This is a genomic window from Anabaena sp. CCY 9613, from assembly GCF_963920895.1.
In the GTDB taxonomy this organism is placed as follows: domain Bacteria; phylum Cyanobacteriota; class Cyanobacteriia; order Cyanobacteriales; family Nostocaceae; genus Cyanocohniella.
In genome coordinates, this window is sequence record NZ_CAWUDE010000010.1 from 57,672 (window position 1) to 173,014 (window position 115,343).

General features: G+C 41.8%; 90 protein-coding genes and 3 pseudogenes (2 of these 93 cut by a window edge). 53 read left to right on the top strand and 40 right to left on the bottom strand.

What is annotated here, in order from left to right:
- From ACM0OT_RS13470 to ACM0OT_RS13495, 6 genes and pseudogenes are all read left to right on the top strand, one after another.
- Nucleotides 1-2,106 carry the 3' portion of a helicase-related protein gene (locus ACM0OT_RS13470; RefSeq protein WP_414564844.1) on the top strand. Its footprint begins 810 nt before the window's first position, so 2,106 of the gene's 2,916 nt are visible here — the last part of the coding sequence; the start codon falls outside the window, past its left edge; its stop codon occupies nt 2,104-2,106.
- 176 nt (nt 2,107-2,282) lie between these two features.
- Nucleotides 2,283-2,432 carry a hypothetical protein gene (locus ACM0OT_RS13475; protein WP_414564845.1) on the top strand — a complete coding sequence of 50 codons (150 nt, stop codon included), beginning with the start codon at nt 2,283-2,285 and terminating at the stop codon, nt 2,430-2,432.
- 6 nt (nt 2,433-2,438) lie between these two features.
- Nucleotides 2,439-2,648 (top strand): hypothetical protein, encoded by a 210-nt coding sequence (locus ACM0OT_RS13480; RefSeq protein WP_414564846.1) that lies wholly within the window; start codon nt 2,439-2,441, stop codon nt 2,646-2,648.
- A 33-nt stretch (nt 2,649-2,681) separates the two neighbouring features.
- Nucleotides 2,682-2,981, top strand: a complete 300-nt coding sequence (locus ACM0OT_RS13485) for an ImmA/IrrE family metallo-endopeptidase (RefSeq protein WP_414564960.1) — start codon at nt 2,682-2,684, stop codon at nt 2,979-2,981.
- Nucleotides 2,982-2,997: 16 nt separating this feature from the next.
- On the top strand, nt 2,998-3,234 hold the full coding sequence (locus tag ACM0OT_RS13490; protein WP_414564847.1) for a hypothetical protein: 237 nt from the start codon (nt 2,998-3,000) through the stop codon (nt 3,232-3,234).
- 148 nt (nt 3,235-3,382) lie between these two features.
- A pseudogene (locus tag ACM0OT_RS13495) lies at nt 3,383-4,237 on the top strand (transposase); the annotation flags it as partial.
- A gap of 234 nt (nt 4,238-4,471) precedes the next feature.
- On the opposite strand, the gene ACM0OT_RS13500 reads toward ACM0OT_RS13495, so the two are convergent.
- The 8 genes and pseudogenes from ACM0OT_RS13500 to ACM0OT_RS13535 form a co-directional block, all read right to left on the bottom strand.
- A complete protein-coding gene (locus ACM0OT_RS13500; RefSeq protein WP_414564848.1) occupies nt 4,472-5,266 on the bottom strand; it encodes a DUF2993 domain-containing protein in 795 nt (264 codons plus the stop codon).
- Nucleotides 5,267-5,440: 174 nt separating this feature from the next.
- Nucleotides 5,441-5,812: pseudogene (locus ACM0OT_RS13505) on the bottom strand (PIN domain-containing protein); the annotation flags it as partial.
- A 22-nt stretch (nt 5,813-5,834) separates the two neighbouring features.
- Entirely contained in the window at nt 5,835-6,110 is a 276-nt protein-coding gene (locus tag ACM0OT_RS13510; RefSeq protein WP_414564849.1) for an AbrB/MazE/SpoVT family DNA-binding domain-containing protein, read from the bottom strand.
- Between the two features lie 83 nt (nt 6,111-6,193).
- Nucleotides 6,194-8,680, bottom strand: coding sequence for an ATP-dependent DNA helicase RecG (gene recG / locus ACM0OT_RS13515; protein WP_414564851.1), 2,487 nt, complete (start codon nt 8,678-8,680; stop codon nt 6,194-6,196).
- Nucleotides 8,681-8,781: 101 nt separating this feature from the next.
- Nucleotides 8,782-9,780: a hypothetical protein gene (locus ACM0OT_RS13520; protein WP_414564852.1), complete on the bottom strand. Its 999-nt coding sequence runs from the start codon at nt 9,778-9,780 to the stop codon at nt 8,782-8,784.
- A 249-nt stretch (nt 9,781-10,029) separates the two neighbouring features.
- Complete coding sequence (gene tsf, locus ACM0OT_RS13525) at nt 10,030-10,974, bottom strand: translation elongation factor Ts (RefSeq protein WP_414546280.1); 945 nt, start codon at nt 10,972-10,974, stop codon at nt 10,030-10,032.
- Nucleotides 10,975-11,145: 171 nt separating this feature from the next.
- Entirely contained in the window at nt 11,146-11,937 is a 792-nt protein-coding gene (rpsB, locus tag ACM0OT_RS13530) for a 30S ribosomal protein S2 (RefSeq protein ID WP_414564854.1), read from the bottom strand.
- Nucleotides 11,938-12,101: 164 nt separating this feature from the next.
- On the bottom strand, nt 12,102-13,100 hold the full coding sequence (locus tag ACM0OT_RS13535) for a glycosyltransferase family 2 protein (RefSeq protein WP_414564855.1): 999 nt from the start codon (nt 13,098-13,100) through the stop codon (nt 12,102-12,104).
- 781 nt (nt 13,101-13,881) lie between these two features.
- On the opposite strand from ACM0OT_RS13535, the gene ACM0OT_RS13540 reads away from it, so the two are divergent.
- Nucleotides 13,882-16,083 carry a PhoX family protein gene (locus ACM0OT_RS13540; protein WP_414564856.1) on the top strand — a complete coding sequence of 734 codons (2,202 nt, stop codon included), beginning with the start codon at nt 13,882-13,884 and terminating at the stop codon, nt 16,081-16,083.
- A 130-nt stretch (nt 16,084-16,213) separates the two neighbouring features.
- On the opposite strand, the gene lepA is transcribed toward ACM0OT_RS13540, so the two are convergent.
- Nucleotides 16,214-18,025, bottom strand: a complete 1,812-nt coding sequence (gene lepA / locus ACM0OT_RS13545) for a translation elongation factor 4 (protein WP_414564857.1) — start codon at nt 18,023-18,025, stop codon at nt 16,214-16,216.
- Between the two features lie 486 nt (nt 18,026-18,511).
- Here lepA and ACM0OT_RS13550 point away from each other — a divergent pair, with 486 nt between their 5' ends.
- From ACM0OT_RS13550 to nrtS, 6 genes are all read left to right on the top strand, one after another.
- Nucleotides 18,512-18,748 (top strand): hypothetical protein, encoded by a 237-nt coding sequence (locus ACM0OT_RS13550; RefSeq protein ID WP_414564858.1) that lies wholly within the window; start codon nt 18,512-18,514, stop codon nt 18,746-18,748.
- Nucleotides 18,749-18,927: 179 nt separating this feature from the next.
- Nucleotides 18,928-20,670 carry a sensor histidine kinase gene (locus ACM0OT_RS13555; protein WP_414564859.1) on the top strand — a complete coding sequence of 581 codons (1,743 nt, stop codon included), beginning with the start codon at nt 18,928-18,930 and terminating at the stop codon, nt 20,668-20,670.
- 569 nt (nt 20,671-21,239) lie between these two features.
- Nucleotides 21,240-21,470 (top strand): NifU family protein, encoded by a 231-nt coding sequence (locus ACM0OT_RS13560; protein ID WP_414546120.1) that lies wholly within the window; start codon nt 21,240-21,242, stop codon nt 21,468-21,470.
- 138 nt (nt 21,471-21,608) lie between these two features.
- Nucleotides 21,609-23,843: a glycoside hydrolase gene (locus tag ACM0OT_RS13565; protein ID WP_414564860.1), complete on the top strand. Its 2,235-nt coding sequence runs from the start codon at nt 21,609-21,611 to the stop codon at nt 23,841-23,843.
- 336 nt (nt 23,844-24,179) lie between these two features.
- Nucleotides 24,180-26,207, top strand: coding sequence for a protein kinase domain-containing protein (locus ACM0OT_RS13570; RefSeq protein ID WP_414564861.1), 2,028 nt, complete (start codon nt 24,180-24,182; stop codon nt 26,205-26,207).
- Nucleotides 26,208-26,253: 46 nt separating this feature from the next.
- Nucleotides 26,254-26,484 (top strand): nitrate/nitrite transporter NrtS, encoded by a 231-nt coding sequence (gene nrtS, locus ACM0OT_RS13575; RefSeq protein ID WP_414564862.1) that lies wholly within the window; start codon nt 26,254-26,256, stop codon nt 26,482-26,484.
- A 34-nt stretch (nt 26,485-26,518) separates the two neighbouring features.
- Here nrtS and ACM0OT_RS13580 read toward each other — a convergent pair whose 3' ends face one another.
- The 3 genes from ACM0OT_RS13580 to ACM0OT_RS13590 form a co-directional block, all read right to left on the bottom strand.
- Nucleotides 26,519-27,490, bottom strand: a complete 972-nt coding sequence (locus ACM0OT_RS13580; RefSeq protein WP_414564863.1) for a hypothetical protein — start codon at nt 27,488-27,490, stop codon at nt 26,519-26,521.
- A 55-nt stretch (nt 27,491-27,545) separates the two neighbouring features.
- Nucleotides 27,546-29,051 (bottom strand): MBOAT family O-acyltransferase, encoded by a 1,506-nt coding sequence (locus tag ACM0OT_RS13585; RefSeq protein ID WP_414564864.1) that lies wholly within the window; start codon nt 29,049-29,051, stop codon nt 27,546-27,548.
- A 338-nt stretch (nt 29,052-29,389) separates the two neighbouring features.
- Nucleotides 29,390-32,089 (bottom strand): chloride channel protein, encoded by a 2,700-nt coding sequence (locus tag ACM0OT_RS13590; protein WP_414564865.1) that lies wholly within the window; start codon nt 32,087-32,089, stop codon nt 29,390-29,392.
- Between the two features lie 516 nt (nt 32,090-32,605).
- Here ACM0OT_RS13590 and ACM0OT_RS13595 point away from each other — a divergent pair.
- The 7 genes from ACM0OT_RS13595 to ACM0OT_RS13625 all read left to right on the top strand — a co-directional run bounded on the left by ACM0OT_RS13595 (nt 32,606) and on the right by ACM0OT_RS13625 (nt 45,384).
- Nucleotides 32,606-33,769 (top strand): DUF58 domain-containing protein, encoded by a 1,164-nt coding sequence (locus ACM0OT_RS13595; RefSeq protein ID WP_414564866.1) that lies wholly within the window; start codon nt 32,606-32,608, stop codon nt 33,767-33,769.
- Between the two features lie 333 nt (nt 33,770-34,102).
- A complete protein-coding gene (locus tag ACM0OT_RS13600) occupies nt 34,103-35,575 on the top strand; it encodes a DUF1800 domain-containing protein (protein ID WP_414564867.1) in 1,473 nt (490 codons plus the stop codon).
- Nucleotides 35,576-35,613: 38 nt separating this feature from the next.
- Nucleotides 35,614-36,843: a DUF1501 domain-containing protein gene (locus tag ACM0OT_RS13605; protein ID WP_414564868.1), complete on the top strand. Its 1,230-nt coding sequence runs from the start codon at nt 35,614-35,616 to the stop codon at nt 36,841-36,843.
- A 104-nt stretch (nt 36,844-36,947) separates the two neighbouring features.
- Entirely contained in the window at nt 36,948-38,270 is a 1,323-nt protein-coding gene (locus ACM0OT_RS13610) for an amino acid permease (protein WP_414564869.1), read from the top strand.
- A gap of 604 nt (nt 38,271-38,874) precedes the next feature.
- The gene (locus ACM0OT_RS13615) at nt 38,875-40,440 is read left to right on the top strand and encodes an efflux RND transporter periplasmic adaptor subunit (protein ID WP_414564870.1); all 1,566 of its coding nucleotides are present in this window, start codon (nt 38,875-38,877) and stop codon (nt 40,438-40,440) included.
- A gap of 130 nt (nt 40,441-40,570) precedes the next feature.
- Entirely contained in the window at nt 40,571-43,762 is a 3,192-nt protein-coding gene (locus tag ACM0OT_RS13620; RefSeq protein ID WP_414564871.1) for an efflux RND transporter permease subunit, read from the top strand.
- Nucleotides 43,763-44,190: 428 nt separating this feature from the next.
- Entirely contained in the window at nt 44,191-45,384 is a 1,194-nt protein-coding gene (locus ACM0OT_RS13625) for a glycoside hydrolase family 10 protein (protein ID WP_414564961.1), read from the top strand.
- Nucleotides 45,385-45,411: 27 nt separating this feature from the next.
- Here the strand turns inward: ACM0OT_RS13625 and ACM0OT_RS13630 are convergent, their stop codons facing one another.
- On the bottom strand, nt 45,412-47,148 hold the full coding sequence (locus ACM0OT_RS13630; RefSeq protein ID WP_414564872.1) for a putative bifunctional diguanylate cyclase/phosphodiesterase: 1,737 nt from the start codon (nt 47,146-47,148) through the stop codon (nt 45,412-45,414).
- Between the two features lie 894 nt (nt 47,149-48,042).
- Between ACM0OT_RS13630 and ACM0OT_RS13635 the strand changes: the two genes are divergently transcribed.
- Complete coding sequence (locus tag ACM0OT_RS13635) at nt 48,043-48,912, top strand: TauD/TfdA family dioxygenase (RefSeq protein WP_414564873.1); 870 nt, start codon at nt 48,043-48,045, stop codon at nt 48,910-48,912.
- 91 nt (nt 48,913-49,003) lie between these two features.
- Here the strand turns inward: ACM0OT_RS13635 and ilvA are convergent, their stop codons facing one another.
- The 3 genes from ilvA to glsA all read right to left on the bottom strand — a co-directional run bounded on the left by ilvA (nt 49,004) and on the right by glsA (nt 52,890).
- Nucleotides 49,004-50,515, bottom strand: a complete 1,512-nt coding sequence (gene ilvA, locus ACM0OT_RS13640; RefSeq protein ID WP_414564874.1) for a threonine ammonia-lyase, biosynthetic — start codon at nt 50,513-50,515, stop codon at nt 49,004-49,006.
- Between the two features lie 120 nt (nt 50,516-50,635).
- A complete protein-coding gene (locus ACM0OT_RS13645; protein WP_414564875.1) occupies nt 50,636-51,835 on the bottom strand; it encodes an FAD-dependent monooxygenase in 1,200 nt (399 codons plus the stop codon).
- Nucleotides 51,836-51,918: 83 nt separating this feature from the next.
- Entirely contained in the window at nt 51,919-52,890 is a 972-nt protein-coding gene (gene glsA, locus ACM0OT_RS13650) for a glutaminase A (protein ID WP_414564876.1), read from the bottom strand.
- Between the two features lie 795 nt (nt 52,891-53,685).
- Here glsA and ACM0OT_RS13655 point away from each other — a divergent pair.
- The 5 genes from ACM0OT_RS13655 (at nt 53,686) to purM (ending at nt 59,316) form a co-directional block, all read left to right on the top strand.
- Entirely contained in the window at nt 53,686-54,792 is a 1,107-nt protein-coding gene (locus ACM0OT_RS13655) for a septal ring lytic transglycosylase RlpA family protein (RefSeq protein WP_414564877.1), read from the top strand.
- 197 nt (nt 54,793-54,989) lie between these two features.
- Complete coding sequence (locus ACM0OT_RS13660) at nt 54,990-56,594, top strand: bifunctional pantoate--beta-alanine ligase/(d)CMP kinase (RefSeq protein ID WP_414564878.1); 1,605 nt, start codon at nt 54,990-54,992, stop codon at nt 56,592-56,594.
- A 617-nt stretch (nt 56,595-57,211) separates the two neighbouring features.
- A complete protein-coding gene (locus ACM0OT_RS13665; protein WP_414564879.1) occupies nt 57,212-57,814 on the top strand; it encodes a superoxide dismutase in 603 nt (200 codons plus the stop codon).
- A gap of 190 nt (nt 57,815-58,004) precedes the next feature.
- Complete coding sequence (locus ACM0OT_RS13670) at nt 58,005-58,211, top strand: hypothetical protein (RefSeq protein ID WP_414564880.1); 207 nt, start codon at nt 58,005-58,007, stop codon at nt 58,209-58,211.
- Nucleotides 58,212-58,284: 73 nt separating this feature from the next.
- The gene (gene purM, locus ACM0OT_RS13675) at nt 58,285-59,316 is read left to right on the top strand and encodes a phosphoribosylformylglycinamidine cyclo-ligase (RefSeq protein WP_414564881.1); all 1,032 of its coding nucleotides are present in this window, start codon (nt 58,285-58,287) and stop codon (nt 59,314-59,316) included.
- Here the strand turns inward: purM and recN are convergent.
- Nucleotides 59,308-61,068: a DNA repair protein RecN gene (recN, locus tag ACM0OT_RS13680; protein ID WP_414564882.1), complete on the bottom strand. Its 1,761-nt coding sequence runs from the start codon at nt 61,066-61,068 to the stop codon at nt 59,308-59,310. The genes purM and recN overlap by 9 nt on opposite strands.
- A gap of 658 nt (nt 61,069-61,726) precedes the next feature.
- On the opposite strand from recN, the gene ACM0OT_RS13685 reads away from it, so the two are divergent.
- Complete coding sequence (locus ACM0OT_RS13685; protein WP_414564883.1) at nt 61,727-63,748, top strand: ABC1 kinase family protein; 2,022 nt, start codon at nt 61,727-61,729, stop codon at nt 63,746-63,748.
- 63 nt (nt 63,749-63,811) lie between these two features.
- Here the strand turns inward: ACM0OT_RS13685 and ACM0OT_RS13690 are convergent, their stop codons facing one another.
- Both ACM0OT_RS13690 and ACM0OT_RS13695 read right to left on the bottom strand, forming a co-directional pair.
- Nucleotides 63,812-64,255: a hypothetical protein gene (locus ACM0OT_RS13690; RefSeq protein ID WP_414564884.1), complete on the bottom strand. Its 444-nt coding sequence runs from the start codon at nt 64,253-64,255 to the stop codon at nt 63,812-63,814.
- A gap of 107 nt (nt 64,256-64,362) precedes the next feature.
- Nucleotides 64,363-67,395: a valine--tRNA ligase gene (locus tag ACM0OT_RS13695; protein WP_414564885.1), complete on the bottom strand. Its 3,033-nt coding sequence runs from the start codon at nt 67,393-67,395 to the stop codon at nt 64,363-64,365.
- A 62-nt stretch (nt 67,396-67,457) separates the two neighbouring features.
- Here ACM0OT_RS13695 and ACM0OT_RS13700 point away from each other — a divergent pair, with 62 nt between their 5' ends.
- Nucleotides 67,458-67,883, top strand: a complete 426-nt coding sequence (locus ACM0OT_RS13700) for a GxxExxY protein (RefSeq protein ID WP_414564886.1) — start codon at nt 67,458-67,460, stop codon at nt 67,881-67,883.
- Nucleotides 67,884-68,331: 448 nt separating this feature from the next.
- Here the strand turns inward: ACM0OT_RS13700 and ACM0OT_RS13705 are convergent, their stop codons facing one another.
- Nucleotides 68,332-69,588, bottom strand: coding sequence for an FGGY-family carbohydrate kinase (locus ACM0OT_RS13705; RefSeq protein ID WP_414564887.1), 1,257 nt, complete (start codon nt 69,586-69,588; stop codon nt 68,332-68,334).
- Nucleotides 69,589-69,747: 159 nt separating this feature from the next.
- Here ACM0OT_RS13705 and psaM point away from each other — a divergent pair, with 159 nt between their 5' ends.
- Nucleotides 69,748-69,843 (top strand): photosystem I reaction center subunit XII, encoded by a 96-nt coding sequence (gene psaM / locus ACM0OT_RS13710; RefSeq protein ID WP_006196319.1) that lies wholly within the window; start codon nt 69,748-69,750, stop codon nt 69,841-69,843.
- Between the two features lie 742 nt (nt 69,844-70,585).
- Nucleotides 70,586-70,996, top strand: a complete 411-nt coding sequence (locus tag ACM0OT_RS13715) for a hypothetical protein (protein ID WP_414564888.1) — start codon at nt 70,586-70,588, stop codon at nt 70,994-70,996.
- Between the two features lie 373 nt (nt 70,997-71,369).
- On the opposite strand, the gene ACM0OT_RS13720 is transcribed toward ACM0OT_RS13715, so the two are convergent.
- A complete protein-coding gene (locus tag ACM0OT_RS13720; protein WP_414564889.1) occupies nt 71,370-72,089 on the bottom strand; it encodes a tetratricopeptide repeat protein in 720 nt (239 codons plus the stop codon).
- Between the two features lie 455 nt (nt 72,090-72,544).
- On the opposite strand from ACM0OT_RS13720, the gene ACM0OT_RS13725 reads away from it, so the two are divergent.
- The gene (locus ACM0OT_RS13725; protein ID WP_414564890.1) at nt 72,545-73,009 is read left to right on the top strand and encodes a hypothetical protein; all 465 of its coding nucleotides are present in this window, start codon (nt 72,545-72,547) and stop codon (nt 73,007-73,009) included.
- A gap of 23 nt (nt 73,010-73,032) precedes the next feature.
- Nucleotides 73,033-73,587 carry a glutathione S-transferase family protein gene (locus ACM0OT_RS13730; RefSeq protein WP_414564891.1) on the top strand — a complete coding sequence of 185 codons (555 nt, stop codon included), beginning with the start codon at nt 73,033-73,035 and terminating at the stop codon, nt 73,585-73,587.
- 42 nt (nt 73,588-73,629) lie between these two features.
- Here ACM0OT_RS13730 and ACM0OT_RS13735 read toward each other — a convergent pair whose 3' ends face one another.
- The 6 genes and pseudogenes from ACM0OT_RS13735 to ebsA all read right to left on the bottom strand — a co-directional run bounded on the left by ACM0OT_RS13735 (nt 73,630) and on the right by ebsA (nt 77,554).
- Nucleotides 73,630-74,121 (bottom strand): YajQ family cyclic di-GMP-binding protein, encoded by a 492-nt coding sequence (locus tag ACM0OT_RS13735; RefSeq protein ID WP_414543146.1) that lies wholly within the window; start codon nt 74,119-74,121, stop codon nt 73,630-73,632.
- Between the two features lie 176 nt (nt 74,122-74,297).
- On the bottom strand, nt 74,298-74,720 hold the full coding sequence (locus ACM0OT_RS13740; RefSeq protein ID WP_414564892.1) for an MAPEG family protein: 423 nt from the start codon (nt 74,718-74,720) through the stop codon (nt 74,298-74,300).
- A 129-nt stretch (nt 74,721-74,849) separates the two neighbouring features.
- On the bottom strand, nt 74,850-75,353 hold the full coding sequence (locus tag ACM0OT_RS13745) for a DNA recombination-mediator protein A (protein WP_414543144.1): 504 nt from the start codon (nt 75,351-75,353) through the stop codon (nt 74,850-74,852).
- 99 nt (nt 75,354-75,452) lie between these two features.
- Nucleotides 75,453-75,593, bottom strand: a pseudogene (locus ACM0OT_RS13750) (hypothetical protein); the annotation flags it as partial.
- Nucleotides 75,594-75,622: 29 nt separating this feature from the next.
- The gene (locus ACM0OT_RS13755) at nt 75,623-76,720 is read right to left on the bottom strand and encodes a phosphotransacetylase family protein (RefSeq protein WP_414564893.1); all 1,098 of its coding nucleotides are present in this window, start codon (nt 76,718-76,720) and stop codon (nt 75,623-75,625) included.
- A gap of 459 nt (nt 76,721-77,179) precedes the next feature.
- Nucleotides 77,180-77,554: a type IV pilus biogenesis protein EbsA gene (gene ebsA / locus ACM0OT_RS13760; RefSeq protein ID WP_414564894.1), complete on the bottom strand. Its 375-nt coding sequence runs from the start codon at nt 77,552-77,554 to the stop codon at nt 77,180-77,182.
- Between the two features lie 596 nt (nt 77,555-78,150).
- On the opposite strand from ebsA, the gene ACM0OT_RS13765 reads away from it, so the two are divergent.
- Nucleotides 78,151-79,560 carry a glycosyltransferase gene (locus tag ACM0OT_RS13765; RefSeq protein WP_414564895.1) on the top strand — a complete coding sequence of 470 codons (1,410 nt, stop codon included), beginning with the start codon at nt 78,151-78,153 and terminating at the stop codon, nt 79,558-79,560.
- 119 nt (nt 79,561-79,679) lie between these two features.
- Here ACM0OT_RS13765 and ACM0OT_RS13770 read toward each other — a convergent pair whose 3' ends face one another.
- On the bottom strand, nt 79,680-81,578 hold the full coding sequence (locus tag ACM0OT_RS13770; protein ID WP_414564896.1) for a DNA polymerase III subunit gamma/tau: 1,899 nt from the start codon (nt 81,576-81,578) through the stop codon (nt 79,680-79,682).
- 292 nt (nt 81,579-81,870) lie between these two features.
- On the opposite strand from ACM0OT_RS13770, the gene ACM0OT_RS13775 reads away from it, so the two are divergent.
- Nucleotides 81,871-82,569 (top strand): hypothetical protein, encoded by a 699-nt coding sequence (locus ACM0OT_RS13775; RefSeq protein ID WP_414564897.1) that lies wholly within the window; start codon nt 81,871-81,873, stop codon nt 82,567-82,569.
- Nucleotides 82,570-82,622: 53 nt separating this feature from the next.
- Here ACM0OT_RS13775 and lipB read toward each other — a convergent pair whose 3' ends face one another.
- A complete protein-coding gene (lipB, locus tag ACM0OT_RS13780; protein ID WP_414564898.1) occupies nt 82,623-83,303 on the bottom strand; it encodes a lipoyl(octanoyl) transferase LipB in 681 nt (226 codons plus the stop codon).
- A gap of 402 nt (nt 83,304-83,705) precedes the next feature.
- On the opposite strand from lipB, the gene hpf reads away from it, so the two are divergent.
- Complete coding sequence (gene hpf / locus ACM0OT_RS13785; RefSeq protein ID WP_414564899.1) at nt 83,706-84,356, top strand: ribosome hibernation-promoting factor, HPF/YfiA family; 651 nt, start codon at nt 83,706-83,708, stop codon at nt 84,354-84,356.
- A gap of 202 nt (nt 84,357-84,558) precedes the next feature.
- Here hpf and ACM0OT_RS13790 read toward each other — a convergent pair whose 3' ends face one another.
- From ACM0OT_RS13790 to ACM0OT_RS13805, 4 genes are all read right to left on the bottom strand, one after another.
- Nucleotides 84,559-85,020 carry a peroxiredoxin gene (locus ACM0OT_RS13790; protein ID WP_414564900.1) on the bottom strand — a complete coding sequence of 154 codons (462 nt, stop codon included), beginning with the start codon at nt 85,018-85,020 and terminating at the stop codon, nt 84,559-84,561.
- 20 nt (nt 85,021-85,040) lie between these two features.
- Nucleotides 85,041-86,972 (bottom strand): ATP-binding cassette domain-containing protein, encoded by a 1,932-nt coding sequence (locus tag ACM0OT_RS13795; RefSeq protein ID WP_414564901.1) that lies wholly within the window; start codon nt 86,970-86,972, stop codon nt 85,041-85,043.
- Nucleotides 86,973-87,269: 297 nt separating this feature from the next.
- Nucleotides 87,270-87,686: a DUF1824 family protein gene (locus ACM0OT_RS13800; RefSeq protein ID WP_414564902.1), complete on the bottom strand. Its 417-nt coding sequence runs from the start codon at nt 87,684-87,686 to the stop codon at nt 87,270-87,272.
- A gap of 80 nt (nt 87,687-87,766) precedes the next feature.
- The gene (locus ACM0OT_RS13805) at nt 87,767-88,615 is read right to left on the bottom strand and encodes a prohibitin family protein (protein WP_414546015.1); all 849 of its coding nucleotides are present in this window, start codon (nt 88,613-88,615) and stop codon (nt 87,767-87,769) included.
- Between the two features lie 143 nt (nt 88,616-88,758).
- Here ACM0OT_RS13805 and ACM0OT_RS13810 point away from each other — a divergent pair, with 143 nt between their 5' ends.
- The gene (locus ACM0OT_RS13810; RefSeq protein WP_414564903.1) at nt 88,759-90,567 is read left to right on the top strand and encodes an ABC transporter ATP-binding protein; all 1,809 of its coding nucleotides are present in this window, start codon (nt 88,759-88,761) and stop codon (nt 90,565-90,567) included.
- A 42-nt stretch (nt 90,568-90,609) separates the two neighbouring features.
- The gene (locus ACM0OT_RS13815) at nt 90,610-91,047 is read left to right on the top strand and encodes a hypothetical protein (protein WP_414564904.1); all 438 of its coding nucleotides are present in this window, start codon (nt 90,610-90,612) and stop codon (nt 91,045-91,047) included.
- Between the two features lie 18 nt (nt 91,048-91,065).
- On the opposite strand, the gene ACM0OT_RS13820 is transcribed toward ACM0OT_RS13815, so the two are convergent.
- From ACM0OT_RS13820 to ACM0OT_RS13830, 3 genes are all read right to left on the bottom strand, one after another.
- A complete protein-coding gene (locus ACM0OT_RS13820) occupies nt 91,066-92,574 on the bottom strand; it encodes a cryptochrome/photolyase family protein (protein WP_414564905.1) in 1,509 nt (502 codons plus the stop codon).
- Nucleotides 92,575-92,908: 334 nt separating this feature from the next.
- Nucleotides 92,909-93,163 (bottom strand): TIGR03643 family protein, encoded by a 255-nt coding sequence (locus ACM0OT_RS13825; protein ID WP_414564906.1) that lies wholly within the window; start codon nt 93,161-93,163, stop codon nt 92,909-92,911.
- A gap of 39 nt (nt 93,164-93,202) precedes the next feature.
- Entirely contained in the window at nt 93,203-94,066 is an 864-nt protein-coding gene (locus ACM0OT_RS13830) for a Tab2/Atab2 family RNA-binding protein (protein WP_414564907.1), read from the bottom strand.
- Nucleotides 94,067-94,259: 193 nt separating this feature from the next.
- On the opposite strand from ACM0OT_RS13830, the gene ACM0OT_RS13835 reads away from it, so the two are divergent.
- Together ACM0OT_RS13835 and ACM0OT_RS13840 are read left to right on the top strand one after the other, a co-directional pair.
- Nucleotides 94,260-96,233: a protein kinase domain-containing protein gene (locus tag ACM0OT_RS13835; RefSeq protein WP_414564908.1), complete on the top strand. Its 1,974-nt coding sequence runs from the start codon at nt 94,260-94,262 to the stop codon at nt 96,231-96,233.
- A 77-nt stretch (nt 96,234-96,310) separates the two neighbouring features.
- On the top strand, nt 96,311-97,054 hold the full coding sequence (locus ACM0OT_RS13840; RefSeq protein WP_414564910.1) for a DUF561 domain-containing protein: 744 nt from the start codon (nt 96,311-96,313) through the stop codon (nt 97,052-97,054).
- Between the two features lie 67 nt (nt 97,055-97,121).
- Here the strand turns inward: ACM0OT_RS13840 and ACM0OT_RS13845 are convergent, their stop codons facing one another.
- Nucleotides 97,122-98,270, bottom strand: coding sequence for a DegT/DnrJ/EryC1/StrS family aminotransferase (locus ACM0OT_RS13845; protein WP_414564912.1), 1,149 nt, complete (start codon nt 98,268-98,270; stop codon nt 97,122-97,124).
- 242 nt (nt 98,271-98,512) lie between these two features.
- Here ACM0OT_RS13845 and ACM0OT_RS13850 point away from each other — a divergent pair, with 242 nt between their 5' ends.
- Both ACM0OT_RS13850 and ACM0OT_RS13855 read left to right on the top strand, forming a co-directional pair.
- Entirely contained in the window at nt 98,513-99,289 is a 777-nt protein-coding gene (locus tag ACM0OT_RS13850) for an ABC transporter permease (RefSeq protein WP_414564913.1), read from the top strand.
- Nucleotides 99,290-99,396: 107 nt separating this feature from the next.
- The gene (locus ACM0OT_RS13855; RefSeq protein WP_414564915.1) at nt 99,397-101,238 is read left to right on the top strand and encodes a tetratricopeptide repeat protein; all 1,842 of its coding nucleotides are present in this window, start codon (nt 99,397-99,399) and stop codon (nt 101,236-101,238) included.
- 26 nt (nt 101,239-101,264) lie between these two features.
- On the opposite strand, the gene ACM0OT_RS13860 is transcribed toward ACM0OT_RS13855, so the two are convergent.
- Complete coding sequence (locus tag ACM0OT_RS13860) at nt 101,265-102,146, bottom strand: Rpn family recombination-promoting nuclease/putative transposase (RefSeq protein WP_414564916.1); 882 nt, start codon at nt 102,144-102,146, stop codon at nt 101,265-101,267.
- Between the two features lie 375 nt (nt 102,147-102,521).
- On the opposite strand from ACM0OT_RS13860, the gene ACM0OT_RS13865 reads away from it, so the two are divergent.
- The 4 genes from ACM0OT_RS13865 (at nt 102,522) to ACM0OT_RS13880 (ending at nt 105,822) form a co-directional block, all read left to right on the top strand.
- Nucleotides 102,522-103,373: an SDR family NAD(P)-dependent oxidoreductase gene (locus ACM0OT_RS13865; RefSeq protein ID WP_414564917.1), complete on the top strand. Its 852-nt coding sequence runs from the start codon at nt 102,522-102,524 to the stop codon at nt 103,371-103,373.
- 268 nt (nt 103,374-103,641) lie between these two features.
- Complete coding sequence (locus ACM0OT_RS13870; protein WP_414564918.1) at nt 103,642-104,277, top strand: hypothetical protein; 636 nt, start codon at nt 103,642-103,644, stop codon at nt 104,275-104,277.
- Nucleotides 104,278-104,366: 89 nt separating this feature from the next.
- The gene (locus ACM0OT_RS13875) at nt 104,367-105,005 is read left to right on the top strand and encodes a hypothetical protein (protein WP_414564919.1); all 639 of its coding nucleotides are present in this window, start codon (nt 104,367-104,369) and stop codon (nt 105,003-105,005) included.
- A gap of 10 nt (nt 105,006-105,015) precedes the next feature.
- Nucleotides 105,016-105,822, top strand: a complete 807-nt coding sequence (locus ACM0OT_RS13880) for a pentapeptide repeat-containing protein (protein WP_414564920.1) — start codon at nt 105,016-105,018, stop codon at nt 105,820-105,822.
- 36 nt (nt 105,823-105,858) lie between these two features.
- Here the strand turns inward: ACM0OT_RS13880 and ACM0OT_RS13885 are convergent, their stop codons facing one another.
- Entirely contained in the window at nt 105,859-106,161 is a 303-nt protein-coding gene (locus tag ACM0OT_RS13885) for an acylphosphatase (RefSeq protein WP_414564921.1), read from the bottom strand.
- A gap of 193 nt (nt 106,162-106,354) precedes the next feature.
- Between ACM0OT_RS13885 and ACM0OT_RS13890 the strand changes: the two genes are divergently transcribed.
- The 5 genes from ACM0OT_RS13890 (at nt 106,355) to ACM0OT_RS13910 (ending at nt 111,807) form a co-directional block, all read left to right on the top strand.
- Nucleotides 106,355-106,732: a DUF1823 family protein gene (locus tag ACM0OT_RS13890; protein WP_414564922.1), complete on the top strand. Its 378-nt coding sequence runs from the start codon at nt 106,355-106,357 to the stop codon at nt 106,730-106,732.
- A gap of 368 nt (nt 106,733-107,100) precedes the next feature.
- The gene (locus tag ACM0OT_RS13895) at nt 107,101-108,759 is read left to right on the top strand and encodes an alpha-amylase family glycosyl hydrolase (RefSeq protein WP_414564923.1); all 1,659 of its coding nucleotides are present in this window, start codon (nt 107,101-107,103) and stop codon (nt 108,757-108,759) included.
- A 482-nt stretch (nt 108,760-109,241) separates the two neighbouring features.
- Nucleotides 109,242-110,285, top strand: a complete 1,044-nt coding sequence (locus ACM0OT_RS13900) for a 3-deoxy-7-phosphoheptulonate synthase (RefSeq protein ID WP_414564924.1) — start codon at nt 109,242-109,244, stop codon at nt 110,283-110,285.
- 284 nt (nt 110,286-110,569) lie between these two features.
- Nucleotides 110,570-111,202, top strand: a complete 633-nt coding sequence (locus ACM0OT_RS13905; protein WP_414564925.1) for an AAA family ATPase — start codon at nt 110,570-110,572, stop codon at nt 111,200-111,202.
- Nucleotides 111,202-111,807, top strand: a complete 606-nt coding sequence (locus ACM0OT_RS13910) for a hypothetical protein (RefSeq protein WP_414564926.1) — start codon at nt 111,202-111,204, stop codon at nt 111,805-111,807. Before ACM0OT_RS13905 ends, ACM0OT_RS13910 begins: the two co-directional genes overlap by 1 nt.
- A gap of 74 nt (nt 111,808-111,881) precedes the next feature.
- Here ACM0OT_RS13910 and ACM0OT_RS13915 read toward each other — a convergent pair whose 3' ends face one another.
- Complete coding sequence (locus ACM0OT_RS13915; RefSeq protein ID WP_414564927.1) at nt 111,882-112,796, bottom strand: alpha/beta fold hydrolase; 915 nt, start codon at nt 112,794-112,796, stop codon at nt 111,882-111,884.
- Nucleotides 112,797-112,908: 112 nt separating this feature from the next.
- Here ACM0OT_RS13915 and ACM0OT_RS13920 point away from each other — a divergent pair, with 112 nt between their 5' ends.
- The 3 genes from ACM0OT_RS13920 to ACM0OT_RS13930 all read left to right on the top strand — a co-directional run.
- Nucleotides 112,909-113,220, top strand: coding sequence for a carbon dioxide-concentrating mechanism protein CcmK (locus ACM0OT_RS13920; protein WP_414564962.1), 312 nt, complete (start codon nt 112,909-112,911; stop codon nt 113,218-113,220).
- Nucleotides 113,221-113,304: 84 nt separating this feature from the next.
- Nucleotides 113,305-113,652, top strand: a complete 348-nt coding sequence (locus ACM0OT_RS13925; RefSeq protein ID WP_414544693.1) for a carbon dioxide-concentrating mechanism protein CcmK — start codon at nt 113,305-113,307, stop codon at nt 113,650-113,652.
- A 937-nt stretch (nt 113,653-114,589) separates the two neighbouring features.
- Nucleotides 114,590-115,343, top strand: the 5' portion of a protein-coding gene (locus tag ACM0OT_RS13930) for a HetZ-related protein 2 (RefSeq protein ID WP_414564928.1). 434 nt of this gene lie beyond the right edge of the window; 754 of the gene's 1,188 nt are visible here — the first part of the coding sequence; its start codon is at nt 114,590-114,592; its stop codon lies beyond the right edge, outside the window.

Consider the following 115,343-nt stretch of genomic DNA (forward strand, 5'->3'; position numbering starts at 1 on the left):
TTGCAGCCAATAGGCAGAACCAGTCAAGTTATTTTAATTGCTCCTGGTGGAGTACGCGAAAATTGGGAACAGCAGCTTGAAAATCGCAATGTTTACTTTAAGTTTTTTAACATCGATCTGCTGTTTCGCAAAGCTTCTGAGGAATCTCGCCATCTAACAACCCAGCTAGAGAAGCTGCTTCAACGAGCTAATGATAATACTGTGATTATTATTGATGAGGCTCACTTCTATCGAAATGAACTTCTACGGAAAAAGTCCAAGCGTGGTAAGAGTTTGGTTTATGAACGTATAGTACCAGCAGTCAAAGCAGGTGCAAAAATCTTTCTTCTCACGGCTACAGCATACGGCACGGATTACTTAAATCTTAATAGTTTGCTATATCTTCTACCTCATCGGTTTTATAAACCTAATCTATTGGAAGAGCAAATTCCTTGGGAAATTATTGATGCTGAAGAGTTTTCCCGCTTACCAATTGTGACCATTTTGGGGTTACCTCACGTTTTACAAATGGCTCGAAACAGAGGTGATATTGATACAAACAGACGAACTTTTATTCAGTTTGGTGATGAACGACTTTATCTACCAAAAAGCCTCAAGCTATATTCATTACGCTACCAGTTGTTCTTGCAGCCTGAACTAAAAACTGCTTTTGATCGCCGTTGTTTTGATCAAGCTTTTAAGTCTCCACATGAATGGTTTGATGATGACAAAATGGCTTTATGCGAGAGTGCGATCGATACAGTGTATAATGCTTCACTTACAAACTGGCTTAGTTCACCTGTAGCAATGGCATACAGTATTGAAAAAAACCTGGCGACATTAAGCTCTTGTGAGCAAACAGAAGACTCCTCTCAACTCACTCTAAACCTATGGGAACAGTCTGGTACTAATATTCATAATCAAGAACATCGTTCTTTTAACGTGCTTGATACACAAAATCGGCCTCATAAAACACCAATGTATCTAAGCTTGGAAGAGCGTAGGAATACTCTTATACCACTATTGGCACGGCTTAGGCAGAGAAACTACACAGATGACAAGTTTCTGAAATTACAAAACATTATTCAGGAGCATTGCCTAGATACAAGGGGTAAAGTCATCATATTTGTCAAGAGATATCTTACTGCCCAGTATTTACTAAGTATGTTGGAGAGAACATTTAGTGAAGCACTTAGGATTGGTTGTACAGTTGAAACGGATGAAAGTAATCCGCGATTAAAAGCTGGATTACAGCGTTTTAAAGTACTAAAACAGTTTTCGCCACGTTCTCATAATTACAATGCTAGCCCAGAGTATGACGTACTAATTTGTACTGATGCAGATGGTGTAGGTATTAATTTACAAGATGCCGATACTGTGGTGAATTACGATCCACCTGAAGGAGCGGATGAGCTATTTCAAAGGGCTGGTAGAGTGTTGAGGATAACCGCAAATTCTGAACGAGTGGTTCAGTTCTATACACTTGTACCGTTAATCATAGATCAAACAGACAGCCTCTCCCGCGTACAAAACGATATCTGTAAGAGATTTACTCGCATTACTCATCGTCATAATAAATCGAAACGCATTTTGGGATCTGGTGTCATATCAGAAGAAGAACACTCGGAAATAACGCTTGATAGCGATTTAGATGTGGAGCAACTTACACGAGATAGTCAATTTTTAACAGATATTGGTGGACTTGGTGCTGAATCCATGCTGACTCATGTAGCAGTGCTTGAACAATACCGGAGTCGTGCAGAAGAACTGCCAGAATATTTACTGAGTGCAAGGAGCTATTCCAAGCCTCAACCTCGTATCTTTGTCCTGCTTAATTATGAAAGCAAGTATTGTCCCATACTTTTCAACTTGTCAAGCAAAAAGCTTGAAAAGCAAGATGAACTTGCTATTCTTGACTTAATTGCTTGTATAGAATCAGAACCTTGTGCCGCAATTCAAGCTGCTGAGATTGAGAAGATAGCTAACCAAGCTGCCCGTGCTTGGTGTGATTTTGAGAATATTTCCGTAGATCGGGTAAGCAAAATTTGTGGTCTTTATCTCGTACCTCTTGACAAGACAGCAGAAATAAATCGGTTGCTAGATGACATTTCTAACGATGAAGAATAAAACATGAAAATACAAGGTTAATATATACTTTATTTAGTTCAAGCCTAGTTAGTCATAAGTTAATAAGGCTAACACTGAGGTGAGTTTGGCGCCGAATTAAAAAGTAGTTGGTGCTAATAAATATTAGCTAAGTTTGTCAATCAAATTCTGAAAACAAAACAGAAGAATCGGAAGCTTTGTCCGACTCAAATACATTAGAGACAATAGAAATTCAATTACGAGCATCTAAAAAACTTGATCCAGCAGTTGCTAATGCACTGGCAGAATTAGTCAAAGCAGCGTATCGGGATAATTCTCAACAAAGCAACAACCAACAGCCAGACTAAAAAATAATGACACTAACAGAGAGATTGTCCACTGAGTTTAGGCAAAAGTGTGAAGGAATTGCCACTGAGCAACGTAGTTTATTGAAATTACGGGTATTTGAGACATTACCCGCAGATTTGCTTGCAACTCAATTAGGTGCAACAATTTTGACACCCGAACAGATTCCCAACTTAGACCCTTGTGTAGTAGCGGTATTGCTCGATAGCGACCAATGATCAGCAGGAATTATTAATCAAAACCCACTCTGGATTGTCAACAATCCACGCCATACTCGCGCGCGACGTGAGTCGAACCTGATGCACGAGTTTGGACACTTGCTATTAAGACATAAAATCGTCCGCTTTGATCCAAGTACTGGGTTGCCTCAGCGCCGACAGAGCGATGAAGATGAAGCAACTTATTTAGGTGGATGTTTCCAGATTCCTCGCCGGGGTTTACTCTGGGCTGTTCAGCGTCAAATGACACAAACGGAAATAGCCGTGCATTTTAATGCAAGCGAGGAAATGGTGCGATTCCGTAGCAATGTCACTGGAGTAAATATCGGATAGCTGCTTGAGTTTTTCAATGGCAGGTTTGAGCAATTCTTGGTTAATTGATTCTAAAATATCGTTGGTGCGTGTTTTTTCGTTGAAAATGCGAAATATATCTGCCCCTCTCCGCGTCGGCTACGGTGTACACACAAGTCGTGAAATTCCACCTGACACTTGGTTTCGTCCTCTAGCTTTAGGTTGTGCGATGGCGTACCCGCCCGCCGGAGGCGATCGCTCTGAAAGCCTGGCATTGCGAGGAGGAACAACGTAAAGCCTTCTCCTAACGGAGACGCTATGCGAACGGCATAGCTCCGCTTACCGCGTAGCGTGTCGCTTTGCGACTCAGCAATCGCTTTAACTACGGGATTATGTGATTACTTCGCTCGTAATGACAATTTAAGGGGTCTATAACGCCTGAAATCCTTTCAGATAGTACTTGTGTGTACACCGTAGCCAGCTTGACGGGAAGAAAATCAACTCCTGTAGAGGTGATATTCAGGATGTTAACTTTAAAACACTTACGTGGCTTAAGTTACGAAAAAACAATTAAAAATGTTAAAGAAAGTTTAATTTTAAGGCAGTTTTGTCGAATATATTTTCATCCTCTGCCAAATAAAAGCACACTGATTCGTTGGGCGAATACTTTAAGTGAGAAAACGTTGGCACAGATTAATCAAAGATTGACTGAAATTGCCACCCAGTTAAAAATAACTCAAGGGAGAAAGATGAGGACAGATGGTACAGTAGTGGCAACTAATATTCATTCAGATATTATATGTAGGGGCAAACCTAACCTAGATGTAGAGTTTGGGCGGAAGGTGTGGTTGGATGAAGTTGATGGAGGAATTATCAGTAATTATCGAGTATTAAAGGGAAATCCTCATGATACACAACAGTTAGTTTCCAGTCTAGACCAACATATAGGCAATTTTGGACATCCCCCTAAACTAGTTTCTAGTGATAGAGGTGTTTATTCTCAAAGTAATGAAAACTATGCCCAATCATTAGGAATAAAACAAGTCATATTGCCGAAAGGAGGTTATAGAAATAAGCAACGAATTCAACATGAAAGGAAAAGAAATTTTAGAAAAGGCCGCCATTGGCATAACGGCGTAGAAGGACGTATTAGTTTTCTGAAAAGATGTTTTGGATTTCAACGTTGTTTGTATAGAGGAGATATAGGATTTCAACGGTGGGTGGGCTGGGGAATAATCGCTCATAATTTAACTATTATCAGTCGATGTTTAGTTTCTCAGTCTAGAAATATTAACTAAATAAAACTAATATTTGATGACGGAAAAACCTAATTCATTAACATGATTTTCGCTTGAGAAATAATTGAATTCTCTTACAGTTTATTCTGTTGTTTTTATCACTCTCCATTTTATCTTTCTTATTCGAGCTTTCAGAATATTTTTTCTTGATTGTCTCGTTAGTTTCGCACCGGGAACTAGTCTAAACTCCAGTGAGGGCTAAAGCCCTCAATAAACTGCAAAAATCACGTTATTTTAAGGATTATGGGGAATACGTTCAATTTCGGCATATCCACTGAAAATCAAATTTTTTCCTTCCGTTTCTAAACGATTCAGCCGCATTTTTACCCCATCAAGGTCAAAGCGATCTAAATCCACCATATTATCTAAAATTTCCGCCAGTGCCATACTCAAATTTTGGGATATTTCCCGTTGTGCTTCTGGGACTGATTCCAGTTCAACTTTAGGATTTTTGAAAGAAATCCGCCGTCGTCGTTCTACAGCTACAGTCATAAGCATATTTAGCGGGATTAGTTCACCATTGTTTAAATCTGCTTTGGCTAACATCCGCAGGCGATTTTCTGACAAGAGTTCTACCTGAATATCGGTAAAGGAAACTGGTTGACCGCCAGATAATGCGGTTAAAGAAGGTACAGAAAGATTAACTAAATGTTGCGTTACCAGTTTTGCTTGGAAGGCTTGATTAATACCTGCTTCTGATAAAATTACTTGAGCGATCGCTTGGGTGGGTTGCTTGAGGTTCAGCTTGCCACTCAGTACTGCACCGAAGTCGATGGCAACGGCATCAGTTTCAAAGGACATCTCCTCTACCCAAAAATCTTTGCGAATTACCAAGCCACGTCCGCTCATTTTGAAGCTATCAATGCTGCCTTGCAACAGTTTGCTGGAGGGATAGCAGCGCACAAAGACTTCTACTGACTCGCTTTGTGTAAACAAGTGGCGAATCGTTTGGCTAGCGACTGTGTTGAGCATTCGCTCTCCCCAATCTGTGCCTTTAGGATCTTTTAAACCAGTAAGTCCGCCGAACATGTAGTTTTGGGTCTCTAGAAGTTCTTTATACTTTTGTAACAAATTGTCAAGAATACAGCAAGCGATCCCATCATTCTTTCTGCTGATAGTGAGGTGAGGGTTGGTTGATGATTGATAGCTTAGTGTGTCGGATATTACAGAAGTTTAATCAAAGGCTCAAATTCTTATTGTTCATTAACGAATCAAATTAATCGTAATTCCCAGTGATAAACTACTCCACACTTTATCTGCTGTTAATACAGGTAAATTTAAGCGTTTACCTAAAGCAAGACAAGCCCGATCCCCTAATGATAATCCTGCACTTTTGGTTAAAGGTCTAAATGTAGCTATATTTATAGCATCTTCCTCAGTACAAGCAATAATTTCTAGACTATTTTCTAATAATCCTTCATATTTCAATTGTTTAATAATGTTATCAGGAGATTCTCCTAAATCAACAATTTTTGATAAAACTTCTACCCAATTAATAATACTGATACAGCATCCAGAAATCAAGGCATTTTCTACAATTTCGGCTCCTGACTCATCTCTAAGATAAGCTAAAAAGGCAGAAGCATCTCACACACATTTATTCACTTAAATATTCCTGTGTGCGGCGTTCCTGAATGAGTTCATCTACCAAGTTTCTCTCCGGGGATTTATCTTTTAATAAACCTCTGATTTTTTTAACTTGTTGTTTAAGGCTGACTAATTGGAGCTTGCCACTATCTTGAAGTGTTAAAATTAAGCGATCGCCCGATTCTAAATTTAGTATTTGTTGGATTTCTTTAGGTAAAGTTAAACGTCCTTCCGGTTCAACATCAAGTGTAAACTGTTGAGGAATTGATGAATGAGCAAATGTCATAGCTGAATCCCCTTTTGTGTTATGTATATTTATATTTTATCAACACTCTCAGCAATTCTTGCTTGATTGAGGTGATATTTTAATTAAGTCAAAATAGCCCCACCCATTAATCGTTCATAGCGATATTTCAACTCGGCTTTCATTAATTGCCAACGTTCCAAAGTTGCATCCATTTCTATCACTTTTTCTGCTGCTTGCCGTGCTAATAATAAAACTTCTTCGTCGTCAACTAAACTGGCTAAGGTAAAATCTGGCACGCCCGATTGGCGAGTTCCTAAGACTTCCCCAGGTCCACGAAAACGCATATCCATTTCTGATATGAAAAAACCATCTTGGGATTGTTCCAATACCTTTAGCCGTTGTTGAGCGTCAGCACTCTTAGAACTACTCATTAATAAACAGTAAGATTGAGCCGCCCCACGACCAACACGTCCTCGCAATTGGTGTAGTTGGGATAAGCCAAATCTTTCAGCGTTTTCAATGAGCATGACGGTAGCATTGGGTACATCTACACCCACTTCGACAACTGTGGTAGAAACTAATATTTGCGTTTGATTATCACGAAATTTGGTAATGGCTTCGTCTTTATCAGCTGAACTCATACGACCATGCAGCAATCCCACTTGAAAGTCGGGAAAAACACTTTCTTGTAACTTTTGATGCTCCTCCACAGCCGATCGCAAGTCTAATTTTTCTGATTCTTCTACCAGTGGTAATACCACATAAACTTGTCTTCCTTGAGCAATTTCCCGGCGGATCAAGTCGTAAGCTTGGCTACGTTGCTGACCTGATAACATAGTAGTCTGAATTTTTTGCCGTCCTGGTGGTAACTCATCAATTTGGCTGACATTCATATCGCCATGTATTGTTAATGCCAATGTCCGGGGAATGGGGGTGGCTGTCATAGTTAATACATGGGGTTGTTCGCCTTTTTGCTGTAACAGCGCTCGTTGTTTCACCCCAAAGCGATGTTGTTCATCAATTACCACCAAACCCAATTGCTGGAAGTTTACAGGGTCTTGAATTAAAGCATGAGTTCCTACTAATAAAGGTAATTCACCAGTACTTAGTTGAGAATGTATTTCTCGCCGTTTAGCTGTTTTGGTGGAACCTGTAAGTAATTCCACGGGTAAATGCAACAGGTTAAACCAACTAACTAACTTACGGTAATGCTGTTCTGCCAATACTTCCGTAGGTGCCATCAGTGCTGCTTGGTAGCCTGATTGAATGGCAGCAAGGATAGCAATTATCGCCACTACAGTTTTACCTGAACCCACATCGCCCTGTACCAAACGATTCATGGGCGTGGATTTTTGTAAGTCATTGAGGATATCGTTGAGGACTCGTTGCTGTGCGCCTGTGAGTTGAAATGGTAGAATTTCGTTGGAGAATTTTTCGATTAGCTGACCTTTGGGAGCGAGAATAGCGCTGGTTTGGATAGCCCTGGCTTGCTGTTGACGTTGCAATAAACCAAGTTGCAGGTAAAAAAATTCATCAAAGACTAGACGACGACGGGCAACTTGTAAGGTAGCGCTATCATCAGGAAAGTGAATGTTAGCGATCGCATCCTTTAATTCCAGCAAATTATACTTTTCCCGCAAACCTCTGGGCAAGGGATCTTTCAGGTGAATTGCCGCTGGCAAAACCGCAGTTACTGCTTGTCTCACCATATTAGCCATTACACCCTCAGTTAAAGTATAAATTGGCACTACACGACCAATAGTCAGCGAATCAATGGTATCGCCTGGATGTGCTAAAACTTCTATTTCTGGATTATCCAACGTCAAGCCATATTTACTGGCTTTAACCAATCCACAAGCTGCCAAAACACTACCCACTGGATAACGGCGTTTAAAACTTTCCTGCCAAGCGCGACTCGTAAAACGCGCCCCAGCAGAAAAGCGACTAATTTTAATTTGACCTGTATTATCTTTGAGGATTAATTCTAAGATCGATAATTTCTGATTCTTGGGGCTAGTAAAACAGTTACAACGCTTCACACTAGCTACTATGGTCACTGTTTCACCCGCCTGCAACTCCCGGATATTCACTTGACGCGCATAATCAATGTGGTCGCGGGGATAATAGAACAACAAGTCACGGACAGTATACAAATTTAAAGCTGCTAATTTGTCAGCCTTGCGGATGCCTATTTCTGGTAAATCACTGAGTTTTTGGTCAATATTGGGAGCCAATCTCCGACTCACTTCTGGGATAATTTTAGACTTGGGATTTTGAACTTTGGATTGATAAATTCTTCCCTGTTCCCCCACTCCTCGGCTTTCTTGCTCTTGCGGTTCTTGCTGTAGTTGGTAGAGATACCTGCGCGTCGCCGCGACTAAATGCTGTCTTTCTTCCAGTTCCAGATGGGGATAGTTAGCAAATTGCACCGCTAGTTCTTGCCAACGGCGACGCTCAACTGAGGGCAAAGCTGTAGGAAATTTTCCGAAAGTCAAAGTGAAAAATTCACTGAAGCGGTATTGTCTACCCATCAAGTCTGTAAAGCCTTTTTGGGCTTCTATTGCCAAGGCTTTGTGCAATCGTGTCCAATCTGGTTGGTCATTAGTCATTGGTCATGCAATTTTAGATTTTAGATTTTAGATTTTGGATTAAATTGCCCTCTAAAATAGCAAATCCAAAATCCAAAATTCCCTACTCCCCACTTTTTAATTTATTCAAACCAACTGGCACGCCATGCAGATTCAGCTTCAGCAACTGAGCGTTCACGTTGCTTTTTGCGATACTCTCGTCCCAGTTTATTTAGTTGAACTAAGATGTTGCGAATTTGCCTGCGGCTAGATGCGAGTTTGGTATCAGCAAATTCAATTTCCCCTAATCGCAGGTTAATAGCCATAATCCGTGTCAGTCCAGATTCTTCGGCATTTTGTTCATTTTCAATTTCCACTACCAAGTTTAAGAGATTGGGTGGCCCTGGCATCACCTCGGCAGATGCTTCTGAGACAGCCGCCGCTGCCTCTAAAATAGGTTTTGGTAATTTTTTGGGTAAGACATTAGCTTTTTGTAACAAAAGATTAGCATCGTGGGAGACATTTTTTAGCGCCTGTTGTACTAAATTTTCTAGATTCTGTTGCCATTTTGCTAGTTCCATCGGGTTAGAAGCATCAGGAGTGAAATTCCTCAGAGGTACATTGATCACAGGTAAAGCAGATGATTCAGCTAAAAAATATGCTACTATTTTATCCGCTTCACCTAGCTCATCTTCCCCCCTGGAGGAAGCCTCTATCTCGTTTTCGGTGACATCCTCCTCATCCTCATCCTCATCGTCTCCCACACTGGGGTAAATCCCTATCTCGTCTACATCTTCTTCATCCCCCTCATCCACCACCTCCTCCTCATTCTCCCCATCTTCCTCATCTTCCTCATCCGACTCACCCTGAATAAAAGTAAGCAATAATTCAGATGTTTGTCCGCCCAAATTGCGAATAGCCTGTTGCAATTGCTGCCGTTGATTCAATGACAAGCTTAAAAACTTTTCCGGATACCCTTGAGTACAAAGATGGTAACTGGCTAGAATTAACTGTTTCCGCAACGCTTGCCCCAAGATAGTTAAATAACTAGTATAAGCATTGTGGAGTTCTGAGGCGATCGCCCGGATCGCTTCTTGCAAAACTGCAATATCCCGCTCAATTAGCTCAATTGCTCTGGCCATATCTTCTCTTTTTAACTGTCCATCTGAGGCTGATTATGGTACAAATGTACGCAATTATTTTAGAACAATTTTATAGAACTTTTCAGCTATAACGCTGTTTATTTATAGTTGCTAATTTCTGCCAATCGCACTAATAGCAAAAGTCCATAACTAATAAAACACAGGCCAGCTAATTTTGACTGACCTGTGATGGTAGAAGTGATGAGTTACCAAACCGACTGTGCTATAACTCTTAACTTCTCAATGAAGTTACTTGCTGCCCATTTGTGCCGCAACTTCTTCAGCAAAGTTACTTTCTTGCTTCTCAATGCCTTCACCCAAGATATAGCGAACAAAGCGAATTACTTGGATTTCTTCGCCTACTTGTCCCTTAACTTGTTTTACCAAGTCTTCCACAGAAATACTTTGATCACGAATGAAAGGCTGATCCAGCAAAGTTAGTTCTTTCAGGCGTTTTTCAATTCGTCCCTGAACAATCTTTTCTTTGATGTTATCTGGTTTGTTAGCCAAATCATCCCGACCCATTTCAATGTCTTTTTCTTTCTGAGCAATTTCGGCAGGGATTTCGTCTACGCTGACATACTCGACATTGGGACAAGCTGCAACTTGCATTGCAGCGTTCCGAGCCAATGATTGGAACTCTTCTTTACCAGCAGCAGATTCAGTTTTGGAGTTGAGTTCTACCAAAACACCAACTCGACCACCAGTATGAATGTAGCTGTCTACTATCCCTTGTGTGCCTTCTGCCAGTGCAAAATTGATAAAGCGACGTACCTGGATATTTTCACCTAGCTGGGCAATGGTTTGCTTGATGAACTGATCTACGGTTATGCTTTGATCTTCAATATAGGGTTGAGCCAATAAAGACTCAACACTATCAGCCGTAGCTGCTTGCTGGGCTAGGTTTTTAACTAGAGCTTTAAAAGCCTCGTTACGGGCTACAAAATCGGTTTGACAGTTGACCTCTAGCAGCACACCTACCCGACCACCAGGTTGAATGTAGGTATCTACTAGTCCCTCTGCCGCAATGCGATCGCTTTTTTTACCCGCTGAAGCGATGCCTTTTTGTCGCAGCCATTCTATAGCTGTTTCTATGTTGCCATCAGTTTCTTTCAGCGCTTTTTTGCAGTCCATCATGCCTGCACCAGTTTTTTGGCGTAGCTCTTGGACGAGTTTTGCAGATATTTCCGCCATGTTGCCTCAATTCCTAACTTGACCTTGAGTTGTTATCGCTCACGGGTGTTGAGTATTTCTATCTTACTCAGGGCTGGTGAAGAAAAAGCGATGAGTTTTAAACTATGAACAATTGAGTATGAAGTGTGAGCTTTTAAGTCTCCATACTCAATTATTTAGTTACTTGATTGATTATTCTTTTTCTTCACTATCAGACGACGGTTCAGCATATTCGCTTTCATCGTAGTCTTCGTCATACTCAGCGCCGTCGTAATCTTCGTAATCTTCTTCCGCTTCTAGCTGGCCATGACGACCTTCGTAAATCGCATCTGCCAATTTGCCAACTATCAATTTAATTGATCTGATAGCGTCATCGTTGGCGGGGATGGGAATATCTACTACATCCGGGTCACAGTTTGTATCTAGCATAGACACAATTGGCAGCCCTAGTTTTTGGCATTCTTGAACGGCGTTATATTCCCGGCGTTGGTCTACAATGATGACCACATCGGGGACTTTCCGCATATTCTTAATACCACCAAGGTATTTTTGCAGCTTCGTCATTTCACGACGCAACATGGAAGCTTCTTTTTTCGGCAATAAATCTAGCGCACCGTTTTCTTCCCGGCGTTCTAAATCCTTGAGGCGGTCTGCTCTGGTTTTGATGGTTGCCCAGTTGGTGAGCATTCCACCCAACCAACGCTGGTTAATGTAATGAGAACCACAACGAGCGGCTTCTTGAGCAATGATGCCAGCTGCTTGGCGCTTAGTACCGACAAACAAGAATTTTTTACCTTGCTCAGACTGCGATCGCATATAGCTATAAGCATCTTCCATCAACTGGGCAGTCTGCACCAAGTCGATGATATGTACGCCATTGCGGGCAGTATAGATGTAAGGAGACATCTTCGGGTTCCAACGTCGGGTTTGATGCCCAAAGTGAACACCTGACTCCATCATTTGAGCCAATGAAACGACTGGCATATATTTTTTTAACTCCTATTCGGGTTAAACCTCCACCCAGTTGTATTTCCGTTACAGGAAACACCCGAATGACTGGATGTGCGAGATTAGACAACCCTACTAGCTTACCATGTTTTGGGTATTAGAAACTAGGGACAAAAACAAAAATACTCCCACATTTTCCCCTACTCCCCACTACCCATTGCCTCTGAATAAGCTGCATAAACGCCTTGGACGTTATACCAGTTGAGAAAAATTCGGGCTACTTCTAAAGCTAACTGGGGTTTACCTAAATTAATTAGCCATTGCAAAAAGGGAGCCATTGTCCGCTCGTTCAATGTACCGTTGAGTGAAAGAAGACCCCACAACAAGCGATGTAACCAAGTCATTTGAATCATCATTCGCACTTCCCAAGAGGGATGCTTTTGATAAAACAAGACTCCCATGCGTCCACGTTGTATTTCTTGGTCAATCAACCGGGGAATTTGCTCTAAGTTAAATGGTGGATGCCAGTGATAGCCAACGGCGGCTGGACATTTAATCAGTTTTAGCCCTAATTTTTTTAGTCTGACACCTAGTTCTAAGTCTTCCCAGCCATATAGTTGGAAGCTAGTATCAAAAAGTCCTGCTTTCTCTAGCCAATGTTTAGAGATGGCGACATTACCTGTGGCAAAAAAAGCTGCGGAAAAATCCGTGATTTTATAAGGTTCACTGGTGGGGTGATCAAAATTGCAAGTATTAACTACTGCACCGTAAGTGAAAAAGCGATCTGCTGAAAGCCGCACCGTTTCGCTATCGTTTCCTAGTTTTTCCCGTCCCTGTACCAGTGCGTCTGCATGAGCTTGCAGGAAATTTGGCAATACCACTAAATCACTATCAATAAAAATAATTGTGTCTCCCAGCGCCTGTTTTACCCCCAAGTTTCTAGCCGCAGCAGGCCCAGCATGGTCTTGCTCAAACCATCGCACATGGGGAAATTCTTCTTTGTGTGCTATTAGCCACTCTATTGTGCCATCAGTAGAACCATCATCAACCAAGACAATTTCATATTCATTAACTGAACTTGATGCACTTAATTCCTGTACCTCCAGAGCGCGTAGGCACTTTTCCAAAATCGGTTGGCGATTATAAGTCGGTATTACAACACTGAAAAACACAGTCTCACCCACAACAGTATTATCCATCTCCAGGATAGGACAGCCAGGCACTGAACACTGTTCCTGATCCGAGTTTGGTTACAGATATAACAGGAAAAGTAATCTAGAGGGTTTCATTTTTTGTGGTGTACCACGCTCACTTGCAAACTGCTTGTTGTATTACGGTGTTACTAAATTGTATATGAGACAACAAAATAGCTTGAAAAATATTAAATATGGTTTGAAAAATTATTGAGATCAAATACAAAAAAAATTACTACTAATAAATTTAAATTAAGCAAAACTTAATATTATCATTTTTTTAATTGTTTGTAAATAAGTAAGTGCATTTTAAGATAATTCCGAATAACCATAGCTAACCTCTCTAAATATTTACGGATTATACGAATTTATTATTCGATAAATGAAATTAGTTTTCAATAAGTTAAGTTGATTCTACTGTAAATAAAAAAGTAAAAATCTTGTCATAGGTGCATTATAGCGATTTTCATCATTGCTTTAATGATGAATACAGATTCATGATAGGATCTGTGTTTTTTTCATTTAAGTCATGATTTTCTTATAAGATACTGCTCGATAAATTCAAATTAAACAATACATAACCTGATGTTAATGATAGTTACTTAAATTGAAACAAGCTAAATCGTGTTTGGCTTACTTAAGCAGTAATAGCCAATTTCAACTGTGTAGAAAACTCAAAAAAGTCTAAATAAATTAATGCGGACTTGTCGAATTCTCTCACTGCTCCTGACATAAATAAATTAACTGAATAGTAACTTTGTAAACCTGCAAGTAGGAATATCTAATAATGAAAGGTCACCTTCATCCCAAGAACGATATAACGATTAACCCATCCGGTAACGAGTCAATCCTTGACGTGATTGGACGCGTCAGCATGAAGCGTAGACGTTTCATCATGACAACTGCGGGAGCTACTGCGGCAACTGTATTTAGTGATATTGCCATCAGTAGTTTTCTCCAAACTGTAGAAGCAGCACCAGTTCCCGCCGGACTTGGCTTTGGTGGTATTGGCTTCGAGAGCATTGAGCCAAATCTGCTTAACCCAGCAACAGGACTATTAGAGAAGGATCTTGTCACCGTTCCCAAAGGTTACACAGCCAGAGTATTAGTTGCTTGGGGTGACCCCATCATGCCTGGTGCGCCAGACTGGTTCCCAGATGCTTCTCAAGATGCGGCGGCTCAAGAAAAGCAATTTGGGACGAATACTGATGGAATGCACTTCTTCCCTCTTCCAGGACGAAGCTATCTCAGCCGGACATCGGGTTTGCCAGTACCTGTTGAAGGTCGCGCATATAACAACCGTGGAATACTCTGCGTTAACCACGAATATACCCAAGAACAATTCCTTCATCCCACTGGTAATGCAAGTAACGACGACATGACAATTGAGAAAGCCAGAAAATCTCAGGCTGCTCACGGCGTGTCTGTTTTAGAGATAGCCAAAGACCGATTTGGTAATAGCTGGAGCGTTGATCGCAATTCCCGCTATGGTCGCCGGATCACCGGCAACACAGAAATGCGAGTTTCTGGGCCTGCTGCGGGTGATGCGTTGATGAAATCCAAGAAATTCTCCATTCAACCTAATGGATCATTTGAAATTGGTATCAACGATGGCTACACCGCTTATGGTACAGTCAACAACTGCGCCCACGGTATAACTCCCTGGGGTACTTACCTCACTTGTGAAGAGAACTTTCAAGGCTATTTTGCTAACCGGACGTTTAGTAACGACCAAGAGGACGATGTCAATAGCGATGTCTTGGCAAATTTAGGTCTGGAAAAGAAAAAAGCTGATATCGTCAATGGACAAAGACGCTACGGTATCCCCACATCATCCAGTTATCGCTGGCCTGTAGTTGACCCACGCTTTGATGCTTTTGACAATCCCCTAGAACCTCATTTGTTTGGTTGGATAGTCGAGATTGATCCTTATGATCCCGACAGTAAACCAGTCAAACGTACTTCAATGGGTCGCATCAGACACGAGAGCGCTCAATATGTTGTCGATGATAACAACCGTCTGGCCTACTATACAGGTGACGACAACGTAAACGAGTATATCTATAAGTTCGTTTGCTCTCGTCCATACAACACAAAAGTTCGGGCTGCTAACCGCGATTTGCTTGACCACGGTACTCTTTACGTTGCCAAGTTTAATGACAATGGTACTGGTGAATGGCTACCTCTAGTTTATGGTCAGCGTGGTCTGACACCAGAGAATGGATTTAATAGCCAAGCTGAAGTGCTGATTAAGACCAGACAAGCTGCCGATAGAGTTGGTGCAACCATGATGGATCGTCCAGAGTGGATTGCTGAACGTCCCCGGATTGGTGGATTCAATGAAGTTGAAGTCTACTGTACGTTGACCAACAACTCTCGTCGCGGAACAGAACCAGCCTCTGCGAATAACCCAGACGGTACAACCCCTGGAGGTAGTGCGCGTCCTTCTGTTGATGCTGCTAACCCAAGAGAAAGCAACATTTACGGTCACATCATTCGTTGGCGTGAAACTGGACGCAGTGTTGCAGCTACCACATTCAATTGGGATATTTTTGTTTTGTGTGGTGACGAGCAAAACCCCGACCCCAATCTTCAAGGTAATATCAATGGTGACGACTTTGTCTCACCAGATGGTCTATGGTTTGACTACTACGGTCGTCTGTGGATTCAAACTGACCATGCAGGTGATGGTAGAAACTCTATTGCCAACATCGGTAGTAACTCAATGGTTTGTGCCAACCCTAATGACCCAAGAGAAATTAAACGGTTTTTAACTGCTCCTACAGATTGTGAAGTGACTGGTGTGATCACTACACCTGATCACAGAACCATGTTCATTAATATTCAACACCCAGGCGATAGCGGAACTGTTGCTAATCCTACAAGCCATAGCAACTGGCCCAACAGTCAAGGTTATGGCCCCCAAGGTCGTCCCCGTTCTGCAACAGTGGTCATCACCAAAAATGACGGTGGCATTATTGGTGAATAGGGCTTGATTGGTTGAGCAATCAACCGCACTTTAATCAGTCAATGATCTAAATAAAACTAAAAACTTGGATTCCCACCTGTATTTAGGTTAAGAATGCAAGTTTTTAGTATATGCAACTGAAATTTGCGTTTTAACCTTGATCTAAACGCAGAACTGCCATAAAAGCTTCCTGGGGTACATCCACTGTCCCTACAGATTTCATCCGCTTTTTACCTTTAGCTTGCTTCTGTAACAGTTTCTTCTTCCGGCTGATGTCACCACCGTAGCACTTGGCAAGTACATCTTTGCGTAAAGCTGGAATATGTTCACTGGCAATGACTTTACTCCCAATAGATGCCTGAATTGGGACTTTGAATTGATGGCGGGGAATTAGTTCTTTGAGTTTTTCGGCCATTGATCGTCCGACGTTGTAGGCTTTATCTCGGTGGACAATCATTGCCAAAGAATCAACTGGATCGCCGTTAATCATGATATCCAGTTTCACCAAAGGATTTTCGCGGTAACCAATGAGATGATATTCCATGCTGGCATAACCGCGCGATCGCGACTTCATCTGATCAAAAAAGTCGGTGACAACTTCCGCTAAGGGTAACTCGTAAGTGAGTGTAGTCCGTCCTTGGGCCAGATATTTCATATCTTTAAAGATGCCACGCCGATTTTGCGACAACTCCATCAAAGTGCCAACATAAGTTTCCGGCGTAATCATTTCTACTTTGACGTAGGGTTCTTCAATTTTTTCGCGGTCGTTGGGAGGCGGTAAATTGCTGGGATTATCAATGAATAGTTCTTCACCCTTATTAGTAATTACACGGTAAACCACAGAAGGAGCCGTAATAATTAAATCCAGGTTGTATTCTCGTTCCAAACGCTCCTGAACAATTTCCATGTGCAACAACCCCAAGAACCCACACCGGAAACCAAACCCCATGGCGCTAGAAGTTTCTGGTTCGTATTGTAGTGCAGCGTCGTTAAGTCCTAGTTTTTCTAAGGCTTCGCGCAAATCTTCAAATTGGTCGGCATCAATGGGGAACATACCACAAAACACCATCGGATTGGCTTCTGTGTAACCAGGTAAAGCTTCTGCGGCTTTAGCTTTGGTGAGAGTGATAGTGTCTCCCACCCGTGCATCGGCTACAGCTTTAATGGCTGCGGCAAAATAGCCTACTTCTCCAGCGTGTAGTTCATCAACTTGAATTTGGGTAGGTGAGAGTACACCCAACTCATCAACATCGTATTCTTTACCGGATGCCATTAAATAAATGCGATCGCCTCTTTTTAAAGTGCCATCCATCACCCGAAAATAGACAATTACACCCCGGTAGCTGTCGTAATAGCTATCAAAAATCAATGCCCGTAAGCGTTCATTTACAGTATTTTTTGGTGGTGGTACCCGCTCTACAACAGCTTCTAAAATTTCACTAATGCCAATTCCTTCTTTGGCAGAGGCCAGAATAGCACCACTACAATCTAGACCGATAATTTCTTCGATTTCACCGATTACCCGGTCTGGTTCTGCCCCTGGTAAGTCGATTTTATTTAAAACTGGGATAATTTCTAAGTCGTTTTCCAGAGCCAGATACAGGTTAGCCAAAGTTTGCGCTTCTACCCCTTGGGAGGCATCTACCACTAACAGCGCACCTTCACATGCTACTAGACTGCGAGAAACTTCATACGAAAAATCCACATGTCCAGGAGTATCAATTAAATTCAGCACATACTGCTGACCATCTTTGGACTGATAATTCATCCGGGCAGCTTGCAGCTTAATGGTAATGCCGCGCTCCCGTTCCAAATCCATGTTGTCGAGAAATTGTTCCTTCATCTTCCGCTCATCAACAGTGCCAGTGGATTGCAGTAAGCGATCGGCGAGGGTGGATTTCCCGTGATCAATGTGAGCAATAATGCAAAAATTGCGAATACGAACGGCGGGAACGTCAGTCATATACTATCTTTTGCTGAAGCAGCAACCAAGGTTAAACAAACAATTTACTTCATGTATTTTAATACTTTCTTCGCCAAGACGCTGCCATTAGTCGATGTGGAGTCAGGAAAGAACAAGGAATAACTGACTTCCCCCCCTATGTAGACTTTAAAGAATATATATAAAGTCTATTTTACATGCAGGGATTGACTAACCAGAGGCGTACAATAAATATATATAAGTAAATAATGTAGAGATCGTGGGCAGTTACACCTTGTAAATGCTTAGAACTACTGATTTACTGACAAAAGTTCTAGAGCTGTTGTCTAGTGAGTTTGATGAAAATTACCAATTAAAACCAGATGCTGTTACTTTGGTTGGATTTCGGGGAACTATATAACTGTGCAGGAACTCTGCACTGGCAAACTGTCAGTAAAAGAACCCCAATGGTACATAATCACGGCTTGACAAAGCTTTAGACGTAACAATCTCTGAGTATATAAACCTATGAATATGAAAGAGAAAGCTACCGATGCGGATCACAAAAGAGCCGATAAGGTAGAAATTGCCGTCCACCTGGACTCGGAGTTACTAGAGCAAATTCAGCATCTAACAAACGACCCCAGTAAAGTGATTGAGGTGGCGATTCGTCAATGGCTGCGCGGTGAAGTTCCCCGGGATGATGAACTGACACGTAACCCCCGGCGCATACCTATTCCACCTCGGGGGGAATGGAATGATTGACAACAGTAAATAAGCTGTGAATACAAAATAAAAATCACGTAAAGTTTGTCAATCTAGATGCCATAAACGCCAAAATACCCAATGGGTGGATGCCAAAGCTGTAATAATTTATGCCAATTTTTTTGGGGCAGCTTTAGCAAAAACGTTCTGAGTTGCCATTTGTCTATCCAACTCGATTAATGACTATTACTGCTAAATCCCAATTGCCGAATTTATTTTCCCAAAATCTGGAATATTCGACTCATAAACCTGGTGGCTCCTTACCAAATTTAGGAGCAGAGTTAGTGTACACGCAAGATGGGACAGGACGCTACCTGACATTTTATTGGCAGCAAAGTGAACTGTTGGGGTTAAACCCTAAGCAAATAGTGAACAAGCGCAACAAAGGGGAAATTTTTGTCCCTGTAGACAATGGTGCTTATTTGGAACGTTTACAGCGAATTTTGAGTAGTTTGGTACCGGAAAAATTTCAATGTTGGTTTAGCTACCGCCAGCAGTTATTCGAGTTGGAGTTGGCAATTTGCCCGATTATGCCGCAATTGGGAACCGCCGCGACTACCGTCTTAGTAATGGGACGGTTACTGCAAACTACCCTCAACAAACAAGACGTAAAGTTAACACCACCAGAGCCGACACCCATAGATTTGGCTTTACGTTCACAGCAGCATCAAAAGCTGGTAAATGAAATTACCAGAAATATTCGGCGGACATTGAATTTAGACCTGATTTGGCAACAGACAGTTGATAGTTTAGGAAAAGCTTTGCGGCTAGAGCGTTGTATTATCTGTCCTTACCAGTCCTCTAGTTCCAGAGTCCGGGTGATAGCAGAATATCATCAGCCACAACGCAGCTCGATGCTTGGCTTAGAAATAGATTTAGCTTCTGAGCCAGCCTTTGCTCAGGCGTTGGCAACTCTAGAACCAGTGGTGATGGAGGCGTCGAAATATAGTCTGTGTCCCCAGCAAAAAATCTTAGTGGTAGCCACGTGCTATCAAGACCAAGCCAATGGACTGATTGCCATAAATCTGCGAGATGAATGTCATCCATTGACCGATGCAGAACTGGAACTAGCAAAAGAAGTTGCAGATCAACTGGGAACAGCGATCGCTCATGCTACTTTATACAAAGAACTAGAAGCAGCCCGTCAAAAAGCCGAAGAAGCCTCTCGCCTCAAAAGCGAATTTCTGGCCAATGTGTCCCATGAAATTCGGACTCCCCTCAATGGCATGATCGGATTTTTGAAGTTGATTTTGGAGGGCATGGCAGATGACCCAGAAGAACAAAATCAATTCCTCTCAGAAGCCCATCACTTATCAATACATCTACTCAACATCATCAACGATATTTTAGATATCGCTAAAATCGAAGCAGGCAAAATGGAGCTAGTTTGCTCTCCAGTCAAGCTAGATGAGCTATTTAGTGATGTAGAAAATTTCATGCGTCCCCAGGCAGAGACTAGAAACCTCAGCTTCCAGATGCAAATGTTACCGACTTCTGATGAAATTATTGTCCAAGGCAATTATCAACGGCTGTTACAAGTCATGCTTAACTTGGTCAGCAATGCCATAAAATTTACGCAAGAAGGTGGCATCACCATCAGTGCTGACTTGGTGTTAAAAAAGACAAAGATTCAAGACCAGCAATTTCCTGGCATGGTGAAAGTCCGGGTTGCAGACACTGGTATCGGTGTTTCCCTAGACAAACAAGATAAATTGTTTCAATTATTTTCTCAAGTAGATGGTTCTCGGACTCGTCACTACGGTGGTACAGGTTTAGGGCTGGCAATATCCCAAAAGCTGATAGAGGCTATGGGTGGCGAAGTGCATTTTTATAGTCTCGGTGAAGGACTCGGCTCAACGGTGACATTTACTGTGCCTCTGTACCAACAACCAGTCTTAGTTTCTGCTAATAATTGTGATTAACCCTCTGTAATCACTCTCACCAGATAAAAATCTAAAACTCTTGTTTTTCAATACTTTGGTTAATTTAGGTGTTGGGTTGTTCGCGCTAGCGTTGCGGAGCAATGGAACGTAAAGCCCTGACGGACATGGCTGCGCTCACCGCGTAGCGTGCCGGAGGCATAAACCAACACCCAAAGACTTCGTTATTGTTGGGTTTCACTCTGTTCAACCCAACCTTGTATATTGAGAGAAGAGGGTTAAAGTCCTCACCCTTTGGGTAATGCCTCCGGGCCAAAGGCTGTATGTTAATCGCTCATGGGGGAAACCACGCTAGTTCCTACACGGCGTGGCGCAATGCAAGAGCAGACTGGCTCCCCAAGACTGCGCTAACTCACTACAAGCCTTAGCAAAGATATTGGCAATAAGTACTACAATACTTGTGATCAATGTGCTGATGATTATGAGTCATCAAGGGATGACTATCAGCTGACTAAACTCTGGATAAAACACAATCTTGGGGCGATTATATCTAAAATTAAGTTAACAAACGTTGCATATAAATATTTTCCTACCAAAAGAGGTCTCAAACAATGGAACTGACAACTGAAAACGTCGAGACAGTATTAGATGAAATGCGCCCTTATCTCATGTCTGATGGCGGTAATGTGGAACTTGTAGAGCTTGATGGGCCGATTGTAAAACTACGCTTGCAAGGTGCTTGCGGTTCTTGCCCCAGTTCGGCAATGACTCTGAGAATGGGAATTGAACGCCGTCTGCGGGAAATGATTCCGGAAATTGCAGAAGTTGAGCAAGTAATTTAGGGACTGGGGACTGAGGACTGGGGACTGAGAATGCAGATGTAGTGGCAGTCCAGAGTATTTCTGCTGACACCATGACCCATACCCTCATGTCCCATTTCCTATGCCCGATACTCTATGCCCAGTATTCAATGATTTACTATGTCTCATCCATTACACGTCGCTTTTATCTGGCATCAACATCAGCCGCTGTACAAGTCTCCTGGCAGCGGCGTTTCCGTTTCTTCTAGTCAGCATTACCGTCTACCTTGGGTACGCTTGCATGGAACTAAGGATTATTTAGATTTAATCTTAATCTTGGAAAAGTATCCAAAGTTACATCAAACAGTAAATTTAGTACCATCCTTAATATTACAACTCGAAGATTATATTGCTGGCACTGCTTTTGATCCGTATCTCACGGCTAGCCTGACACCAAATGAAAAAATAACTCAGCAGCAAAAAGAATTTATTATTCAACACTTTTTTGATGCCAATCACCATACGCTGATTGACCCCCATCCTCGTTATGCTGAGTTGTATTACCAAAGACAGGAAAAGGGTGAGGCTTGGTGTTTAGCTAATTGGCAATTGCCTGAATACAGTGATTTGCTGGCTTGGCACAATCTGGCTTGGATTGATCCGATTTTTTGGGATGACCCAGAAATTGCGGCATGGTTAGAACAGGGTCGGAATTTTACTTTAAGCGATCGCCAGCGTATATATTCCAAACAACGGGAAATTCTCAGCCGCATTATCCCCCAACACCGGAAAATGCAAGCTAATGGGCAGCTAGAAGTCACGACTACACCCTACACTCATCCGATTCTACCTTTACTGGCTGATACCAACTCGGGCCGGGTAGCAGTCTCACAAATGCAACTACCTCAGCAACGCTTTCAGTGGGCAGAAGACATTCCCCGGCACTTGGGGAAAGCCTGGGAGTTGTATACAGAGCGCTTTGGACAAGAACCACGTGGTTTATGGCCTTCAGAACAATCAGTCAGCCCAGAAATTTTACCGTATATTATAAAACAAGGATTCAAGTGGATTTGCTCAGATGAAGCCGTGTTGGGCTGGACGTTGAAACACTTTTTTCATCGGGATGGCGCAGGTAATGTCCAGGAACCAGAGTTAATTTATCGCCCATATCGCCTAGAAACCCCAGCAGGTGATTTATCCATTGTTTTTCGTGACCATAGATTATCCGATTTGATTGGCTTTACTTATGGGTCAATGCCACCAAAACAGGCAGCCGCTGAATTAGTGGGACACCTGCAAGCGATCGCTAAAATGCAAAGAGAGCGTCAAAGTGAACAACCTTGGTTAGTCACCATTGCTTTAGATGGAGAAAATTGTTGGGAATTTTATCCCCAAGATGGTAAACCGTTCTTAGAGGCTTTATACCAAACCCTCAGTAATGAACCCCACTTAAAATTAGTTACCGTCTCCGAACATCTAGAACAATTTCCTCCCACAGCAACCATTCCCGGAGGACAACTGCACAGCGGTTCTTGGGTGGATGGTAGCTTTACCACCTGGATTGGCGACCCGGTGAAAAATCGCGCTTGGGACTATCTCACCCACGCCAGGGAAACATTAGCGAAACATCCTGAAGCCACCGAAGAAAATAACCCAGAAGCATGGGAAGCGTTGTATGCCGCCGAGGGTTCTGATTGGTTCTGGTGGTTTGGTGAAGGACATTCCTCAAATCAGGATGCCATGTTTGATCAATTGTTTCGGGAACACTTATTGGGCATTTACAAAGCCCTGAATGAACCCGCACCATCTTACCTCAAACAACCACTAGAAATTCACGCGGCCCGTGCTGACCATAAGCCAGAAGGATTTATTCATCCTGCCATTGATGGTAGAGGCGATGAACAGGACTGGGATAAAGCAGGTCGCATCGAAATTGGCGGGGCGCGAGGGACGATGCACAATAGCAGTGTCATCCAGCGACTTTGGTATGGGGTAGATCACTTGAATTTCTATGTGCGCCTCGACTTCAAAAGTGGAGTTGTCCCCGGAAGAGATTTGCCAGAAGAGTTGAATTTATTGTGGTTTTATCCAGATAAAACAATGCACAATAGCCCCATTCCCTTGGCAGATGTACCAGATGTAGCGCCCATGAATTATCAGTATCACCATCATCTGGCAATTAATCTACTGACACAATCGATGCAGTTTCGGGAAGCGGGAGAACATTATCAATGGCATCCCCGTTTCACTCGTGCCCAAGTAGCTTTAGGCAATTGTTTTGAAGTAGCAGTACCGTGGGCAGATTTGCAAGTTCCACCCGATTATCCTTTGCGCTTAGTTTTAGTGTTGGCGGATGAGGGGGGTTTCCGTAACTATTTGCCGGAAAATGCTTTAATTCCTATTGACGTTCCTTAGGGAGCAGGGAGCAGGGGGGAAAGATTTTCGGTGAGTACCAACATCTTGGTTTTTATGTTCCTCATCTTCTTAATCTCCCGATCTCCCCATCTCCCGATCTCCCCATCTCCCCATGCCCTGCTATATAATCTAAAAAATAAGTAATATTATGGCTCTTGTAGTTTTCCGACTTAACGGAAAATGGGCTAGCATCTACCAATATTTACTATATTAAGTAATTCCCCAATCCCCTACAGCAGTGTTTTCTACCATAATTACGCGAGAGCCAATTTTAAATTAAGGGAAATTTCGGGGCAAACTTAGCATAATTTGTTGTGCAGTCGCGCCTGTCAGAGAATGATCTGCTGCTTAAATCCCGATTGCTCAAATCCCCTAAATCCTGACAAAAAGAAGTTATGCCAGGCTTGTGGTACCCCGTTGGTGCCGCTGTTGCGAAATCGCTTCCGTGTCATTCGGGTACTTTCCGATGAGGGGGGATTTGGCAGAACCTATTTATCCGAAGATACAGATAAGTTAAATGAACGTTGTGTTATCAAGCAATTAGCGCCGAAGTTTCAAGGAACTTGGTCGCAAAAGAAAGCTGTAGAATTATTTGCTGCGGAAGCAAAACGCCTACAAGAACTGGGAGAACATCCACAAATACCGACTTTGTTAGCTTACTTTGAGCAAGACCATTGTTTGTATTTGGTGCAACAGTTTGTCAATGGGCAAAATTTGTTACAAGAGTTGCAACGACACAAACTTTATCGACCTGAGGAAGTTCAAGCAATTTTGCTGCATTTATTGCCTGTCCTCAAGTTTATCCACGATCGCGGCGTGATTCACCGTGATGTCAAGCCAGAAAATATTATCCGTCGTCATGGTGATGGGCGATTAAGCCTGATCGATTTCGGTTCTTCTAAGCAGTTGACGGCAAGGGTACATAATAGAAGCGGTACATCCATTGGTTCTCATGGTTATTCCCCCCTGGAACAAATCAGAGACGGTAAGGCTTACCCAGCTAGTGATTTGTTCGGTTTAGGGGCTACCTGTTTTCATCTGCTAACTGGAGTGTCTCCTTTTCAGTTGTGGATGGAGTATGGCTATGGTTGGGTGACTAATTGGCGACAATATTTGCGAAGTCCGTTGAGTACTGATTTGGATTATGTCCTTGATAGGCTGTTGCGGAAAGATATCCAGGAACGTTATCAGTCGGCTGATGAAGTCATTAAAAAATTGACTCCCAAACAACCATTAGCACTACCACCAGCAGGTAAGTCTGGGGGAAAACTCTCAGTAACTCAGACTTCATCTTTACCAGTTAGATATACGTTACTGAAAAATTTAGTCTTAGTAAGTGCTTTGATTTTGTTATTCGGTATCGGCGATTCTTGGTATCAGCAATATCGGCGTGTTCACACCGTTTTATTTTCTCGGTTGAGTCAAAATCAGAGTATTCCAAAAGCCGTTGTCGATCAGTCGGCTAATATTAGCTTGAAGAATGTGGCTTTAGCTAAGGTGTTGAACGGTCATGAACAATGGGTTTTATCCGTAGCCATTAGTCCCGATAGCCAAATTTTAGTTAGTAGTGGCGATCGCAATATCAAAGTCTGGAATCTCGCCACAGGCAAACAAATCGCTACCTTGCAAGGGCATTTCCAAAGGGTAAATGTCGTAGCTATCAGCCCAGATGGACGCACTTTGGTTAGTGGTAGCGATGACAAAACTATTAAAGTATGGGATTTACCCACCAATCAGTTAGTCCGCACATTGAGGGGACATACTGATTCGATTCAGGCGTTAGCCATTAGCCCTGATGGTGTGACTCTAGCCAGTGGTAGTGATGATAACACTATTAAACTGTGGAACTTAGGTACAGGAGGACTGAGACGGACATTAAAAGGGCATACCTCTTGGGTGCGATCGCTCGCTATTAGCCCTGATGGTGTGACTCTAGCTAGTGGCAGTTTTGACAAAACTATTAAACTTTGGGATTTGTCTCAAGCAGTACTTGTGGGCACACTGGGGGAAGATGCAGAGACGGTAACTTCTGTTGCCATTAGTCCAGATGGTACGCTGTTGGCCAGCGCTAGCCGCGATCGCACGATTAAACTTTGGAATTTGGCGACAAAACAGAAAATTCGTACACTCACAGAAAATGATGAAACAGTGAATACCGTTACCTTTAACCCAGATGGTACACTCTTAGCTAGTGCTAGCCGCGATCGCACTGTTAAACTCTGGAATGTAGAAACTGGTGAACAAATGCGGACACTATTAAGACATGCTGATACGGTAACATCCATTGCTATCAGCCCAGATGGTAATACCCTAGTAAGTGGTAGTGAGGACAATACTATTAATATTTGGCGCGTATCTCAGTAATTTGTTATTTTTATCTAAAAAATTAGTTTCTACAAGCTATCTCAAGATGAAAACTTTCAAGGAATTTGGCTTATGTCTTTTTAATCCAGACATGAGGACGACAGCATTAAAAGTGTCTGTAGTAGTTGGTTCTATTCTATTCATCATCAATCACGGTTCAGCTTTGGTCAAAGGTCAAATGAATCGGGAACGCTGGATTTCTGCGGGCGTAACCTACGTGATTCCCTATATGGTAAATATTCATGGTCAATATGTGAGTCGTTCAAGAAAATGTTGATATACCTGAAACCGTCATTTCATCACTTTAGTTTCTACCACAGATGACCTTTACCTTGTTGTTCGACAAATGTTTTGAGCTTGCTTCTATGCAACTCTTGATATTCTTGTAAACTAACTTGATTAACACGAATACCAAACTGAGAATTTTCACCTTCCAGAATCCTGGCTATTCTTTCATGCACATATGGATAGTAGTGACTACCATCATAAGTATAGTTCGTGTTTTTAGTTACCCGCGAAGGATAGGAAAAATCGTATGTTTCATTAAAATGCCGGGAAGATTCATGAATACCTTGCAACTGGCAATCTAGCAGGCCTTGAGCATAGCTCTGGTTAAATTTTTCCCAAGGTGAAACTGGTGCTACGTAACCAATAATTTCGGCATTTGGAAACGTCTCTCGGATTTGCTTATAAGAGTTTATCCGAGAAAAATCACATTTTTCTTGAGATTTCTTCGTAACAAATTTAGGATTGTAATCGTAAGAAAGTTCTAAAACTGTACCTTTGAAATATTTATTGTATGCTCTTTCTAGAGGAAATCTCCCAATTAATGTATTTATACTAAACTTTAAACTGTCTATGGAGAATAGATAAGACTGATACATTGGTTGCGGTTCTGGCACTTCAACTTCTTCTTTAAATGCCATATTTTTATCATCTATGGTGAATTTGAAATTGAAAGCATCTATTCCCACATATACTTTTTGGGGATTAACTCCTTGCTCTTTGGCAAATTTAGCATATTCAGCAAATTCTTCAGCAGTTCCCGCGGCAAAAGCGTAATTGAAACAATTATTTTTTTTGAGGGCTTTTGTATCTAATAAAGTTAAGCGGGAGCTACCAAAAATGAGACAATCGTACTTTTGGATATCGCTATTCAATAATCGATTAGTTTTGGTCAATCTCTCGTTAAAAGGTACATTGACTCCAGTTAATCGGTTCCCCCGACGATACCAAAGGGGATCGATTACGAAATTGAGTGCGCCAACGGATGTCAGAAGCACGCTTGCCACTGCGAAGTATGTTTTGATGTAACCAAGCATAAGATTTACTGAATCCCTAAAATTGGAAATACAAAAACTCACTAACTTTGGTAAGGTGCAATAGTGCAATTACCGTTAGAAATGAAGTGATGACAGCATATGTTTGATTAGGTTGCCACTGCCATCTTGACCATATAGGGCCATTGGACGACAATTTTTTGACTTTTTCAAAGTTTAAGACTGGCTCATATTTACCCATCCATTCCTGAACATTTGGTGTAAACCAGGCGATGGCTAGTAAGATAGAAATTCCCAAAGTTGCTCTTTTCAATTCTATTTCTAGAATTTCTGCATTCAACGATAAGCCATTTAAACCGAGCATACTTCTGATAATTACGAATGCTGAATTCATGTTTTCAGCGCGGAAGAATACCCAGGCGAAGACAACGGCGATGAAGGTGATCAACCAAGCGATTGTTTGACTTAGCCAATTATTGACTGTCAAGTTGCGTCTTTTTTGCCAAGAGTTCCATTGGTGATTAATAACTAAATAAAATCCATGTAAACCACCCCAGAAAATAAACTGCCAACCGGCACCATGCCAAAGTCCTCCCAATAACATGGTGATAATTAAGTTGATATTACGTCTAATTTCACCTTGACGATTACCACCTAAAGGAATATATAAGTAATCTCGTAAAAAATTAGAGAGGGTGATATGCCATCTCCGCCAAAAATCACTGATACTAATAGCTTTATAAGGGGAATAAAAGTTAATTGGCAATTTAATCCCAAACATTCTGGCGATGCCAATTGCCATATCTGAATAGCCAGAAAAATCAAAATATAGTTGTAATGTGTAAGCGATCGCCCCAATCCAAGCATCAACAAAAGTGGGGAATATCCCTTGACTTACAGCATCAAATACCGGACTAGCATAAATCGCAATATTATCGGCAAACACAACTTTTTTGAATAAACCTAAACTAAAAATGGTGATGCCTACTGATAAATTTTCGGGATTAAACCGATGTACACTTTTATCGGCAAATTGGGGCATTACTTCTGAGTGATGAACAATTGGCCCAGCAATTAGTTGGGGAAAAAAGCTAATAAATAAACAGTAGTCTATGAAATTGTAGTGCTTTGTTTCTCCCCGGAAAGAATCTACCAAATAGGCAATCTGTTGAAATGTAAAGAAGGAAATTCCTAAAGGTAGGATAATATTTTGTAAGTTAAAGTTTCGCCCTAATATATCGCCTGCGCTGGCAATGAAGAAATCGGCGTATTTAAAATAACCAATCAGAATTAAATTTGTGGCAATTCCTAAACTTAGCAGCGTCTTTTTAAATATTTTTGAGCGAGATTTTTTGTTTAATGTGTAACCTATACCAAAGTTAAAAATCATAGAACCCACAAGTAATATTAAATATTTGGGGTTCCACCAGCCATAAAAAATCAAAGAAGCGACTACCAAAGAAGCGATCGCTAATCGATGATAACCATATTTACTTACAAAAAAGAATATTGCCAGAATAATCGGCAAAAATAGAAAAATAAATTCTAAGGAGTTGAATAACATAAACTACACTTTTTTTATTTTTCTTAATATAAACTTTAGGTATCATACTAAATCAACCTCAGCATATTTACTACTTTTACGTAAATTTCATGAAAAAATTATGAACCCTTAATGTTACAATTGTAAATAAATATACCTGTATATGCGTATTCTTTATGACATCTTCCTGAGGAGGGATTACTTTAATTCTAGAGATGTATTTATTGATTTATTGTCTGAAAGTTCCCAAATATAAGAGTTTGGCAAGAATTAAGTTTTTGATTTTCTAGCTAATATGTGATCAAAAAAATTAGGTATTTTGGGCTTGAGAATAGATGAAGATAATATAAAGAGAATGTCTAATTACTAATCGCGCCCCTAACTAAAATTACGGTACTCTCTACACCAGAGGCGATCGCTTCGGGTATATTACCTTGTATGACATGCTGTAATAATCCCTCACGAGATGCCCCTAAAACCACAACATCATAACCTTCAGTTTTCACTAGATTAATCACACCTTCAGACACTGAATCAGCTTGTACCGGGATGGCAACTACATTGCTGGATAATTTGCGGCGACGCATGAGTACACGGATGGCTTGTTCTAAAACTGACATGTCTGGTTTCAACTCAGAGGGCTTAAATACTTGTGTCAAGCGAATTTGGGGATAATTACCTAATGTGACTAAGGCGGGTAATAATTTAAGCGCGACTCTGGCATTGGGGCCTCCAGCCATTGTGACTAGCCAACGGTTAAATTGGGTAGTGGGGAGGTGGGGAGATGTAGACGCTTCTGTGGGTTCCCCCAAGGTAAGAGATGGGGGCGAAATTATTCTGGGAACTTTTTGCCCTAGCTTGACTAGCATCACATCGCAGGTGGCTTGGCGAATAATAATGTCTACCACGTTGCCAAAAATCCGACCGGGTGTGGAAGTTTCACCTTTCCATCCCATTAAAATAATGTCAATGTGTCGTTCTTTAATGGTTTCTAAAATTGCTTGGGCGGCATCATGGGCAACTCGAATCTCTGTATGCACAGGAATACGCCACTTTTTGCCTAAGACTTCTGCTTGTCGGAGTAAGCGCCGACTTTTGGCTGTTCTCACTGGTGTTTCTGATGGTGAACTGTTGCGTGAGACGATCATTACTTGCACGCACTCTATTTCATAATGGCGATCGCGGGCAATGGCTGCGGCCATTTGCAACAGAACAGCCGCGGTTTCGGGATTAGCTACGGGTACTAATATTCTGCCTCTGCCGATGTTAGGCGATCGCGTTTGATAAACTACATAGGAAGGCTCTATTTGTGCTTCTGTGCTGGTGTTGCCATAATTTAAATGTTCTGCTTGGGCGCGAATTATATCTGCACGGGTAATAATGCCAACTAATTTTCGTCCTTCTACCACTGGTAAGCGACTAATTTGATAGCGATCTAGTAAATATAAGACATTACTGAGGTTATGCTTAGGTCTGACCGTCATCGGGGAGTGGATCATAATTTCCCTTAACGGGGTATTATTTGGGGGGTTGCGATCGCCAATGATTTGTGAATCGTGAGCGCGTTTTTTCACTAAATCCGCTTGGGTGACTATGCCTACTAATTTGTTATTTTCTACTACTGGGAAGCCGCGATGATGGGAACGGGTAAATACCTGCATTGCCTCATCTAAAGTCATGTCTGCATCCAGAGTTTCCACTCGTTGCTCCATGACATCATTGGCAGTTAACTTAGATAGTATCCCTTCGTGAGAAATTTCTTTGGTGATTGTGATTCCTTTTAACTGTAATAGTTTGTCATACAGTGATCCAGGCATGACTTTATCGGAAACTAAGTAAGCTGCCACAGAAACAATCATCAAAGGTAGTACTAGATTGAAATCTGTAGTCATTTCAAACACAATCACGATGGCTGTGATGGGTACCTTGGAAACAGCGCTAAAAAAGCCCCCCATACCCGCTAACGCATAGGTAGTAGGGGCATCAATTGGCAAAAAATACGAGGCAGAAACACCAATTATGTGTCCTAAACAAGAACCCAATATCAGACTCGGCGCAAATAATCCCCCAGGCGCACCTGAGCCAAAGGCAATTAAAGTTAGGATAAACTGAGCTAAAAAGGCGATCGCGGCAAAGGATACATTGGCACTACCTGTAATTAAATACTCTCTTAAGCCAGTATTATCACGAAAAAAATCAGGCAGTGTAGATACAATCATACCGGAAACTAATCCGGCTAAAGCTACTCTTAGGGGTAAGCTAATGTGTAATCTGTGATAAGCTTTTATACTAGCAACCAGACCGTGATTAAATAATGCCCCCAGGAAACCTGCTAAAATACCCAACAGCAAAAAAAACGGAATTTCTAACAGAGTAAACTGACTAGAGGGTTGCATAAATTCCAGGTTGAGTTGCAAGCTACCGCCACCCAATAACCGTGATACTACCCCACCAATAAATGAAGCGATAATGGCAGTTCCCAGAGTTAGTCCCGATAAGTCTTGGAGTAACTCCTCAATGATAAATAAGACACCAGCAATGGGGGCATTAAAAGCAGCCGATAACCCAGCACCTGCACCCGCCGCAATCATTTGCCGTCGATGATCTGGAGAAGTGGGAAGCCAACTACTCATTCCCGCCGCCAAACCTGCCCCAACATGGACAGTAGGTCCTTGTCTCCCTAAGGTCATGCCGGCACCAAGGGTGACAATAGCACTAACTAATTTCACGGCTGCCACCCGCCATGATAGTCTAATAGGGACATTAGCCAAAGTGGCTTTGACTTGAGGTATACCGCTACCTGCGGCTTCTGGGGCAAACCTCTCTACTAACCACCCAGATGTAAATCCAAAGCCAAAACCAATTACAGGTAAGATGAACCATGCTGGTAACATTTGGGTAGTCTGGACTCGCCATGTTCCCAAAGATCCCGATCCTACTCTTAACAGTACCGCAGATAAAGCAGCCACAATCCCAATAATTGAAGCTTCTGCGATCGCTAAACCTTTTCGAGGTTGTAACCAGATCCGCAAGCGCTGAGTCAGCACAGGAAGTGCCATAATAATTAAAAATTAATCTAAAACTAAAGTAAATTCACCCATCAAAGCCTTTTTTTGCCAAAAAGAACGAGGTTTGTATATTTTTTGGAAATTTTATTGCCTACTTACTGAAACAATTAATTTGCCCAGGAAAAGCAAATTATCACAACTTACCCTGTTTATAGCTTATAGGACTTACGCACTCGCTACGAAAATCAAGGTTTTGAGATTGCTTCCCTACGGTCGCAATAACGAAAATATGTGGTTGGTTACGTAAGTCCTGGCTTAATCGTAGTGGATGCAGGAATTAAGTAATTTAATTTTTATGAGCTAACTTTTGACAGTATCTGGAAAACCTCTCTCTAAATCTCTCTCCTGCGAGGAGGAGCCACTGCGTTGCGCGGGTTCCCCGCGTTGTAGCAAGTGGCGTTAGAGACTTTGAATTTCTGGTTGGGAAATTAGATTTTCCGTAGAATGTTCCCCATGAAGTAAAAAGACATCTGTGAATTTTTATCAGTGTTGGGTTAAAAAAGAAACATGAAAATCATTAAACCCATCACTAACTGGTTAGAAATCCGTGCTAGTGCGCCTACATACACTGGGTGGGTACTGGCGGGAATTGCGATTTGTTTTTTTGGGGCGGCTGTGAATACTATGGCTGGCTGGCTATACGCTATTAGCGGTGTAAGTTTTGCCCTTTTAGTGATAGCCGCAGTTTTACCACCGCGATCGCTTGTTGGTTTAGTGGTGAAACGTCATCCCATGTCGCCTATATCAGCAGGTGACGATCTAACGGTGGAAGTAGAAATCTGCAATCCTACACGATACTATGTCAATTTGTTGCAAGTCGAGGATATATTACCCTTTGTCTTAGGAAAACCAGTACATCAGGCTATAGAAACAATTCCCAAACATGACAGTTACCGTTGGGTATATTATCAGCCCACCCAGCGCCGGGGAATTTATCGCTGGCACACCGTCGAACTGGGTAGTGGTGTGCCTTTAGGATTGTTTTGGTGTCGCCGTCAGCGTGATTGTGCTGCCACAGCAATTGTCTATCCCACAGTATTACCTTTGACTACCTGCCCCTTAATCGATGAATTTGGACAAGATGACAGCAAAAAAAGTGATCCTCGTGGCAGACCTTTGCAGACAGCTTCATCGGGACTGGTGCGATCGCTACGTCCTTACCGCATTGGTGATCCCACTCGTCTGATCCACTGGCGTACTAGTGCGCGCTACGGGGAATTACGGATACGAGAACTAGAAATAGTTACGGGCGGACAAGAAATTGTAATTGCCCTTGATAGTGCTGGAAATTGGGATACAGAAAACTTTGAACAAGCAGTAATTGCCGTAGCTTCAATGTATTTTTACGCACAAAAACAGCAAATACCAGTGCAACTGTGGACAGCAGCGACAGGTTTAATTCAAGGCGATCGCCTGGTTTTAGAAACTTTAGCTGCAACGACCTACCACGAAGAGATTAACACGAGCGATCGCCGCCAAAACAATCCTGTGATTTGGCTAACTCAAAATTCTTTAAGTCTCTCTTCCTTACCTCCAGGTAGTCGTTGGGTATTGTGGCCAAATACGACTTCATCATCAGAATCGACGTTGGTTAATTGGGATTACCCTGGTATTCATGTACAAAGCGAACAAGCACTCCAACCCCAATTACAAAAATCATGGCGGTGCTAAATCATGCCCGTAATACCATAGATGAAGACGCAACCAGCCTTCAAGAAGACGGTTTGTAGTGAGGGCTGAAGCCCTCAAATAAGGACTAAAGTCCTTACTACAAACTAATTTCAATATTTTTTACATTATTTGTACTTTGATTTATTCTCGCCGACTTACGTGTCATGTTTGTATAGCCTGCGGGCGTTAATATGCTTTGACACCAGTAGGGAAATGATTTGCGGTAGAATCTTCACTAGATAAGAAAGATTAATTGCATTGACTGTGAACCTTTTTCCTTGTCATCCAGTCTACTAACGATGTTTTGACAAGCCCAGAAATTATTACCCAGTCATGACTATAAAACCGAAATACTTGGTGTTGTCGCTATTGATGGCGCTGGGAGGGATTGAACCTAGCAATGCCGCTACTAAACCTGTTGACCCCAGAGTATTACATATTATTAATAGACTCAGTTTTGGCCCTCGCCCTGGAGATATCCAAAGAGTGCAGTCTATGGGTGTAGAAAGCTACATCAAAGAGCAACTTGCACCTAATTCCATTCCTAAACCGGAAAAACTCAAAAACCAACTTTCACGGTTAGAAACCATTCATCTGAGTACAGTCAAAGTCTCAGAATATTTCAGAACTCCCCCCAACCCCAGCCCAGAACAAAAGAAAGCATCCCAAAAAAGAGACGCACAAATACAAAATGAGGCAATCCGCGCCCGATTATTAAGGGCAACTACAAGTCCGCGACAATTACAAGAAGTGATGGTGGATTTTTGGTTTAACCACTTTAATGTAAATGCCAATAAAAACAATATTCGCTTGTGGGCTGGAAGTTACGAACAGGAGGCAATCAGACCCCATGTCTTAGGTCGTTTTCGTGATTTACTAGGGGCCACAGCGCGCCATCCTGCCATGTTGCTTTATCTGGATAACTGGCAAAATCAAGCTGGTAAAAGTTCTGGTTCTCACGGCCGATTGAACGAAAACTATGCCCGTGAATTGATGGAATTACATACTCTAGGTGCTAATGGCGGCTACACGCAACAAGATGTAATTGCTTTGGCAAGGATATTTACTGGCTGGGGATTTACGCGTCCCATGCAACAAAAAAAACATAGTACAGGATTTTATTTTAATCCAGAGCATCATGATTTTAGCGATAAAGTTTTCTTAAAACAGCAAATTCAAGGCAGTGGTGAAGCGGAGGGAGAACAAGCCTTAGATATTTTGGCTCAAAGTCCAGCAACTGCCCGAAATATAAGTTACAAACTAGCACAGTATTTTGTTAGCGATCGCCCACCTAATACCTTAGTAGATAGGTTATCAAAACGCTTTCTTGACACTGATGGCGATATTAATGCGGTCTTAGAAACTTTATTCCAAAGTCCTGAGTTTTGGGACTCAAAAAACTTTAACGCCAAGTTCAAAACACCCTATCAATATGTGGTTTCTGTCGTGCGGGCCACAGGGATGGAAGTCAACAACACAAAACCAATTTCTCAACACCTCGAAAGCATGGCTATGCCCGTTTACCGTTATCGCACTCCCGATGGTTATCCCAACACACAAGATAGATGGTTAAATCCCGAAGCTATGACTCGCCGCATCAGTTTTGCGACGGCGGTAGCTAACGGACAATTATCAATAGCGGGAGTTGTTAAAAATCAAAATCAAAGCAAACCAGTAGATCCGGCTCTATTGTTAAATACACTAGGTAACTCATTTTCCGAATCAACTCAACAAGCGATCGCTTCTCATACTTCCAACCTCCGTTCTGCACTCATCTTGGGTAGTCCAGAAATGATGCGCCGTTAGTTAATTCATTATTAGCACTAAAGTGCTAACTACAAACTATGAAAAGACGTGAGTTTCTCATTCACTCAGGCTTATTTTCAGCTTCTACAATAGCAGCGGTAGGCAGCAATGCTTGGGTAGCTAGATCTGCCACCAATAACAGTAATCCACAGCGCCTCATTGTCATCTTTTTACGTGGTGGAGTTGATGGCTTAAACGTAGTAGTTCCTTATTCAGAAACAGCTTACTATCAAGCAAGACCGAAAATTGCTATCCCCAAACCAGGCAAAAATCATGGAGTCTTAAATTTAGATGGTCGCTTTGGATTACATCCAGCTTTAGCTCCTTTAATGCCTCTTTGGCAGCAAAATAATTTAGCATTTATTCATGCTTGTGGTTCCCCCGACCCGACACGCTCCCACTTTGAAGCTCAACATTATATGGAAGTCGGGATACCCGGTAACCAACGTATTGATGATGGTTGGATGAATCGTTTACTAGGTGTCATGTCCAACAAATCATCACCTCTGCAAGCTATTAGTATAGGCGGGACAAAACCCCGTATTTTGTCTGGTCAAATGCCAGTATCTAATATTCCCTCTGGTGATCATGCTCACCAAAAACTGCCAATAGATTATACCCACGTGGGAAAAGCATTTGACCAACTTTATAGCGGTAATGATGACTTGAGCCAGACCTATCGTCACGGACGCATGGCACGTCAGGTGATTATGAATGGCCTAGATGCAGAAACAGAAATGGCAAATAATGGCGCACCTTTACCGAATAACTTTATTGGTGATGGGCAACGATTGGCAAATTTGATGGTTCAAGACCCAAGGATTGAACTAGGATTTATGGCTTTGGGTGGTTGGGATACCCATGTGAATCAAGGTAATGGTCAAGGCAATTTAGCGAGAAATTTGGGGAGATTAGGCAAAGGATTGGCAGCTTTGACCAAAAGTTTAGGTTCTGTTTACCAAAATACAGTGATTGTGGTGATGTCTGAGTTTGGGCGCACAGTCGGCGAAAATAATACTGGTGGTACAGACCACGGACACGGCAATGTTATGTGGGTTTTAGGTGGTAAGGTTGGCGGTGGGAAAGTTTACGGAGAATGGCCGGGTTTAGCCACAGATCAACTTTACCAAAAGAGAGACTTGGCTATTTCCACAGATTTTCGAGATGTAATGTCTATCATTTTGGCTAAACATCTGAGTTTAAATGACAAACAACTGAATCAAGTTTTACCTAGTTATGTCCCTAAATCTCAATTTCCCTTGATTTGATCCTCTTGTGCTTTTTGGAAAACAACAAGGGTACTATCGAGATTTTTGCTAACATTGGTTACAATAATTAACATTTTATCCCCTGTTCGGTGACTTATCTCGGTATGACTTCTACACAACCTGTTTTCCAGACACATTCAAAATCAGGCACTCGATTATTTTCTCACCTTGAACTCAAGGAAAATAAGTTAAGTCATCAACCGGGTAGCGTGTTAAGCAGCACAGCGCTAATTGCCGGGACAACAGTTGGTGCTGGGATTTTAGCACTTCCTGCGGTAACTCTACCTTCTGGTGTGTTGCCATCGACAGTTTTATTAATTGCTGTGTGGCTTTATACCCTGATTTCCGGTCTGTTGGTTGCAGAAGTGTGTGTCAACGCCATGCGGATTGAGGGACAGTTAAGTTTTGGTTTGTTGGCTATGGTTGAGCGCACGCTGGGGTTTGTCGGGTCACGAATTGCTGGTGGTGCTTATTTGTTTTTACACTATGCTTTGTTAGTGGCGTATGTCACTCAAGGTGGAGACATTCTCATGTCTGCGGTTTCTCAAATATGGGGGATGCAAAACACTTGGCCTGCTTGGCTGGGGACAATGACCTTCACTTTGCTATTTGGCGGCATTATGTACCTGGGGCGAGAAAAGTTTATTGAGAAATTAAATAGTGTTTTTGTTGCCATTGTCATCACTTCCTTTCTCGGACTGTTGTTTCTCGGAGGAGGACAAATTAAGAGTGGGCAATTCTTGTTTCAAGACTGGAAAGCCTTGGGGGGTGCGGTATCAGTGATGTTGGTGGCGTTGTTTTACCATAACGTTGTCCCAGTGGTGGTGACTCAACTCGAAGGAGATATCCCCAAGATTCGGCGGTCGATTATTATTGGTTCTTTAATTCCCTTAATTATGTTTTTGGCGTGGAATGCTGTGATTTTGGGAAGTGTCAGTGCTGATATGGGACAAAATTCGGCTCTTTTTGATCCACTGCAAATTTTGCGTGCTGGCGGTGCAGGGGAATGGTTAGGAGTACTATTGTCTATTTTCTCCGAGTTTGCGATCGCCACATCATTTATTGGTTTTGTCTACGGTTTACTGGATTTCTTCCAAGATATTTCTCCAGTTTCCCAGGGTAAGCCTTTTAGTCGCCTACCACTTTATTCTCTGGTTTTATTACCTCCCATGAGTCTGGGGGCGATTAATCCCAGCATTTTTTTTACTGCTTTAGATGTCGCTGGTACGTTCAGTATTTCTGTTTTAGGAGGAATAATTCCCGCATTGATGACTTGGAAACAACGCCAAGAACAACAAAAATTTCATGGCTGGCATCAGTCACTCGTCCCTGGTGGTCAGATAACACTTATGATGATGATGGGAATTGCATCAGTGTTAATAGTTAAACAAGTTCTGTCCATCTCCATGCCACTTTTCTCCCATTAGCCCATAGACTGCTGAGTTTTACAAAGTATCCCTTGGGGGTAATGTTTGACATTTACTCCAGCACCAAAGTAGCAAAAAATGAAAAACTACCTGACAGGGAAAATAATAATTAAAACTTATTGTTTTGTGCCTAAATATAAGTAATTACTGCTTGCAAGCAGATTTTGAGGCGATCGCTACCAAATTTCTTGAATTTTTACAAATTTTCTCGACATGTGTATATAATGCAAGCAAGTACTTGCATGAGTCGCATGAATCAATTAGCGTCAAAAACTGCACAAACTCGCCCAAAATTATTTGTGCATTTAGGAAAACTTAGTGACAATGCACACATCCAAGGTAGCAAATACTACAAAATTGTTGATGTTTTTCGTTGGTACGCATTAACCCATTAAATTTTGGGAAAAGCTCTGGGAGTTGAAAAACAAAGGATTACTGGTTTTTATTGACTACTGAAAACAAACCACAGTTTTTATACGTAATTTCTAGGTGCTATAAATTTCCCATTATACCAGGGGGAAAGCTGGAAAATCCTGAGCTATCTCGTTTTTCAGTAATTAGTAGATGACCTCATGCCAAATCTGTCTATATATAAAAAACAAATATGCCTCATTCTGAACCTCCTGAGTCTTTCGTTGCGGCTGAAACCAAACAGCCAGATATTGAACAGTCAGAGACAAAACCTCAGCCTCATCAACGGCGGCGTTGGCCTTTAATTTTAGGCATTATCCTGTTAATTTTCGGCGGTGGTGTTGGTTGGCGCTGGTGGCAAAATAGCTTTGCTGGTAATTCACCTCCAGGCGACACAGCAGCGGCGGGTCAACCAATGGTAGTTCCTGTGAAGATAGCCACTGTAGAAACTGGAACTATAGAAGACAGTTCAATAATTGGTGGCTTTTTAGACTCACCTGGCTCAGTAGCAATCCAGCCAGAGACTGACGGGCGGATCAGTCAAATTTTATTTAAAGAAGGCGATCGCGTCCAACAAGGGCAAGTGATAATTCGCCTGCAAAGTGACGATACCCAAGCTAGTTTACGACAAGCAAAAGCATCGTTAGAACGTACCCGAGCCAGACTTGCAGAACTCAAAGCCGGCACACGTCCCGAAGAAATTGCCCAAGCCAGAGCTAGATTAACTCAAGCCGAAACTCGTCTGAAAAATGCCCAGGGAGGAGCGCGTCCCGAAGAAATTGCTCAGGCCGAAGCGCAAATTGAGGTAGCTAAATCTGATGTGGAATTGGCACGCTCAAGAGGTCAGAGGTACCAACAATTAAGAGCAGAAGGTGCTGTTTCCCAAGACCAACTAGAAGGATTTCTGGGAGAACAAAGAAGCGCTGAAGCTAGGCTGCAAGAAGCCCAAAGACGCCTTGAACAACTCCGCAAAAGCCGAATCTCTGATATTGATGAACTAGCTGCGGCTGTAGAACTAGAAAGGCAAAATGTCAGACAACTTGAGAACGGCCCCCGCCCGGAAGAAATTGCTCAAGCCCGTTCTCAAGTTAGTGAAGCCGCCGCCCAAGTCCAGGTCGCAGAAGTCCAACAAAAAAACACAAATGTTATCGCTCCTTTAACTGGTATTCTTGGTGATATTCCGGTGAAGGTGGGAGATTTTGTCAGTCAAGGAGATGAACTCACCACTTTAAATAGAAATGACTCTTTGGAATTGAATTTAAATGTCCCTTTCTATGAAGCCGAAAGGTTGCGTGTGGGATTACCTGTAGAAATACTAGATGCTGAGGGCAAACCTGCGGCTACAGGTAAAGTGAGTTTTATCTCACCAAATATCAAGGCTAATACGCAAAATATTGTTGCCAAAGCTACTTTTTTCAATGCCAAAAACCAAATACTTAATCGCCTGAATGTACAAGCTAAAATCACCTGGAGCGAACGTCCCGGAATTTTAGTTCCTACGGTCGCAATCTCGCGCATGGGGGGGCAAAATTTTGTGTTTGTCGCCCAAGCACCAGCAGAAAGCAAACCGGGAATGCCGAATCTGGTAGCTCAACAAAAACCCGTGAAGTTAGGAGACATTGAAGGCAATAATTATCAAGTTCTCGAAGGGCTGGAAGCTGGAGACAAAATTGTTGTTTCTGGCATTCTTAACCTAACCAATGGTGCGCCGATCATGCCTGCATCCGCAGAAATGGGGAATGGAAAACCCCAGGAATAATTCGTAATTGAATGATTTTGGCAGCAGAATTTGAGTTTTAGACGTTAGATGGAAAATCCTCAATCTAATATCCAAAATTGGTTGACTAAATTCCTAACTACCGATTTCCATTTACAAATTTCTCAAATCTATGTTTGTTAATTTTTTTATTAAACGGCCAGTTTTTGCTACAGTTTGTGCGTTAATTGTGCTGTTATTGGGATTGATTTGTCTTCCCACTCTGCCCATTGCTCGTTTCCCAGATATTGCTCCTACTCAAATTAACGTCACCGCCAACTATAGCGGAGCTAGTGCTGAGGACGTAGAAAGCGGTGTGACGAACATCTTAGAAAGGCAAATCAACGGGATTGAAGGTATTCGCTACATTACCTCCAGTAGTAGTAACGATGGTTCAACTAATATTACAGCTACCTTCGATTCATCCCGAAATGCCGATATTGCGGCTGTGGACGTGCAGAACCGGATTTCTATTGCCCAACCGCAACTGCCAGAAGCTGTACAACGCACGGGTGTTAGAGTATCACAGCAATCTAACAATATACTTTTAGCAATTGGGATATTTGCTGAAAATGATGAATATGACAATATATTTTTAAGTAACTATGCTGACCTTTACTTAGCAGATGCCTTAAAAAGAATCAAAGGCGTTAGCAACGTGCAAATTTTTGGCGAACGCCGTTACGCCATGCGTCTGTGGTTAGATCCCAATCGCCTTGCTAGTCGGGGGCTAACGACTGCGGATGTAGCCAATGCCTTATCTGAACAAAATTTGCAAGTCGGTGCGGGGAGTATTGGTCAAGAACCTGCTCCGGAAGGGCAAAGATATCAAATTGATGTGCGTGCTGTTAGTAGACTCACCGAACCATCAGAATTTGACGAAATTGTCCTGAGAACTAACGATGATGGCACCTTAATCAAGCTTAAAGATGTCGGTAGAGCCGAACTAGGAGCAGAAAATTACAACTCATTTTTGCGATATCGTGCCAAAGATGCTGTAGGTTTGGGCATTTATCAGCTTCCTGAGAGTAATGCCTTAGATGTGGCGCGGGGAGTGAGGGCAGAAATGGCGCGATTGGCTCCCAATTTTCCGCCGGGAATACAGTATGAGGTAGCCTTTGACACTACACTCTTTGTGGAAGAGTCTATGTTAGAAGTAGTCAAGACTCTAATTGCCGCAGTCATACTAGTTGTGATTGTGATTTTTGTGTTCTTGCAGGACTGGCGAACTACTTTAATTCCCGCCCTGACGGTGCCTTTGTCTCTGATTGGAACCTTTATTTTTGCCAGGATTTTTGGCTTTTCTATTAATAGTTTGACCTTATTTGGTCTGACTTTAGCATCTGGGATGGTGGTAGACGATGCCATCGTTGTAGTTGAGCAGATTAGCCGTTTTATTCAGGATAAAGGCATGAGTCCGCGCCGAGCAGCCAGTGAATCAATGGCTGAACTATTTGGTGCAGTAATTGCCACTTCTTTGGTGCTGATGGCGGTATTTATCCCTGTGGCATTTTTTCCCGGAAGTACTGGCGCACTTTATCGGCAATTTGCCCTGACCATCGCCTTCTCCATTGTGATTTCAACTTTTCTGGCTTTGACACTGACACCTTCTTTGTGTGCCTTATTGCTACGTCCTGGACAGAAAGCTTCAGGTTGGCTGGGGCGGGTTTTTGATCGAGTTAATCAGTTGCTCGACTCGGTACAACGCAGTTATGAGCGATCGCTTCATTTTCTCATCCGCTTCAAAAACATTATCATTGGACTATTCATTGTCTCCTTGGGAATGACGGCTTGGCTTTATGTCACAGTACCTACAGCCTTTCTCCCAGACGAAGATGAAGCCTTTTTTATTACACTGATCCAAGGGCCGCAAGGGGTGTCACTGCAATATACCAGTGATGTCATTGCCCAGGTAGAAAAACAAATCTTGGAAATTCCTGAAGTCGTGGGAACCTTCGCTGTGGGTGGGTTTAGTTTCAGTGGTAATACTGCCAATAACGGTATTATATTTACTACATTAAAACCTTGGGCAGAACGCTCACGACCGGATCAATCAGTACAGGCGATTCTTGGTAAGTTACGAGGGCAATTATTTGCCATAACAGAAGCCAGAGTCTTTCCTGTGAATCCACCGCCCATTCAGGGATTAGGTAACTTTGGCGGCTTCAATTTCCAACTACAAGACCAGAGAGGTAATAGTGGCTTGGACAGTTTAGTGCAATCAATGGGTCAATTGCTTGGTCGCGCCAACCAAACACCAGGATTACAAGCTGTATTTAGCACTTTTGCTGCACAAACGCCACAATTGCTGGTAGAAGTAGACCGTAATCGAGCCAAAGCACTACAAGTTTCCATAGATGATATCTTTCGGACTCTGCAAACTGCTTTAGGTTCTCAATATGTCAATGATTTCAACCTCCAGCAGCGTAATTATCGAGTTTATATCCAAGCCGATCAACAGTTTCGCTCTAACCCCAAAGATATCGGTCAACTATATGTTCGTTCTCAAACCAATCAAATGATTCCTTTGAGAAACTTAATTACAACTACTTCTGTTGTCGGAGCGCAAACGATTAATCACTATAATCTCTTTCGCTCAATTGAAATTAATGGTTCTGCTGCACCCGGTGCTAGTTCTGGCGACGCGATTCAGGCTATGGAACAGGTGGCTCAAGAAGTTTTACCACCAGGTTTTGGTTATGAGTGGTCAGGAACTGCATTAGAAGAAATTGATTCTGGCGGTTTAGCACCTATTATCTTTGGTTTGGGAATTATCTTCGTCTTTTTAGTGCTAGCTGCTCAGTATGAGAACTACATAGACCCCTTAATTATCTTGTTATCAGTGCCTTTAGCAATTTTTGGCGCACTTATAGCTCAATCAATGCGAGGTTTTGCTAATGATGTTTACTGTCAAATCGGTCTAGTGATGTTGATTGGTTTGGCTAGTAAAAATGCGATTTTGATTGTGGAATTTGCCAACCAACTGCGGGATGAGGGGCTTTCTATTACTAAGGCGGCTGTAGAGGCTGCACAAGGGCGTTTACGCCCGATTTTGATGACGGCATTTTCGACGCTGCTGGGTATTTTTCCCTTGACTATTGCCACAGGGGCTGGTGCGGGAAGTCGTCTGTCTTTGGGAACAACGGTGTTTGGTGGCATGTTAGTTGCTACTTTTTTGAGTTTGTTTGTCGTGCCAATTTTATATATTGTGATTAAGATGACTACAGAACGTTTTGTTAAACGTAATCGTCATCAAACAATGTCATTAGAGGCTACTTCCCCTGATAATCAAACTGCCACATATTCGTCCAGAAATGACAAGTAATAATTAGACTTGTGGCAAAAAGCCAAATCAGTAAAAAATAAACCACGGATAGAAATTGATAGTTTATCTGTGGTTTTTTATGTAATTAATATTTCTTATAAGCCTAAGTAATATTTGGTAGGTATATTATCAGTAAATTTGTCAAGTCTAATCCTCAAACAACGTTATATCTAGATATAAATTGAATCATCGTCCTGGAAAAAAATAAAATGGGCACTCCTAGCTTCAGAGCTACGTCACCTATCTTACTGTGCTAAGTCTGCTTCGATTTTTCGGATGCAAACATTTGATGTGCATGGAATGAACAACTAACTACCAATTAACAAATCCTTTAGTAAACATAGATGTTCGTAGATGATATGGCTAGTAAATTTCATCACACAAGAATCCTATGGCATGGATGGGGAGCTAACACATTATTCAAGCTGATGAAATTACCATTGATTGAGCGATCGCTCAAAAGGTTTTCCCCTATTCTCGTTTTAATATCATTTGTTGCCGTACTGCTACTCAACAGTTTAAGCCCGTCCATCGCCCAACTACCGCGTCAGGAAATTCGCGGGGTTTGGATTACCAACAATGACTTTAACGTTCTCAAAGAGCGTGCCAAAGTGCAAGAGGCCATGACTCAATTACGGCAGCTCCACTTCAACACGATTTATCCTGTGGTATGGAATTCTGGCTATGTCATGTATCCTAGCGCCGTGGCACAACGCACTGGTATTCAACCCTTTGTCTTTCGCGGCTCCGATGGCCATGATATTCTCGCAGACTTAATTACCCAAGCCCACAGCCGGGGACTTTTGGCAATTCCCTGGTTTGAGTTTGGCTTCATGGCTCCCCCAACTTCCGAATTAGCGTTGGATTATCCACAGTGGTTAACGCAAAAACGAGACGGTAGCCAAACTTCAATTAGTGCGGCTGGTGAAGTTGTGTGGCTCAATCCCTTCCATCCCGAAGTCCAGCAGTTTATCACCAATCTCGTAGTGGAAACCGTCACTCAATATGATGTCGATGGCATTCAATTTGACGATCATATGAGTTTGCCCCACGAATTTGGTTACGATCCCTACACCATCGCCTTATACACCCAAGAAACTAATAATAGTCCCCCTAGTAATCCCCAAGATCAATCATGGATGCGTTGGCGGGCAGATAAAATCACAGCGTTTATGGTACAACTTCATCAAGCAGTGAAGGCCAGAAAACCCAACGCCATTTTCTCAGTTTCTCCCAATTACTACGACTATGCTTACAAATTTCAACTCCAAGACTGGCTAGCTTGGATGCGGCAAAACATTGTAGACGAGCTAATTGTACAGATATATCGTCCCGATTTCCAAAGCTTTGTCAATAATATTTCCCGCACAGAAATTCAAGAAGCCCAACAAATTATTCCCACAGGCATTGGTATTATGACAGGTTTACGCAATCGACCTGTACCCATGCAACAAATTAAATCACAGGTACGGGCTGCCCAAGCACGCGGTTTAGGAGTCACCTTCTTTTACTACGAAACCCTGTGGAACTCTGCCCCAGAACCTCCTAGTCAGAGGATAGCAGGATTTCAAAATCTCTTCCCAATTCCCGCGTTTCGCTCGGCCATGGGAAGAGGAGAGTGAGGATATGGGGAGATGGGGCAATAAAAACTATGCTCGTTTTTGTACCCTACTCCCTACTCCCATCATTTCTCTCGATTGAGAACTCATCTTGAGCATTGGGGCAATTGTCTCAGCCGGAGCAGGGCGACTAAAGTAAAAACCTTGACCTTCGTCACATCCACGTTTTTGTAAGTATTCCATCTGTTCTTGGGTTTCTACTCCTTCGGCTGTGATAGCTAACCGCAGGCTTTTTGCTAAGGCAATAATGGCATTGGTGACAGCCGCACTATCAGGATTAGAGATTATATCCTGCACAAATGAGCGATCAATTTTTAGCATATTTACAGGAAATTGCTTCAAGTAGTTCAAGGAGGAATAGCCTGTGCCAAAGTCATCTAAAGCTATTGATATCCCTAGTTCTCGTAATTTGTTTAAGGTTTCCACCGATCTGTGAATGTCAGTCATCAAGAAACTTTCAGTCACTTCTAGTTCTAAGTAAGCAGCTGCCATTCCTGTTTCTTCCAGAATCTGGCTGACGACTTGCACCAGATTCGGTTGTTCAAATTGTCGAGCTGAGAGGTTGACGGAGATGCGAATAGGAGACATTCCCGCAAGTTGCCAGGCACGGTTTTGGGCACAAGCGGTTCGCAAAACCCATTCACCAATGGGCACAATCAAATCATTAGCTTCGATAATGGGAATAAACTTGACCGGGGAAACCAAACCTCTCGTAGGGTGTTGCCAGCGAACGAGGGCTTCATTTGCTGTTACTTGTCCGCTGTGTAAATCAATTAGGGGTTGATAATAAACTCGCATTTCGCCACGCTCAAGGGCACCGTGTAATTCATTTTCTAGGGCTAATCTTTCCTGGATTTGAGAATTTATCTCTGGTGAATAAAACTGATGTTGACCACGCCCTTTCTGTTTGGCTTGGTGCAAAGCTATGTGAGCCTGTTGCAAGAGTTGGTCTACGTCATGGCAATTATCTAAACCATTAAAGATGATACCGATGCTGGCTGTAATATGAATGCGGTTGCCATCTAAAGAGAAGGGTTTTGCTAAGGTACTTTGTAACAACTGGGCAAGGTGGATGACACTTTCAAAACAGGGAAGATCTATGCGCGCGATCGCAAATTCATCTCGACTCACATGGGACAGGATATCTGTTGGTGCTAAACAAGTTATCAAACGCTGGGTAACTGCTCTTAAAAGTAAGTTTGCAGTTTCATGTTCCAAGGCATGACTCATGCCAATAAAATCATCAATAGCTAGTAAAAATACAGCTACAAGCTTTTGGCTGTGCTGAGGTTGGCATAAAGTTTGATGCAGGCGATCGCAAAATAGATCCCGATTGGGTAATCCAGTTAAATTATCGTAATTACTGATGTGGTGAATTAATTCGTCTAATTTATGAAGAGTTTGTGAGGTATCTGCCATGAGGCTTCCTGCTTCATCAGCAAATTTTGTCGGCAGCTTGGGTAATGTTTTGGTGTTGAGATAGTCTTGTAAAGCGGTAGATGTCAAAATCACCGGAGCTAGTAGGAGGCGTAATGCATAGAGAGTGACTACAGTACCCACTAATGTAGCTAACAGGGCAATCAATAAAACTGGCAGCGCCATATCCCAAGAATAGGAATTTGAGATCACAAAACTGAACAGCAAGGTCAGAAGTGGGACGTGGGTTCCTAAAAATGCCACCAACATGATTTTAGCGGTGTAACTTTTTCTGAACCACCGAACCTGAGCTAGTAATGAATATAAGTGAAGTTTGTGTTGACTCTTCATAGATGCTGAGTGAAACGTGAGAGTTGATAAATTACTGACCAATTACCCTGGTAACATCGTGTCTTTGGTTCACAATTTAGTAAAATCAATGACTCTGGTAGGAACCAAACAATAGGTCATATATTATGTTTCCCAATAAGTTGTTTATACATCATATAATCAATAGTCTATTTATGTTTAATTCCAGTCAACAGGTAGTTTTACTATAAAATTACTGTTAGTGAAATTACTAGTTAATAAACCTATTGCCTAATTATTTTTATATTATGGTAGGAGCCTTTTCTTTAATGCCAATAGGGTATAATTTTTGAAAAAATCTATGACTGGGGTGTTTTGAATTAGGATATATCACTAAAAATAAAGCAAATGAAATGCTATAATTGCCCTAATATAAAGTTATGAATAAATGAATATCAGTATATCCCACAGTTAAACCATAGGGAGCATTCCCATTTGGCAAAAATATAAGGCAATACAGTTCAGTTAGTGAAGTTTAAACATTCAAGATACCCCTAAATCCACGCCACTTGCTACAAGTCGGGAAACCCGCCCAACGCAGTGGCTCCCCTTAACAAGGGGGACTTTAAGAAAATTTTCCCCCTTTTGCTACGCCGAAGGCGCATCCCCTAAGGGGTTTAGGGGGTTTAGGGGGGTTAGGGGGGATCAAAACCTTAACTGAACCGTATTGAAATATCAGGGATTGAGACAAAAACTAATAAATTTATAGGCTCAAAGATTTTGCATCAGTTTTCCTACATGATATAAAAACTCATAAAATAAAAGGCGATCGCAGTTTCTTTAAACTTGTAAAATGTCAGATGTCGCTACATTGCCTATAGCCCAGCATTCAACTCAAAATTAACTAAATCTCTATTTAACTATATGAGTATTAAATTGCAACCACTATCAAAAAACACAGGTATCCAAATTACAAATAATGATAGTGTTAGTCTTTTAGAATTGAACCTGGAAGAAATTACTAATTTATTCAAATCATCTGGGGTATTACTTTTTAGAGGATTTGAAACTGATGTTAATATTTTTAAGCAATTCAGCAATTTATTAAGTACAGATTTTCTCGATTACACTGGCGGAGCTTTTACTAGAAGAATTATTGATGACGATAAGACTATTTTAAGCGTCAACGATGATCAGTTTGAGATTAAGTTACATGGAGAAATGTATTATCAGAAAACAAAACCACTGATGTTGTGGTTTTTTTGTGCTAATCCAGCATCAGAAGCAGGACAAACAACAATATGTGATGGCAAAGATTTTTTTGAGCAAATTAGCGTTTCAACTAAAGATTTATTTAGCAATAAGAAACTGAAGTTTTCTGTATATATATCTAAAGATAAATGGCAGATAAAATATAAAACTGATGATTTGGATCAGTTACAAGAGATGTGTATAAATAACGATATGTCTCTGAAAATTAACGCAGATAAATCTATTTATCTTGAGTACATTTGCCCTGCAATTATTCCTAGTAAATGTGGTAAATATCAAGTTTTTATAAACAGTTTGTTACCAACCAAACAGTTACACCCAGAAATTTTAAATTTTGATGATGATTCAGAAATTCCTCATGATGTGCTTACAGAATTAGATGAAATTGCTGAAAGAATAACAACAGAGATTTCTTGGAAAAAAGGAGATATTTTAATGATTGATAATACTAGAGTTATGCACGGTAGAAGGGCTTTTGCTGACGAAACAAGGGATATTTATATCAGGCTATGCTCACCAGCTTTTGAATTTTAGAATTTGGACAATCACTTTTATTGGTCGAAATCACGTTACATTAATGGCAACTCTCAGCAGTAGTTGATGTTGTACATTTTGAGTAGAGAATTTAACCTAAAAAGAGCTTGTATGCAGGGTTTTGACTTTCATCCCAATAACGATAACCGAGACTATCAAGAAACACTTGCCACTCCTGCATCTCCTGGGGGGGTACTTGCATCCCGACAACAATTCGTCCATAATCTGCCCCATTGTTACGGTAGTGGAACATACTAATATTCCAATTGGGACTCATAGAACCAACAAACTTCATTAATGCGCCGGGACGTTCGGGAAACTCAAAACGATAAAGTAATTCATTATGTGCTAGGGGAGAATGTCCACCTACCATATGTCGCAGATGTAATTTTGTCAGTTCATCATCTGTTAAGTCAATGGTTTGGAAACCACAATTTTCAAAAGTTTCTACCATTTTTCCGGCATCGGCACGGTTTTGGATTTGTACACCTACAAAAATATGGGCTTCTTTTTCATCGGCAATGCGATAGTTAAACTCGGTCAGATTGCGTTGACCTATGCATTCACAAAACTTTCGCAAACTACCCTGTTCTTCAGGGATTGCTACAGCAAAGATAGCTTCACGGCGTTCACCAAACTCTGCCCGTTCTGCCACAAAGCGGAGGCGGTCAAAATTCATGTTAGCGCCACAAGCCACAGCGATTAATGTTTGTCCCTGGATTTGTTCTCGTTCGGCGTATGCTTTAGCAGCTGCGATCGCTAATGCACCAGCTGGTTCTAAAATAGAGCGTGTATCTTCAAACACATCTTTAATGGCTGCACAGGTGTCATCTGTATCGACCAAAATAATTTCATCTACATAGTTCTGACACAGACGGAAGGTTTCTTCACCCACTTCCCGCACCGCTACCCCGTCAGCAAATAAGCCCACCTGGGACAACCTCACTCGATGTCCAGCTTTTAATGATTGAGACATGGCATCAGCATCCACAGGTTCAACACCAATAATTTTAATTTCCGGACGCAACCGTTTAACATAGGCAGCAATTCCCGAAATTAAACCTCCACCACCAATAGCCACAAAAATTGCATGGATGGGTTGCTGGTATTGCCGCAGAATTTCCATGCCAATTGTTCCTTGTCCAGCAATCACATCTGGGTCATCAAAGGGGTGAATAAATGTTAAATTCTTTTCTGCCTCTAATTGACGAGCATAAGCATAAGCATCATCGTAGGTATTCCCATTTAACACCACCTCTCCTCCCCTGGCCTTGACTGCATCTATCTTCACTTGAGGAGTAGTCACCGGCATCACAATAATCGCGCGTGTACCCAACCGGCTAGCAGCCAGAGCCACACCTTGGGCATGGTTTCCCGCAGATGCGGCAATTACACCCTGGGCCAGCATCTCAGGCGACAAGTTCACCATCTTGTTATAAGCACCCCGCAGCTTAAAGGAAAAAACTGACTGCATATCTTCCCGCTTTAGCAGTAGTTGATTATTTAGTCGTGCAGACAGATTTGGGGCAGATTCCAGTGGTGTTTCCTGGGCAACGTCATAGACACGAGCAGTCAGAATTTGTACCAGGTAATCACAATACATGGGGTAAACAGGAGGGCAATTTGGGGATGGATGTTAATTTTACCGCTAGTTGGGTACCTGTTTAACAGAATCACTAGAGTCTTTAGCAAGCTCTGCACTTAGGGAATAGATACGGGATGATCAGACAATTAAGCTTACCTGAGTTATGCCCTGACGCATTTCCCGTTGTCGCCTTAACCAAGACTGTTTGATAATATTACCGAACCAGGGAGCAAGTTGTACCAACAGCGATCGCACCAGTGAATTATTTCGCATGAGTTCACCCTGCGCTGCTTCCTGTAATTGAAGTTGCTGGGAGCGGAGAATTTCTGGCTCACGTTCTGCTTGAATTTTTGATAACGCTATATCTATATATTGATGTTCAGTTTGACTCTGCAATATAGGCACAAGATGATTAGCCGCAACAATGACATCACGCAATGCAACATTAATTCCTTGAGCGCGGACAGGAGACATAGGGTGTGCAGCATCGCCTAACAGCATTACCCCTGGTGCGTGCCATTGGGGACAAGAACCGACTACCACAGACAATTTAATTGGAGATTCAATGGTGTCTGCATGATTGCGGAAATGTTCTGCTAACCATGAAGGCGATAAAGACGCGAAAATTTCTCCCCAGTCTGCTTGTTTCCAGTCAACTTTTTCGGTGGCGGCCACAACCCAAGCCAGATGTAGTTTACCTGACTCGGCTCCATGAAAGATGCTAAACACGCGATCGCTATTCACAATAGTCCGAAACACATTATCTTCAGCAAACTCAGGAGTGGAGGCCAGTTTAAACCAGAGAATATCTATATTTTTGGGTTGGCGGACTAATTTTAAGCCTGCACGTTCTCGGACAATTGAGTTACGTCCATCCGCCCCAATTACAAGATCAGCAGCAATTTGTTGGCCATCGCTGAGTAAAACACCGGCAACACGTTGATCGTTCCACAATAAATCTTTAACAGTGACACCCTGGATCAATTTAAATTTATGATGATTTTGCGCTTCTAAAATCAATGCTTGGAGCAGGGGCGGTTGTGATACGAGTGTACAGGGTAAATTTGCCCCCATTGGCTCCTCTACTCGAAATAACTGTTTCCCATTAATCATGAATTCCCAGGCGTTGAGTTGTCGATGAGGAATCTGCTGCCACAATGCCGATAGTCCCATTTGGTCGAGTGCATCTAACCCGCTAGGCATTAGCCCCTCACCGCGAAATACACGATAAAAGTCCTTAGCCGCTTCAATTAAAGTCACAGCAATACCGCGCTGTACAAGCAGTAAGGCCAGTGCCGCACCTGTTGGCCCCGCACCGACAATCACAACCTGTGCCATTTAGACCTCCCATAATTGTCGCCAAATTGAGAATAATACTTATATATAGTCATCTTGAATTTTTGAGCGTTACTGTCTAGCCCCTAATCTTCTCCGGAACATTCAAATAGATGTAACTGCAACCGTTGAGAAAGTTCTTCACATACTTTCACTCCCCGAACACTATTACCGCGCACATCTAATAGTGGTGAGAATACTGCAATGCCCATTTTACGAGGGACAACAGCCATAATTCCTCCACAAACACCACTTTTAGCCGGAAACCCAATTTTGTAAGCCCATTCACCTGCAAAGTTATACATACCACAGGTGTACATCACACTAAGAATATCTTTAATATAAAGGCTATTCACTGCCTGTTTACCTGTAACTGGGTTTATACCCTTGTTGGCAAGAGTAGCTGCCATTACGGCCAAGTCTGGGCAATTCACCATCACGGCGCACTGCTGGAAGTAAAGATCTAAAGCTTCTTCAATATTGTGGTCAATCATGCCAAAGTTCAGCATCAGGTGCGCCATAGCGCGGTTCCGATGTCCCGTGCTACGTTCGGAAGTAAATACTGATATATCCACTAGTGCATCCTGTCCGGTGTATCTTTGAAACATCTCTAGAACCCGGTTGAGGCGTTCTGTGGGGCCAGATCCTTTGATTAAGCTAGTGATGGCGATCGCCCCGGCATTTACCATTGGGTTATACGGTCGCTTTGATGGCTCATCCAGAATAATTGCGTTGAATGCATCTCCTGTTGGTTCTACGCCTACTCTCGTCAATATATAATCCCGTCCATGATCTTCTAGGGCTAGTCCGTAAGCAAACACTTTAGATATTGACTGGATGGTAAATGTCTGTTGGTAATCCCCGACTTTATAAATTTTGCCATCTACAGTCGCAACACAAATACTAAATAAGTCCGGATTTACCTTTGCTAATTCTGGAATATAGTTTGCTAGTGTGCCTTCATTTAAAGACTTGTATTGAGAATGCAAATCGTTGAGAACAGCTAAAAGTGGCGATGGAAGTATTTCTAAATCTTCTGGATTTACTGAATTTGCCATGAAGCCGATAGTTTGCTTAAAAAATCACACTTGTTTAAATTTAGCAAGCGAGTTTTTGCGTATTTTTTGATACACAGAAACTTATTCGCACATGTTAATCAAGCATTTTTCATTGTCTCATCATTACTTTTACTTTAATAGAATAAAAATAATAGATACATTAATCGCCTCATATTTTAAGTATTATTGCTAAAATATTAGTAATATATAATACAATTAAAATTTCATAAAACCAGCATATTGCCGTAAAAAGCATGTAATTAAAATACTTGAGCGAAAATCATTACGGGGGATTTATTTTCTAAAAATATTATTTGTAAGTCTTGATACAGAATGGTTGTACAACAATATAAAAACTTTGTAAACTAAATTCAACTAAGTATTTTTAGAGCGGTTTTACTTAAATATATTAAATTATAATAAATAGTATTTTAAAATTTTATATGTCTCATAAAGTACATTTTGTGATCCGGAGGGTTACAGCTAATTAAAAATCCTCAAATCATTAAATTTTCCTATAGAAATTTTTGATATGCGAAAAAAACGTTACATCGTCAAAATCCGCATTTGAGAAAGGTTTCACCCTAAAAATTGCAATTGGAAATTGATAAAGTGATGATTCTCTACGCTAAAACCCTGATCCCCAAGCACAAAAGTTCGTGTTAGTCTGTTGCAGTTACAAACAAAAAGTGAAAGCGGAACAAGTTCGAGTTATTAGGAATACGCCATTTCAATTGGCACAAAAACCCGCGAACTAAGTAACTGCTGTTCTACAGTCGCTTTAAAATCGGACGCATGAATCAAAGATATTTGTGGACTATTGTCGCTCTGTTTCTAGCTGTTTGGGGAATGCCTTTATCGGCGCGCACTCAAACTACCAAGGAAATCACTCAAGTTTCCCCAGAATCACCAGTTAAAGAGGTGGTCAAGGTAGGAGAGTTTCAATCCTCGGCAGAGAAACCAACCTCGGATGTTGTGATCACAAGCATTCATCCTCATAACATTGAAGGTCGTAAGGCGGCGACTCTGTTTATCAAAAATATTCCAGTTCTCACATTTTTGAGTTCTCAGCCAGTTGCAAGTGTTGATAATAAAGTTGGAGAAATTGGAGATTCTGAGGGCGTGCAATCGTACGCCCTTATTGCTGGTGACTCAGCCCAATTGACCAGTATTGGGAATTTAGCGAATGCGAGCAACCAAAAAAATAACTCGCTTCAAGATGACCCGGTTCATAGAGCTGGTCTAATAGCAGCTAGTATTAATCAGCTAGTCCGGAATGATGTAGAGGCTGATAAGATTACTGTCAGTTGGAAAGACAAAAACGAGACTACAGGCGGTAATCAAGCTCAAAAGAAAAGCGCCCCTGTTCAACAACAGCCAAGGGATCGCTATACGATCAAAATCAATGACCAAGAATTGGTGGAAATCAATCAAAATACCCGACTAGCAGGTACCACCAAAAATCTAGCAGAAGATGCATTGCAAGCAACCAATCGCTTGCGGAGACTCATGGGTAATGCATCTCCCATCACAGAAATTGCTAATCTACCAAAACCCAAGCCTATTTCTATGCCTCGACAGGCACAACAAATAGCTAGTAATAGGCGGCTCAGTTTTCAAGGTATAGCTTCCTTTTACGGTCGTGAATTTGCTGGCAGACCTACTGCCACCGGAGAGAGATTTAATCCAGAAGCCATGACCGCAGCTCATCGCAGCCTACCCTTTGGAACACGAGTCCGGGTGACTAACGCCCGCAACGGTCGTTCTGTCGTGGTGCGAATCAATGACCGTGGCCCATTTATTCGGGGTCGGGTAATCGATTTATCTACTGGTGCAGCTAGGTCTATAGGCATGATCAATAGTGGTGTAGCACCCGTCAAAATTGAAGTTTTGGGAAGATAATCCTAGAGGCTAGAGGCTAGAGGCTAGGGGCTAGGGTAAGAGGAGATTAGCTAGATTCTTACCTACTCCCTATTCCCTACTCTCCATTCCCTGTTCCCTATTCCCTAATTTCTAATTCCCCTAGTTCAATTAGCCCTTTCCCCTATTTCAGATATAAACTAACGGGGGAGAGGCTTAAAAAGAACTAGGGGTATTTTGTGCGCCTGCTGACAACAGTCGCAGCTTTACGCTGCTATTTAACTCAACGCTACTCAGACAACAAGCTAAAAATTTCCGAAGACTTGGTACTACATGAAATGACTAGCTGGTACCAAACAGCTGTCGGTTTAGTGCCAACTATGGGTGGTTTACATCAAGGTCATTTAAGCTTGATTGCAAAAGCCAGGCAAGAAAATTCTACGGTGATTGTCAGTATTTTCGTCAATCCCCTGCAATTTGGTGTCAACGAAGATTACGGACGTTATCCTCGGACTTTAGAGCAAGACCAACAACTTTGTCAGCAAGCAGGGGTAGATGCGATTTTTGCACCTACTCCGGAAGAAATGGGTGTTCCCCAGAAAAGTATACAAGAATCTAAAGTGACACAAGTGATACCACCATCTGCTATGATGGAAAGTTTGTGTGGCCGTTCTCGGCTAGGTCACTTTCAAGGTGTAGCTACGATTGTGACTAAGCTGTTGAACTTGGTACAACCTGACCGAGCCTACTTTGGACAAAAGGATGGTCAGCAACTAGCTATTATTAAACGGTTAGTAGTTGATTTGAATTTGCCAGTAGAAATTGTTGCTTGTCCGACAATGCGGGAAGCGTCGGGACTTGCCTTTAGTTCTCGCAATCAATATTTGACTGCACAAGAAAAAGAGCAAGCAACGGTTTTATCTCAAGGTTTACGGCAAGCAGAAGCTGCTTTCAAGTCAGGTGTGCGTGACAGTAGCAAGCTGATAGCGGTGGTACAGCAGGAACTGGCAAAGGTTAGTACTCTATTTGTGGAATATATTGAATTGGTTGAACCGACTACGTTAATGTCTTTAGAAACAATTGAGGAGGAAGGAATGCTGGCGATCGCAGCTCGTCTTGGTTCTACACGTTTGATTGATAATACCATTTTGCGCGATCGTCAACCTATCATTGCCATTGATGGGCCTGCGGGTGCTGGAAAATCGACGGTGGCTCGTCAAGTAGCAACTAAGTTGGGGCTAGTGTATCTAGATACAGGAGCCATGTATCGGGCTGTAACTTGGCTAGTGCTGCAACAAGGTGTTGCCATTGATGATGAGTGTGCGATCGCGGAATTAACTCATCGGTGTAACATTGAACTGACTCCCAGCCATGATTTGCAATCTCCAGTCAAGGTTTGGATTAATAATACTGATGTTACCCAGGCAATTCGTACGGTTGAGGTGACATCTCAAGTATCAGCCATAGCTGCCCAAACTGCTGTGCGTCAAGCACTGGTGAAAAAACAGCAAGGCTGGGGTAAAAAAGGTGGTTTAGTCGCAGAAGGACGAGACATTGGTACTCATGTATTCCCCGATGCTGAAGTTAAAATCTTCTTAACTGCTTCTGTCAATGAACGCGCGCGTCGCCGTCAGCAAGACTTTAAGCAACAAGGTCAACCCGAAGTGAGTTTAGAGCAGCTAGAACGGGATATTGCCGAACGTGACTGGAAAGATAGTACCCGTAAAGTTTCTCCTCTGCAAAAAGCAGCGGATGCCGTAGAGATGCAAACTGATGGTCTGAGTGTGTCTGACGTTTCCGCACAAATTGTCAACTACTACCAACAGCGTTTATCTCAACCGTAGTCATGACAATCTGCTGATAATTTCTGATTTAATTGGGGTGGGGAGTGATTGCTAATGAACTGACATCCCCATCTCAAAACTGAATCTTGAAAACACAGTAGTTTGAGTCTTTATATATTCATCGTATAAGAGATAATACGAAAATATAAAAATTAATACATCTAGCTTGAGGCTGATTAAAAATAATTCAATTCGTATTTCTCAAGGCAGAAGTATTTCATCTCAGAAATTAGCTATATAGAAGAGTTGGCAAAAAAATCTAAATTAAACGGTTATCTATTTAAAGTCTATTTGCTGAAATATCACCCGGCATAGTCAAGATTATAGATTTTAGCTGTAGAATCTGCTATTAATAGCACAGGAACAAGTTTCTGTTAATGGATGGAACAGTGTTTTGCTGGGGTATTAGCAGTTTTTATTTATCATCATTAGTCTATAGAAAAAAGACTTATTATTAATCTACTTTGTCTTGATCTTGCTTTTGGTAGTAAAATGACGATGTTAAGTTTTATATCCAATATTAAAGGATATGAAACTGATACGTATAAAACCTGTAATTTCCTAAGCTGCTACAACAGCTTTAAACTGGAAAACAGTTAAAGAGAGGATTTCACAAAATGGCATTTACACAGCCCCCCTTACCCTTCGACTTTAATGCTCTAGAGTCTCATGGCATGAAAGGCGAAACCTTTGAGTATCATTACGGCAAGCATCACAAATCTTATGTAGATAACCTCAATAAGCTGACTGATGGTACTGAACTTGCTGATAAATCTCTAGAAGAAGTCATCCAAACTACCTTTAAAGACTCCTCTAAAGTGGGAATCTTCAACAATGCTGCCCAAGTTTGGAACCATACTTTCTTCTGGAATTCCCTCACACCCGCAGGCGGCGGCGCACCCAGCGGTGACTTAGCAGCCAAGATTGATAAAGACTTTGGTAGCTTTGATAAATTTAAAGAAGAGTTCTCTACCGCTGCTGCAACTCAGTTCGGTAGTGGATGGGCTTGGCTAATTGATGATGGTGGTACGCTGAAGGTAATGAAGACACCGAATGCGGAAAACCCTTTAGCTCATGGTAAAAAAGCACTCCTAACATTGGATGTTTGGGAACACGCTTATTACATAGACTACAGAAATGCTCGCCCAGCATTCATCAAAAACTTCTTAGATCAGTTGGTGAATTGGGAATTTGCGGCGGCCAATCTTGCTAAAGCCTAATTAACTTGCAGTTTTGTACTGATTGTGTTGCTGACTTTTGCCAGATATGCAAAGCAGAGACAATCAGTTAATTTCTGAATATTTCCTAGCAGTCACGACTTGGCTCGTGGCTGTTTTTGATCTGTTAAGCAAATGGTGCTGGGCTGAACTGTCTAATGTATTGTAAAAAGTAGTGAACTAAAACAAGCATATGGATAGTACAGAACTAGCTCAATACTTGGAATCCACAAATAGCATTACCAAACCTTGGTTATTGGTGCAACTGCGACTCAAGAAGTTGCAAGAACGTCAAGCTAATATTTCCGAAGATACCTATGCCAATGAATTAGCAGATATACACCAAGACTTAATGAATTTGGGTGAATGGTGGCGTGGCATTGAAAAGGAAGTATTTTAATGTATACGCACAACAAACAACCTCCAAGATGATAGCCTAAGTTGGTAACGGATTGATAACGGTGCAGTCAGGAATGGATTATCGGGATGCCGGGGTGGATGTTGAGGCTGGTAGAGCTTTTGTCGATCAAATTCGCAATTTGGTTCACAGCACCTTTAGACCGGAAGTAATTGGCGGATTGGGTGGTTTTGGTGGTTGTTTTCAACTACCAGGGGGTTTTAAAGAGCCAGTGTTGGTTTCTGGGACTGATGGTGTGGGTACAAAGTTAAAAATTGCTCAAATTCTCAATCGTCATGACACCGTTGGCATTGATTTAGTAGCAATGTGCGTGAATGATGTGTTGACATCAGGCGCAGAACCGTTGTTTTTTTTAGATTATGTAGCCACAGGTAAGTTAGAAAAAGAGCAACTGACTCAAGTGGTAGCTGGTATAGCCACTGGGTGTAGGTTAGCTGGTTGTGCGTTATTGGGCGGAGAAACCGCAGAAATGCCCGGTTTTTACCAAGTTGGTGAATATGACTTGGCTGGGTTTTGTGTGGGAATTGTGGAGAAAAGCCAAATGTTGGATAGTTCCCAAGTCCAAGTTGGGGATGTAGCGATCGCCCTGCCTAGTACAGGTGTACACAGTAATGGCTTGAGTTTAGTCCGCAAGATTGTGAGTGATGGTGGTTTTACTTGGGATGAAAAACCAGAATTATTAGGTGGTGAAACCATCGGCGCAGCTTTCCTCAAACCCACGCAAATTTATGTCAAACCTGTTTTAGCAGCTCGTCAAGCTGGGTTAGAAATTCACGGTATGGCTCATATTACAGGTGGCGGCTTACCAGAAAATTTACCCAGATGTTTGGGTAAAGGTCAAGCGATTAAAATTAACCCCAGTTGGCAAATTCCTCCTCTATTTCAGTGGCTAGCACAAGCTGGTTCAGTCAGTGCTGAGGCTATGTATAATACTTTCAATATGGGTATTGGATTTGTGCTATTAGTACCACCCCATCAAGTAGAACCCACTATTAGTTTTTTGCGATCGCAGGATATTTCAGCCTTGACTATTGGTGAAGTGATCACTGGTTCGGGGACGCTAGAAGGCTTGCCATCATCAATGTAAATTGAGATTATCCTTTTCCCCACGATGATGAGCAGCTTGTAATAATAGAGACTCAGCAAAAGCGATGGCATCAGTAGCTGATTTCCCACCAGCTAATTGTGCTAGTTCATCCCGGCGATGAGTTAAATTATCCAAGTTAGTCACACGCACTACTGTACGTTGTTCGGCGTTACCATTGTGAGCTTTTTTACCCTTACCTTGGGTAATAGTTTGCTTATCTACACGGAAATGCCGATCAGCCATGGCCGCCACCAAAGGTTGGTGGGTGACACACAATACTTGATTATTTTGACTTAATTGGTGTAACTTTTCGGCGATCGCTTGGGCGACTCTGCCAGACACGCCAACGTCAATTTCATCAAATACCATTGTTTCAGCCGCATCTATTTGGTTAAAACAAGCTTTCAGCGCTAGTAAAAACCGACTCATTTCCCCACCAGAAGCGATGGCCATTAAAGGTTGCAGTGGTTCCCCAGGATTGGGACTAAACATAAAAGTAATTTTGTCTCCTCCCGTGGCGGTGGGGGTAGTAGGCGCTATTTCTACTTGAAACTGTACCTTTTCCATCGCTAAAGGCTTGAGTTCAAAAAGCAATCGGGATTCTAAATTAGCAGCAGTTTGCCGCCGCAGTTGAGTTAATTTGCCACAAGCTTGAGTTAGCTTGGCTAAACTCGCCTGTACTTGCTGTTCTAGACTTTCTATAGATTGTTCACTATCGTTGAGTTCGCTTAATTCACCTTGGATACGTTCGTAGTAGGCGATCGCCTCTGTAAGAGTGGGGCCATATTTGCGACAAATTTGTTTTAATTCTTGAATACGTGTTTCAACTTCCTCCAACCTTTGGGGATCAGCTTCTAAACTTTCGCCATAAGCATTAATTTGTCTACCCACTTCCATCATGGCAGTTTGAGCATCCCGGACCAAATCCAACAAAGGTTGCAGTTGGGCGTCGTATTCCACCATGTCAGTTAATGTTGCTTCGCTGTCACCCAGTAAATCTGCTGCGGCTGGGGTTTCGCTATCATTTTGATACAAAGCTTCATAAACCTTGTAACTCATCTGTTGCAATTCAACTACATGATTCAGGCGTTCTCGTTCTTGGATGAGTTGTTCTAATTCTTGAGGATTTTCAATATTGGCTGCTGTCAACTCCTGCACTTGATAAGTGAGTAAATCGAGTTGTTGCAGGCGTTCTCGCTCTGATGTCCGGCGTTTTTCTAAAATGAGATGCGCTTGTTGGTAAGTATTAAAAGCCACACCAATTTGTTGACGCTGCTGCAATAAGGAATCACCACCGTACACATCCAACCACTCCCTAACTTGGGCAGGTTGTCCCACTTGTACAGTTTGACCTTGGGCGGTGATTTCCACCAAGCGATCGCGCATTCCTCCCATGATCTGCCGATTTACCAACACCCCATTTACCCGAGATCTACTCCGGACATTACTCGCAGTAGCGGTAATTTCTCGACTGACGATGACACAGTTATCATCAATTAAATCAATTTCCTGTTCACTCAACCAAGCAGTTAAGGGTGGATTAGAAGTAAAAGTGGCTTCCACCATTGACCGATTTGTCCCCGTACGAATGACTCGACTAGAGACTTTACCGCCCAAAGCCGCGTCAATGGCATCCAAAATAATCGATTTTCCCGCGCCAGTTTCCCCGGTTAAAACATTGAGTCCAGTGCCGAATTCCAGTTCTAATTGGTCAATTAGGGCAAAATTTTCGATTCGTAGGCAAAGCAACATCCAGCAAAATTCTCCGTGAGGGCAGTTGCCGAGACTTTTAAGTTACAAAACAATAAACATAATCTTTTAGCTACCAGCAATACCTACTACTAGTGAAGTACTCCGGCTTGCTTTGCTGAAGCCGGAGCTTCAGTAAAACAACCATCATCGTTTCGCGTCTCATTCGCTATTGCCACGTTGGGTATATCACAGAGATATTCGGGACTAAACCCGATCATGGTCTTACACAGCGTCTCTCGGTTTACACCGTTTATCTTCTCAAGGAAGAACCCGCGCAGCCGTCCGCCTCCTGCAGACAGTTTGATTACTTTTCCGTACACCTTTGTATGGCTGATTTTTTACCGCAGAACGTAATCATGCGAACCAGTGACCAAGGTCTTTCCCCCCTTTCTCTCGCTCTTAGACTTGGTAAGCGTATTACCGCTACTGTGACTGTTTGTTATGAGTCGAGTGGGTGGGTCAACAACCATTTATATTAAACTAGTAGGCCCATTTCAGTGTAGCAAAACTATGGATTACCTTGATATAAGGGGAATAATTCTTTTGAGGAGTGGGTGTATCTAAAATTTATTCCCATTTATCCCCTTTTGGGGGATGCTGGTTTGTAACCCTATTGTTACAATACTTAACATGCTCAATGTGACTGGTGGCTATTTTCATGATTGTTAAGACACTTCCCCCTAATTCCCAGCCAACCGAGGGCGAAACAGTTATTACTGAAGTAGTGCCAGAAAATGGCAACCCAGCCTTGGTTGTGCGTTCACCAAAACTGATAATTGCTCAAAAGTCCGAGCCTGAGACAACAATACGCTATAACCCCGAAGAAATAAGGGAGCATTATAGTCGTAGACCTTTGCAAGTTTTACGGCGGATTATTGCCGTATTGAGGCCGACACTTTCCCTAGTTTTTGGGTTGTGGTGGGATAGCCGCCGGGGAATTAACGTTAAAGCAGACCGTCGTCGAGCCGTACAATTGCGAGACTTACTAACAAAATTAGGGCCCGCCTACATCAAAATTGGCCAGGCTTTATCCACCAGACCAGATTTAGTTCCTCCTACTTACTTAGAAGAGTTAACTAGGTTACAAGACCAATTACCGCCGTTTGCCAACGAAATTGCTTACCAATTTATTGAAGAAGAATTAGGCGCACCACCATCAGAGATTTACGCTGAACTCTCGCTTCAGCCAATTGCCGCTGCTTCTTTAGGACAAGTTTATAAAGGTAAACTCAAAACTGGCGAAGAAGTTGCCATTAAAGTCCAACGCCCGGACTTAAGAGAACGAATTACCATTGACTTGTATATTTTGCGGCAAATCGCCGGTTGGGTACAAACCCAAGTTAAACGGATACGCAGTGACTTAGTTGGTATCCTCGATGAATTAGGCGATCGCATCTTTGAAGAGATGGATTATATTCATGAGGGAGAAAATGCCGAGCGCTTCTTTGAATTGTATGGTCATATAAAGGACATTTATATACCGAAAATTTACTGGGAATATACCAATCGTCGCGTCTTGACGATGGAGTGGATTAATGGTACTAAATTAACGCAAACAGTAGAAATTAATGCCCAAGGTATCGATGCTCGCTATCTGATTGAAGTAGGTGTGCAATGTTCCTTGCGCCAGCTATTAGAACATGGATTTTTCCATGCTGATCCCCACCCAGGTAATTTGCTAGCCACACCAGATGGTAAATTGGCCTATCTCGACTTTGGGATGATGAGTGAGATTCAGCCACCCCAACGCTATGGTTTAATTGAAGCGATCGTCCACGTCGTCAACCGTGACTTTGAAGGTTTGGCCAACGACTACGTAAAGCTAGATTTCTTATCACCAGAAACCGACTTAACACCAATTATTCCCGCATTTGCTAGAGTCTTTGCTGATGCTCAAGGAGCCAGTGTCGCTGATTTGAACATCAAAAGCATCACCGATGAATTATCAGCTTTGATGTATGAATATCCTTTCCGGGTACCGCCTTATTACGCTTTAATTATTCGCTCCCTGGTGACCCTAGAAGGTATTGCAATTTATATAGATCCCAACTTCAAAGTTCTCAGTGAAGCTTATCCTTACGTTGCTAAACGCCTACTAACTGATCCCTCAACGCAATTAAGAACATCTCTGCAAAACTTATTATTTAAAGAGGGTAAATTCCGTTGGAATCGGTTAGAAAACTTACTTCGCAATGCCAAGAAAAATCAAGACTATGACTTTAATCTAGTTTTAGATCAGGGTTTAGAGTTTCTTTCTTCTGAACGTGGATCTTTTATTCGTGACAAATTGGTAGATGAATTTGTTAATGGCTTAAATGCTTTAGGTAAAAATGTCTTACACAACTTCACTTACGTCCTCAGAGAACGAGTAGGTTTAACAGCAGTCAACGAAACTCCTGGAGCAACAGTTGAGCAACAACAAACCTTAGAGCATATTAAACGCATTTTAAACATTCTCCAACAAACCCGTGGCTTTGACCCAGTGCAGATGGCTCCTCAGCTGGCCCAATTATTAGTAAATCCAGGGGTACAGCGTTTAGGACAACAAATTACCAATCGCCTGACGCAAAAAGCCATAGCACGTCTGATTCGTGAGTTGTTAGCAGCCGAAGAAGTTAAAAGCACTGATGGCCGTCAGTTAGAAAGACCTGCAAGGGTTTCTTTACCTGTAAGAATGTAGGAAGACAAGGGGACAAGGAGATAAGAACAAAATACTTCCTTATCCCCCTGATATTCCTCATCTTTAAGATTCACCTTGAGATTCCCGTTGGCTAAAATTTTTTTCACGTTTGATACTTTCTTCTAAAGCTTGAATTTGTTCCCGACGGGCTTCCAATTCTAGGGAACGTCGCGCCAAGTCTTGATTTTGTAAAGTTAGAGATTGTCGCCAACTTTCTGCTCTTTCTGCTTCTTGTTGCAAATCTTGGGGCGACATACCAGCGCTGAGGTAAGTTTGGACTAAATTGAGTACCCAATCACTAGCTTCTTCCAGCTTCTCAATATCACCACTCTCAGCAAGCTCCACTAAAACTAGCAATTTCTCGCTCATAGTGTTGCCTTTTCCTAACAAAATAAAAGCTTCTTCGGGGATGATTACCCAAAGATTTTCTGATTCTTGACGTGCCAACAAACGTAACTGGTACTGGTCTAAAAATTCGTTTTTACGTGCTTGGGCTAGATATAGCATGACTTTATATTTTAGATTTTAAATTTCCCAAATATTTTTTTGGTTGAGTTTTTTGAGAAACTTGTCAAGATAATGGTTAAGTACTACTCAACCATTATCCATTGCAGTTACGCTAAAGTACGCAAGCGATCGCGTAAGATTTCCGCTTGTTTGGTAGCCTCAGCTAAAGCATCCCTAGCACCCTGTACCACATCGGCTGGGGCTTTATCTACAAATTTGGCATTGCTTAACCTCGCACTTAAAGAGTTAGCTTCGGTTTCGGCTTTGTTCAAGCTTTTTTCCAGCTTGGCCCGCAAGGTGGCAATATCTACTACATCGCCACTTAAGGGAATTACCACTTGTACAGTACCCACAACCCCAGCGATGACATTTTCTCGTGTTGCTGGCTCTTGTAATTGTGTTTGTGGCTGTTCCTGATCTGTAGGTGTCTGGAATAACTTAGCCCAAAACTTACTTCTTACCTGGGGTTTAAATACATTTTGGGACACAAACCATGTGACATAACCCAAACCAACTATTTCAAAGAAAGTACCCACAATGGGAATGTCATTAATCGCATACCCCGCAGCTAAACCTATTCTGGCGAAGACTAACCCGACAATTATCCAGCCAATGGTTTTCAAACCCCGCTGAGGTTTCTTTTCAATCACTGTTTGGCTGATTTCTGCTTTTGGAGATACTACACCAATGCCAGTAATAGTTAAATTCTCCACCTTAGCCAAGTCTTGAATATAAGATTGTCCCGCACAAAGGATTTGCTCTTCCTGGGGATTACCCGTTTCTAAATTCGCCGTAATTTTTGCCCCTGGCTTAATATCTGCTTCAGCGCGTAAATTACGAATTGTGCGGATAGTGCCAATTAACAGTTCAAACTGTGCTTCCAAAGTGGGATTAATCAGGTTATTATCCGCTTCTGGATAAGGTTGTAAAGATAAAGTTTGCTGAGAATCAGCTGGCTGTTGGGTGAGAGTTTGCCAAATTTCCTCAGTGATGTGGGGCATAAAAGGATGCAACAATTTTAAAATCCCTTCCAGCACATAGGCGAGAATTTGTTGAGCAACCTTCCGGGATGCGGGGTCAGCATCTGGTTGCAACCGGGATTTCACTAGTTCAATATACCAGTCGCAAAAATCACCCCAGATAAACTCATACAGACCCTTAGCGGCTTCCCCCAAACCATAATTATCTATGTAATTATTAGTTTGGTTGATAACTTGATGATACCGAGAAAGAATCCAGAGGTCGCTTAGTTCTGTGGCAATTGGTTGACCTAGTTCTACCGGAGTTTGTCCTTCTAAATTCATCATCACAAACCGGGCGGCATTCCACAACTTGTTAGTAAAATTGCGGGATGCTTCCACCGATGCAGACTCATCCTTTTTGCGATCGTACTCTAACCGAATATTTTGACCAGCACCAGCCACTTCCTTAATCAGGGTGTAGCGCAGGGCATCAGTACCATATTTGTCAATTAATAACAGTGGGTCAATGCCATTCCCCTTGGACTTCGACATTTTCTGACCGTTTTCATCCAGCACCAACCCGTGGATGTAAACATCTTTAAAAGGCATTGTGCCAGTAAAATGTCCTGCCATCATGGTCATTCTGGCAACCCAGAAAAAGATAATATCAAAGCCAGTAACCAAAGCACTGTTGGGGTAATAAGTTGCCAAATCTGGAGTTTGTTCTGGCCAACCCAAAGTTGAAAATGGCCAAAGTCCAGAAGAAAACCAAGTATCTAGTACATCTGGGTCTTGTTCTAGCTGGACATTTTCACCAAATTGTGATTTAGCTTTTGACCAAGCTTCATCGGCTGACTTAGCGACAACAAACGGCGTGTTATCAGTAATTTGACCACCCGTTTCACTTACCGCATACCAAGCCGGAATTTGGTGACCCCACCACAATTGGCGAGAGATACACCAATCTTTCAACTTCACTAACCAATCACGATAAACCTTAGTCCAGCGTTGGGGGACAAACTCTGGTGAATTTTGATTATCGAGAAATTCTAAAGCTTTATCAGCCATCGGGCGAATTTTCACAAACCACTGAGTAGAAAGGAGAGGTTCAACGGGGACTTTGCCGCGATCGCTATAAGGAACGGTATGCTTATAATTTTCTACCCTCACTAACACACCATCTGTATCTAAGCGAGACACCACATTCTTTCTAGCAACAAAGCGGTCTTGACCTTGGAACTCCCCAGCGTTATCGTTGAGAGTGCCGTCTTTGTTCATGATGTTAATCATCGGCAAATTGTGACGCTTACCCATTTCAAAGTCATTGGGGTCATGGGCGGGAGTCACCTTCACACAACCAGTCCCGAATTTGGGGTCAACAAACTCATCACCAATAATGGGAATTTCCCGATTCATAATTGGTAAAGTCAGAGTTTTGCCAATCAAATGCTGATATCGTTCATCATTAGGGTTAACAGCCACAGCCGTATCACCCAACATAGTTTCTGGTCGAGTCGTCGCCACTTCTACAAAACCAGAATTATCGCTGAGAGGATAACGGAAATGCCAAAGATTACCATCAACTTCTTGGTTATCCACCTCCACATCAGACACCGCCGACTGAGAAGCGGGACACCAGTTCACCAAATATTCGCCACGATAAATTAAACCTGATTCATAGAGACTCACAAAGGCTTCTAAAACAGCTTTTGATAAACCTTCATCTAAAGTAAAGCGTTCCCGTGTCCAGTCAACCGAGACACCCAGGCGTTTTAACTGGTTAACGATTGTACCTTCAGAATCAGCTTTCCACTGCCAAGCGCGTTCTAAGAATTGTTCCCGTCCCAGTTCGTAGCGAGTTTTACCTTCTTTCTTAAGTTGCTTTTCCAGCATCGAGTGGACGGCGATACTGGCGTGGTCTGTTCCGGGAACCCATAAGGTGTTGCGTCCTTTCATTCGGTGGTAGCGGATGAGGGTATCAATTAAGGCACTCTCAAAGGCGTGACCCATGTGTAAACTGCCGGTGACATTGGGAGGGGGAATGACGATGCAGTAGGGTTGGCCGGGGTGGTTGGGGTCGGCTTTGTAGGTTTGGTTTTCTTGCCAAAATTTTTGCCACTTGGCTTCGGTGGAGAAGGGGTCGTAAAGACTAGGGAGATTGGAAATTGTTGCGGTCATGCTGGGAAAACTAACTGCGGAAGGACTTTAATAAATTTTGCCATAGGGTTGGAGAGGGATTGATGGAAACTAACCGCCAAGACGCCAAGTACGCCAAGAGAAGGGAGCCAAGTCAGGAAGTAGATAGGCTTGCTTATGCTGTAATTGGAGCAGCAATTGAGGTACATCAACTGTTGGGGCCGGGGTTTTTGGAGGAAGTGTATCAGGAGGCGCTAATTATAGAACTATTCAGGCGTGGGATACCGCATGAAGTGGAGAAGTGGGTCACAGTAAATTACAAAGGAAATGAAGTAGGTAAAGGTAGATTAGATTTTTTGATCGCCAACTGTCTAATTGTGGAATTAAAAGCTGTCCAGAACTTAACTCCAGTTCACGAAGCCCAAGTCCTCTCCTACCTCAAAATGACCAAACACCCCCTCGCCCTTCTCATCAACTTTAATGTCCCACTCCTCAAAGACGGCATCAAACGTATTATTTTGTCTTATTAATCTTTTTCTCGGCGCACTTAGCGTCTTGGCGGTTCGTAACTCCGTGTTCTCTGCGCGACGCCACTTGCTACAAGTAGGGACACCCGCCCAAGGCAGTGGCTCCTCTACGGTTCGTTATTCTAATACTAATAAAGGGGATAGATGACAAGCACCTACCCCCAAATAGCTGCCCAGATAACTAACCTGGAACCTGATAATCTGGTATCTAATGAACCTAGTATCAACCGAGATATATCTATCTGTCACCGGGATAGATACGGATATAGACGATATTTATGAAAAAATAGTAAAGAAGTTGGAAAAAACATTCATTACCGGAAGCATTACAAATCAAGTAATATTCATAGGACTTACCACTGGCTAGGAAAATCAAGGCTTTAAGATTGCTTCCCTACGGTCGCAATGACGACAATACGTGGTTGGTTACGTAAGTCCTGATTCATCTTTTTCATCTTCCTATCCCTTGCATCGCCAAAAGTGCTGAACCATAAGCAGCTTCTGTATTTTCAGACGCAACCACAGGTACTTGTAAATACCGTTGACGAATAGCAGTCCAAGTAAAATTCGCTGCACCACCGCCAGCAGTATAAACGTGAGTTAATTTATCTGCACCCATTTGCTGTAATAATTCATACCCATGCCCTTCTATTCGGGCAATACTTTCTAACAAACCATGCAAAAATTCCACCGGATTATCTGGACGCGGTTCCAAGCGTGGAGGTAAATGAGGATCATTAATGGGAAAGCGATCGCCTGGTTGCAACAATGGATAATAATCTAATTCACTGGCTTTTGTACTATCAATTTCACTGCTAATTCTTTCTAACTCAGCATCACTAAAAAATTGCTTTAACACCGCACCACCAGTATTAGAAGCACCACCAGTCAGCCACAAGTCACCTAAGCGATGGCTGTAAATGCCATATCGCGAATCTTCTACGCGAGTCCTACTCAATAATTTTACTGCTAGGGTTGAACCTAGAGAAGTCACTGCTTCCCCTGGGGATTTTGCCCCACTAGCTAGAAAAGCCGCAATACTATCAGTCGTACCAGTACACACTAGGCAATCATGCGGCAAATTAAACTGAGTGGCAAGTTCTGGACGTAATTCTCTGACGGGAGTACCAGGCGGTAAAACTTTGGGTAGCTGAATGGGTATGTTGAGTTGTTCCAGCCATTGGGGATATCTTAGCTGTTCCACGTCATAGCCCAGCTTTAAAGCGTTGTGATAATCGCTAATCCCCAAATACCCATGTAGGAGAAATCCCAACCAATCGGCTTGATGCAAAAAATATCTCGCCTGACTAAAACTCGGTTGTTGCATCATCCACAGCAACTTAGCCAGGCTGGAAGTGGCACTCAACACATTATGATGTGGCGGGGCAATATTCCTCAATTGCTCCACCATTAATGATCCCCGCGCATCGTTGTAAAGTAAAGGTGTATCTACAGGTTTACCGTCGGCATCACTCAACAACACCGTAGACGAAGTACCATTAATAGCGATCGCCTTTATTCCTGGCTTCAATTCATCAGGGATTTGTGCCAGCAGACTCCATAAAGCTTTCTCCCAAGCCGCTGCTAAGTCCAAAACTGCCGCTGTTTCCCAGGGATACCTCATTTCTGCTTGAATGTCAGCTTCATGGTTAATTATCACGCCCCTGGCGCCAGAAGTGCCGAAGTCGATCCCCAAATAAAAGTTCATAATTTTTATAAATTTTTTTACTGAAGAATAACTAATGACCACTGGTTAATCATTGCTTTTGTTGCATCTTGTAACAAGATATTCCACAAACTCGGCAAAACAGTGAAAAGTAGTAAACGAACTGATCAATATTGAATTGAGTTTAGGAGGTATCCGACCATGCCTATATCAGACACCCAAGTGTACATTGCTCTGGCTGTGGCGCTGATTCCAGGAATTCTGGCTTGGCGTTTAGCAACAGAACTTTACAAATAACGCCACGTTCTGACATGGAAAGTGGGGCGTACTAAACATCGCCCTACTCTCAAGCAACAATCAGGTTAAGCCTGGTTGTTGTTTGCAAAATAAAAAAATGTAGCGCTGCCAATAGTCACAAATTAAGTTGCCGCCTCCATATTTTATTAATTTATGTATATTTAGCAACTATTTATTTATTAAATTTACGGAGTTTATTGATGATAAATTCTGGTGTAAATATCACTATGTTAATTAGCTAGAACTTAGTGGTAGCAAGCTATAAGCCATATGTTTTTCTACAAAAGCTAGCAATTTCAATATAACTAACTATGGCGACTCAAAAGACTTTTTGATTACAATGAGTCACATTGTAATCTCCCAAAAGAGGGAAATTTTTGGGGAGCGATTGATCGCTATAATCACAACCTGGAATTGACATAATCTCCTAAAAGACTAATAATCTGGCAAACCAGGTGCAGTTTCCAGATAGCACGGCATAATTGATTGCCCATTTCCAAACAATAAAACGCTTGCAGTATCGGAATTGCAAATTACGAGTTACGCGCAGCGTTACTAATGGCTAGATGCCAGAAATTCTTGAACACCAGTTACTTACGTATGCTGTATTAATTTTGAACTTTCAGCACACATGTAACAATTTCAGAAAAATGAAGTACCATAACAGCTAAATCAAGCTGTAGTCAATGCCAGTGCGCTTTCTATGATGTTGCCATTTAATCAGTAAGGTTCTTTTAGCATAATGAACGCGAGTCAACCGTCTAGACCCCCGCTACAACCTATACCAAAACGCCGGGTTATTCCTCGACCAAAACGGCATCTTCGTCAACGTTCTTACCAAGTGATGGCCCTGGAAACTACAGCAAAGATAGCGGTTAACTTTGCGATTTCAGCAGCAGCAGTATCTGCCCTCATCCAACTTGTGCCTTATTACTCGATGCAGCAAGACAGATTGAGAGAAGTCCGCACGGAAGTCAAACTGATGGAAGAACGTGTCGATAGTTTACAAAAGGAATTTAACCGTAACTTTGATCCCCATCAAGCTAATAGTATTAGGCAACAGCAAGCGTATCGATTTGACCCTAACCAACTTCCAGTCGTCTTCGTGAATGGAGATGGCAAGGAAGCGGAAGTATTAGAGTTATTACCGTAAAAGAAATATGAAGTTGGGGATTTTGCAACAGAGGCGCTGAGGCTAGAGTAATAGACTCTACCGACATCACAAGCGTTGTATATATCGGTAATATTACTTACTAGTACTCCAATTTGACGGTAAGCACGGCTATGACTATGAAGGCTTGATACCAGTCGCCTGGATGAGGTTAACCCTCCCGTAGTGCTGGTTCACCATTCTCAATCAGTGAAAAGCCTATTTTTTAAGACTTTTGATTTTTGCCTTGCAGTATCTAGTCATCAGCAATAGTTGAATTCACAATTAAGAATTTAAACAAATAATTTTGAATTTTTAATTGTGAATTCGTGAGAGTGGAAAGTAAAACCTGAAACACCAAGGGATCATCTACCAATCAAAATTCCTCAGGATTCAGCAGATCGTTTAGCCAATTTTCCAGTTGTAAACGTAATCGACAACCAGACATATCCCTTTTGTGATTTAGTGAAGGCAATTGAGTAAGGGCGCGACGATAATCAGCGATCGCACAATTCCAATCCCCCCACAGATGGTAAGTTCTACCCCGTTCTGCCCAAATATGACCTTCTAATTGACCAAACAGCAGTGCTACCTCAAAAGTCTCAATGGCCTGTTCGTATTGTTCTAAGTCACGTAAGGTAATGCCACGGTTAATCCTTGCCCGGACATAACTAGGATTTAAATCAATCGCCTGTTCGTAGTCGGCCAGCGCTGCGGCTAATTCTCCACAAGCTGCATAATAATTTGCCCGATTGTTGTAAGCGCTAGCTAATTTGGGATTCAATTGTAGGGCTGTGTTGTAATCACACAAAGCTTTTGACAATGCACCACTTTGAAAATAAATTAATCCCCGATTGTTGTAATCAACGGCATTGCGCGGATGGCGATTAATTAATTCGGTGAGTAAGGCGATCGCCTCAGTATAATCTCCTTGTTGAGCTGAATTTAAAGCGCAAGAGCGTAAGTAGCTGTCCCCTAAAGCAGATCCACCTCTACCATTAGTCTCATGCCTTTGAGCATCCATTGTACTCTTAGACACAAATTTGTATCGGTTATTTTGCTGCTTATCAGAAGCTAAAAATGAGTAATTCTTCATATTTTATTGCCTGAGCTACCTGCTCTTTGAAATCAATTTACAGTTTTCGTAGTTGTGGTAGTTTTGCCCCTGTATCACTTACTAATGTGTCTATTGACACTTACACTTGAATACCAACGCTGAATTTAAGCTCATACATCCAACAAAGGAAAGACTCTACCTTCCTCAAACAATTAATGCTTAAACCTAGTAATTAATACTTCACCCGTAAGTTGAATTCCAGAAATAGCAAATATCAATCTTTAAGACGAGTCAAATAGTGAGAGCAACAAATTGGTAGAATGCCAACAAGCCGTTTCTGGAGAGATAGAGAAGAAGACACAGGGACACCGTGATGCCAGAATGTGTGTGAGTAGCCTTTTGAGATGGCTGCGGCTACTGCTGTGCCAGTGTCAAGGTTTCTTTGGTCTCTAGTACAATTCGGTAGAATTTTTCAGTGTTGAGAAAATTTTTTTATGACGACAGCAATTTCTTATCAAGATGCACCCGATCTAACTGCTGATGATTATATAGTGATAGGTCTATCAACTTGCTTCATCAAGGAAGACGGAGAAGTTTATCAAGTTGAAGTTGTCGAACCCATTCCCTCAGCGGCTTTAGAAGCTCTGTTTAAAGGTATTCCCACTTCATACAAGCTAGCTTATGCAACAACGTTGGCTACTGTACTCAATGGCGATACACCAATTCTCCCAGATGGGTTTCCCACGTCGGCGCAGCTGGGAGAAGAATTTGTTTCCCGCGTGTTTGCTGCTGCTCGTACTTACAAGCGTCGTGAAATTGCAAAATCCCTAATTCCCCTCGGTACAACCCACACTGATTTTCAGTATTCCACCGAACGGAAGCGGGTACTAAATGCTGCCAGAGTTGTCAATAAAGAAGACAACGTGAAACAGCATTCCCACACTCATAAAGTCCTGTAGTTTTAAATAAATAGTAAGTAATTATGCTGAAACTTTATGGTGGCGCTCGTAGTCGAGCGTCAATTGTCCAGTGGTATTTAGAAGAATTGGCCGTTCCTTACGAATTTGTGATGCTGGATATGCAAGCTGGTGAACACCGCCAGCCCGAATACCTGAAAATTAATCCAATGGGTAAGGTACCAGCAATTGTGGATGGGGATTTCCAGCTTTGGGAATCAGGGGCAATTTTACTGTATCTTGCCGACAAGTATGGTAAAACCCAACTTTCACCAGAAGAGAGGGGTATATTTTCCCAGTGGGCGTTGTTTAGCAATGCTACCCTCGGCCCTGGGATTTTTGTAGAAGCCAATCGAGAGCGAGAAATGCCTCGCTTATTAACTCCTCTTCAGGAAATTCTGGAGCAACAACCTTTTTTGCTAGGTAATGAGTTCACAGTTGCTGATGTAGCAGTAGGTTCTATTTTGGCTTACATTCCCATCATGCTCAAGCTAGACCTGAGCGCCTACCCAGCCGTATTGGACTATATCAAGCGCCTGTCTGAGCGTCCAGCTTTTCAAAAAAGCATTGGCGGCCGTTAAAAAATCATAATGTAGGGTGGAAAAATCCACTCTACAGGCTGTTTAACGATAATTGGTAAATTGCAAAGCCACAGGAAAATCTTCTTGTTTTACCCGCTGCATCACATCTTGTAAGTCATCCTTAGCTTTAGCAGAAACCCGTACAGCATCACCTTGAATTGAGGCTTGTACTTTTTTGAATTCGTCGCGAATCAATTTGGAAATTTGTTTAGCAATTTCCTGACTGATGCCTTTTTTGAGTGTGATTTCTTGACGGACACGGTTACCGCTAGCTGATTCAACTTTGCCAAACTCAAAAATTTTCTGAGAGAGGTTACGCTTGGCGGCTTTTTCTCGGAGAATGTTGTGAACAGAGTCTAAGGTAAACTCGCTGTCAGTGCTGACATTAATGCTTTGCTCGTTTAACTCAAGAGTAGTTTGAGTATCTTTGAGGTCATAACGGCCTTTAATATCTCGCACAACTTGATCAACCGCATTAACTAATTCTTGACGATCAAAGTCACTTACAATGTCAAAGGAATATGTAGAAGCCATAAACAATTTTGGATTTTAGATTGGGAATTAGAGGCTAAAGGCTAGAGGTTAGAGGCTAAAGGCTAGAGGTTAGAGGCTAAAGGCTAGAGGCTAGAGACTAGAGGCTAGAGGCTAGAGACTAGAAACTAGTTTTTTCCCCACTCCCCACTCCCCACTCCCCACTCCCCACTCCCTAATTAACTAGTAGCTTGGATAATGCTCAAAATGATGAGAGTAGCAGATCCAAGAGAGCCAATGCCAAACATGAGCGATCGCAACAGGGGTATATTCAAAATATAAAAAACTGAGTATAGCAACCGGGCGACAACAAAGGCGATCGCGGCCACTGCTGCTGTAGAAGAAGTTACACCAGTTACGTATGCCATCAATGCTGCGGTGGCAAACAACATAAATGCTTCAAAGGAGTTTTGGTGCGCCCAGGTAGCTCGTTGAGCATAAGGGGGCAGTTTATCAAATTTGGCGCGAGGAGTAGCCAGCGCCTCATACCCAATTTGCAGGCGCCCATAAGCTACCAGCAAAAACGGTAGATAAATCAAAACGGCGGCAGCAGCTATGGAGTACAAAAAAATATGAGACACAGGTATTTGCAATAGCGTCATTGAGTTAATCAATAGAACTAGTTAGTTATCCCTTAATGGGTAACAGGTAATTTGGCAAACCCAACTACCCATTACCAATTAGCGGTTCCCTATATCTATACATTACCTAGGCTAGAATTTCACTTCACTTTAGTCAAAGTAGAAAAGCGTCACCACTTTTCTTTGTTCTTCTGCATCTCCACAGGTTTGTAGTAGAGTGCGACTGTCGTGAAATGCAAAGCAAATCAGTTGCTGGCAGCGGGAGACAATCTCCTTATTACAAATATAGCTAGCTTCAGCTAGGGACAGATTATCATTACTGGGATTTTCTACCAGATGCATTACCTGTTCTAGTTGCTGGCGTGATTCATGGGGCTGGCGTTCCAAGCTTTGGGGTAGAATCACTGTCAATAAATTGGGGTCAGCCCGCATTGCTCCCTTAATGGCAGCTGAATTGGTACCTGTAGCCCCAGAAGTGATAACCCGATTGCCTGATAAAACCAGGGCATAGGTCATCATTTCAATTAAATTCTGATGCGTAATTGGCACATGGCGAGAACCCAGCAAGGCGATTTTTTTAGAACCCGTTTGCTGAATTGTCGCCAGTTCCTGCGCTAATGTATCGAGGTTGATGATGTCTGTTGACTGGCTCAAAGATGGACGTAATCAGATGAAACAACCCAGCTATTCTACCAAACAGAGTGTAGGTGCGAAGCCAACTTGAGTTACATATTGCTACATTTTCTGAATTGTCTAACTCAGTAGGTGGATAGCTTGGTCACACCAAACTAAGTAATATGTTTCATAACTCATGCCTTTGAGAAGGGTTAGATATTGAAACTTCGCTGTTTCTGGTAGTTTTTGGGGATTTTGAAACTGTTCCATGAATGTGAGTAGTTGCTGGCAATTTCAAAATTGTTTGACTACTTTTGATTAACCCCTGCGGGAGTTAAGCCTAGTTTCGATAACAAGCGATCAATGTCAAAATGCTCAGTCATTAACTGACGGATGCACTGAACCTTAATTGGTTCATGGACGCGCACTTGCCCAAAAGTACGGTCAACAATTTCTACAGTAGTGAGGGTATCTAAGTCAACCGACAAGATGGGAATTTCTAATTCTTCAGCCCGATTGAGAATAAATGCGGGTGGTGGTAGTTGTCCAGTGAGAATCAAGCATTGGGTAGAAGTTTCTAACGCAGCTTGTTGAATTTCTACGCGATCGCCTCCTGTGACTACTGCCATATTCCGACGTTTACGGAAATACTTCACAGCCGAATTGACATTCATGGCGCCAATGGCCAGGCTCTCTACCATTAAATCTAGGCGATCGCTACGACAGAGAACTTCGGCGTTTAACTGGTTTACTAGTTCGCCGACGCTGACACTACGTAGCAAGTCATTTTTCGGCAATGTTGCCAACACAGGAATGTCTTGCTGTTCTAAAAATGGGCATAAGAGATGATCTACTATTTCTAATTTGTCAGTAGGGATATCGTTGATGACAACTCCCACCAAGCGATCGCCCACACGTTGTTTAGCAGATAATAATGCCTCAACAGAAAGCACTGAATCATAACGGTTGATCAGCAACACCGCTGCGTCTAAGGCTTCAGCTACCTGTAACAAAGACAAATCAAACAGATATCCTTGTGTCAAATCGCCAGGCCCCTCTAGCAACACTAAATCTCCTCGAGAAATTTGTGAATATTGCTGTACTAGAGATTGTCGATAATCAATTTTGTCTTCGCCGCGCAAGCGTTTTTGCACATTGACTTCATCTAAAGCCAACATAGTGGGCGCAACGCGGTTTGTTGGCAGGTTGAGACTATGAGCAATAAATTGGACATCTTCCTCAACTACGCTGCCGCTAGATGCACTAAAACAAGTGCCTAATGGTTTGCCGTAGGCAATATCTAGTCCTTTTTGCTGTAGCTGATGAGACAAACCCAAAACAGTTGCAGATTTACCACTATAAGTCTCAGTTGAGCCAATCAGCAGACATTTAGCAGATTTCGGCACACATGCACTCCTAATTGCAAAAGGAAGTAGAACTAAGCTAGGTGTTTCCTAATTTTAGTTGCTTCCGGCGGCAGCCTCGAGTTCTTACAAGGTGGGATTTCCGAGAATGTACCTTTTTTTAGTATATTTTATTTTTTTAAGCTAAATATTTATACTTAAAAGACAAGGTATAATCTGGTATTAAATTATTTTCATTTTTAGAATAAATTTTATAAAATACTTCGTCGTCAAAACTCCTAAATTTGATGATGAGCATACAAGTCTGACATCTTCTTACAGATTATTTGATATCTAGCATTAAGAGTAATTACATAGAAATTAGTGATGTAGATAGTTAAAAATAGAGCTATAGGAGTTATTACTGCCCTCTTAATAGGATCGATGGCTGAAAATAACTCCATTTCCTAGCTTTGTTGGCATTAGACTTCTAAATATGCTGTTTTTGAACTTCTTACAGCTTTATTCGTCTATACGCAACACCTTACGATAGAAAGCTTGTGAAAAATCAGTCAAGCGATAGCGTTTATAATTTTCCATGAGTTCAATTAAAAAACTCATAAATTCAAAACTTGCCATCATCACTTCATAGCTGAGTTCGGCATTCCCTTCAAACTGAATCCGGCAACGGGTTAAATCTGAAGGCAGGGTAGCAACATTCCACGAGGCGACAAAGGGAATACTTTCACTAGCTTCGATTTTGCGTTGTCCTTCTAAAACACCTTTTTGATAGAGACTAATGGCATAAGGTAAAAAATTGCGCTTTGCACCCTGAATGTAAGGTAAGTACACGCTTGCTTGTTGTTGATTGGCAGGCTGGATTTGCTCAATAGACATTGTTAAATATTCCTCAAGTTATTCACCAACTGGGGATATTAGTGGATGTGAATATTATTCCCAAAAAATATCTATAGTTCACGCGAGGGCTGGTAAGAGACGCAAAATAAAAATATTTCATCACATGGGGATGAGGGGGAGAAAAGAAAAGAGATTGGTTTTTTGGCTGTTTTGTAAGATAAAGTATGAATAAATGTAAAAATTCTGGATTTCTGCTGTAACCTTGCTCAATTGTCTGTTTTGAGCTTTATAAAAGCCAATACCATATCCGAAAATGATAGTGTCTATAGAAGTAACTGCTAAGAAATATTAAAATTTCGGTTACAATGAGGCTGCATTGACTTTTATCGAAGCTAAAGCAATAACAGGAAAAATACCTGCTGTGAAGCGGAAAATAGTGTTACTGCTATTGATGGCAACAACAAGCTGTTACAAACTCGCACTTGCTATTATTTCATTCAGTGACTTGACAAACTTGATTGTGAGTCATGATCCAGTAGTAACTACAAGTGTATGCAGGCTGTATGTTTGATTGTTACCTGATTTTTAGTTTCTGCAAAGTGTATAACAATACTGGTTTTTAAATCAATTAAACTATGCCAGCGAATTCCTGGCCCGAGAACGATTATTACGACGAGCTTGACCCACTCAACTCCCTGTTATCCGACCAATTGGCCAATGGTGAAGAGTCAGTGGTAGAGGCAGATTCTATGCCTTTGCCATCAAGGTTTCAAGGACGTAGACGCAAAGCCGCTCTAGTTTTAAGTGTAGTTTGGAGCGGTACTATTGCTCTACATTTAGCTTCGTGGGGTTCAATATTCATCCTCGGACTGACAACTCTTTTGGGATTTCACGCTTTAGTGATAGTGTTTGCTAGACCTCGCCGCTATCACAAAGAAATACAGGGAGATGTACCGTCTGTATCTATATTGGTAGCAGCGAAAAACGAAGACGCAGTTATTGGTAAATTAGTCAAGAATCTTTGTAATCTGGAATATCCAGATGGCAAGTATGAAGTTTGGATAATTGACGATAACAGCACCGATAACACACCCCAAGTCTTAGCAGAATTGGCACAGGAATATGACCAACTCAATGTCTTCAGGCGTTCCCCACAAGCGATTGGTGGTAAATCAGGAGCGTTGAATCAGGTTTTGCCATTGACTAAGGGCGAAATTGTCGCCGTGTTTGATGCAGATGCTCAGGTTGTACCAGATTTACTACTACAGGTAGCACCTTTATTCCAACGAGAAAAGGTGGGGGCGGTGCAGGTACGAAAAGCCATTGCCAACGCCAAGGAAAATTTTTGGACTAAGGGACAGATGGCAGAAATGGCTCTGGATACCTGGTTTCAGCAACAACGTATTGCCATTGGTGGTGTTGGTGAACTGCGGGGTAATGGTCAATTTGTCCGGCGTACAGCCTTAGAAAGTTGTGGCGGGTGGAATGAAGAAACCATTACTGATGATTTGGATATGACCTTCCGCCTACATCTAGACAACTGGGATATTGAGTGTACATTCTACCCAGCGGTGCAGGAAGAAGGTGTGACAAATGCGATCGCACTTTGGCATCAGCGCAATCGTTGGGCAGAAGGTGGTTATCAGCGTTATTTGGATTACTGGGATCTCATACTCAAAAACCGCATGGGTGTGCGGAAAACCTGGGATCTGCTGATGTTCATGCTGACTATGTACATTCTTCCTACAGCAGCAATTCCCGATTTATTAATGGCGGTAGCTCGTCATCGGTTACCAATTTTAGGCCCGGTAACCAGTTTATCGGTGAGCATGTCTGTTGTGGGGATGTTTGCTGGGCTGAAACGTATTCGTCAAGATAAGGAATTTAAGATTCCTACAGCCTTTGTGTTACTGCTACAAACCTTACGTGGCACTTTATATATGTTGCACTGGCTGGTAGTCATGAGTAGTACTACTGCTCGCATGTCTTTTAGACCAAAACGTCTGAAATGGGTGAAAACAGTGCATTCAGGTAACGGAGAATAGTCTTTTTTCCAAATTCCAAAATTGAACACTTAACATCCAAGATTTAGAGTAATTTCTGAATTTTGGATTTTTTTATGGGAGAGCGTGGCTAGGGGCTAGATCTAACATTCCCAACCACATTAATCATCATCGATTTCTGATTCATCTACCCATTCAGAGGTAGTCATGGATTCAGGTGTATCGACTCCATCATCTGTAAACCGAACTATTTGTCCATCAAAAAATTGTGCTAGACGCTGGGCGGCGATCGCTACTTCATCAGTTTCCCAATTCAACTGGTTTGTGGGAATTGTGGGCGACGGTAAAGTTTGCACTCTACTAGTATTTGTCGCTGTTGATTCGGTTCTTGCTGTTGGTGCTGGGGTTGGTGTGATGTTCTTGTTCTGATTGTTGTAGCTAGGCGGAGGTGGTGCCGATTGTTGAACAGTGGAAGGGCTATTGGCTAGAGGTTCCTTTCTAGCCACAGTAGAGTTAGCAACTGTTCCTTCTTCTAAAGTTACTTTGATTTCATGTTGGAAAGCCTGTTGGAAAGCTGTCGTAATAGTAGGCAGGTCTGATTGAACTTTTTTATACCATTTCGCTTTGACACCTACACGCGCCACCCTACCATCAAATTCAACTAAATAGCACATTTGCCGCAGTAACTCTCGCCGGGAAATTGGCTCTAGGTGGGCTAATACTTTTTGCCAATCTTGATTTAAGTCAGATTGTTCTGGTTGTGGTTCTGGGGTTACAGGGGTAGATGTGGGAGGCGTGGGAGGTGTGGGAGGTGATGTGGGAGGCGTGGGAGATGTAGGAGGCGTAGGAGATGGGGAGGTAGAGGGCGTTGGGGCTACTTCTGCTGGGGTTGGGGGGCGTTGGGGAGATGGGGGTGTGATTGTTGGTGTGCTGACTCTTGGGGAAATGCTCGTGGCTACTTGCGGAATATTGGCACTTGGTAATAAACCCAATAAGGTCACTTCTAACCACAAACGCGGTTGGGTGGTATTTTTGATTTGGACTTCGGCTGTGCGTAGGTGTTGCTGTCCTAGCAGAATTGTATTGATATCGAATTTTTGGGCGAACTCAACTAGTGCTGTCCAAGTTTGTTGGGTACAAGTAACTAAATCTGAGCGGTTGGGTGCGGTTTTGGCTATGAGTAAATCGCGGTAGAAAGCAGCGAAGTTTTGCAGGATAATTAGTGGTTCTCGACCACGGTCTAAAATGTTACGGCTACAATCTAAAACTGTTTCTGGGTGATCTTGGGCGATCGCCATTAACAGCGCTAGTAAATCTCGTTCACTCACTGAACCCACTAAATCCCAAACTTTATCTGGGGTGACTTCACCCGCAGACAGGGCTAATTGATCGAGGAGACTTTCTGCATCCCGCAATCCACCCTGGGCCATTTGAGCGACTACGGTGACAGCATCAGGAGAAATATTAATGTTTTCTTTGGAGGCGATCGCACTTAAATGCTTGGTCATCGCCTCTAACTGAATCCGTCTAAAATCAAACCTTTGGCAGCGAGAAATAATCGTTGGTAATACTCGCTGGGGGTCGGTTGTGGCTAAGACAAACACTACATGCTTTGGTGGTTCCTCTAAGGTCTTTAGTAGTGCATTGAATGCTGCCGTACTGAGCATATGGCATTCATCCACCACATAAACTTTGTAGCGACACTGTACAGGCGCAAACTGGGCTTTTTCAATTAATTCACGGATATTATCAACACCAGTATTGCTGGCAGCATCAATTTCTATAACATCGAGAGAATAGCCTTTAGTAATACCTTGACAAACATCACACACGCCGCAAGGTTCAGCCGTGGGCTTGTCACTTTTGAGACAATTGAGCGATTTAGCGAGAATACGGGCACTAGAAGTTTTACCCGTACCTCTGGGGCCAGTAAACAAATAAGCTGGAGCAATTTTAGCTGTACGGATCGCGTTGGTGAGGGTGGTAGCGATCGCTTCTTGTCCCACCAGTTCAGCAAAACTCTTTGGGCGATACTTATGGTGCAGGGGTTGGTAAGACATGGAGAAATAGATTTCAATGCCTTTGGGCGTTGGTGGGTAGCACCCAGATGAGTTTGGGATTCACCTATTTTAACAATTCGCGTCCTTGTCCCCCACTATGACTGTGCGTTGTTGTACCCTACAGAAAAGCAGAAATTTCCGGGCTATACATTTTTTTGAATGTAAGTAGCCACATGGTACAGTGCGATTGCAATAATCTTCGGTTGACATTCTCCTCACCTCTAAACCCTTGCGCGGTGTGGTGAGAGCATTCTTGTCGAATTTAGGTAAACAATACTCAATGGTGCAGCAAATGTTCAGGCGGTTATTTCAGTGGTTCAAAAGCTTTTTTCAAACCTTGTTTGGAGGTAAACGCACTCCCGCCAAGGTAGCGGAGAACTCGCCCAAAGAACCAGCACCACCCCTAAGCGATACGGATTTAGAATTTCTCTTCAACCAACTTCTTGAAGGTGTCCATCAAATGCGGGGTCAAGAGTGGGCGCAAAAATGGTTGCAACGCATCGAGAATCGTGTCTCCACTGAACAATGGGTAGGATGGTTGCGGCGTTTTGGTGAAAGACTGTTAGCGTCACCGTCACCTAACAATGAATTAGCAGCACGCTTAGTGCAACTGGGTGATTTAGGTGTTGGAGAAGTGGGAAATGTTGCCTATGATCTGGGGATGCAACTGTTGTCCCGCAATCAAGGCGAACCAATATGGGAATATGACGGGCCTGATGCAGTTACAACACCTTCACTGTCTCCAGCTAGCGCCCCAGTCCCACAAGCCTCAGTAGAACAAGAAGTAATTCAAAGTGAAAACCTCCCTACTGAGCCAGAAGCCCAAACTGTCACATTAGATCAGTTGTTTATCATGTTGCAGCAGGATGAAAACTTACGCCAACAAATTGGCCAACAGTTGGGAATCGAAACAGACGATCCACAACTGATTATCCAGGAATTAGTTAGTCAATACTATACTCCCAATCAATCGACTACAGATCAAACCTGATTTGGAAAGCCTCTCCCCGCAGACTCTACTGCTGCGAATTGCGAATTGTTTGGTCAGTGTGGTGGGTAGTTTACTTCGACTAATTCCACGCCGAAGACTTCTGCAAAGGACTGGGCTATATGAGTACGTACTTCTTGGCAGGTAATACCGGGAATCCATTGGGCTAAACTGCCTACAGGTTTATCAGCAATGCCGCAGGGGATTATGTGTGCAAAGCCTGACATATCGGGACAAACATTTAGAGCAAACCCATGCATGGTAATCCAGCGGCTAACTTTAATGCCAATGGCGGCGACTTTTCGCCCTTCTAACCACACACCAGTAAAACCGGGGAGGCGATCGCCTGACAACCCATAAATAGCTAACACCCGAATTAATACTTCTTCTAACTGCCGTAGGTACCAATGCAGGTCTTGACGATAATGTCGTAAATTTAAAATCGGATACCCTACCAGTTGACCAGGACAATGATAGGTGACTTCGCCGCCACGTTCAACTCTGTGGACATCAAATTGACTATTTTCTTGGTCAAACTTGATAAATTCTGGGTTACTGCCTTGTCCTAAGGTGTAGACGGGCGGATGCTCTAGCAAGATTAACACATCATCTAAAGTAGGGTCATGAATGCGTTCGTGCAAGAGCGATCGCTGCCATAGGTGAGCATCTATGTATGGCATCAATCCTGCGTTAAATAACAAACAACGTCTCTGATGTGTTTTCGTACTACGGATCATGCCAAAAATCAACTGGTTTATTGACTAAATATATTTCAACTTCCAGGAATTTAGTCAACAAATGTCAAGCTATGCAAAGGATTTTAAAGGAACATCAAGGGAACCTGCATTAGAAAATACAAAGTGCTAGTTTGAATATATAACCTCAATGGTGTTAGGAGGGATTGCTGCAACACGCATCACGCCAACAAATAAGAACGAATAGAAACGAATGCACTGGCTGATGACTCTAATAAATTGTTTGCATCTCGAACCAGATAAAACTGTCAACTTAGAGAAAGCGCACAAACAGTACATTACAATTGTTCACAATTTGTTTTGGCGGTATTGATAGATTACCGCAACTTCTTTTCATACAAAACAAATTCACATCAAATTCAAATATTGAGTGGGAGAGTTTACATGAAGCTTGTCATCCACGGCAAAAATATTGAAATCACCGATGCGATTCGGGAATACGTACATCAAAAGATTGAAAAAGCAGTTAGTCACTTTCAGAACATTACAAATGAAGTGGATGTGCATCTTAGCGTTGCCCGGAATCCTCGCATAAATCCCAGACAAGCGGCTGAAGTCACTATTTTTGCAAATGGTAGCGTCATCCGTGCCGAGGAAAGCAGTGAAAACTTATACGCCAGCATTGATTTAGTGGCAGATAAAATTGCTCGTCAATTGCGTAAATATAAAGAAAGACGGCAAGATAAGAAAACTCATGCCCAACCAACTAATAAGGTAGTAGTTCCCGAACCAGTAGCAGCAGATTTAATAGGCGATCGCACTCCTGAATTACCCAACGAGGTTGTCCGCACAAAATATTTTTCTATGCCACCGATGACAGTTGACGAAGCCTTAGAACAGCTACAACTAGTGGGACATGACTTTTATATGTTCCACAACTCAGAAACTGGCGAGATTAATGTAATTTACGAACGCAACCACGGCGGCTATGGTGTGATTCAACCCCGTAACAATAACGGACACACCAACGGTAAGAATGGCCATTCAGCCCAGACGAATAATTTCGTAGTGGAAAATTCCTACTCGCATAAGTAAAGGAGTAGGGAATCGGGGAAGCAAAGACAAATCACCTCAAAAGTAAACTTTTTTGACTTTTGAACGCCAGTTGCTACAAGTCGGGAAACCCGACGACAGTCGCCTCAAGTCGGGGAACCCGCCCACGGCGCTGTCTCCCCAAAGCACTGGCTCCTTTTGACTTCCCCATTCGCGTAGCGTCTCGCAGAGAAGGGGCTTGTCCCTACTTCGCCGCCAACTGCTGTAAGGTCTTCAGCGCCTCTTCTACATGACCTTTAAAGTTCAACATGGAATCAAATACGTATTGCACAACGCCCTGCTGATCAATCACGTAAGTTACGCGGCCAGGAATTAAACCAAAAGCTGTGGTTGCACCGTATTGCTTCCGCACCTGGTTATCTTTGTCACTTAGCAGGGTAAAGGGTAAGTTGTGCTTGGCGGCAAATTTTTGGTGAGATTCGCTAGAGTCACCACTGATACCAATTACTTCTGCACCAGCAGTTTTAAATACTTCGTATTGATCCCGAAAGGCACAGGATTCGGCTGTACACCCCGGTGTGTCATCTTTGGGATAAAAATATAACACAACAGCTTGCTTTGCCCGAAAATCTCGAAGGCTAACTGTTGCACCGTTTTGGGCTGGTAAAGTGAAATCAGGAGCAGTATCCCCAACTTTAACTAGCATATTATTTTTTACCGATTTTGTTAAGAGTCAATCTCAGCTAATTCTAACCAGCGTTCGGTTGCCATATCAATCGCTTGCTTCAGGGTTTCTACTTGATCGTAAAGGTTTTGGACTTGGGTGTAATTCCCAGGCTTGACGTTTACTAAGGCTTTTTCAGTTTCGGCTTTTTCTGATTCCAACTTGGCAATTTTCCCTTCTAACTCCTCAAATTCGCGCTTTTCCCAGTTTGATAGTCGGCGGCGCTTTTTGTTGTCGGTGTCTGAAGTTGTAGGTGCAGCTTTGATATCTGCTTGTGCTTTTTCTGGTGTATTGGCAGCTTGTTGTTGTTTTTCTGCCTCTTCTTCCGCTTTTTTGTAATCTAGATAAACTGAGTAATTCCCTGGATATTGTCGCAGATTACCGCCTGTTTCCAAGGCAAAAATTGTGTCTACGGTGCGATCTAAGAAGTAGCGATCGTGAGATACTGCAATCACACATCCAGAAAAATCTTCTAAATAATCTTCTAGTACTGCTAACGTCTGTACATCTAAATCATTGGTTGGTTCATCTAATATCAAAACATTAGGCGCACCAATAAGAATCCGTAATAAAAATAAACGCCGTTTTTCGCCCCCAGAAAGCTTATGAATGGGTGCATATTGCTGGTTTCCGGGAAATAGAAACCGTTCCAACATTTGGGAAGCAGAAATTTGTGTACCATCCGAAATTTTGACAAATTCACCTTCTTCTTTGATGTAGTCAATCACGCGCTGATTTTCATCTAAAGCTGTAAGTAACTCTTCGGAATGCTGGTCAAAATAGCCAATGTGAATGGTAGTTCCGATTTCCACACTACCGGAATCTGGCTGCACACGTCCGGTAATAATATCCATTAAAGTAGATTTTCCGGTGCCGTTACCGCCAATAATCCCAATGCGGTCTTCTGGACTAAATTCGTAGGTGAAATCATTAATTAAAGTGCGTCCATCGTAACCTTTAGATACATTATTTAATTCAATAACTTTTTTACCAATACGACGACCAACTGTAGAAATATCAACTTTACCCTGAACTTGTTTAAACTCAGTTTCTCGTAAAGCGTGAGCGCGGTCAATTCTGGCTTTTTGCTTGGTACTTCTAGCTTTTGGCCCCCGACTTAACCATTCCAATTCCCGGCGTAATACACCTTGATGTTTGCGTTGGCTACTGATAGCTGATTCTTCAGCTAAAGCTTTCTTTTCGAGGTAGTATGAATAATTACCTGAGTAAGTAAAAATATCTCCCCGATCTATTTCAATAATCCGGTTTGTCACCTTATCAAGAAAGTAGCGATCGTGGGTTATCAGCAACAGGGCGCCCCGAAAGCGATTTAAATAACTTTGTAACCACTCCACCGAAAGCGCATCCAGATGGTTGGTAGGCTCATCCATCAGTAACACATCTGGTTCTGATAGCAAAGCTGTGGCTAAGGCGATGCGTTTGCGATAGCCTCCCGACAAAGTACCGATGACAGCATCAAAGTCAGAAATTCCTAACTTAGTCAAGATAATTTTAGCGTTGGTTTCTAGTTCCCAAGCACCGGTGGCTTCCATGCGCTGCATTACCTCAGAAAGGCGTGACATTAGTTGACTATCTTCTGGATAGTGAGCCAGTTTATCAGAGAGTTCTTCATACTCACGCACCAAAGCCATGTGTTCGCCACTATCAGCGAAAATTTGTTCTAAAACTGTGTGATTTTCATCTAAGTCTGGTTGTTGGGGTAAATAAATGATCTTTGAACCAGAACCAAAAGTAATTTGCCCACTATCAATTGGTTCTAGTCCAGCAATCATTTTTAATAAGGTTGATTTACCTGAACCATTGGTACCAATTAAACCAACTTTATCAGTAGCATCTAAGCTGAAGCTAGCATCTTTTAATATTTCCTTGATGCCAAAATCTTTTTTAACTGATTGTAATGTAATAATACTCATAAAAATGAATCATTAATTAGTTTCTGTAGAACATTAAGTCTAACAGACAAGGGAGGTTTGCAAATTTGCCAAAAATATACGTAACCGATACTAAAACTCTTTTTAACTTTTTTCCCTTTGTGTCCTTTGTGTACTTTGCGGTTTATTTTTTTACCCTCTGGGGAAAGTCACAATCCCATAATCTTTTGTTCTGCGGCTGTGTATTCAGATTTTCAGATAACCTAACCGCAAAGGACGCTAGTACACAAAGAAAAAAGATTAATAGAGAGAAGAAAGACAAAGCAATCTAGAACCAAGTTAAGCAAATAAATCGAGGGGTAAATGTCCATACATTTCGTTTATTCCCCCTTCATTATATGATTGACAAGAAATTAAAACTCCCCGATGATGCCCCGCATAGGAATCGAGATAGCATAAGCCATTTTTGCCATTTAATTTAATATAAACTGGTCCTTCCGGCGTAGCTAAATTACTAGGAACTTCGTGTCCAAAAGCATGAGAATAAGTTCTCATAGCCATTATTCCTTCTTCTGCGGTATCAGCGCAAATTCCTAATATTTGGTAATCAGAAATACTCGTTACCAACACTAAAGCTCGGCAGACTAACGCTTTTTCCGAAGGTTTGAGAATGGGAGCGATATCTAAGCAATTAAATTTGTTCAGGATTTTTTTGGCTTCGGAGATTGTGAGATTCTGATGATTGGGAGTTGACATAAATTCGTTTGTTGTCTTCTGAGTTTTGTTGGTGTGCTTGAGGTGGGTATAGCCCACCCCATTTGCATTATTTACCTAAGTTATGGTTGATTGGGAACATTCCCTAGATTGAAAATGAATGGCACACTGCCTTTGGCTTCGCCACCCATAACGAGGACATTTGGCATTTGAGAGCCACCATTTCTCCAAGCTTCAATTGCTTCTTTTTGGAGAACTAACTGCCCACCTTGGGCTTTAAGAGTCTCTGCTAATAGTCTTTGAGCTTCTGCTCTACCTTTGGCACGATTAACATCTGCTTGCGCTTGTTGTTCGGCTTCCCGCGCTATATAAACGGCTCTTTGTGCGCGCTGTTCAGCTATTTGTTTTTCTTCTACAGCTCTGGCAAACTCTGGGGAGAAATTTAAGTCAACTACGCTAGTATCTAGCACAATTATCCCATATTTAGCCAAGCGATCGCTCAAAGCCAAATCAAAGTCTTCTTTTAATTCACTCCTTTTAGTAATTGCTTCTTCTACTGTTCTTCTAGCCGCAGCGATTTTAAATGCTTCCTGTGTCTGAGGAGCGATGATTTTCGAGACAATATTTGCTAAAGTTCCCTGTTTTCTTCTCACCTCAACTACCCTTGTAGGATCAAGGCGAAAGTTAATGGCAAATCTCGCAGATAAATTTTGTAAGTCCTTAGTAGAACTTTCCGCCGGGACTTCAAATTTTTGTACTGTCAAATCATACACATCAACTACCGAGACAAGCGGTGGTTTAATGTGAATACCTTCTAGTAGCGCACCATCTCTAGCTTTACCTAAAATGCTGATGACTCCTGCTTGTCCTGGGTTGAGAATCACAAAGGAATTTAGTCCGACGAGGACAATAAGTGCTAACACAATTCCGAAAACTGTGGTTTGCCAATTCCCCAATTGTTGACTTTTCAAGGTTCTATCTCCTTATGCATCTTTTGGCAACTCCTGTACTATGGTGACACGTCCTTTGTCTATCCACTCAAGAATCAGACTACAAAGGCAAGATACTTTCTCCCCATCGTGGTAACATCGAGTTCACGCAACTGTAAATCACTGTGGCTAGAGCAATTAAATCTCATCAAACTTTGACAAGGCGTAGACATTCAGCACATCCGCTTCAACGACTGCTTGACTACGGGAATGAGTATCGTCGGCAAATTTGGCTGGCAATTGGTTGTTCTGTTTTGAATAAACTTTTTGACCTAGCACCACCGGCATTAATTGGGATTGCAGTGGATGTAGTAGTTCAGCAGCAGGACTCTATCATTGCCCAGTTTGGTATTCAAGATATCTTGGGGCAATTTTTGATTCTGTCTTTACTCACTGTTGTCACTTGGATACTAGAATCATTTTTTGAGTATCGATATAAGTTATTGTGGCGCAACTTAGGGCAGAAGATTCAGCATAATTTACGTCTGGATGCATATAAACACCTGCAAGAATTGGAATTAGCTTATTTTGAAGAACGCAGCACTGGTGGTTTAATGTCTATCCTCAGTGATGATGTTAACCAATTAGAGCGTTTTTTGGATGTGGGAGCAAATGACATTATTCAAGTAGCCACAACCGTTGTCATTATTGGTGGGGCATTTTTTGTGTTGGCTCCTAGTATAGCTTGGATGGCAATTTTGCCCATGCCATTTATTCTTTGGGGTTCGGTAGCTTTTCAGAAGTTATTAGCACCACGTTACGCTGATGTGCGGGAAAAGGTAGGTTTACTTAATGGACGTTTGTCCAATAATTTGAGTGGTATTACTACGATTAAGAGTTTCACGGCTGAAGAATATGAAGCCGGACGTTTAGAAATAGAAAGTATAGCTTATAGACAAAGTAACTCCAAAGCGATCGCCCTGTCGGCTGCTTTTATTCCGTTGATTCGGATGTTGATTTTAATTAGTTTTACAGCCTTGTTACTGTTTGGTGGGATGGCAGCAGTAGCTGGGAGAATATCTGTAGGTGTTTATAGTGTATTAATCTTTTTAGTCCAGCGTTTACTTTGGCCTTTAACTAGGTTAGGCGATACCTTTGATTTATATCAACGGGCAATGGCTTCTACTAATCGCGTGATGGATTTATTGGATACTCCTTTGGCGATTCATCCGGGAAATATCACTTTACCTGTGGATAAAGTGCGCGGGGAGGTGGAATTTCATCATGTGAGTTTTGCTTACAAAGATAGATTACCAGTAATTGAAAATCTGTCGTTGCGAGTCCCCGCAGGAAAAACCATTGCTATTGTGGGTGCGACGGGTTCGGGTAAAAGTACTTTAGTGAAACTGCTATTGCGGTTATATGAGGTGAAATCTGGGAAAATTACCCTAGATGGCATTGAATTACAGAATTTAAACTTGCGGGATTTGCGGCGCTGTATTGGCTTGGTGAGTCAAGATGTATTTTTATTTCATGGTACGGTAGCCGAGAATATTGCTTATGGCAGCTTTGATGCTACAGAATCAGAGATAATTACTGCTGCTAAGGTGGCTGAGGCAGATGAATTTATTAGGGAACTGCCCCAAGGTTATGAGACAATTGTCGGGGAGCGTGGTCAAAAGTTATCTGGTGGACAACGCCAGAGAATTGCCATTGCTCGTGCAATACTCAAAGATCCGCCAATTTTGGTTTTAGATGAGGCTACCTCGGCGGTGGATAATGAAACCGAAGCGGCTATCCAGCGATCGCTCGAACGGATTACAGTAGATAGAACTACCATTGCGATCGCTCATCGTCTTTCTACTATTCGCAATGCTGACTGTATTTATGTGATGGAATATGGAAAGTTGATAGAGTCTGGGACTCATGAGGAGTTGTTGGATCACAATGGGGTTTATGCCAGTCTCTGGCGTGTGCAAAGTGGGTTAAGATGATTCTCACGCAAAGGCGCAAAGACGCAAAGATACAAAGATATTATGATGTTTGGTAGTAGTCAGCCGGAAACTGGAGATAGCAAGTGGCGTCGTCAGTTGGATAAGTTTGTTAAGGAAAATCAGCGGGATTTGGCGGCGCTGTTTTGGGGTTTGTGGTTAGCAAATGGTAACAGTCAGGGTACTGTGGGGATTGATTTGCAGCCAACGCCGCATTTTGTTTATTGTCCTCAAGCAGCGATAGAAAATTTAAACGATAAGGTGGAAAATCGGCTTCAGGAAATTTTGGGAATTGTGGATAATCATCAACCTGAAGTGGAAGTGGTGATGATTGGGATTGGGAAAGGTGAGATTAAGTTGATTCAGTTTGCACCGGAACCACCGCCACCTGTTTGTTTTGAGGAGGTGGGAAAGGATGTTGATGCGTTGTTGGATTTGTTGGAGGAAAAGATGAGTGGGGTGGTTTTTTTTAACGCAGAGTGACGCAGAGGGGATTAATTTTCAATACACAGTGGTATCAGCCCACCATTTTTGTGATTGTTGACGGATTGACTGTATTTCTTCAGCAGACATTTTATCTAAGTTTTTTAAAATAAAACTCATCCGCCCTTGAGTCTGTAGTTTATCACGATGTTTATCGAGAAAGTTCCAATAAAAGAAATTAAACGGACAAGCATTTTCACCAATTCGTTCTTTGTGGTTATAAACGCAACTTTTACAATAGTCACTCATCTTATTGATGTAATTGGCCGATGCAGCATAAGGTTTTGATGCTAATCTTCCCCCATCTGCGAATAAACCCATACCAATAACATTTGTTTGCATCACCCAATCATAAGCATCAATAAATGCAGCGTGAAACCAATTTTCTACCGCTTGGGGTGAAATTCCCGCAATGAGAGCAAAGTTACTAAGTATCATTAATCGCTGGATATGATGAGCGTATCCTGTGCGTTGCACTTGAGTAAGAACTTGGTGTAAACAATTCATTTTAGTTTCACCAGTCCAAAATAATTCTGGTAATGGTTGGGTGTAATCAAACCAATTTTTATCAGGGTAATCTGCATCTACAAAATGATAAATTCCCCGCATATATTCACGCCAACCTAAAACCTGACGAATAAAACCTTCTACACTATTTAATGGAATTTGCTGCTTTTGATCAGCTTGTTCGGCTGCTTGAATAACTTCTAATGGTTGGAGTAACCCCAGATTTAAGTAAGGAGAAATTAAGGCGTGCCACATGGTTTCTTCTCCTGTTATCATGGCATCTTGGTAAGTGCCAAAATTAGATAATCTATGTTGAATAAACCAATCTAAAACTTGTAGGGCTTGGGAGCGATTTACTCCCCAACGAAACGGTTCTAAATCTCCATAAGTGGGAATAGTAAGTGATTTAACTTTGGTGATGACATCCTGAGTAATATCATCAGCTTCAAACCACTGTGTAAGCGGTGTATTTAGATTACCTTTGGGTGGTTGGCGATTTTCTTTATCTAAGTTCCAAGTACCCCCAATTGGTTGATTTTTCTCCATCAAAATCTGAAAACGTCGTCTACCTTCTCGATAGAAATCTTCCATTAATAGGCGCTTACGATTTTTAGCCCAATGATTAAATTCTTCTGTACTCCACAAAAAATGATTGTTAGGAACTAGGGTAATTTTACAAGACAAATCTAAACTTTGAATGAATTGGGTAAAAGGTCGGTCATTTGGTATCATCACCCGCAATTCTGTAATGTGATTGTCTTGAATCCATTCTTTTAAGGGTGTGATGAAATCATCGGCTATTTTGTAGGTAACAGCATATGCTTGATGAAGTAATTCTTCAGCAAAATGTCGCATTGCTGACCATACTAAAACTAATTTTTGCTGGTGATAAGGGCGTACTTGGATATGTTGTAGTGATTCAATAAAAATTACATGTACATTCTCTTGATGAGAACAACTTTGTAATGCAGCTTGTTGTTCCCAAAGCTGGTCACCCAATACCCAAATACCAATATTCATAAGTCATTAAGTAGAATGGTGTAAATAATTAAAGGTTTGTAGTGAGTTAGCGCGGTCTACAGCCCTTCTCCTAAAGGAGACGCTACGCGAACGGGCATCCTTCTCCCAAGGGGAGACGCCAAAGGCGAACGGCGGGGGGTTTCCCCCATGAGCGACTAACGTACAGCCTGCGGCATCGGTCGGCATCACCCGTAGGGTGAGGACTTTAGTCCTCTAATAAGGACTGAAGTCCTTACTACGAAACAAATGCAATTTTTTTTACATTACCTCACATAGTTTGGTTTTTTCAAATCGTTCTACTTAGTACAATAATTTATGTTTAAAAATTAAACTTTTAGGTTTTTTGATTATCTGATTTAAATTTACCCGCAATAAAACTTCGCTTATTTAGGTGTTTTGTTTTGCGCTTGGTGACTCGCTCTCGCCACATCCGAAAACTAGATTCTTTCATTTCTCGTCGCATGAGTTTAATTACGTCTTTTTCAGATAAGCCAAATTGCATTTCAATAGCCTCAAAAGGTGTTCTATCTTCCCAGGCCATTTCTATGATGCGATCTATGGTTGTAGAATCTAGTTCGGGTAGCTTCATGGGATTTATTAGATTTTTAGATACTCATACACCTAAAGTCTAAGCTAGATTGATCTCTTGTAAAAGCCAAAATCCAGCAAAAGATTCGGTTTGGGGATCAGATTGTACACCGATAAAATGCACGCCGTTGGCGTTTTGTTTGGCTTTTTCAAAACCTTCAGCTTCTGCTAAAATTTGGGGATTTTTGATATTAGCCAAAATCCAACTTTCAGTAGCACCAGTTTCTAAAACTAATCTTCCACCTTGTTTGGTGTCAAACTTCAAGAAAGCCAACTCCAAGCCAGACATCCAACCGGCTATGGGTAATGCTCTCGGTGAGAAAATTAATACCCCAGGAATCCGGGTTTTTGGCGATAGATGAGCCAATTCTAGGGGAAAAGCTTCACCAAAACCAATTTCCCACTCTGGCATTTCCGCAAAATCCGCAGCTTGTAAGCTAACAAATGCCCATTGTTTGCCTTCTAAAGCATCTGGTAACCTTTGAGGTAAAGGACTTTCCAAACGTACTGAAGGATTAGTCCCTTTTTGATAACCTTCTTCTTGGGGATAAACTTCCTCCATGCGCTGTTTTAGCCATTGGTTGAGAGCTAAAGTACGACGGCTAGCCTGGGCGGGAATACCCACATCCTGACAAGCTTTAGTAATCATATTGTTCATTTGGCGACGGAAAAAGCGAATTTTGATAGGTGGTTCTCCGGCTTTGTCAATTGCTTCTTGCAATGCTGTCCGTAACCAACCCGAATTTACCTGCGTACTAGAACAATATTGTGCGTAGCGAAATAAAGAATCAGTCTGTGTACGAATATCCCCTGGACTTTCGCAAACTAAAACTTCCCAAACTTTTTTCTGATTGTCGTCCAAAATAGGACGAGAGTAAAAATCGATTTCCCAAATACTACCCATGTTTTGCCGTGGAATTGTGGCGACTTTATATTTTTCTGATATTTATCATCATAAGAGGGAATGGCAAGATGAGGAGATTGAAGAAGCAGGGAAGGAAACTTCCTCGCTCCTATTTTCCAGTTAGCGATCGCAAATATGAACAATGTAGGTGAAAATATGGATATAATTCACAACGGCTGATGAATAACTAAATATGAGCTACTGCCTCAATCCCAGTTGTGATAACCCCCTCAATGCTGATGGTACAGAATTATGCCAGAGTTGTGGGACAAGAATAATACCACTACTGCGAAACCGCTATCGCATTATCCAGCCACTGGGCGGTGGGGGCTTTGGCAGAACTTTTTTGGCAGAAGATGAAGATAAGCTCAAAGAACATTGTGTTGTTAAGCAGTTAGCACCGCGAGTTTCAGGTACTACCGCTTTACATAAGGCTACTGAATTGTTTCACGAAGAAGCTCGGCGTTTGCAACAGTTAGGAGAACATCCCCAGATTCCTACTTTGTATGCTTATTTTCGGCAGGATCATTATTTATACTTAGTACAACAGTTAATCCCAGGGCAAACTTTACGCCAGGAGTTGAAACAGCAGGGAACTTTCAGCGAGGAGCAAATTTGGCAAATTCTCAGGGAATTATTACCAGTTTTGAAGTTTATTCATGAGTATCAAGTCATCCACCGCGATTTAAAACCCGACAATATAATTCGTCGCTGTTCTCAAGATACTAATTCTTTTTCTGCCAGTAATTTAGTCTTGATTGATTTTGGAGTTGCCAAGCAAGTAACGGCAACTTCTATGGAACATACTGGTACTAGTATCGGTTCCTATGGCTATGCACCAATGGAACAGATGAAAAATGGTTTGGCATATCCAGCTAGTGATTTATTTAGTTTAGGTGCAACCTGTTTTTATCTGTTAACGGCTATTCATCCATATCATTTGTATATGGAACAGGGCTATAGCTGGGTGTCAGGTTGGCGGCAAAATTTGCAGTCGCCTATATCCACAAAATTACAACAGGTGTTAGATAAGCTGTTACAAAAAGATTTAGCACATCGCTACCAGTCAGCAGATGAAGTGCTACAAGATATACCACAGCGAAAACAGGCAGTAAGTCCCATACAGCCTTTACCGTCGAATATTCATTTGCAATCCTCAGTTTTTCCTAAGACTGTAATTCAACCACAAATTGGATTGCGCCATCAACGCCTCATTGGTTGTGCTGGTGTGATTTTGCTGTTGGGTTTTGGGGGATTTCTGCACTCTTGGCAAAATTTATCTTTGACTGGACATTTAGCTGATGTTAATTCCCTAGCCTTCCAACCACAATTGCAAAACTCTGGTTCTGGGAAGACAATCTTTGCTAGTGGTAGTGATGACACCACGATTAAACTTTGGCATCTAGAAAAAAAACGGAAAATCCGCACTTTTGAAGGACATTCAGACTGGATTTATGCTGTGACAATCAGCCAGGATGGGCAAACTCTTGTCAGTGGTAGTAAGGATAACACCATCAAAGTGTGGAATCTGCATACAGGAGAAAAAATTCGCACGCTGAAAGGACATAAAAGTTATGTTCATTCAGTTGCCGTTAGCCCGGATAATCAAATTTTGGTAAGTGGTGGTTATGACTCGCTGATTAAAGTGTGGAATCTCAATACGGGAGAAGAAATTCGCACTATCAGTGGTCATTTAGGAGAAGTTTTATTTGTAGCTATTCATCCAAATGGTCAGACTTTTCTCAGTGGTAGTACTGACGATACCATTAAAATTTGGAATTTAAACACAGGAGAAAAAATATTTACTTTGACAGGACATTCGGCTGATGTCAACGCCTTAGCCATTAGTCCAGACGGTAATTTAATGGTTAGTGCCAGCGATGATAGAACTGTTAAACTGTGGAATTTCAATACTGGTAAACAAATACGCACCTTTGCGGGACATAATGCTGATGTCAATGCGATCGCCTTTAGCCCGGATGGTATATCTATAGCTACTGGCAGTGATGACAACACGGTAAAAGTATGGAACCTCAGCACAGGACAAGTGATACATAATTTCCGAGAGCATACAGCCGAAGTTTTTGCCGTGGCTTTTAGCCCAGATGGCAAAACCCTCATTAGTGGTAGTAAAGATCGGAGTATTAAGATATGGCAACTACCATAGATTTTTGCGGCTTTTCTACTCTGCTGACAGAGGAACGGTAGAATAGGCCTTATTTTCGTAGCCTCAAAAGAAGAACTATGACAATGCATTCTACTCTCCAACGTGCATTTACCAACCGCAGCGTTTTGAAAGTGATCAGTGGTTTGAATAATTTTGATTGCGATCACGTTGCTGCCATAATTAAAGCGGCTGAACTCGGTGGTGCGACTTTTGTCGATATTGCAGCTGATGCGGCATTAGTTGAGTTAGCAAAAAATTTGATTAAGTTACCAGTTTGTGTATCAGCAGTAGATCCAGAAAAATTTGTTCAAGCTGTAGCTGCTGGTGCAGATTTAATTGAAATTGGCAACTTTGATAGTTTTTATGCTCAAGGACGCAGATTTGAAGCAGAAGAAGTTTTAGCACTAACTCACCAAACCCGCGCCCTGTTGCCAGAAATCACCTTATCTGTCACCGTTCCCCACATCCTAGAACTAGATCAACAAGTACAACTTGCAGAAGAACTAGTTAAAGCCGGTGCTGATATTATTCAAACCGAAGGCGGTACCAGCAGCCAGCCAGCACACCCTGGAACCTTGGGATTAATTGAAAAAGCCGCCCCCACCTTAGCCGCCGCTTATGAAATTTCCCGTGTGGTATCAGTACCTGTACTCTGTGCTTCCGGTATTTCTAACGTTACCGCACCTCTAGCGATCGCCTCCGGTGCCGCAGGCGTTGGTGTAGGTTCCGCCATTAACCAACTCAATAGCGAAGTAGCCATGATTGCTGCTGTGCGCGGCTTAGTTGAAGCCATAGCTATAGCTAATAAGGCGATCGTTTAGTTAGGGAGTGGGGAGTGGGGAGTAACGAAGAAATTTCCCCCCTGCCCCCCTGCCTCTTTCCCAATCCTTAACCCAAACAATCTTTTAACGCATAAATCACTTGGTCTTGCTGTTCCTGTGTCAATTCTGGGAACATGGGCAAAGATAGCACCTCTTGACAAGCTAACTCTGTCACGGGTAATTGCCCTGGCTGATAACCCAGATGTTGATACACGGGCTGCAAATGTAGGGGGTGGGGATAATAAACCATTGAACTGACTCCCCGTTCTTGTAATTGACTACGCACCGAGTCTCGATAGGTAGCTGTAGAACCATTTCGCCCTTCAGTGGAGATGCGAATAGTGTATTGATTCCAGACACCAACACCACCAGGTAATTCTTGGGGTGTCACAATACCGGGAACTTGACTGAGAAATTTTTGGTAGTAAGCGGCGATCGCCTGCCTTTTCTGATTCCAAGTATCGAGGTGTCGGAGTTTAATTTGCAGAATTGTCGCTTGAATGGCATCTAAACGGCTATTTACACCAACTTCCTCGTAATAATACTGCTTTGTTTGTCCATGTTCCTTAAGTACCCGCAACTTGGTAGCCAATTTTGGATCATTAGTAGTAATGGCTCCACCATCACCGCAACCACCTAAATTCTTGGTAGGGTAGAAACTAAAGCAACCAATATGTCCAATACTACCGACTTTCTGATTGTTCCAACTGGCACCTGTAGATTGAGCGCAATCTTCAATAACTGCTAAATTGTGAGACTGAGCGATGGCCATCAGTGCTGTCATATCCACAGGTTGCCCAAATAAATGCACTGGGATAATGGCTTTAGTTTGAGGAGTAATGGCCGCAGTCACCTGGTGTAAATCAAGATTAAAAGTAGTAGTGTCTATATCAACAAAAATAGGCTTGGCACCTACAGCACTAATTACTTCAGCCGTCGCCACAAAAGTAAAAGGTGTAGTAATTATTTCATCACCTGCACCAATTTCTAGAGCGCGTAATGCTAAGTAAAGTGCATCAGTACCAGAGTTGCAAGCTATACAATTACTTACCTGATGATAGGCTGCAAATTGTTGCTCAAAGGCTTCAACAATGGGGCCGCCAATGTAACGCCCAGAAGCCAAAACCTCTAGAACAGCTGCACTCACTTCTGCTTCAATGGTGGCGTATTGTTGTTTAATATCAAAGGCAGGGATAGAATTTACGCTTTGGATCATGAGTTTTCATTAAGTTGAAGATACAAAGGATGCACTTCGACGGCCAATTTTTGCTGATTGAGATATTTATCAAAAAGCCTTTGAAAGACTGTCGCCCCGGATACGCATCAAAGCGGGATATTACTGAATTTATTTTATGGTTAAGGATACCATTGGTTGGTAAAAAAGGTGATACATATCAACCAAGATCCCACACCTGGAATTAAAGTTCCAAGTAGATCGGCTTAGGAGGGAGAAAACCCATGACGGATTTGATTAGGCTCGATTTGGTTGATTTAGGACTGGCTGTCGGATTGATGGCCATTGCCATTGGTTTATCTGCTTGGGAAAAACTCGGACTAGAGTTAAACTTAGCCATTGTGACAGGCAGAACTATCCTCCAACTACTCGTATTAGGATACGTTTTAGATTTCATTTTTGCTTTAGACAACCCTTGGGCAGTTTTGGCGATTTTAGCAGTAATTTTGACAATTACGGCGATTGTCGCACGAAACCGCATCAGCCAAAAAATTCCCTCTGTTTTGCCTTTGGTTTGGGGAGCAATTTTAATCAGTACCGCCTTGACAGTGCTGTACACTAACTTCTTAATTATTCAACCAGATAGATGGTACGAACCGCGATACATCATTCCCTTAGCAGGAATTATTTTAGGTAACGCCATGAACGCCGCCGCCATCTCTGGGGAACGCCTTGTTAGCACTATAAACGCTCAACCGTTGGAAATAGAAACTCACCTCAGCTTAGGTGCAACTCCCCAGCAAGCAGTCAGCCAGTACCGCAAAGAAGCCATCAGAGCCGCGTTTCTGCCCACTCTCAATCAAATGATGCTCATAGGTATGGTAGCCATCCCCGGCATCACCACCGGACAGTTACTAGCAGGAATCAGGCCCCTAGATGCCGTCTCCTACGAAATTTTAATTATTTTCATGGTGGCGATCGCTAATTTATTGACCACAATTTTAGTCACCAAAGGGTTAATGCGTCAGTTCTTCAATTTTGCCGATCAATTGGTAAGGTAGGGCGTGGGGAGATGGGGGAAAGACTAACTAATTGGTAATCCCCTTGTCCCCAGTCTCTAATCCCCAATCCCCATTAAAATGAGAATTGACGTTCTCCAGTAGCTACAGTGTCAGAATCTCTGCCATTACGTGATCAATATCTCGCCTTAATTGATGAAATTGTCCAAGCCACTCTCCAGGGCAAAGTTAGCTCTGTAGAAATGGTGTATCAAATGTTGCAGAAAAATATTACTTCGGGGACAGGGGAAGTCTTTGAGTTAGTTTTGAGCGATCGCCTCAGCACCATCCAAGCTCAAGTAGATAATGAAACCGATGAATTGAAGAAATCTAAAGCCAATCGGAGTTTGAGGGCAATTAAGACCATTCAAAGCCAATGGCAGCGATATTGGGAACAAAATAAAGCTACAGAAGCGATCGCCTCGGCAGTTAAGGATATAACTACCGCTGCTACTGATGAACGTCTGGCGACATTTTTACGGGTTATCGATCCCAATCAAAAACAGCCACCAAATTCGCAACAACTACAGCAGTTATCCAAAGCTTTACAACAATTTGCTCAGGTAGATTTGGACTTGCAGGAAATCACCCAAGGAATTACCCGTGGTTTAAATGCTCGGCAAAGATTGCAAAACGACTTGGTAAGTTGGATGTATGAGCAAAATCAGCAATTGGGATTTGGCGGTGTCCCTGGAGAAAGTGGCCCTTGGGCAACTTGGGCCAAACAAGTTAAAAGTGATATTCCCCAAGCATTTTTTCGCACCCTAGCAATGGAACAATCTGCCATTGAATTTGCCGAACGCCATAACAATCTTACCCTTGGTGACTGGGTAGAGATGGCATTAATTTTGCAGTATTTACAACTAGGTTTAGTCAACTGGTTTGACCAACAAGCCTATAACATCCAAGCCGGTTCAAAGTTGTCGATTTCCACATTCTTAACCTTTGCCGTAATTTGGAGTCAATTGGCAAGTGGTTTTCAGAGTAGGGCAATATACAGTAATGCCTGTTCCCAAGTGATGCTGCAAATTCTCCGCAATTTTTCCCAGCGTTCATATTTTCCTCTCTACGGGGGAATTTTTGCTTCTTTCTCTGGTAGTTCTTTACGTGATGCCTTAGATTATTTAGATGAACCACTGCGACGAGTTGCCAGAACCCAGGAAAAAGCCAGAATTTTGACACTCCTTGGCTATTCACAGCGTGCTTTAGGACAATATCAGCGCTCTATCCAATTTCATCAGCAAGCACTAGAAATTTCTAGAAATGCAGGCGATCGCCCTTGTGAAATTGCCAATTTGAACCACCTCAGCCGTACCTATGTACAAGAGAAAAATTATCCTGAAGCGATTAACTATAGTCAGCGGGCATTAATGCTGAGTCGGCAAACGGGAGAACGCACCGGAGAAGCCAACGCCCTGGTAAATTTGGGTTACAGCGAAGTGATGCAAGCCCAACAACTCGAACAAATAGAGCCAGAAATTTATGAAACAGCTATTAACTATTTGGAACAAGGTTTAAAGTTATCAGAACAGTTAAATGATATTCAAAGTAAAGCCTTATGTTTTAGTAGTTTAGGTATTGCTTATCTAGTTATAAGTCAAGCACCAGCAGCAATTCCCTACTTAGAAAATGCCTTTAAAACAGCCCAAATTTCCGGCGACTTGTATCTTCAAGGACGTAATCTAGCTTATTTGTCTGAAGCTTATTATCAACTACAAAACTCAGAGAAAGCTATTTATACTGGTGCCTTAGGCATGTATTTACTAGAACAAATTGCTTCTAATGAGTGGCGACAACCCGCAGGTTTACTCACAATTTTACAAGGACAAATAGGAGCAGAAGCTTTCCAAAGTTTATTACAGCAACACCGTCCTAAAATGATTGCCATTATTGGTGTAGATGGCTATGATTACATTCCGAAATTGTTAGCTAGATACAAAGAAAGTATCTAATTTAATATTATTGGAAAAATTTGGGGTTACAAAATTTGCCGCAATTCTCCCACTGTATTTGCTGTGATAATATCCCGTAAAATCAATCTTAATCGTTCTAATTCAGATATTTGGACAATTTGCGGCATCAATTCCAAGCCATCACTGCCAAATTTTGCTTCTAAGCTAGTTTCGATGCTAGAAATTATTCCTTGTCTTTGTCCACGTTCTTCACCGCGTGCTTCACCTAGTGCTTCACCGCGTGCTTGTCCCTCGCGTAATATTTCTTGATACCAAGGCGACTCGTGTAAAACAGCCATATCCCACCTCATTATTTCTTGAACTAACGCCGTCTCTAATACAAACGTAGCAAAAAATGCTAAAACCGTCTCCAGTTGGTTTAATTGTTCATCCGCACGTAAAATCTGTAAAGCTTCTCGAATTGTAGATTCATCCTGTCCACCTTTGAGAATTGGTACAAAGGGAAGCAATGAAGGTAACGGTTGTTGAAAAGTTATATTGACATCTACTTCCCATAAATTAATTACTCGGTAGTCTTGACGTACTTGTAAACCCGCAACATTGGATGTGTATGTTGTGGGAATTTCTGCATTTGTAGACTTGAGAATATTGATTAATACGGGATAAGTTGGTAAATTATATTTCTCTTCTGCTAGCCCTGCATAGGCACGCATCCGACGCGGCATTTTGGCACTGTAGCGCAACTGTAATTCATTGAGAACTAGAAATTCCTCGCCTTGAGGATTTTGGACGCGGATTAAAACGTCGCTTTCTCGGCTAATCCACTGAAATTCTGTATTGATAATTTCACTGACAACAATATCTGGTAGCTGTGTTACCCATCTTACCCAGTTATCGGGTGCGAGACTAATTAACCTTTTGGTGCTGACATCTGCGGATTTTGCCATTGGGACAAGACAATATTTCAGTATCAAGTTTAACAAACCATCTTGTACACCTCAAGCGATCGCAAACTATAAATAATTGGTTATTTTTGTATAGCAACAGCCAGATAAATTAGGACACTAAATGTAAGATATGTTCTATTTACCAGCAAAACTCAATCATTACCCATCGCTCGTCTAATTTCCACAGAATAACTTTAGCATTAGAAAGAAAATCTGTAAAAATTACCAAATATTGATAATTCCTCCATAAAATTGTTTTATGTCAAGATTCATGAATGATTAAATGCCATTGCTTTGCCTGATCCCTAAAACTTCTAAAACTAAGCGATCGCTTCAATAACTAATAGCTTGCAATAGACCTCTTGCAATAAAAATATGACCCAGCTAAACAAGGCTGTTGTGCTGATCACTGGTGCATCTGGTGGTTTCGGACAGGAACTAACCCGACAGTTATTAGCAGCTGGTAGCCGACTAATTTTGACGGATGTAGATGAAAGGTTACTGTACGAACAAATAGAAGTAATTCACCATGAAGTTGGAATTGGCGAAGTACTTGCTTGCATGTCTGTAGATCTTTCTACCCGCGAGGGATGTGAAATTCTGTATCGTCAAGTAAAGGAACTCAATATACCTGTTGATATTGTAATTAATAATGCTGGGATTGCACTTTTTGGCCGCATGGACGAAATTCCTAGTGAAAAATGGGAGCGTCTGATGCAAATAAATTTACTCACCCCAATGCGATTAAGTGCCCTTTTCATTGCTGATATGATTGCCCGTCAAAAAGGTCACATTGTCAATATTTCCTCGGTAACGGGCTGGTATGCACCGAGTGGAATGGCTCATTATGCAACTAGCAAATTTGGTCTACGGGGATTTAGTGAAGGACTTTTCCAAGAAGTCAAAGATTACAATGTGAAAGTGACAGTTGTTTATCCTTCTTTTAGCCGCACCCCGATTCTTCAGTCGGAACGTTTAGGGACTTTAGCAGAAGGTTTTCATGGCTTCCCAGAAAATTTAGCAACTGATCCTGCTAAGGTAATGCGCGCCACAATTCGAGGAATTATTCACAACGAACTACACGTATTTCCCGATGCAACAGCTAAAAATACCCATTTTCTCAAACGATATTCGCCACAATTACTGACCTGGATTATTGATAAACTCTTCAAGAATTTAAAAAGTAATCAAAGTAATGAACCCCAGATTTTAGGGACTGAAAAATAAACATCCGACAACCTAAAACAATAAACTTCTTTGTTCCTTATTTCTCTGTGTCTTCAGTCCTCTGGTGATTCCTTTTTCTAGAACTGTCCCTGAGCAGTAAATGCACGCCAAAGTATATTAATAGTTACCAGAAATTAATATTTTATTTAACCCTTCAATATTCATGAGATGAACCACTAGTACCACCGCGCCGTAGTCAAAATACTTATAAAATAGGCTATTCGCTAATTTAGAAGGTTGGCTTTATTTACGCTGTAGAGTACTAGTAATGCAATTATTTTGTTCATGGCAACATACATTCCAAAATTTGGGATTTGATCAAGTAGCAATTGAGCAAGCCTTTACTGATTTGGTAGAGGCTTATTCTACAGGCGATCGCCACTACCACACACTCCAACACATTGAACACGTCCTCAGCACAATTGATACTTTGCAAGCCTACGCTCATGACCTAGTTGCTGTGAAACTTGCAGCGTGGTTTCATGATGTAGTATATGACAGCCAGGCGCAAGATAATGAAGAAAAAAGCTCAGACTATGCTTGTAAGGTGCTGAGTAATTTGGGTATTTTTCACCGTAATATTACTAATATTAGCCGTCTCATTTTACACACTAAATATCACCAAGCCGTTACTGATGACCATGATAGCCAAGTCTTACTCGATGCAGATTTGGCTATTTTGGCAACTAACCCAGCCCAGTACCGACAATACGCCCATGCTATTCGCCAAGAATATGCATGGTTGTCGGAATTAGAATACATTACAGGTCGTAGACAAATTTTAGAGCGTTTTTTGCAGCGGCCGCGTATTTATCATACACCTTTGATGTTTGAGGTTGCCGAACAATCTGCTCGCGCCAATCTCCAGGCAGAAATTCAAACACTTGACCCCAGCCATAGGTAATAACACAGTACCAAACCTTATGGTAGTTTAAGGTTACACTCACACATTGCAATAGTTAACTTGTATCCTCATGACTGGAGAGTATAACCTTGGGAATAGAACTACGCAGTTTTGTCTTTCTCGACAGCCTGCAACCTCAACATGCAGCTTATATGGGAACAGTAGCCCAAGGTTTTTTGCCATTGCCAGGAGATACATCATTATGGATTGAAATCTCTCCGGGTATTGAAATTAATCGTATTACAGATGTAGCGCTAAAATCTGCCTCGGTGCGCCCAGGAGTACAGGTAGTTGAACGACTCTATGGTCTACTAGAAATTCATTCTAGCTCCCAAGGAGAAACGCGGGCTGCGGGTCAAGCAATTTTGGCGGCACTAGGAGTTAAAAAAGAGGAATGTCTCAAACCGCGTGTTGTTTCTAACCAAATTATCCGCAACATTGATGCCTACCAAACACAATTAATCAATCGCACGCGCCGAGGACAACTCCTACTAGCAGGACAAACCCTGTATGTTTTAGAAGTTCAGCCTGCTACTTACGCTGCACTAGCTGCCAATGAAGCCGAAAAAGCCGCAGCAATTAACATCCTAGAAGTGCAAGCCGTAGGCAGCTTTGGCCGACTGTACTTAGGTGGAGAAGAACGGGATATCCTCGCAGGTGCGGCGGGAGCATTAGCGGCGATAGAAAATGTCGCTGGTCGGGTACATCCCCAGAGTGCAAATGAGTAAAGGAGAGAAAATGGCAAATCTAGAGCATCTGACTTTACTCAAAGCAGGTGCAGTTACATGGGTAAAATGGCGACAGCAAAATCCGCAAATAAAATTAGACCTAAGCGCCGCCGACCTCAAAGGAGATAACCTCAGAGGTGCAGAACTCCAAGAAGTTAACTTGAACAAGGTAGATTTAAGTCATGCTTTATTAGTGCGGGCTAACCTTAAAGGTGCTGAACTCAGTGGTGCAAACCTTCATCAAGCCACGCTCATAGAAGCGAATTTAAGCGCAGCAAACTTTAGTGTGGCTAACTTAAGCAGCGCTATATTGACTCAGGCCAATCTCAGTCATGCTAATTTGATTGGAGCTGACTTAAGCCAGGCAAATCTGCAAAGCGCTGTTATCTTTAATACCAACTTAATTGGCACTGATCTCAGAGACGCAAACTTAAGAGATGCCGATTTGGGTACAGCGCAGTTAATGAGGACTAACCTTTGTTTTGCCAACTTGATGGGAGCTAACTTAATTGCGGCTAACCTTAGCGAAGCCATTTTACACGCAGCAGAACTGATGGGGACTTACCTTTATCAAACTAACTTATACAAAGCCAATCTCACCCAAGCTCACCTGAGTGGTGCATATTTGTTGCGGGCTAACCTCAGTGAAGCTGACTTAAGAGGTGCAAATTTATCATGGGCTAACCTCTCAAGAGCAAATTTATCAGGGGCCAATCTTCAAGGAGCTAATTTGAGGGGTGCTAATCTTCAGGATGCTAACCTCAGTGGTGTGAATTTTCAGGATACAATTATGCCGGACTTTTATAAGTGTGTTTAACCTCAACGCAACCCAACATTGATCTCAGAAACTCAACTACTCAACACGCTTGACTTCAAACCCCCGCAAACCTTCAGGTTGTTCATATTCAACTACAACATCTTTGACTACCGCAGCAGGTGGGCCAATGTGACACCAGCGAATCATTTCTTCAACGACCACTTGCATCCCTTCAAAAACTGCCTCCACCTGGTTATCAGGGAGATTCCGCACCCAACCTGTTAACCCCAACTGGCTGGCTGTATCGACGGTAGCATAGCGATAACCCACCCCTTGCACTCGACCGGAAATTAATACATGGGCGCGTACAATCTTTGGCAATGGTGTAGAATTTTGCATTGACTGGACTATGCATTACGATTTCCAGTCTACCTGCTTTGTTGATGCATTATCGAGTTTTTCTCACTAATACGTCTGCTTTTGACGGATAAATCTTTCAGCAGGTGTAGATAGAGATAAAATCATTCCTATGTTTGGCAATCTACCAATGTCAGACATGTTTAACACGTGAATTGTGAATTTTTAGTTGCTTATGTTTAACTTGCCACCACTTAATACAGAAACTATCTGGGCAATTCTCAATGATAAAATTGATGATGCTACAGTCAACCGATTAGTATGGCATTATTTAGGCTATCGCTATGACTCTTCAACTGATATATGGGATAATAGCGAAGTTGCGGCAGAATGGCGAAATGAATACCCACAACCACCTGATTTTCTAGAGAGTCGCCCAGCAACGGTTAAATTAACTCGTTCTATTCCTCCAGCCAACAAACAAATTGCTAAAGAAAAGTTGGGCTTCAAGGGTTATAAAATTGGTGAATTTGGGCCTCGGCAAACTCGCAGAGCTACGGCAGCAAATTGGTTATTAAGTTATTGGGAAGATCATATTAATCAACCTGACTGATTACATTAGCAAATATTGCGATTAAATTGTATTATGTGTTAACTGTATACTTACTTTTGTTAAATATAAAAATATCCCTGACTTTTCAATAAAGCGGGGATATAATGTTTTTGGTGTTTACAAAAATCATTAAGAAAAATTTTTCGTTATCTTTTTATTATTTCTGCCTAATGACAGTAGCTACTTATTTATAGTTGAGTCAGGGGTAATCTTGGCATTTAATGGTAAATAAACAACCTATTTAAGTACAAGACAATCCAACCCCAGACAGAGGAAGTAATTTACTAATTATCTCTTAGGACTGATTTGCAAATTGATTTTATGATTAGAAAATACTCATATCTACATTTTCTATTCCAAACAATTTTATGGCAAAGCCTATTGAGTTTAATTTATTTGCACCTTATAACAAAGGAGCTACCTTAAAAGGCAGTTTTTCTGATTGGCAAGAAATCCCCATGAAAAAGGGCGAGGATGGCTATTTTCGGACAACTGTGGAACTCGAAGATGGTGTTTATCAATATAAATTCCGGGTACAATCAAACTCATGGTTTTTTGAACCAGAAGAGTGGGTTGATGTTACAGATCCTTATGCTACCGATATTGATGAATTGAGTGGTGAAGATAACGGTGTTGTCCGGATTAAGGATGGAGAAAGAATTGTTGATACATATGTTTGGAAACACGAAGATAAACCCTTACCTCCTGACCATGAATTAGTAATTTATGAATTGCATGTGGGAGACTTTTCTGGTGGAGAAGATGACCCGTATGCCCGTGGTAAATATAAACATGTAATTGAAAAATTAGATTACTTGTGTGACTTAGGAATCAACGCCATTGAGTTGATGCCTATCAAAGAATATCCTGGGGACTATAGCTGGGGCTATAATCCGCGTCATTTCTTTGCCACCGAATCTAGTTACGGTTCTAGCACTGGATTAAAGCACCTCATTGACGAGTGTCATGGTAGAGGCATTCGTGTGATTATGGATGGCATTTATAACCACTCAGAAGCATCAAGTCCATTAACCCAGATTGACCATGATTATTGGTATCACCATTCTCCGCGTGATCCTGATAATAACTGGGGTCCTGAGTTTAATTACGAACACTATGACGAAAAATTAGATACTTACCCAGCACGGAAATTTATCGGTGATACGATCCGTTTTTGGATTGAAGAATATCATGTAGATGGTATTCGCTATGATGCTGCTCGGCAAATTGGCAATTATGATTTCATGCACTGGATTGTGCAAGAAGCCAAAAAAACCGCTGGTACTAAGCCTTTTTATAATATTGCCGAACATATACCAGAAACAACAGATATCACCAATATAGATGGCCCAATGGATGGTTGTTGGCACGATAGCTTCCGTCATACCATTATGGTGCATATTTGTGGTGATACTTTTGATTTAGAAAGTCTCAAAGATGCCATTGATGCGAAACGTCAAGGTTTTATGGGTGCAACCAATGTGGTGAATTACCTAACTAACCATGACCATGAACGGACTATGTTAGAACTGGCTAATCGTGATATTTTTGATGAAGCAGGTTTTAATCGGGCTAAATTGGGCGCAGCTATTCTCATGACATCGGTTGGTGTGCCTTTAATTTGGATGGGTGAAGAATTTGGTGAATATAAACCTAAACAACCAGAATCATCTAAAATCGATTGGACTTTGCCAGGTAATGATTTAAATCGTAGCTTGTGGGATTACTATAAAGGGTTGATTCATCTGCGTAAAAATAATCATGCCCTTTATACGGAAAATATTGAATTTATTCACGAAAATGTAGAAGCTAAGGTGTTAGCTTATAGCCGCTGGAACGATGAAGGATCTCGTGTTGTGGTTGTGGCGAATTTCTCTGACAGCTTTTTAGCTGGTTATCACGTTCCTAATTTTCCTTGTGGTGGTACATGGCATGAATGGACGGGTGATTATGATGTTGAAGTAGGAGATGATGGCATCATTACAGATTTAGGGCCATACGAAGCAAAGGTTTTTGTATGGCATTAATATAGTTGGTAAGAGAGAGTAGGAAGGATATCCTCAGATACTGAGCGACTGTAATAAAATACACTAGCATCAACACATCATTTTTATAAACAAGTCAAGGGGGAAGTCTTTCCCCCTTTTTTCAGTCATTTTCAGGCAAAAATAGCAGATTATAGTGGTAAAACTCCTGTAAGTTATGAAAAGAAAACAATGATAGATGGCACTTCTATTTGATTTTTGAAATACCTTTAAGTTGGCTTTGCCTACCAGAACCTAGATATACTGAGCTTTACCCAGCTTATTGAAACTTTTTTACATATCACATTGAAGATTGCCATATCAGTATTTATTGACATACTCAAATATTAGGTAATTAGAAATTGATCAGACAAAAAACCAGGCTATTTTAAATTTATATAAGTTGATGTTGTACTTTTGATTTAAAATATGTATATCAATTTTTGCTCACAAGTAAAGTAGCCACAACTACACGAAAATTTTCTATGCATAATAAATTATTTAACACTAACATTAAGAACTCTCACGTATTATTAACACCCAACGAAGTCAAAGCAAAATTACCCTTAACGAAATTAGCGGAACAAACTGTCTTGAAACATAGACAGGAAATAAAAAATATTTTAGATTTTCAGGATCACCGAAAATTCGTAGTGGTGGGACCTTGCTCAATCCATGATACACAAGCAGCTATTGAGTATTCCCAGAAATTGAAAGATTTGTCTGAACGAGTTAAAGATAAACTGCTACTCATTATGAGGGTGTACTTTGAGAAACCCAGAACAACGGTAGGATGGAAAGGATTGATTAATGATCCAGATATGGATGATTCTTTTCATGTAGAAAAAGGATTGTTAACTGCACGTAGTCTTTTATTAAAAATAGCAGAATTAGATTTACCCACTGGAACAGAAGCATTAGACCCTATTATCCCTCAATACATTAGTGAATTAATTACATGGTCTGCTATTGGCGCCCGAACTACTGAATCACAAACTCATCGTGAAATGGCCAGTGGACTTTCGATGCCTGTGGGTTTTAAAAATGGTACTGATGGGAATATTCAGGTAGCTTTAAATGCTCTACAATCAGCGAAAAGCCCGCATAATTTTTTAGGAATCAATCACAAGGGACAGGTGAGTGTATTTGAAACTAGGGGAAATCCCTATGGTCATGTTATCTTACGAGGCGGTAATCAACCCAACTTTGATGCTGCCAATGTCCAATTAGTAGAAGATAAATTAAAGGCGGCGAATTTATCTCCCAGGATTGTTATCGACTGTAGTCACGGTAATACTAATAAAGACTACAAATTACAGTCTAGTGTTTTGGAAAATGTGATTCAACAAGTAGTTGATGGTAATACTTCAATAGTCGGTGTGATGCTGGAATCCAATTTGTATGAAGGTAATCAATCTATGAATTGTAAACGAGAAGAATTAAAGTATGGAGTTTCTGTAACTGATAAATGTATTAGTTGGGATGAAACAGAAAAAATTATTTTAGCTGCTTACGAAAAACTCAGATAAGGAGATAAGTAGGTAAGCACAAATAAACATAACTATGTAACAGAATATAAAATCCCCAAAAACCTTGTGATTGCTAGAGCCTAAGGCACGCTACGCGCTAAGTGGAGGTATGCCTTTAGACTTTAGTTTACGTTGGAGACTCTCGTTACATTGAAATTTTCGTGCCGACCTACGTCTAGTTTTTCACGGTATCTGGAAAACCTCTCTCTAATTTTATGAATATTTCTGTGATGAGAGGCCACACAAAGCGGTATATTCATCTAAGGCAGCGTCGGAAGTAAGCAGTGCCAAAAATCATTATTATTCTCAACGGTAAGGGAGGAGTCGGTAAAACGACTACCGCAGTTAATCTGGCTGCACAATTTGGGAAAAAAAGCAAGGTAATTCTCATTGATGCAGATATTCAAGGTTCTGCCAGTTGGTGGGCAGGGCGTAATCAGAATGGGATGGATTTTGATCTATCCCAAGAAAGTAATCCGCAACTGTTAGGTGATTTAAGAAAGATAACAGGTTACGATTTAGTAGTGGTGGATACGCCCCCGGCGTTGCACTCTGAAGCATTAGTGACAGTAGTAGCGATCGCAGATTATTTAGTTTTGCCAACACCACCATCTGCTATGGATTTAGCGGTTCTTGTTGAGACAGTCAAGACATCCGTTAGACCTGTGGGAGTTCCCCATCGGGTACTGCTAACTAAAGTTGATGCTAGAAGTGTGGGCGAAGCCAGAGAAGCACAAGAAACTCTATTGCGGTTGGGAATTCCTGTTTGCAAAGCCTTCATCCGTACCTATAAAGCTCATGAAAGGGCTGCACTGGAGGGTGTAGCGATTACTCAATGGCGAGGAAAGAATGCGCGGGAGGCGGAGTTAGACTACCGCCGTGTAGCTGATGAATTACTGCTTGATTGGAGAAAATAATGGTTAAGAAACGTTTGTCTGATTTAATACAAGAAGAAGCAGAAAAATTGACAACGAATGAAAATGAATCGGTGATTGAAGTTACAGCGCAAGAAGTTACTGAACAAGATACTTCAGCCGCAGCAGCATCACCAACGCAGACACCAGAACCAACTGCTGCTAAACGCACCATTCCTACTAAGGCTGATTTGGAAATTATTATCAAAGAGTTAAAAGAAACTTTAGAAAAAAAGCAAGACAAAGAAAAATCTCTTCAGCAGCAAATTGCAGATTTGCAGTCAAATGTGTCTGAACAAAAAGCCTCGACGGAAAAATTAACAAAAGAACTGCAAGAAGCTAAAAAAGCAGCAATACACCTGGCCGAAGCTAATTCTCAACTCATAGAAGAAAATAATTCTTTGAAACAAGAAAGAGAAAAAGAATTATTGAAACAAGAGAAAGAAAAGAATTTATTGCAACAAGAAAAAGAAAATAAATCCGCAATTCAAGTCAAAGAAAAATATGACCCAATGGGCTATAGAAAATCCCACCGTGTACCAGAACATTTGTTAGAACGTCAGAAAGAAGAAGACGATTTTGCCGCTAATACTTGGTTATACGACTAGGTAATTTGGACTGCGTGGTGATTATAGATTAATAGTTGCGCGGGTTTGTAGTAGGCGCTTTAGTGCTGACAATATTAAGGACTAAAGTCCTGACTACGAACAAATTTCCGAAATTCTAAAATGTGTTGTGCGGTTATGTGTGGTTGTTCTAAATGTGGGACATGGCCGGAATCTTGAATCCAGATTAGTTGACTGTGGGGAATTGATCTGGCAAATTTTTTGGCATCTACTGTACCTAAAATCTGATCTGTATCACCCCACAAAATTAAAGTTGGTGGCACAATTTCTGCAAGCTGCTTCAGTTTAAAAGCACTGTAGCCGCCACTTTTAGTGAAAGTAATCAAAGCTTGATGCCAATTGGGCATTTCTAAATGTAATGCGGCACATAATTGAGAATCAAGCGACGCTAGAAGCTTATTTTTGTAAGCAGTGCGGGAAATGCGATCGCGTACTTGGGGATTACGCAAAAAATTAGCTGCGAAGGAATCCAATGGCGGAAACATCAATTTGCTTAATGGTGAACCGCCTTTCAACCCAGCACTGTCTATTAAAACTAGTTTTTCTACTACTTCCGGGTAAGTCAGGGTGAAATCAATTGCGGCTGCACCCCCCATTGAAGCACCTACCAAAATTACAGGTCGGTCAATCAGGGTTTTCCAGAAATGATATAGATGAGTTTTAATGGCAATGGGGCTAAATTGTAAGCCTGGGATTCTGTCTGTAAACCCAAATCCCAACAAATCCACTGCCCAGGTTTCATTATCCTCTGCCAGCAGTGGCAAAAGGCGACGAAATTCTAACACTGAACCATCGAAACCGTGAATTAATAAAATAGGTGTACCACCATCACCTTGTTGTACATAGGTAGTGGTAATGAGTTGATTAATTAAAGGGGTAGCGATCGCCTGGCTTTGAATGCTTTGCGCCAAGGCGATGGAGGCTGATTCTGTCAGTTGCCCAACTGTGGAAGGTAAAAAACTAGGAAACATAATTTTTAGTTTACAGTAAGGGGCTGACAGAAAATTTTGCCAAATGTCAAAATTGGTACGAAAGCCTCGTACAATTGATATCACTTCATTTTTTGACTCAGGAGCTAATGCCATGCCAATGGCGGTTGGCGTAATTGAAACCTTAGGCTTTCCTGCTGTGCTAGCAGCAGCGGATGCAATGGTAAAATCTGCCGCAGTCACAATTGTGTATTATGGTCAAGCTGAAAGCGCTCGGATGTTAGTCGCTGTTCGGGGACATGTTGCTGAAGTTAAAACCGCAGTAGCAGCAGGAATAGCCGCTGGAGAAAAAGCTCATGGCGGTCAAGTAATCACCCACTACATTGTTCCTAATCCCCCAGAAAATGTGGAAACCATTCTACCCATCCACTTCACCGAAGAATCTGAACCTTTCCGTATGTTCTAGGCAAATTCGCCATTAAACTACGTAACAAAGCTACGTATAATTCATCGATTGCGCCACATACGTTTTTCATACAGGAGATTATTAATGTCATTACAGGCCGTTGGAGCACTTGAAACTAAAGGTTTTCCTGCTGTACTAGCAGCAGCAGACGCTATGGTTAAAGCTGGTCGAGTCACCCTTGTTGGTTATATCAGAGTGGGTAGCGCTCGTTTTACAATCAATATTCGTGGAGATGTTTCTGAGGTGAAAACGGCTATGGCTGCTGGTATTGAAGCCGCAGAAAATGTTCATGGCGGTACTCTAGAATCCTGGGTAATTATTCCCCGTCCCCATGAAAACGTCGAAGCTGTTCTGCCCATAGGTTACACAGAACAGGTACAACAGTATCGCGATTCTGTGAACAATCCCATTGTGCGCTCATCTAACAGGTAATCACGTTAAGTTGATCAATAGACAATAAAAAAGCAGGCCATCTACAAGAGGGAACCACCGCGCTGGGTGATTTTTCCGACTTGCGCTGACTAGCGTCAGGTGGTGTTAGGGTTTCCACCTCCCATGTGAACCAAAAATTTTTGTCCGAAGTACGGCTTAAAACCTTACTTCGGGGTCAAAAGTTGAAAGTCCATGTGTTCATCAATTATTAAACTTGTGATTAGCAAAGTGCCATTAACTCCGTTATTCCACTCCGCACAATCGCTTATGGCACCTCACAATAATAATTACTGTATGTCTTTTTGTTTTCGTTTAAATTATGTATTGTTACATATGTAAAGTCTAATTATTTACTCGTAGCCATCAGAAGTAAATCTTACCTGTCTGAAGATATACTGTTTTTAATACTTAAACAAACTTAGTTACATTAATAACCACTAAAAAATAATCCTTTGGCAAAAAATTTGTATAATATCCACTAAAGAAGTTAATTAATCAGGCAATTAAAGATCTGGTACTTATCTAAATTTACTCGTGTAAATACTTACAGAATAACCTCATCATCTCCCCTGTTTCTCCCCGATTAGTGCGTAATTTAGCAACTATCGGATATCTAAATAGGAATTTGTCTGCTACCCTGCCTACAGAACACTAAGTCTTAGCGTAGCTAGGCAGCAGGTTTGAGATCATCAAGAAAGTCAAATTCTATCTTGGTTCCCCGCCTTGTATCTTTTACATTCTTGTTGCAAATTGGGATAGCTGAATTTGATCGTTGTAGCAATTAAACTCAGTAATAATAAAATTTAGAAATCTTTCCATATATTTTGCATAAAGTTCGTAAATTACAACGTAATAACAATAGAACAGTTGCGATGTCTTCCTAGAAAAGACAGACTCATAGGTAACTGCCAAATTATAGATAGATTAAGGGCGATAAATGGGGGTTGTGATGCAAACTTTAAAACAGGGTTTCAAGGAGCGCAATCTCGCTATGACAACGGAGGCAGAAAAATTAGTGCAGTATTGGGGCAATCGTCTAGCTACGGATTGTCCAGACGAAAGTATAGCCACCAGAGAAAGCATTGTACTCTGGCTTTTAGGCAGTGACTTCACACGGTTCGACTTGCTCAACCCCAAGGAACTCGATATTGCCAAACAAGCAATGGAATATCGCTGGAAAATTTTACGTCAACGTTACTTGGGAACTGGGCGAGAACGTGCTTATCGCAACCTGCTCATGCGCTTGGGAAGTTTAGTTACATTACGTAATAAAATTCAAACATGGGTTTCTTTAAGTCGCGATCGCCAGCGTGGTGTGATGGATGTATTGCAAGAAGTTGTACAAGAATTATTGCAAAGCGATAAATACATGCAGCAGCAAATGGCTTGTATCGCCGAGTTTACAACCGATAAACGGCTACGAGACATTTTGTTATTTGCCAGTATAGAAGAGTATTCTATGCGACCAATACGCAATCAACCACTGCTCGTATATAGATTTGTTAACTACTTACGTCGCACCCAACGTGGTGGCTTAACCCAAGTACCCACTAATGACTTAATCAAGCTAGTTTCCGAAGAAATCCTCACAGATGACAGTGATAATCGCGTGAACTTAGCTGATAACCAAGCGATCGCGGAATATCAGGAAGCACAACAATTAGAAGAACAACAAGTAGTGCGGCAAATGG

Excerpts from the sequence above, each read along its gene's own strand:
- ACM0OT_RS13870 (WP_414564918.1), top strand. The coding sequence starts at position 103,642 with ATGCAATTATTTTGTTCATGGCAACATACATTCCAAAATTTGGGATTT.
- ACM0OT_RS13540 (WP_414564856.1), top strand. The coding sequence starts at position 13,882 with ATGAAAGGTCACCTTCATCCCAAGAACGATATAACGATTAACCCATCC.
- recG (WP_414564851.1), bottom strand. The coding sequence starts at position 8,680 with ATGACTAATGACCAACCAGATTGGACACGATTGCACAAAGCCTTGGCA.
- ACM0OT_RS13615 (WP_414564870.1), top strand. The coding sequence starts at position 38,875 with ATGCCTCATTCTGAACCTCCTGAGTCTTTCGTTGCGGCTGAAACCAAA.
- ACM0OT_RS13890 (WP_414564922.1), top strand. The coding sequence starts at position 106,355 with ATGTTTAACTTGCCACCACTTAATACAGAAACTATCTGGGCAATTCTC.
- ACM0OT_RS13655 (WP_414564877.1), top strand. The coding sequence starts at position 53,686 with ATGAATCAAAGATATTTGTGGACTATTGTCGCTCTGTTTCTAGCTGTT.
- ACM0OT_RS13920 (WP_414564962.1), top strand. The coding sequence starts at position 112,909 with ATGCCAATGGCGGTTGGCGTAATTGAAACCTTAGGCTTTCCTGCTGTG.
- psaM (WP_006196319.1), top strand. The coding sequence starts at position 69,748 with ATGCCTATATCAGACACCCAAGTGTACATTGCTCTGGCTGTGGCGCTG.
- ACM0OT_RS13765 (WP_414564895.1), top strand. The coding sequence starts at position 78,151 with ATGCCAGCGAATTCCTGGCCCGAGAACGATTATTACGACGAGCTTGAC.
- ACM0OT_RS13910 (WP_414564926.1), top strand. The coding sequence starts at position 111,202 with ATGGTTAAGAAACGTTTGTCTGATTTAATACAAGAAGAAGCAGAAAAA.
- ACM0OT_RS13790 (WP_414564900.1), bottom strand. The coding sequence starts at position 85,020 with ATGCTAGTTAAAGTTGGGGATACTGCTCCTGATTTCACTTTACCAGCC.
- glsA (WP_414564876.1), bottom strand. The coding sequence starts at position 52,890 with ATGGCAAATTCAGTAAATCCAGAAGATTTAGAAATACTTCCATCGCCA.
- purM (WP_414564881.1), top strand. The coding sequence starts at position 58,285 with ATGGATTATCGGGATGCCGGGGTGGATGTTGAGGCTGGTAGAGCTTTT.
- ebsA (WP_414564894.1), bottom strand. The coding sequence starts at position 77,554 with ATGTCTATTGAGCAAATCCAGCCTGCCAATCAACAACAAGCAAGCGTG.
- ACM0OT_RS13845 (WP_414564912.1), bottom strand. The coding sequence starts at position 98,270 with ATGATCCAAAGCGTAAATTCTATCCCTGCCTTTGATATTAAACAACAA.
- ACM0OT_RS13770 (WP_414564896.1), bottom strand. The coding sequence starts at position 81,578 with ATGTCTTACCAACCCCTGCACCATAAGTATCGCCCAAAGAGTTTTGCT.
- ACM0OT_RS13630 (WP_414564872.1), bottom strand. The coding sequence starts at position 47,148 with ATGAAGAGTCAACACAAACTTCACTTATATTCATTACTAGCTCAGGTT.
- ACM0OT_RS13565 (WP_414564860.1), top strand. The coding sequence starts at position 21,609 with ATGTCTCATCCATTACACGTCGCTTTTATCTGGCATCAACATCAGCCG.
- ACM0OT_RS13685 (WP_414564883.1), top strand. The coding sequence starts at position 61,727 with ATGATTGTTAAGACACTTCCCCCTAATTCCCAGCCAACCGAGGGCGAA.
- ACM0OT_RS13895 (WP_414564923.1), top strand. The coding sequence starts at position 107,101 with ATGGCAAAGCCTATTGAGTTTAATTTATTTGCACCTTATAACAAAGGA.
- rpsB (WP_414564854.1), bottom strand. The coding sequence starts at position 11,937 with ATGCCAGTCGTTTCATTGGCTCAAATGATGGAGTCAGGTGTTCACTTT.
- ACM0OT_RS13820 (WP_414564905.1), bottom strand. The coding sequence starts at position 92,574 with ATGAATATTGGTATTTGGGTATTGGGTGACCAGCTTTGGGAACAACAA.
- ACM0OT_RS13865 (WP_414564917.1), top strand. The coding sequence starts at position 102,522 with ATGACCCAGCTAAACAAGGCTGTTGTGCTGATCACTGGTGCATCTGGT.
- ACM0OT_RS13500 (WP_414564848.1), bottom strand. The coding sequence starts at position 5,266 with ATGTTCGGCGGACTTACTGGTTTAAAAGATCCTAAAGGCACAGATTGG.
- ACM0OT_RS13670 (WP_414564880.1), top strand. The coding sequence starts at position 58,005 with ATGGATAGTACAGAACTAGCTCAATACTTGGAATCCACAAATAGCATT.
- ACM0OT_RS13625 (WP_414564961.1), top strand. The coding sequence starts at position 44,191 with ATGAAATTACCATTGATTGAGCGATCGCTCAAAAGGTTTTCCCCTATT.
- ACM0OT_RS13700 (WP_414564886.1), top strand. The coding sequence starts at position 67,458 with ATGGAAACTAACCGCCAAGACGCCAAGTACGCCAAGAGAAGGGAGCCA.
- ACM0OT_RS13570 (WP_414564861.1), top strand. The coding sequence starts at position 24,180 with ATGATCTGCTGCTTAAATCCCGATTGCTCAAATCCCCTAAATCCTGAC.
- tsf (WP_414546280.1), bottom strand. The coding sequence starts at position 10,974 with ATGGCGGAAATATCTGCAAAACTCGTCCAAGAGCTACGCCAAAAAACT.
- ACM0OT_RS13830 (WP_414564907.1), bottom strand. The coding sequence starts at position 94,066 with ATGGGTAGTATTTGGGAAATCGATTTTTACTCTCGTCCTATTTTGGAC.
- ACM0OT_RS13775 (WP_414564897.1), top strand. The coding sequence starts at position 81,871 with ATGTTCAGGCGGTTATTTCAGTGGTTCAAAAGCTTTTTTCAAACCTTG.
- ACM0OT_RS13620 (WP_414564871.1), top strand. The coding sequence starts at position 40,571 with ATGTTTGTTAATTTTTTTATTAAACGGCCAGTTTTTGCTACAGTTTGT.
- ACM0OT_RS13695 (WP_414564885.1), bottom strand. The coding sequence starts at position 67,395 with ATGACCGCAACAATTTCCAATCTCCCTAGTCTTTACGACCCCTTCTCC.
- ACM0OT_RS13705 (WP_414564887.1), bottom strand. The coding sequence starts at position 69,588 with ATGAACTTTTATTTGGGGATCGACTTCGGCACTTCTGGCGCCAGGGGC.
- recN (WP_414564882.1), bottom strand. The coding sequence starts at position 61,068 with ATGTTGCTTTGCCTACGAATCGAAAATTTTGCCCTAATTGACCAATTA.
- ACM0OT_RS13535 (WP_414564855.1), bottom strand. The coding sequence starts at position 13,100 with ATGGATAATACTGTTGTGGGTGAGACTGTGTTTTTCAGTGTTGTAATA.
- ACM0OT_RS13590 (WP_414564865.1), bottom strand. The coding sequence starts at position 32,089 with ATGGCACTTCCTGTGCTGACTCAGCGCTTGCGGATCTGGTTACAACCT.
- ACM0OT_RS13730 (WP_414564891.1), top strand. The coding sequence starts at position 73,033 with ATGCTGAAACTTTATGGTGGCGCTCGTAGTCGAGCGTCAATTGTCCAG.
- ACM0OT_RS13605 (WP_414564868.1), top strand. The coding sequence starts at position 35,614 with ATGAAAAGACGTGAGTTTCTCATTCACTCAGGCTTATTTTCAGCTTCT.
- ACM0OT_RS13645 (WP_414564875.1), bottom strand. The coding sequence starts at position 51,835 with ATGGCACAGGTTGTGATTGTCGGTGCGGGGCCAACAGGTGCGGCACTG.
- ACM0OT_RS13690 (WP_414564884.1), bottom strand. The coding sequence starts at position 64,255 with ATGCTATATCTAGCCCAAGCACGTAAAAACGAATTTTTAGACCAGTAC.
- ACM0OT_RS13720 (WP_414564889.1), bottom strand. The coding sequence starts at position 72,089 with ATGAAGAATTACTCATTTTTAGCTTCTGATAAGCAGCAAAATAACCGA.
- ACM0OT_RS13480 (WP_414564846.1), top strand. The coding sequence starts at position 2,439 with ATGACACTAACAGAGAGATTGTCCACTGAGTTTAGGCAAAAGTGTGAA.
- ACM0OT_RS13815 (WP_414564904.1), top strand. The coding sequence starts at position 90,610 with ATGATGTTTGGTAGTAGTCAGCCGGAAACTGGAGATAGCAAGTGGCGT.
- ACM0OT_RS13595 (WP_414564866.1), top strand. The coding sequence starts at position 32,606 with ATGAAAATCATTAAACCCATCACTAACTGGTTAGAAATCCGTGCTAGT.
- ACM0OT_RS13510 (WP_414564849.1), bottom strand. The coding sequence starts at position 6,110 with ATGACATTTGCTCATTCATCAATTCCTCAACAGTTTACACTTGATGTT.
- ACM0OT_RS13835 (WP_414564908.1), top strand. The coding sequence starts at position 94,260 with ATGAGCTACTGCCTCAATCCCAGTTGTGATAACCCCCTCAATGCTGAT.
- ACM0OT_RS13610 (WP_414564869.1), top strand. The coding sequence starts at position 36,948 with ATGACTTCTACACAACCTGTTTTCCAGACACATTCAAAATCAGGCACT.
- ACM0OT_RS13600 (WP_414564867.1), top strand. The coding sequence starts at position 34,103 with ATGACTATAAAACCGAAATACTTGGTGTTGTCGCTATTGATGGCGCTG.
- hpf (WP_414564899.1), top strand. The coding sequence starts at position 83,706 with ATGAAGCTTGTCATCCACGGCAAAAATATTGAAATCACCGATGCGATT.
- ACM0OT_RS13840 (WP_414564910.1), top strand. The coding sequence starts at position 96,311 with ATGACAATGCATTCTACTCTCCAACGTGCATTTACCAACCGCAGCGTT.
- ACM0OT_RS13550 (WP_414564858.1), top strand. The coding sequence starts at position 18,512 with ATGAATATGAAAGAGAAAGCTACCGATGCGGATCACAAAAGAGCCGAT.
- lipB (WP_414564898.1), bottom strand. The coding sequence starts at position 83,303 with ATGATCCGTAGTACGAAAACACATCAGAGACGTTGTTTGTTATTTAAC.
- ACM0OT_RS13735 (WP_414543146.1), bottom strand. The coding sequence starts at position 74,121 with ATGGCTTCTACATATTCCTTTGACATTGTAAGTGACTTTGATCGTCAA.
- ACM0OT_RS13725 (WP_414564890.1), top strand. The coding sequence starts at position 72,545 with ATGACGACAGCAATTTCTTATCAAGATGCACCCGATCTAACTGCTGAT.
- ACM0OT_RS13885 (WP_414564921.1), bottom strand. The coding sequence starts at position 106,161 with ATGCAAAATTCTACACCATTGCCAAAGATTGTACGCGCCCATGTATTA.
- ACM0OT_RS13915 (WP_414564927.1), bottom strand. The coding sequence starts at position 112,796 with ATGTTTCCTAGTTTTTTACCTTCCACAGTTGGGCAACTGACAGAATCA.
- ACM0OT_RS13585 (WP_414564864.1), bottom strand. The coding sequence starts at position 29,051 with ATGTTATTCAACTCCTTAGAATTTATTTTTCTATTTTTGCCGATTATT.
- nrtS (WP_414564862.1), top strand. The coding sequence starts at position 26,254 with ATGAAAACTTTCAAGGAATTTGGCTTATGTCTTTTTAATCCAGACATG.
- ACM0OT_RS13860 (WP_414564916.1), bottom strand. The coding sequence starts at position 102,146 with ATGGCAAAATCCGCAGATGTCAGCACCAAAAGGTTAATTAGTCTCGCA.
- ACM0OT_RS13715 (WP_414564888.1), top strand. The coding sequence starts at position 70,586 with ATGAACGCGAGTCAACCGTCTAGACCCCCGCTACAACCTATACCAAAA.
- ACM0OT_RS13880 (WP_414564920.1), top strand. The coding sequence starts at position 105,016 with ATGGCAAATCTAGAGCATCTGACTTTACTCAAAGCAGGTGCAGTTACA.
- ACM0OT_RS13560 (WP_414546120.1), top strand. The coding sequence starts at position 21,240 with ATGGAACTGACAACTGAAAACGTCGAGACAGTATTAGATGAAATGCGC.
- ACM0OT_RS13490 (WP_414564847.1), top strand. The coding sequence starts at position 2,998 with ATGGCAGGTTTGAGCAATTCTTGGTTAATTGATTCTAAAATATCGTTG.
- ACM0OT_RS13555 (WP_414564859.1), top strand. The coding sequence starts at position 18,928 with ATGACTATTACTGCTAAATCCCAATTGCCGAATTTATTTTCCCAAAAT.
- ACM0OT_RS13825 (WP_414564906.1), bottom strand. The coding sequence starts at position 93,163 with ATGAAGCTACCCGAACTAGATTCTACAACCATAGATCGCATCATAGAA.
- ACM0OT_RS13740 (WP_414564892.1), bottom strand. The coding sequence starts at position 74,720 with ATGACGCTATTGCAAATACCTGTGTCTCATATTTTTTTGTACTCCATA.
- lepA (WP_414564857.1), bottom strand. The coding sequence starts at position 18,025 with ATGACTGACGTTCCCGCCGTTCGTATTCGCAATTTTTGCATTATTGCT.
- ACM0OT_RS13795 (WP_414564901.1), bottom strand. The coding sequence starts at position 86,972 with ATGAGTATTATTACATTACAATCAGTTAAAAAAGATTTTGGCATCAAG.
- ACM0OT_RS13925 (WP_414544693.1), top strand. The coding sequence starts at position 113,305 with ATGTCATTACAGGCCGTTGGAGCACTTGAAACTAAAGGTTTTCCTGCT.
- ACM0OT_RS13665 (WP_414564879.1), top strand. The coding sequence starts at position 57,212 with ATGGCATTTACACAGCCCCCCTTACCCTTCGACTTTAATGCTCTAGAG.
- ACM0OT_RS13850 (WP_414564913.1), top strand. The coding sequence starts at position 98,513 with ATGACGGATTTGATTAGGCTCGATTTGGTTGATTTAGGACTGGCTGTC.
- ACM0OT_RS13520 (WP_414564852.1), bottom strand. The coding sequence starts at position 9,780 with ATGGCCAGAGCAATTGAGCTAATTGAGCGGGATATTGCAGTTTTGCAA.
- ACM0OT_RS13800 (WP_414564902.1), bottom strand. The coding sequence starts at position 87,686 with ATGTCAACTCCCAATCATCAGAATCTCACAATCTCCGAAGCCAAAAAA.
- ilvA (WP_414564874.1), bottom strand. The coding sequence starts at position 50,515 with ATGTATTGTGATTACCTGGTACAAATTCTGACTGCTCGTGTCTATGAC.
- ACM0OT_RS13900 (WP_414564924.1), top strand. The coding sequence starts at position 109,242 with ATGCATAATAAATTATTTAACACTAACATTAAGAACTCTCACGTATTA.